We start from the raw sequence: 109868 nt of genomic DNA, 5'->3' as shown, positions 1-109868 counted from the left end.
AAGTGGTCGATGGCGAGATCATTAGGTTCTACGCGGAAGCCGAGGAGATCCTGAGTCAATTGCCGAAAATCGGCGTTCCAATGATCATGCGCCGGATCCAGCGAGGCGAAGGCAAAGGCAACACCAAAGTGTGGTCCTACCCCGGCATGGAGAAGCTTGTGCAGCAGATGCGCAAGAAGATCGATGGGGTGTCGGAGTTGTTCACGCTCGATGCTTGTCGTCACGGCGGCATGACCGAGCTCGAGGAAGCCGAGCTAACGGATGGCCAAGGCCGCGCGCTTTCTGGCCACAAGACCGCACAGGCGTATCGCGGCTACGCCAAGAAAACCATACAGCGCGCCCTCGCCGCGACTCGCAAGAGGCACGCACATTTGCTGACGCAGAAGCAGCTCGACCAAGTCAGCCCCACGCGAAACGAAGAGGCGGCGGAGGTCGATACGAAGACGCTTAGCGCGGCGGCAACACGAAAGGCCGAGCGTCCCTGATAGCTGCTGGCCCAGCGCATTGTTCGATTCCGCAGATTGATCGACGGCAACTCAAGCCGACAGCCCACCATCATCCTCTGCAGTAGCATCGAGGCTACCGGCTTGACGGCGCTCACGCTATTGCGGTGGGCCGTTCGGCGCTGCCTCGGTGCGACGCAGTCCGGCGGAAAACGAAACCAGCACAGAATTTCCAAATGAGGGGGATGCCGAATTTCCAAATGCGCCCGAACGCACGCTGGACCTAAGCGATTTTATTCAACAGGATCATGGGAATAGCCTGGCTGGGGCGGGAGGGATCGAACCTCCGAATGGCGGAATCAAAATCCGCTGCCTTACCGCTTGGCTACGCCCCATCAGGTCAGCCGGATCGCCCCGCGCGCGAACGCCCAGGCGATTCCGGATCGGCGCCCGTGGTCTACCGAGCGCGCCCGCCCATTTCAACCGCTGCGCCGGAGGAATTTTGCTGGCGCCGCCGATGATCCGCAGGCTGGGCCAATTCGTCAATGCCGGCAAGCCTTTATCCCGGCCGTCCGAGGCCGCCGCGGGGCCCCGCCGCAAACGATAGCGAAAAAGTTGAGGCCCGGGCGGTTTCATGGGATGACGGCGGCCAAACCGGCCATCTCGAGCCCCTGAGGATCCGCCATGACCTATCGCGCCCCGCTCAACGACATGCTGCTTGCCCTCAACCATGGTGCCGGGCTGAAGGCGGCGGTCGAGGCCGGCCATTACGGCGATTTCGATCCGGACATCACCACCGCCGTGCTCGAAGAGGCCGGCAAGTTCGCGACCGACGTGCTCGCGCCGCTCAACAAGATCGGCGACAAGCATGGGATCAAGCTCGCCGACAAGAAGGTGACGACGGCCCCGGGCTGGCCCGATGCCTACAAGCGCTGGACCGAGGCCGGCTGGAATGCGGTGTCCGGTCCGGAGGCGCATGGCGGCCAGGGCCTGCCGCTCGCCATCAACGCCGCCTGCACCGAGATCTGGAGCGCGTCCAACGTCGCCTTCGGCCTGTGCCCGCTGCTGACGCTCTCGGCGATCGAGGCGCTCGATGCCCATGGCAGCGATGAGCTGAAGGACATCTATCTCGGCAAGCTGATCTCCGGCGAATGGACCGGCACCATGCAGCTGACCGAGCCGCAGGCCGGCTCCGACGTCGGTGCGCTCCGCACCCGCGCCGAGCGCGCCGCCGACGGCAGCTACCGCATCACCGGCAGCAAGATCTTCATCACCTATGGCGAGCACGACATGACCGACAACATCGTGCATTTCGTGCTCGCACGATTGCCGGATGCGCCGGCCGGCACCAAGGGCATCTCGCTGTTTCTCATCCCCAAGTTCCTCGTCAACAAGGACGGCTCGCTCGGCGCCCGCAACGACATCTATGCCAGCGGTGTCGAGCACAAGCTCGGCATGCACGCCTCGCCGACCTGCACCATGACCATGGGCGACGCTGGCGGCGCCATCGGCTATCTCGTCGGCGAAGAGAATGCCGGCATGCGCTGCATGTTCACGATGATGAACCAGGCGCGGCTCGGCGTCGGCCTCGAGGGCGTCGGCGTCGCCGATCGCGCCTATCAGCAGGCGTTGAGCTACGCACAGGAGCGCAAACAGGGCCGCGCCGTCGGCAGCAAAGGCACCGGCTCGGATGCGATCATCGCCCATCCCGACGTCAAGCGCATGCTGATGCAGATGCGCGTCCTGACCGCCGCCTCGCGCTCGATCTGCTACGCCACCGCGGTCGCGCTCGACGTCGCGGTGCGCGCAAAAGATCCGACCGTCCGCGCTGATGCCGCCGCACGTGGCGCGCTGCTGACGCCGATCGCAAAGGCGTTCTCCACCGACATCGGCAACGAGGTCGCCTATCTCGGCGTCCAGATCCATGGCGGCATGGGCTTCATCGAGGAGACCGGCGCCGCGCAGCACTACCGCGACGCCCGCATCACCGCGATCTACGAAGGCACCAACGGCATCCAGGCGATCGACCTGGTCACCCGCAAGCTCGGCGCCAATGGCGGCGCCTCGGTGTTCAAGCTGCTCGACGAGCTCACCGACATCGTCCGCCGCGTCGAGGCCTCGAACGATCCCGCGTTCGGCACCACCGGCGCCAAGCTGCGCGACGCACTCGGCGCGCTCGATCGCTCCAGCCGCTGGCTGCTGGAAAAGCTCTCCACCGCGCCGAACGATGCGCTGGCCGGCGCCACGCCGTATCTCCGCCTGTTCGGCTCCGCGCTCGGCGGCTGCATGCTCGCCAACGAGGCGCTCGCCGCGCGCAGCGAGAACGAGAGCGAAGGCGCCCGTCACGTCGCGCTCGCCCGCTTCTTCGCCGAGACCTTCGCCGTGCAGGCGCCGTCGCTGGAAAAGACCGTCACCGACGGCGCCGACGCGGTGCTCGCCGCGGACGCCGTGCTGGTGGCGTGAGGCCTATCGCCACACAACGTGCTGACGGCGCGAGACCGCGCGCCACACAAAAGGTGTCGTCCCGGCCTTGAGCCGGGACCCAGAGTCCCCGGCAGTCGTGGCTGGCGAGATCGGTCCTCCATCGTGCCCCACACACCTCCCTGGGGTTATGGGTCCCGGATCTGCGCGCGCGATGCGCGCTTGTCCGGGACGACATGTGAGTTTGTGGCACACACCGCGCCCACCACTCCGTCATGTCGCGTGCAGCGGGCCGTGAGGCAGTTTGTTGAGCGGGCCGCCTACTCGGAATTCCATCATTGCGAGCGCAGCGAAGCAATCCTGAGTCCTTGCTCGGCCCTGGATTGCTTCGCTCCGCTCGCAATGACGCAAGGGGCAACACTGATCCACACTCTCAAACAGCATGAGGGATGATCGAGAAAACGAGCATCCGTTCTCGCGACGCGCTCCGCGCCCGAGTGGTGCCCGTAAGTCTCGCCCTCTCCAAGTGGAGGGCGCGAGGAAGGCCGGACCTCGGCTGAGGCCCGTGGCCCGCCTGCAGAAAAAAAGCAGGCGGCAGTCACCACAGGTACAGCCGGATAGACCCGGCCTTCCCCGCGCGATGGTTTTAACGGTCTATAGCGCGCTCTTCCTGGTGCACCGGCTTTCTGGCCACCATGTCGTGCAACGCGCTTTCCGCACATCGCACTCGATACTAGCGTCGGAGTATCGGAACCACACGCCTTCACCGTCCGCGAGCTGAGCGTTCGTCCGTGCTTCAAAGAACACGACGCCGCCCGCGTCCACCGCATCCCCGCTGCCAACGTCCGTGACGACCGCGAACCGTCCCCTACCGTGCAACGGGATGCGCGGACCATAATGCTGATTTGGCGAATCCAGCAAGTGAATTATGTTTTTCAGAACAGATTGACAGGTTTTTCCGGCATGACCTGATTTGCCCGACGAGCAGGTCAATCGGCACCGCCGACCTGCGGCAGGCGGGATCGTCGGACGTGCGGCGCGCCTGGCGCGTGCCTGGTGTCGTCCTTGACATCCGGAATCGATCCAGCCAGTTCTAAGCCACCGTGCGGATGCGATCGCGGCGAATCAAATCGTCGCAACTCGCGAACGGATTGGTAACACCCTGAATAGTTCGTTGCTTTTCATCACATTCATTCGGAGACCGACCATGAAATTCGTCATCGCCCCGCTGTTTGCCGCTGCGCTCATGTTCTCGTCCGCGCCGGCGTCCGCCGTCGTTCTCGATCTCTCGACCATGAGCTGCAAGCAGTTCGTCGACAGCGGCGACGACACCATCAAGATGGTCCTGATCTGGCTGGACGGCTGGTACAAGGGCGACCAGGACGAAGCACTGTTCGACACCGAGGAGTTCGTCGCGAACGCCAAGAAGTTCGGCACCTATTGCGCCGAGCACCCCACGGTCAGCATCGTGACCGCCGCGGAGAAGATCCTCGGCAAATAAACGGACGCGGCACGTTCAGCGGCAGACAACCGGGCGGATTGACGTCGGCGTTGTCCGCCGTCCTTTCGTGCAAGGCGACCGGGCGATCGCAGATGAGGAAGGATCGTGCTCGCCCGTCTCTCCGCCGTCTTGGCCGGGCATGTCCCGGCCATCCACGTCGTGCGGCAAGCCCTGAGATTGACGGAGCGCCTCACCGAAAGAGGCTCGTCGCAACCGCTCCATATCCGATCGCACGCAGCAGACAGAGAGCGCGTTGCGCCCGCTCCTACCTTGCTGGTCCCGCTTCGCACATCTTCCGAAGCTCGTTGCCGTAGAACGCACGCCAGTCGGCATTCCCGATCCTGTCGCGGTAGCTCTCCAGCTTCGCAAGCAGCGCGCTATCGGCGCACACGCGATACGTGCCGCGGTGCTGCATGTCGGCGATGACCACCAACCCGTCGCGATAGTCGAGGTCGTTGTCCGTCGTCTCCAGGCTTGCCAGGATCAGGCGCAACATCGGCTCGCCACCGCGCGCCAGGACGGAGGACAATCCTGTCATCGGAGGATGGACGACCTGATTGGCGTATTTGAACAGGCGCCACTGCTTGTCGAGAGGATAAGTCGCGACCACCTCGTCTCTGGCGCTGCGGCGATGTTCAAGGAATTCCGCCTGTTCCGTGGTCTGACAGCCCGCCAGCGATGCCAACACGCCCACCCCCACCAAGACGGCCCACATCCGACGCATGATGACCCCGAGAAAATACTCTTGTCACAGTGCCCTAGCGCGTAGGGCGGGGTAGCGCCAGCGTAACCCGCCGTTCTTCCGTGCCGGGAATGGCGGATTACGCTGCGCTAATCCGCCCTACTTCTCTCATTCAAACGCCGAGCCATTCCAGGCCGCCCGGCAACTCATCCGCGGCGAAATCGACCTGCAGCACGCGGCGGTGGCCGGGATGCGCTGACGGTTCTGACGCATGCAGGATCGGCGTCGCATAGAGCCAGATGTCGCCAGCCTCGGCGCGGCACACGGCCGTGCCGCAGCGCGCCACCACGGCGGGGACGTCGGCTTCCGCAATGCGGCCGAGACGGTGCGAGCCGGGAGCGATCAGGAGCGGCGCGTTGTCGGCGGGCACCGCGTCGAGATGAACGCGCAACGTCACCATGCGCACCAGCACCTCGATCGGCGGCGCGACGTGCTGCAGGCCGCCCTTGATGGTCCACGGGCCGAAACCGGCGACGTCGATGCGCTCGCGGACCACGATGGTGCGGTCCTGATGCCACGGCACGGCCCAGTTCGCCTGCGCCGTCTTGTCGAAATAGACAGCGCGAACCGGGCGCGCGGCAGCGCCAAGCAGCTCGGCTGCGGCGCAGCCGACAGGCCCGTCGGCAGCGAGGAACGGCGTCAGCGCCGCAACGCCGTGCAGGCGGGTGCCGGCCTGCGCCGGCGCGTGACCGGAGAGCGCGTCGAACAGGGCGCCTAGTGCGCCGGCGTCGAGCGCCGCTGCAATGCGGACCGCGCCGGCGTCGCTGAATTGCGTGGTCTGCTGAGGAGAGAGAGCGAAGGTCATGCGGCCTGAAGACTAGAGCGCGATGCAGCAGATTGGCAACCGCGCTCGTTCCATTTCGGCCATGGCACCGGTTGCAACCGATGCAAATCCATCACGCCGGTGACACCATGACGCAACACTGCGCCCGCGATGTCACGCGCCCGTCATTGTTAATTTGCGCCCCCGCGCCGAGTCACGCCTGTTGAAAGGCAGGGACGGCAATGGGGAGGATGACGATGCGGGCGATGATCGGCGCGGGGATGCTGGTCCTGGCGATGGGAACCGAGTTGCAAGCGGCCAACGAGGCCGGTGCGGAGACGCGGATGTCGTGCTCGGAGGTGCGCTACTACGTGGAGAAGTACACCGCCGAGGTCGCTGAGATGTACGCGCGCAGCCGCGGCGCCACCGACGCCCAGATCAACCGCGCACGCCGCTGCCTGACCCCGGTGCATGTCCGCCGCGCGGAGCGCTGGCGGAGCTACACGGAATAGAGCGAAAGCAGGATCACACATTCAGCGCCATCGGGCGAGACAATGTGGGACTGTCGCGACGTGCGCCCTAAGAGGTCAATGGTCCGAAGAGACTCAGAGGCCTGAACAGCCTTCACGAACAAGGCCGCGCGACTGGGCTGCGGGCAGCGACGGCGTCCTGCGGGCATCACGACGTCGAGACAGGATGCGTACTGATCGCGCGGCAAATCCGGTCGCCTCCTTCTCCTGACACCAAGCCATCAGCCGTGTCGCGCACACCGGTAAAACTACGGACACAACAAGCAGGACAGTACCAAAACACTCTCGCGATACCGCTCGTAAGCAAGCCTCCATGCAGAGCATGTCGCCACTCGGCAACAATCGTAAATAAGGCGCAACGGAGGCACACAATTCGTCACACTCAGGCGTGAATTGCAGCAGCGGCGACGCTAGCTTCGGCCGGCTATTTCAGAGTCGGTTTTCGCATCAGCAGTCAGCACTGCTGATCGGTCTTCGAGGCATTGATGTCGTTGGAAATGATCGCCGCCCCTTCACGCGCCAGATCCGTCACGCAGCATCGGGCGCATCGCGCTTGGCGAACGGCTTTCCTCACGAGCACCGCGCTCATCGCGCTCAGCAGCAGCGCACGCGCGCTCGACGTCGCATCGCAATCCGATTGGAATACCGCCGTTGCTACGGTCGCCGCGGCCGGTGCCAGCTCGACCGTCAACATCAACTTCACCGCCGGTTTCACGCTGACGAGTTCGCTGAGCGAGCTGGTGACCAATGCCGCCAACGTCACCGTCAACATCACCGGCAACAACAACACGCTCAACGGTGCTTCGACCTATCAAGGCATCCAGGTCAGCGGCACCAATTCGCCGATCGTGACGATCTCGAACCTGACCATTAACGCGATGCGCGCGCGCGGCGGCAATGGCGGCAGCGGCGGGGATGGTGGCGGCGGTGGCGGTCTCGGCGCGGGCGGCGGCCTGTTCGTGGCGGCCGGCGCCAACGTCACCATCGACAGCGTGAGCTTCACCAACAACGCGGCGGTCGGCGGCAATGGCGGCGTGTCCGGTGCGAATTCCGGCGGCGCCGGCGGCGGCGCGCTGAACGGCGGCACCGGCGGCAGCCCGCCGAACGGCAGCGGCACCGGCGGCCCCGGCGGCATCGGCGCATCATCGACCTTGTTTCCAGGCGGCGGCGGCGTGGCCGGCACCGGTGGTGGCATTAACGTCTCCAATGGCGGCACGGGCGGCACCGGCGGCACCGGCGGCGGCGGCGGCGGTGCCGGCGCGGCGACCAACACGTACGATGGCGGCGATGGCGGCGCCGGCGGCTTCGGCGGTGGTGGTGGCGGCGGCGGCTTCGGCGGCGGCAGCGGCGGCGTCGCAGGCTTGGGCGGCCCGGCAGGCTATGGCGCCGGTGACGGCGGCTTCGGCAACAACGGCCCGGGCACCGGCGGCAGCGGCTATGGCGGCGCGGTGTTCGTGATGGACGGCGCGACCCTGACGGTCAAAACGTCGACGAGCTTCAGCGGCAACACCACGCAGGCCGGCACCGGCGGCTCGGCGGGCGCACCCAAGGGCCAGGACCTCTACATCAACGGCGCCACGCAAATCGTGACGTTCCAGATCGATTCCGGCACCACCACGTTCGGCGGCAGCACCCAGACCACGCAGGGCAACATCGCCGGCGAAGGCGGGGTCACCAAGACCGGCGTCGGCACGCTTGCGCTCGGCGGCACCAACAGCTACAGCGGCGCGACCAGCGTCAATGCCGGCACGCTGCTGGTGAACGGCACGCTGGCGAACTCCGCGACCACCGTCAACACGGGCGCCACGCTCGGCGGCATCGGCACGATCAACAGCGTCTCGGTGGCGAACGGCGGCACGCTGGCGCCAGGCTCCGGCGTCGCCGGCACGACGCTCGCCGTGCAGGGCAGCCTCGCCTTTGCCAGCGGCGCGGTGTACCTGGTGCAGGTCGACCCGACCGCGGCGTCGAAGACCACCGCGGCGGCCGCGACGCTCGGCGGCGCCAGCGTGACGGCGAACTTCGCGGCCGGCAGCTACGTCGCCAAGCAGTACACCATCGTGCAGACCAGCGGCGGCGTCACCGGCACCTTCTCCGGACTGACCAGCACCAACCTGCCATCGGGCTTCAACACCAGCCTCTCCTATGACGCCAACAACGTCTACCTCAACCTCGCTCTGAACTTCGCGCAGCCGTCGGGCAGCTTCAACACCAACCAGGCCAACGTCGCCAACACCATCATCAACTACTTCAACAGCAATGGCAGCATTCCGCTGTCGTTCGGTGGGCTGACGCCGGCGGGCCTCAGCCAGATCTCCGGCGAGGCCGCGACGGGCTCGCAGCAGACGACCTTCAACGCGATGACGCAGTTCATGGGCGTGCTGACCGATCCGTTCGGCGCCGGCCGCGGCGAGGGCGTGCCGCCGAGCGGCGCGCCGGCTTTCGCCGACGAGGGCGACATGGCGAATGCCTATGCGGCGACGGGACGCGGCCGCAAGGGCGCTGAGCGCGAAGCCTATGCGATGCTGACCAAGGCGCGGCCGGCCGATCCATTCGCGCAGCGCTGGAGCGTGTGGGCCGCGGCCTTCGGCGGCTCCCAGACCACCGACGGCAATGCCGCGCTCGGCTCGAACACCACCACCTCCAACCTCTACGGCACCGCGGTCGGCTTCGACTATCGGCTGTCGCCGAGCACGGTGGCCGGCTTCGCCATGGCCGGGGGCGGCACCAGCTTCAGCGTCGCCAACGCGCTGGGCTCGGGACGCTCCGATCTGTTCCAGGCGGGCGGCTTCGTCCGTCACTCCATCGGCCCGGCCTACATCACCGCGTCGCTTGCCTATGGCTGGCAGGACGTCACCACCAACCGCACCGTGACGGTGGCCGGCATCGATCAGCTGCGTGCACAGTTCAAGGCCACTTCGTGGTCAGGGCGTCTCGAAGGCGGCTACCGCGTGGTCTGGCCGGCGGCGCGCATCGGCCTGACGCCCTACGCAGCCGGACAGTTCACGACCTACGACCTGCCGGCCTATGCCGAGCAGGCGGTGGCCGGCGCCAACACCTTCGCGCTCGCTTATGGCGCGCGCAGCGTGACAACGCCGCGCAGCGAGCTCGGCCTGCGCACCGACAAGGCGTTCGCGATGCCCGACGGTGTGCTGACCTTGCGCGGGCGCTTCGCCTGGGCGCACGACTACACCACCGGCGGCACGCTGACGCCGACCTTCCAGACGCTGCCGGGTGCGAGCTTCGTCGTCAACGGCGCGCAACAGGCCGCCGACCGCGCCCTTGTCACCGCCATGGCCGAGATGAAGTGGCTGAGCAACTGGTCGGCCGCGCTGACCTTCGACGGCGAGTTCGCCAGCATCAGCCGCAGCTATGGCGGCAAGGGCCTGGTGCGGTATTCATGGTGAGTGACGCTCCAGGACGAGAGCGCGGCTTGGACTCGTGCTATCGCTTCTAGCAGCGCCTGCTCATCAGTTGTTCCGTCATGCCCGGGCTTGTCCCGCCTGCGCGGCCGAAGCCGCTCCGGCGCGGCGAAGGCCCGGGCATCCACGTGTTGCTCAGGATGCCGGACGACGTGGATGGCCGGGACAAGCCCGGCCATGACGACGGATGGACAGGAGCACGTACGTCGCCCCCCAATCATGCCTGCTCGATCGCGGCTGGCATCTTGGCGACCGACATCAGCGAGCGGGCGACCTGGTTGAGCAGCTGGTCGGCGTTCTCTTCCTCCGCCAGCGATTTCGCCAGCAGTGCGACGACGGCGCTGTGGCGAAGCTGGGAGGCGAGGTTGCGGGCGGTGGTGTAGGCCGAGATCTCGTAGTGCTCGACGCGCTGGGCTGCGCCGATCAGGGCGAGGTCGGCCGCGGCGTCCTCCTTGTCCTCGCTCTCCTCCATGACCTCCTGGCCTTCCTCGACCAGACCCATCATGCCCTTGCACGGCTTGGCGCGCGAATTCTCGCCGAGCAGCTCGAAGCACTCGTTGAGGCGCTCGACCTGCGCCTCGGTCTCGACCAGATGCTGCTCGAAACAATTCGCGCAGCTGATCGAAGCGCGCAGCCTCCACCATCTTCGGCAGCGCCTTGGTCAGCTGCTTCTCGGCATGAAGAATGTCGCGCAGCTCCTCGATCAGGAGATCGCCGAGGCCGGCTTCATCGGCCGGCGGCGAGCTTTCGGCGACGATCGCGCCGGCCGCACCATTTTCGGAGGCCTGGATCGCCGGCGATTCCGTGAACACCCAGTCGCCGCCCTCGTTCCACGGGCCGCGGGTGTCGATCTCGCCGTGATCGCCTGATCCGGTGGAGTCGTTGAAGAACTGATCGACCAGGCCCGGCGTCGGCGCGATGCGGCCGACGCTGAAGGCCGGCTTGTTCATGCTCTCCAGCGCCAGCGCGAACGCCTTCATGTGGGTGATCTCGCGCGTCATCAGGAACTGCAGCGCGTCCCTGGTGCCGGCATCGTCGGTGAAATTGATCAGACGCTCATAGACGATCTTGGCGCGCGCTTCGGCGGCGATGTTGCTGCGCAGGTCGACGTCGAGCTCGCCGGTGATCTTGAGATAGTCGGCGGTCCAGGCGTTGCCCTGCGAGTTGAACAGATTGACGCCACCGCCGCCGCAGATCGCGATCAGCGGATCGGCCTCGGCCGCCTCGCGGTCGAATTTCGACGGCTTCAGGTGCATGCGGGCGAGCGTGCCGACGACTTCGAGATGGCTCAGTTCCTCGGTGCCGATGTCCATCAGCAGATCCTTGCGATCGGGGTCCTCGCAGTTGAGACCCTGGATCGAGTACTGCATGGCGGCGGCGAGCTCGCCATTGGCGCCGCCGAATTGTTCCAGCAGCATGTTGCCGAAGCGCGGATCGGGCTCGTCGACGCGCACGGTGAACATCAGCTTCTTGACGTGGTGATACATGGAGGCCTCAAACGTTGGGGGGAGCAGACCATGGTCGAACGGCCGCACTACACGGTTGTTCCTTACCGTCAGACCGCCGATTGGGCCTCTCGTTGCGCCTCCGTGACGCACCGGAATGAGCGGCCGCCCTGCCCCTGCAGGCTCAGCGCAGCGCGCGACCCGTCCCTCACTGCACGAAGCGTGCGCAGCGGCCGGTCCACTCACCGCGGAGTTCCGGCTCGTTCCGCACCCGGCTATGCACCTTGACTCGCACTTGCGCGCCGGCCCGTCCGCCCCCGCTACCGTCACACAACTGTTGGCAGAGACGGTGCTACCTCTTGCTAAGCTTTTCCCCGCTCGCCTAAGCTAAGTGGCTGGAGCGTAAGATGTTGATGCGGACCCCTGTCAGCGAGAAGCCGGGACTCGGCGCGCGATTGCGCGGGGTCATCGAGCGGCTGCGCGACCTGAAATCGTCGCTTGCAACATCGGCCTCATCGCAGAAGTCGGCCGTGGAACTCGCGCTCGAAGATTCCGATGAAAGCAATTTCGACGTCGCGCTTGCCGCCATCGTCGATTCGATCGAGCGTCATCCACGCGGATTGGAACCACGCTATGCGGGTCAACCGCGGCTGCCGCCGCCGCGCAGCGCGCCTTCGGTCTATGCCTATGAGCGTCCGTCCTATCTCGACATGGAGCGTCAGGTCGCTGAGCGCCAGTTCACTGAGCGTCAGGTCAGCACCTATCCGCAGGCGAACTACACGCCCGAGGCGCCGAGCGAGCGGACTGATCAGGAGGACGAGTTGCAGCAGCTGCGCAAGGAGCTGATGCACGCCGTGTCGGCGCGGCTCGGCTCGCCCGACGCGCATCTGGCCGCGGTCAGACATCTGCTGAGGTCCGTCAAGAATGTGGGGCCGTAGCAACACCGGCAAGACGGTCGAGGAGATCACCGACTTTCTGCGGCTGGTCGATCACGTGCGCGCGCTGCAGGAAGGCCAGAAGGAGATCGCCGAGGCGATCATGGCCGTGAACCATCGTCTCACGACAATCGAAAGCGACATGAAGACGCTGAAGGCCGAGACGCAGCGCGATGCGCTGCGCGAGGTGCAGCAGGCGGTCGCGACGGTGCAAGGCGTCTTCCACGAAAAGCTCGGTCAGATGTCGTCGCGCCTTGCGGCGCTCGAGCAAGCCATCCGCCGCGCCACGATGCGGCCGCAGAGTTCGGCCAGTCCGACCGCGCCGGCCCCGCCGCGCTCCGACGGCTCGCGCTGATCCCGCACGCGGAACCGGACTCCGGGCGCGGCCGTTAGCTGCTCTCTCCCTCGCGAACGGATGACCACGCCAATGGGTGCGCCCGATCAAGTGTTACGCCGACCAGGCTCACCGCTGCTGGAGCCGCGCCGATGCCGGTGGCGGCTGATCTGCTGCGGCGTCATCGCCGCCCTGCTCGCGATGCCGGTGCGGGCGCAGGACGCCGGCGTCAGCGGCATTCCGCCGGGACCGGCAAACGTCAACGGGCTCAACAATTCGATTGCCGATCCCTCGGGGATCGGCAATGCGGCACGCATGCCGCCACTGCCGCGTCCCGATCCGGTGCCGGTGACGCCGAGCTACCGGTCCGGGCCGCCGGGTTCATTGGCCGCCCCGCAGCCGCGCTATGTCAGGCCCTATGTCTCGGAGCGGCTGTCGAAGCGCACGCGGCAGAAGCTGCAGCGGGCCCGCATCAAGGAGAACGACCGGCTGTTGCGGCGCGGCGCGGTGAGCATCTGCCGCGGCTGCTGAGCCGCGCGTTGCGACCGCGAGGCGCGCCGGACAGCGCGGGCCGCGCTGGACAGCGCGAGGCATTTGCCGCCGGCCGGCCATGGTTTGGCAACCATGTGCCCGGACTCTGCGTCGGTGCGACCTCATGCACCGCATCGAAGCCGGCTGTGTCCGCTTGGCGCGCACGGCGGATGATGTAGGCTGGCGCCGACCAGTTTGACCGGCTACGACGACGCCGGCCAGCACAGCGAGACCCCGGGGGACACCATGACCGACCATCTGATCGTCACCGACGAAGGCGAGACGCGGACGATCACGCTGCGGCGGCCGGAAAAGAAGAACGCGATCACGCAGGCGATGTATCGCGGCATGAGCGACGCGATCGACACCGCGCAGAACAATCCGCTGGTCCGCTGCATCATCATCACCGGCGGCTCCGGCGTGTTCACCGCCGGCAACGATCTCGAGGATTTCCTGCATGCCGGCAATGCCGGCAGCGAGGCCGCGCGGACCTCGGCGGCGACCAAATTCCTGTATTCGCTGGCTCACAACGTCAAACCGATCATCGCCGCCGTCGATGGCGTCGCCATCGGCATCGGCACCACGATGCTGTTTCATTGCGACTACGTGCTGGCGTCGACGACGGCGACGTTCTCGACCCCCTTCATCCATCTCGGCCTGGTGCCGGAGGGCGCCTCGAGCCTGCTGATGCCGCAGACGATAGGCTATCAGCGCGCGTTCGCGATGCTGGTGATGGGGCGCAGCATGACGGCGGCAGACGCGCATATCGCCGGCTTCGTCAACACGGTGGTGGCGCCGGGGCATACCGAGGTCGAGGCGCACAAGGTGGCGCGCGACATCTGCCGGTTGCCGGCCGAGGCGGTCGCGATCGGGCGCAAGCTGATCCGCACCGCACCGGACGAACTGACCCGGCGCATCGACCAGGAGTCCTATCTGTTCGCCGAGCGCATGACCTCCGAGGAAGCGGTCGGCGCCTTCAAGGCGTTCCTGTCGCGCAAGAAGAAAAAGTGACGCCCGGCCGGTTGAACGCGCATGCCGCAGTTTGATGTCATCGTGATCGGCTGCGGCGCGGTCGGCAGCGCCGCGCTGCTGCACCTCGCCAAGCGCGGTCAGCGCGTGCTCGGCATCGACCGCTTCGAGCCGCCGCACCGCTTCGGCTCGACCCATGGCGAGACCCGCATCACCCGGGCTGCAATCGGCGAAGGCGTCGACTACACGCCGCTGGCGCAGCGCTCGCACGCGATCTGGCGCGAGTTGGAACGCGACACCGGCGCCCGCCTGTTCGAACAATGCGGCTGCCTGTTCATTCCGAGCCAGCATGGCGGCGAGGTACACGGCGTCACGAGCGCGCAGTTCCTCGCCAACATCGAGACTGCCGCCCGGCTGCATGGCGTCGACGGCGAGACGTTGTCGCCGGAGCGGCTGCGCGCGGATTATCCGGGTTTTGCCACCGCGCCCGGCGATCGCGCCTTTCTCGACCGGGAGGGCGGCTATCTCCTGGTCGAGGACTGCGTGCGCACCGAGCTCGCAGTCGCTGTGCGGCTTGGCGCAAGGCTCCTCACCGGCCGGCGCGTGACGTCGTTCCGCCGGGCCGGCGGCGCGCTCACCGTCACCATGGACGACGGCACGACCGCATCGGCAACGACGCTGATCGTCACGACAGGGCCGTGGATCACCGAGCTGGTCGCGCCGCTGCGCCGCCGCGTCACCATCACCCGGCAGGTGCTGTACTGGTTCGAGATCCTGTCCAACCCGCAGCGCTTCGGGCCTGATGCGCCGGTCTTCATCTGGGACGTCACCGGCCGCGACCGCGCCGCGTCCGACATCTACGGCTTCCCCTGGCTGGGCTCGCCGGGCAATGGCGTGAAGATCGCCAATGAGGTGCTGACCGGCGAGACCGATCCGGATCACGTGGCACGCGAGGTCACGGCGGCCGAGATCGAAGCGACCTACGAGACCTATGTCCGGCCGTTCGTGCCAGATCTCGGACCAAGGTGCCTGCGCAGCGCGGTGTGCCTGTACACCAATGCGCCCGGCGGCCGCTTCGTCATCGACCGCGATCCCGGCGACGCGAACGTGATTTATGCCTCGGCCTGCTCAGGCCACGGCTTCAAGCATTCGCCGGCCGTCGGCGAGGCGCTCGCGGCGATGGCGCAGGGCGAGAGGCCGCGCGTCGACCTCTCCGGATTTACGCTGGACCGGCTGGCGGCGGCCGGCACGTCATGACTACTTCGACTGCAGCGCGGCGGTCTGCTTGGCGAGGCCCTCGTTGAACTGCCCTTCGAGCTTGTCGAGATAGGCCTTGAACTCGCCCGGCTTGACGAACGGGTTGAGGGCGCCGTCCGCGATCCTCGCCCGCTTGCCGGCCATGTCGTACATCTCCGGATGCGGCGCCAGCAGCACGTCGGGATGCACCGTCCTGGCCCAGGCATAGGTCTTCTTATAGTCGTCGACGATGCCCGGATAGGTCGGCCGTCCGACCAGCTGGTTGAGCGCGACGGTGGCGCTGCAGAAGAAGATGACGCTGCGGGTGGCGTCGCCGTCCTTCACGTCGGTGGTCCAGCTGGTGCAGCCCGGCGAATGGCCGGGCGTGTCATGCGCGGTCAGGGTCACGCCGCCGAGCGTGATCGTGTCGCCCTCGCGCACCGCGCGGTCGACCTTCACCGGCGGGAAATTGAGGTGCTTCTCGTCCTCGCGGCCGGGATAGAAGCCGCCTTCCAGCAGCGGCACGTCCTTGGCACCAGCCACCATCTGCGCGCCGGTTTCCTGCTTGATCTGGGCGAGCCCGCCGGTGTGGTCGATATGGGCGTGGGTGTTGATGACGTACTTGATGTCGGCGACCTTGAAGCCGAGCTTTCCGATGCTGCTCTCGATCTGCGCGGTGGATTCCGGCATCACGGTGTCGATCAGGATGTGGCCCTGCGGCGTGGTGATGAGGTAGGAGGCGAGCCCGTTGGTGCCGACATAATAGATGTTGTCGATCACCTTGAACGGCTCGGTCGGCGTATTCCACGCCGCGATCAACTGCTTCATGAAGTCCGGCAGCGATTGCGCTGCAGCAGACCCGGCGGCGAGCGACAGCGCGGTGGCCGCCAGCAGCAATCTTTTCATCAAGACCTCCCGAGTTTCGGTATTGTTGTTATGAATCACGTTATGTCATCGCCGCTCCGGCGAGGCAATCGCGCCTCGCCGGTCGCATCAGATGTGACCTTGTCATGAGCCGTCTCGATCGCTTCGCCGCCGCCTGCCTGCTGACCTGTATCGCCGCCGCCAGTCTCCTCACCCCGTCGGCCTCGGCCGAGGACGAGCCGGTGTCCTTGCGCATCCTCGCCATCAACGACTTCCACGGCAATCTGAAGCCGCCATCCTCGGGCATCCGGATCGCCGATCCCGCGGATCCGACCAGGACCAGTGTGGTGCCGGCCGGCGGCGCCGAGCACATGGCGAGCCTCGTGAAGCTGCTGTCCGACGGCCAGCCGAACACGATCTTCGTGGCGGCCGGCGACCTCATCGGCGCGAGCCCGTTGCTGTCGGCGATGTTCCACGACGAGCCGACGATCGAATCGATGTCGCAGATGGGACTGGCGCTGTCGGCGGTCGGCAATCACGAGTTCGACGAAGGCAAGGACGAGCTGCTGCGGATGCAGAATGGCGGCTGTCATCCGACCGACGGCTGCCGCGGCCCGCAGCCGTTCACTGGCGCGACATTCCACTATCTCGCGGCGTCGACGTTTCTCAAAGGCACCGACAAGACGGTGTTTCCGCCCTACGAAATCCGCACCTTCGAGGACATCCCGGTCGCCTTCATCGGGCTGACCCTGAAGGGCACCGCCGGCATCATCTCGCCGGCGAGCTCGGCCGGCCTCGACTTCCGCAACGAGGCCGAGAGCATCAACGCGCTGATCCCGGAGCTGAAGGCCAAGGGCGTGCAGGCCATCGTGGTGCTGATCCACGAGGGCGGCTGGCCCTCCGGCGGCATGAACGAATGCCCCGGCCTGTCCGGCCCGATCGTCGACATCGTCAAGGATCTCGACAGCGCCGTCGACATCGTCATCTCCGGCCATACCCATCAGGCCTATGTCTGCACCATCGACAAGCGGCTCGTCACGTCGGGCGACAAGTTCGGCACGCTGGTCACCACGATCGACGTCAAGCTCGACCGCACCACGCGCGACGTGATCAGCGCGACCGCGACCAACATGGTGGTCGACACCGCGCTGCCGAAGGACGCCGCGCAGACCGCGCTGATCGCGTCCTACGAAACGCTGGCGGCGCCGCTCGCGAACCAGCCCGCCGGCGTCATCACGCAGCCGCTGTCGCGGCTGCCGAACGCGTCGGGCGAGAGCGCGCTCGGCGATGTGATCGCCGACGCCCAGCTCGCCGCCACCTCGGCTGCGGCCAAGGGCGGCGCGGTCATCGCCATGACCAATCCCGGCGGCATCCGCACCGATCTCGCCCGCCGCGACGACGGCGCCGTCAGCTATGCCGACGTGTTCGCGAGCCAGCCGTTCCGCAACCAGCTGATGACGCTCACGTTGAGCGGCGCCGACATCAAGGCGGCGCTGGAGCAGCAATGGCTCGATCCGGCGCGGCCGCGCATCCTGCAGATCTCTCGCGGCTTCACCTACGCCTTCGATGCGAAGCAGCCCGCCGGCGCGCGGATCGATGCCGCGAGCATGATGCTCGACGGCAAGCGCATCGATCCCACAGCCTCCTATCGCGTCACGCTCAACAACTATCTCGCGCTCGGCGGCGACGGCTTCACCGCGTTCAAGAGCGGCCGCGATCCGGTGATCGGTCCCTACGACGACGAGGCGCTGTTCGCCTATCTCAAGACCAACAGCCCGCTGTCCCCGCCGCCGCGCGACCGCATCGTCAACAAGGCGCAGTAAGGCCCGATAGGATCGCCGGGCGGAAACCCGGACATATCCCGTTCCGGGCCCTTTCCGCGGCTGCGTCCAGCGCCTAGATTGGGCGTTCCCGCAACGCGCGAGTGGCAGAGCCCTGATGTCGACGCTGTATCTTTCTCATGAAGCCTGCCTGGACCATGCCACGCCGTCCGGACATCCCGAGCGCGCTGACCGCCTGCGTGCCGTCGAGGAAGCCCTGGCCGAGGAACGTTTCGCGTTCCTGGATCGCGACGAGGCGCCCGAGGCCGGCATCGAGCTGGCCCTGCTCTGCCACCACGAGCACTACGTCACCGAGCTGCGCCAGATGGCTCCGACATCGGGCATCGTCTATCTCGACGGCGACACCTCGATGTCCCCCGGCACCTGGGAGGCCGTGATGCGCGGCGTCGGCGGCGCGGTCGCGGCGACCGAATCCGTGATGTCCGGCCGTCACCGCAATGCCTTCGTAGCCGTGCGCCCGCCGGGACATCATGCCGAGATCGCCAAGCCGATGGGCTTCTGCTTCTTCGACAACGTCGCGATCGCCGCCCGCTACGCCCAGCGCACCTTCGGCATCGAGCGCGCCGCCATCATCGATTTCGACGTCCATCACGGCAACGGCACCCAGGACATCTTCTGGGCCGACAAGAGCGTGATGTACTGCTCGACCCATCAGATGCCGCTGTTCCCCGGCACCGGGGCCCGCGGCGAGCGCGGCGAGCACGACACCATCGTCAATGCGCCGCTGCAATCCGAGGACGGCAGCCTCGAGTTCCGCTCCGCTTTCGAGAATTTGATCCTGCCGCAGCTGACCAAGTTCAGCCCGGAGCTCGTGATCATCTCCGCCGGCTTCGATGCGCATTATCGCGATCCCCTGGCGTCGCTGAACCTGCGGGCCGAAGACTTCGGCTGGGTCACCCGCAAGCTGATGGAACTCGCCGACAAGACCGCCGGTGGGCGTGTCGTCTCCGTCTTGGAGGGCGGCTATGATCTTCAGGGACTTAAAGAATCCGTCTCGGCCCACGTCGCGGCGCTGACCGGGGCGTAATCCCCAGTTTCCCACCGGTCCACCCCTTGGGGGCCTGACAGGGCCACAACCGGGGTGTAAAAGCACGGCCCCGGAGTTGAGTATCTGCAGGGAACCCGCATGGCGGACAACACCGTAACCGACGTCAAGAAGCTGTCGTTCGAGCGCGCGATCGAGGAACTGGAATCGATCGTCAAGCGGCTCGAGGACGGCAAGGTGCCGCTCGAGGAGTCGGTGACGATCTATGAGCGCGGCGAGGCGCTGAAGCGTCGCTGCGAGGAGCTGCTGCGTCAGGCCGAGGCGAGGGTCGAGAAGATCACGACCGACGCCAGCGGCCGCGCCACCGGGACGGCGCCGCTCGACGTACAGTAGCCGATACCGACGACGGATTTCTCCTCGCGGCCGGTCAGCAATTATTTTTGCTGTCGCCAGCGGGCATTGTCCGCACGCGCGCGATGCCGTTCGATCGCGCAGTCCAGCCAAAAATCGGTGCAAAGGGTTAAGTTCGGCTGCCAGCCACGGCTGGTACAAGCGAACCGCAGATCCACGTCCTTTGTTTACCATGCAACACGATGTGGATTGGCCCGTTGGCCCGGCATCGCCTCCCGGAATGGAGCGCATCACGACGGGCTTCGCGCGCTGGTGTTTGCCGCAGATACTTGCAGTTGTAGACTCAATGAAAGACTGCACGCGTATGACGTCTTGATGATCATGCGGGGATTGATCCCCTTACGAGAACGCATGGCTCATCGCGCAATTGGCGCTCGCGATCCCCACCACTGCCAGTTTTGCGACGCAGAAATATCCCTGGACCCAGCCGGTCTCTCCGGTCTATTCCGGGCCCGCGGCTGCCATCGTTTTATGCAGCTGACTGGAACCGCAGACACGCCGCCGAGGTTGAAGTCCGGCGCAACGGTACCGTTTGCGGGCTTGCCATCTGCTGCCGGGTTGGCTTTAAGACGCGCTTTGGTGTAAAGCTTCTCGGAACTGCGGTTTTTTGGAAGTGCCCATTCTCCCCGGGAGCATGGAACTAAGCGCTTGCAAGAGCTGGCAAAACTGACTCGGCTGAACGACTTGGCGATCTTGGGCGACTAACGAGGACGGCAAGGCCACCAAGAGTGACTTACATCACATAGATCGATCCAAAACCCGGCTAGGTTCCGGACTGCGGCTTCGATCCGCGCGGATGTGACCTTCAAGGCTTCAGGTTTCGCCGCCCGTTACGATGAACCTCTCAGGTGTCGGTCCTTGAAGCCGACCTGCAAAATTGGAATGTCACCGTGACCACATTTAGTAAGACGCCGCTTCTCGACACCATCAAGACTCCGGAAGATCTGCGCCGGCTGAAGGTCGAGCAGGTCCGGCAGGTCGCCGACGAACTGCGCCAGGAGACGATCGACGCGGTCTCGGTGACCGGCGGTCACTTCGGAGCCGGTCTCGGCGTGGTCGAGCTGACCACCGCGATCCATTACGTGTTCGACACCCCGCGCGATCGCCTGATCTGGGACGTCGGCCACCAGGCCTACCCGCACAAGATTCTCACCGGTCGCCGCGACCGCATCCGCACGCTGCGCACCGGCGGTGGCCTCTCCGGGTTCACCAAGCGCACCGAGAGCGACTACGATCCGTTTGGCGCCGCGCACTCCTCGACCTCGATCTCCGCCGGCCTCGGCATGGCCGTCGCCCGTGATCTCGCGGGCGGCAAGAACAACGTGATCGCCGTGATCGGCGACGGCGCGATGTCCGCCGGCATGGCCTATGAGGCCATGAACAATGCCGGGGCGATGAACTCCCGCCTGATCGTCATCCTCAACGACAACGACATGTCGATCGCCCCGCCCGTCGGCGCGATGTCGGCCTATCTGTCGCGCCTGTACTCGGGCAAGACCTACCGCACGCTGCGCGATGCCGCCAAGCAGCTCGGCCAGCATCTGCCGAAGGTCATCGCCAACCGCGCCAGCCGCGTCGAGGAATATTCCCGCGGCTTCATGATGGACGGCGGTACGCTGTTCGAGGAGCTCGGCTTCTATTACGTCGGCCCAATCGACGGCCACAACCTCGACCATCTGCTGCCCGTCCTGAAGAACGTCCGCGACATGGAGACCGGCCCGATCCTGGTCCACGTCGTGACCCAGAAGGGCAAGGGCTACTCGCCGGCGGAAGCGGCGGCCGACAAATATCACGCGGTGGCCAAGTTCGACATCGCCACCGGCACCCAGGCCAAGGCCAAGCCGAACGCTCCGGCCTATCAGAACGTGTTCGGCCAGAGCCTGGTCAAGGAAGCCGAGAAGGACGACAAGATCGTCGGCATCACCGCCGCGATGCCGTCCGGCACCGGCATCGACATCTTCGCCAAGTCGTTTCCGAAGCGGACCTTCGACGTCGGCATCGCCGAGCAGCATGCGGTGACCTTCGCCGCCGGCCTTGCGAGCGAAGGCTACAAGCCGTTCTGCGCGATCTACTCGACCTTCCTGCAGCGCGGCTACGACCAGATCGTGCACGACGTCGCGATCCAGTCGCTGCCGGTGCGCTTCGCCATCGACCGCGCCGGCCTGGTCGGCGCCGACGGTGCCACCCATGCCGGCTCGTTCGACAATGCCTATCTCGGCTGCCTGCCGAACATGGTGATCATGGCCGCCTCCGATGAAGCCGAGCTGGTGCACATGGTGGCGACCCAGGTCGCGATCAACGACAAGCCCAGCGCGGTGCGCTATCCGCGCGGCGAAGGCCGCGGCGTGGAGATGCCTGAGGTCGGCGTCCCCTTGCCGATCGGCAAGGGCCGCATGATCCGCCAGGGCAAGCAGATCGCCCTGCTCTCGTTTGGCACCCGTCTCGCCGAATGCGAGAAGGCGGCCGACGAACTTGCCGCTCACGGCCTGTCCGCCTCGATTGCCGATGCGCGCTTCATGAAGCCGCTCGACGAGGAGCTGGTGATGAAGCTGGCGCGCGAGCACGACATCCTGATCACGATCGAGGAAGGCTCCATCGGCGGCTTCGGCTCGCACGTGATGCAGTATCTGTCCGACCAGGGCATGCTCGACGGCGGCCTGAAGATGCGCACGATGGTGCTGCCCGACGAATTCCAGGATCACGACACGCCGACGGCGATGTACGCCCGCGCCGGTCTCGACGCCAAGGGCATCGTCCGCAAGGTGTTCGAGGCGCTCGGCAAGGACTACGCGACCGAGGCCGTCAAGCTCGCCTGAGGCGGGCTTGCGACCTGGTATCGGTGAGCCATGAAGATCTATCTGGCAGGTCCCGACGTGTTCCTGCCAGACGCCATTGAGATCGGCCGCCGTAAGGCCGCGATCTGCGAGCGCCATGGCCTGACCGGTCTCTATCCGCTCGACAACAGCATCGACCTCGCCGCCTCCGACGCCTCACGCCATATCTTCCTGGGTAACGAGGCGATGATGGAGGGCGCTGATGCCATCATCGCCAATCTCACGCCGTTCCGCGGCCCCGGCGCCGATGCCGGCACCGTCTACGAGCTCGGCTACATGGCCGGCCGGGGCAAGCTCTGCCTCGGCTACTGTAACGATCCCGCCATCTATGCCGACCGCACCCGCCGCTTCACGACGGTGAGCGAACAGGACGGGCGTCTGGTCGATGCCCAGGGCCTGACGGTCGAGGATTTCGGCCTGCCGGACAACCTGATGATGATTCACGCGCTCGAGCTGCACGGCGGCCCGCTGGTGCTGCCGCGCGAGCGGCCCGCGGATGTGTGGCACGACCTTTCGGCGTTCGAGAACTGCGTGAGGCAGGCAGCGGCGCGGCTGGCAACGGTCTCGTAGGGTGGGCAAAGCAGCTGCCGAAGGCAGCAGCGTGCCCACCGTCCATCCGCAATCAAAGTCGAGATGGTGGGCACGGCGCGTCAATTGCGATACCAGCGTGTGGCAAGACCGGTGCACGCGCCCTTTGCCCACCCTACATATCTTGCATCGACGCGGGCTGCTCGCCACACGACAGCTGTCGTCCCTGCGAACGCAGGGACCCATAACCACAGGACGTCGTGTTGGGCAGACTCGGAGTTGCCACCTTCCAACAAACTATGTCCTGTGGTTATGGGTCCCGGGTCAGCGCTCCAACGCGCGATGCGCGTTGGAGCTTGCCCGGGACGACACTAAACTTGGGGCGAGAGCTCCACACCTCATGACTACTCACACCACGCCCCATGCCCCCTCTCCGCAAACGTGCTGACATCCTCCTCGTGGAACGCGGCCTGTTCGAGAGCCGGGCGCGGGCGCAGGCGGCGATCGAGGCTGGGCTGGTGTTCGCCAACGACAAGCAGGTGGCGAAGGCCTCGGAGAGCGTCCCTGCCGACGCCGTGCTGCAGGCCGAGCCGGCGCATCCGTGGGTGTCGCGCGGCGGCGTCAAGCTGGCGGCGGCGCTGGAGCATTCCGGCATCGCGGTCGAGGACCATGTCTGCCTCGACGTCGGCGCCTCCACCGGCGGCTTCACCGAGGTGCTGCTCGCCAACGGCGCGGCGATCGTGTTCGCCATCGACGTCGGGCGCGACCAGCTGCATCCGTCGCTGCGCCATCACCCCAGGATCGTCTCGATGGAGCAGACCGACATCCGCAGCTATGACGGCAAGCGGCTGCCGCAGCGGCCGGACGTCGTCGTCATCGACTGCAGCTTCATCTCGCTGAAGGCCGTGCTGCCGGTGGCGCTGACGTTGGCCGCGTCGCCGATGAGCTTGCTGGCGCTGATCAAGCCGCAATTCGAGGCCAAGGGTGCGCACGGCAAGGGCGGCATCATCAAGGACACGGCGGTGCATGAGGCCGTCTGCGCCGACATCGCCGCCTTCGCCGCCTCTCTCGGCTGCAGCGACATCGAGATCTTCCCGTCATCGATCAAGGGCGGCGACGGCAACGCCGAATTCTTCCTGGGAGCGCGCCGCCATGGTTGAGCATCTCATCATCGACCATGTCGGCCATCGCGGCGACGGCGTGTCGCTGTCGTCAGGCGAGGCGCTGTACGTGCCCTACACGCTTGCCGGCGAGACCGTCGAAGCGGCCGCCGTCCCCGGCCATCCCGACCGCCGCAAGCTGCTGGCAGTGGAGACCCCGAGCGCGGAACGCATCGCGCCGTTCTGCGCGCATTTCGGCGTCTGCGGCGGTTGCGCGATCCAGCATTGGCAGCCTGAACCCTATCGGCAGTGGAAGCGCAACATCGTCGTTGAGACGCTGCGGGCGGCCCGGGTCGATTGCGACGTGGCTGATCTCGTCGACGCGCACGGCGCCGGCCGCCGCCGCGTCACCTTCCATGCGCGCATGGGCACGCACGATATTCTGAGGGTGGGATTTTCCGCCGCCAACAGCCACGAGATCGTGCCGATCGACCGTTGCCCGATCCTGGATCCGGCGCTGGACGGCGCGCTCGAGGCAGCATGGGCGCTGGCGGAGGCCTTGAAGCCGACCGGCAAGCCGCTCGACATCCAGGCCACCGCGACCGGCAACGGCCTCGACATCGACATCCGCGGCTCCGGCCCGCTGCCGCCGCCGCGCATCGCAGAACTGTCCCGCCTCGCCGAGCAGCACCGCCTGGCGCGGCTGACGCGGCATGGCGAACTGGTCCTGATGCGCAATCCGCCTGTCGTGACGATGGGCACGGCGCAGGTGACGCTGCCGCCGGGCTCGTTCCTGCAGGCGACCGTGATCGGCGAGGAGACGCTGGCGCAACTGGCCGTCGAACGCGTCGGCAAGGCCAAGCACGTCGCCGACCTGTTCTGCGGCGTCGGCCCCTTCGCGCTGCGGCTCGCCGCGCGCGCCCGCGTCACCGCGATGGACAATGACGCCGGCTCGATCGCAGCGCTGCAGAAGGCCGCCGGCACGCCCGGCCTGAAGCCGATCAAGGCCGAAGCCCGCGACCTGTTCCGCCGCCCGCTGATGCCGCCGGAATTGCGCGACATCGACGCCATCGTGTTCGACCCGCCGCGCCAGGGCGCGCAGGCGCAGGCCAAGCAGCTCGCCGCCAGCAAGGTGCCGGTGATCGTCGCGGTGTCCTGCAACGTCACCACCTTCGCCCGCGACATCCGCATGCTGATCGACGGCGGCTACCGACTCGAGACCGTCGTCCCCGTCGACCAGTTCCGCCACACACCGCACGTCGAGTTGGTGGCGAGACTGGTGCGGTGAGCCGGGATGGCTATCAGTTGAAACGCACAGCCCACTCGGCACGGCCGCTGCGCTCCCTCTCCCCGTTCTTTACCTATCGAATGCACACATTCGATTCGAACTTCCCAGTCGGTTTGATGAAAAATGTGAGTCATCAGAGACGCTTGCTTTGATCGTGACAATGTCGGACGGCCCAAAGCAAGTGTTCGGCTAACCCGTTGAGGAAGAGTCGGTTTTCGAGATGTGTGAATCCGATAGCCGTTCTTTACGGGGAGAGGGTCGGGGTGAGGGGCAGCCACACGGGAAGTATCGACAGGGCAAACGAGCCGGGAGTGGGCGTCGAGAGACCTGTACCCCCTCACCCGGATTGCATCTGACGATGCAATCCGACCTCTCCCCGCAAGCGGGGCGAGGTGCACCGTGGTCGCCGAAAGTGCTCGGCCTACTCCATGCAGCAGCAAAGCATGAGTGCTGAAGTGTCCCGTCAGCGCGCGCCTACCTCACCACGCTGACCTTCACCGGCGCGACGCCGGTGTTGACCATGCCGAGCGCCTGTGCGGCCGAGTAGGAGACGTCGACGACGCGGCCCTGCACGAAGGGTCCGCGATCGTTGACGCGGACGACCACCGAGCGGCCGGTCTTGACGTTGGTGACCTGCAGGCGGGTGCCGAACGGCAGGCTGCGATGCGCCGCCGTCAACTCGGAGGGATCGAAGCGCTCGCCGCTCGCGGTCTTGCGGCCTTCCGAATAGTAGCTGGCGAGACCCGACGCGGTCGCGTGCGCCGGCGGTGAACTGGCCTCGGCCGGCCGGACGCGGACCACCGAGTTGGGCGCCGTCTCGGCGCGCTGCGGCTGGGGCCGGAATTCATACGCGGCCTGCCGGGTCGGTGACATCAGGCGCGCCTGCCGAACGGCCGACGACTGCGCGCAGGCCGCCAGCGATGCCGCTGCGGCACAGACCAGGACAAGCCGCACCGACTGGCGGCCGAACCCTACCCATGGAGCCTGAATGACATCGCGCCTGAAGCGCTGCGCGGGACGTTCTGTCCGGTCGATGATTCGCATGTTCTGTGCGCCTCTGCCTCACCCCCAACATGGTCGCGGCCCAATCGCGGCGGCACGGTGGCAAAGTGAACTTGAGAGCTGCGCAACTCCTGGTTTTCGGGCGCTTGTGGCTGCTAAGCCACAGGCACGCAGGATCGATGGTATGGGGTGCTTGTCCACAAGATCGGCACACCGACGCGCCGAGCTTCCCCGCGGGAGGCGTACGCCTCGCGTCGAAGCCGTCGTTCCGGAGCATTGATCGCCCGCCAGCGGCCCCTGCGCTGACCAGCCCGGCAGGCGGAGGGCGGCGGCGGCTTCAGCGTCCCCAGCGGTCCTGCCAGATCTTCTCGCCGATCAGGCAGGAAACCCGCGGATCCTTCGGCGAGTCGGCGACCGGCACGATCCGCGGCGGCGGCGCGCGCCCGGCGACCTCCATCAAGAGCTTGGTGCGGATGGCTTCCTTGAACTCATCGCGGCTCTTGATCGTCACCACGAACGAGCCGGTGCCGCCGGTGACGCAATCCTTGTAGTAGAGGTCGAGGTTCTCGATATCCATCGTCGAATAGGAGGGCTCCTTCACCATGATGGGAAGCCCGTTGATCACGATGCCCTTCGAGACCGCCTCGTCGCGTGCGATCGTCACCGGCGAGCCGTTGTTGTTCGGCCCGTCTCCGGAGATGTCGATCACCCGCCGCAGGCCGCGATAGGGATCTTCATCGAACAGCGGCATCGCGAAGTAGATCGCGCCCGAGATGGAGGTGCGCGATGCCCGCCGGATCGGCGTCTTCATGATCTCGGCCGCCACCGCGTCAGCGCTTTCCGGGCCGTCGATCAGGCGCCATGGAATGATGATCTTCTGATCACTCGACGCGGCCCATTCGAAATAGGTCACAGCGATGCGGCCGTGAACGCCATTCTTCAACGCCTGCAGGAACTCGCGCGAACTGAGCGCCTGGGCGTAGCCCTCGCGCTGGATGGCGAGCTCGTCGAGGTCCATCGAGTAGGAGACGTCGACGGCGAGGATCAGCTCGACGTCGACGGAGGCTTCCTTCTCGCTCAGCTGCTGCGCCGGCGGCGTTCTGGGCGCAGCCGAGACGACTGCGACGCCGCCCGCCAAGGCGCCGGCCAGACACGCCACCCCGACCGAGATCCACCAGCGCATGAGCTGCCCTCCAATCGCGTCAGGTGATGGTGACATGCAAAGTCCCCTCAGCAAAGCGGGAACGGTCAGGTCCATTCACATTCCGGTTAGCTTCTTTCGTGCGTTGGCCGCCGCATGGGCTGACGGCCGTACAACTGATCAATCCCTAGCCAATAGCCCGTGGTTTCCCGGAGAAGCCGAAGGCTGTATTGTGGCGTACCCGCCGCATCAGGAACACATGGGTGCGCCCTGCATGAACGACTCCGTCGCCAAGCCGAAGACAAAGGTCCGCACCAAAGTCGAGCGTCCGCGGCTCTACAAGGTCATCCTCGTCAACGACGACTTCACGCCGCGCGATTTCGTCGTGATGATCCTGAAGGCGGAATTCCGCATGACCGAGGACCAGGCCTACAAGGTCATGATCACCGCCCATAAGCTCGGCGTCTGCGTGGTCGCCGTGTTCACCAAGGACGTCGCCGAGACCAAGGCGACGCGGGCGACCGACGCCGGTCGCGCCAAGGGCTACCCGCTGCTGTTCACCACCGAGCCGGAGACCTGAGGCGGACTAAGTCCCCTCCTCGCGCAATCCGAAGACGCGCTGCTCGGTCGAAAGACCGGCGATCGGGAATTCGCCGAGATCGGTCCACAGATCGCTCGACGGCTCGGAACAGGCGCCGGCAAACGCCTCCGATGCGACCACCGTGCGCCTGAGCCGCGCGGCGATCTTCTCCAGCCGGGCGGCGAGATTGACGGCCGGGCCGATGCAGGTGAAGTCGAGCCGGTTGCCGCCGCCGATATTGCCGTAGAGCAATCGTCCGACATGCAGCGCCACGCCGAAGCGAAAGCGCTCCCCGGTACCGCCAGCCGCATATTCCAGCGCGTCGACGCGGGCGCGCGACGCGCGCGCGGCCGCCAGCACACGGCCGCACACCTCGGCCGGATCGCCGCCCTGTTCGCGAATCGGAAACACCGCGAGCAGACCGTCGCCCATGAACTTCAGCACCTCGCCGCCGTGCTCGCGGATCGGGTCAACCTGGCAGTCGAAATAGTGGTTGAGGATCTCCACCACGTCCTCGGCCGGCAGCCGATCCGACAACGGCGTGAAGCCGCGCAGGTCGGACAGCCAGATCGCCGCATCCATCGTGTCGGTGTGGCCGCGGCGGATCTGCCCGCCCAGAATGCGCTCGCCGGCGCTGTTGCCGACATAGGTGTCGAGCAGCATCGAGGCGGTGCGCCGGAGCGTGATGATCTCGGTGTAGCGGGCCAGGGCCGGCATCAGCGAGCGGATCGCGTTCAGCTGCGCGTCGGTGAAGCCTTGCGGAGATTTGGTGGTCCAGCTCGACGCATGGACCGCGCGGTCGATGAAGGTCATCGGCAGAGTGAGATAGTCGGTCACGCCTTCGGCGCGCAGATCCATCAGGATCGGAAACCGCTCCGCCTGGGGAGCGCGGGGATCGGCCCTGAACTCGCGGCCGTGCTCGAACACGAGCGCGAGCGGACTATCCGTGTAGAGGGGCGAGCTCTCGAAGCCGAAATCGACCGTGCCCATCTCGACCCCGGCGCCCTCGCGCCAGACGAAGCTGCGGCCGGCGATGTCGGGATGCAGCGTGCGGACGAACACGCCGACGCGCCACAGCGGCAGGCCGAGGCCGACCAGCCGCGCGCAACATTCGGCCATCATGTCGCTCGGCGTCGCCGCGGACCGCGCGCCGTCGACCAGCCAATCCTTGATGTCCCGCAGCCTGGAGGTATCCATGGCCGACATTAGGCGAGCCGCATGACAACAGCAATTGGGCGTAGCGTTGAACGTCAGCCGACCTGGCCACGATGGCGCAGCAGATGGTCGGCGAGCACGCAGGCCATCATCGCCTCGCCGACGGGAACCGCGCGGATGCCGACGCAGGGGTCGTGACGTCCCTTGGTCAGGATCTCGGTCTCGTGGCCCGCGCGGTCTACGGTCTGGCGCGGCGTCAGGATCGACGAGGTCGGCTTGACCGCGAAGCGCAGCACGATCGGCTGTCCGGTGGCGATGCCGCCGAGGATGCCGCCGGCATTGTTGGAGAGGAAGCGCGTGCCGTCATTGGCCGAGCGCATCTCGTCGGCGTTCTGCTCGCCGGTCAGTTCGGCTGCGCCGAAGCCGGCGCCGATCTCGACGCCCTTGACCGCGTTGATGCTCATCATCGCCGCCGCGAGATCGGCATCCAGCTTGCCGTAGAGCGGCGCGCCAAGCCCGGCCGGGACGCCTTCAGCGATGATCTCCAGCACCGCGCCGATGGACGAGCCGGATTTCCGGATGCCGTCGAGATAGCTCTCGAAGAACGCCGCCTTGTCCTTGTCGGGACAGAAGAACGGGTTGCGCGCGATCTCGTCCCAGTCCCACTTGTCGCGGTCGATCTTGTGCGGACCCATCTGCACCAGCGCGCCGCGCACCTTCACCCCCGCCAGGATCTTGCGGGCGATGGCGCCGGCGGCAACGCGGGTGGCGGTCTCGCGCGCCGAGGAGCGCCCGCCGCCGCGATAGTCGCGCAGGCCATACTTCGCCTCGTAGGTGAAGTCGGCATGGCCCGGGCGAAACTTGTCCTTGATCTCGGAATAGTCCTTGGAGCGCTGATCCGTGTTCTCGATCAAGAGCGCGATCGGCGTGCCGGTGGTGACCTGCGCACCGGTGTCGGGATCGGCCATGACGCCGGACAGGATCTTCACCTGGTCCGGCTCCTGGCGCTGGGTGGTGAAGCGCGACTGGCCCGGGCGGCGGCGATCCAGATCGGTCTGGATCTCGGCCGCCTCCAGCGGAATCCGCGGCGGACAGCCATCGACCACGCAGCCGATGGCCACGCCATGGCTCTCGCCGAAGGTGGTGACGCGGAACATGTGGCCGAAGGTGTTGAAGGACATGAGCTGATCATCCGATCGAAAAACCGTCATTCCGGATGGTCCTGATGACCAGACCCGGACTCTCGAGATTCCGGGTCGCCTCTCGCGAGGCGCCCCGAAATGACGGACATGAACTAACTGAACTTGTCGAACCCGTTGTCGCCGAACACGTAGACCGCGCCCTGCTGGATCGGCAAATCGACGGCGCCTTGCGGCGTGGCGAAGCCGAGCGCCACCATCAGCGCGCGGGCCGTGCCGCCATGGGCGACCGCCACGATATCGCCAGACAGCTGATCATACCAGTCGCGGACGCGGCGCTCGACGTCGGCATAGGTCTCGCCGCCCTCCGGCGCCAGCGTCCATTTCTCGGTCAGGCGCCTGGCGTAGAACGCAGGATCGGCCGCCTGCATCTCCGGCAGCGTCGATCCCTCCCACTTGCCATAGCCGATCTCGCGCAGCCGCGGGTCGAGCGCATAATCCGCCACCGGCAGGTTCAGGACCCCGCGCAGCAGCTCCATCGTGGCGCGCGCACGGACCAGCGGACTCGCCACGTATGGCAACCGCGCCAAATCATGGCCGTTGCGCGCCATCAACTGGCCGAGGATGCTGCCGGCCTGGACCGCCTGCTCGCGCCCGCGCGCGTTGAGCGGAATGTCCTGCGTGCCCTGCAGCCGGCCGAGCGCATTCCATTCCGTCTCGCCGTGGCGGATGTAGTAGATCGTGGGCCGGGGCATTGCGCGATGCGTTATTCCTTGGCGCCGACGGAGTTGCTCAGCGAGATGTCCGGCGCCTCCGGCCGCTTCATGCCGACGACGTGATAGCCGGAATCGACGTGGTGCACCTCGCCGGTGACGCCGCGCGACATGTCGGACAAGAGATAAAGCGCGCTGTCGCCGACCTCCTCGATGGTCACGGTCCGGCGCAGCGGCGCGTTGTACTCGTTCCACTTCAGAATGTAGCGGAAGTCGCCAATGCCCGAGGCCGCCAGCGTCTTGATGGGACCTGCCGAGATGGCGTTGACGCGGATGTTCTTCTCGCCGAGATCGGCGGCGAGATAGCGCACGCTGGCCTCCAGCGCGGCCTTGGCGACGCCCATCACGTTGTAGTGCGGCATCCACTTCTCGGCGCCGTAATAGGTCAGGGTGATGATCGAGCCGCCGTCGGTCATCAGCTTCTCGGCCCGTTGCGCGATCGCGGTCAGCGAGTAGCAGCTGATCAGCATGCTCTTGGAGAAATTGTCCTGCGTGGTCTCGATGTAGCGGCCGTCGAGCTGGTCCTTGTCGGAGAAGGCGATGGCGTGGACGACGAAATCGATCTTGCCCCACTTCTCCTTCAACACGTCGAACACGGCATCGATGGTCGTGGGATCGGTGACGTCGCAATGGCCGAGCACGAGGCCGCCGAGCTCGGCGGCCAGCGGCTCGACCCGCTTCTTCAGCGCGTCGCCCTGGTAGGTCAGCGCGATCTCCGCACCGGCCGCGCGTGCGGCCTTGGCGATGCCCCAGGCGATCGAGCGGTTGTTGGCCACGCCGAGCACGACCCCGCGCTTGCCCTGCATCAAACCTGAAATCTGCGCCATGCGGCTTCCCATCGAACTGATGATTGGAGCAGGATCCGGAAAAGTGGAAACCGGTTTTCCGAAGAGATCATGCTCAAACAAGAAGATGAGAGCATGATGTGTTTCCGTCGGAAACGCGTCATGCTCTGAGGACTGGACGTACACCACCGGTCTGGCCCGGTACAGTGCCATTCCGCCTCTCCTGTGGCAAAGTCTCCGCAGAGATCCGGATGCTGGAATAGGCCTGTCTTCAGGGTGTTATGGTCTGTGCAAGGCGCGGATGCGGCCCGCACCTTTGTCCCCACGTCGAACGGCCGCAGGACACCCCATGAGCGCGTTCCGCCAGAGCGTCGAGGCCATGATCCCGGCACTGCGCCGCTATGCGCGGGCGCTGGCGCGCGACGTCGATGCGGCCGACGATCTGGTCCAGGACACGCTGGTGCGGGCGCTGCGCTCGGAGCGGCTGTTCCTCGGCGGCGACATCAGGAGCTGGCTGTACACGATCCTGACCAACCTCAACAAGAACCGCCGGCGGTCGCTGGCGCGGCGGCCGCATTTCATGCCGCTCCAGGACGACAATCCGGACGCCAGCGGCACCGAGGCCGAGGGCCGCGACATCGAGCGCGCGCTGGCCACGCTGGTCGAGGAGCAGCGCGCCGTGCTGCTGCTCGTGATCCTCGAAGGGCTCAGCTACCGGGAGGTGGCCGAGATCCAGGGCGTGCCGATCGGGACCGTGATGTCCCGCCTCGCCCGCGCCCGCGCCCACGTCCGCGCCGTCCTCGAGGGTGAGCGGCCGGCGCTCCGGAGGGTGAAATGACTGCCCGATTTACCGCACAAAAGCCGCGCTATCGCGGTCGCCTGCCCCGGGCCGTTGCGGCCGCGCCTAGGTGCGGTCGTGCGGCTGCAATGAGATCCAGACCATGACCGACCCGATCATTCCCGTCACCGAAGACGAGTTGCACGCCTATGTCGACGACGAGCTGCCGGTCGAGCGCCGCGGCGATGTCGAGACCTGGCTCGCGGCGCATCCGGCCGATGCCGAACGGGTGGCATCCTGGCGCCGCATGGCCGAAGCCCTGCATGCCCGCTACGACAGCGTTGCCAACGAGCCGGTGCCGCGGCGCCTCGACCTCGATCGTCTGGACAGGCGCCCGCGGCGCTGGATCATCGGCGCGGCCGCCGCCAGCATCTTCGCGTTCAGCCTCGGCGGCGCCCTCGGCTGGGTCGCACATGGCGCGGCGTCGTCGCCGTCGCTGCTGCTCAGCCTGGTCGGCGACGCGCTCGATGCGCACCGGCTCTACGTGGTCGACGTGCGCCATCCGGTCGAGGTTCCCGGCGACGAGAAGGCCCATCTGCAGCAATGGCTGACGCGCCGCTGCGGCCGCGTCGTGCAGGCCCCCGAACTCGAAGCCACCGGCCTCAAGCTGGTCGGCGGCCGGCTGCTGCCGGGCCCGTCCGGTCCCGCGTCGTTCCTGATGTATGAGAGCACGTCAGGCGAGCGCTTCACCGTCTATGCGAGCAAGACCGGGATCGAGGCGGCGCAGATGCGCTACACGGCGCAGGGCAATGCCGCCGCGCTGTCCTGGGCCGAGCGCGGCGTCGGCTATGTCGTCACCGGCGGCAGCGACCGGACACGTCTCACCCAGGTTGCACGCCTTGTTTATGACCAGGCCGAACGCGTGGGCGGCTAGCGGCGCATCGCGCCTCGATCTCGCCTAAGAGACGATTTGCGGCCGTGTCAGAAGCGGTTGCAAGGCACCCGCAAGCCATGCGGCGGCGCATCGCTCCGTGCGCTCGCCGCCAGCCGGATACACGTTAAGGTGGATGCCGCAATTCCGTCACCGAAAATCTGGAATCATGGCACCGGCGCGTCTCAATATCGCACCAAATAGTCACGAAAAAATGAGGAGTGTTCGATCCGCCGATCGACACGAACGCGGCCTCGATCGGGGTTTTGTACCGCGCTGGTCCCCCCTTCGAGGCCGCACTTTTCTTCTCAGATCTGCAGCGATCGATCGCGCAACGCGCAACCTCAGGCGAGGTTGCTGCGCGGATTGTAGGGATGGCGGTCGCGCCACTTGGTCATCAGGGCCTCGAGATCGGCGTCGTTGCCATCCGGAAGCACGATTTTCGTCGTGACGAACAGGTCGCCCATCGAGCCGTCGCTCTTCGGCAGCCCCTTGCCCTTCAGGCGGAAGGTGCGGCCGCTGGAGGTATTCTTTGGGATCGACAGTTCGACCGCGCTGCCGAGCGTCGGCGCGCGCACCTTGGCGCCCAGCACCGCCTCATAGAGCGTGATCGGCAGGTCGAGCCTGACGTCGCTGCCTTCGACCTTGAAGTACGGATGCGGCGCGATCTGGATCGTGATCAGGAGGTCGCCGGGCCGGTGCCCAGGCGCGCTCTCACCCTGGCCCTTGAGCCGGATCTGCTGACCGGCGGTGACGCCGGGGGGAACCTTGACATTGAGCTCCTTGCCCGACGGCAGGCGCACCCGCTTCTCGCCGCCCTTGACGGATTCCTCGAGCGTCACCGACATCGCGACCTTCAGGTCGAGATCGACGCCGACACCCCCGGTGTCGAATTCGAACGGATTGCCGCCGCCGCGCGCACCGCGCGTCGCGCCACCGCCGAACATGCTGTTCAGAATGTCCTCGAAGCCGCCGCCGCCGAAACCGCCGCCCGGCCCGCCGCCGCTGCGGAAGGTATAGTTCTCGAAGCCGCCGCCACCGGCACCGGCACGGCCAGCGCCGCCGCCGGGAAAGCCCTGGAAGCGCGGCTTGCCCTCGGCATCGATCTCCCCGCGATCGAACTGCTTGCGCTTGTCCTCGTCGCCCAGGATCTCGTTGGCCGAATTGATCTCGGCAAACCTGGCCGATGCCTTCGGATCATCCTTGTTGCTGTCGGGATGGTGCTTCTTGGCGAGCTTGCGATAGGCGCTCTTGATGGCCGCAGCGCTGGCGCTTCGCGGCACCCCCAAGACCTCATAGGGGTCGCGCATCCGTCACGTCTCCTTACAGAATGTCTGATACTAACCTATGGGCTCCCCGCCCGCTTTGCATTTCATGTGGGGAGTCCGTTGTATTTTTGCAACGGGTTTCGCCGCGACCCAGCTAGCTTTGCTGCCAGGGTTTGAGCGTGTGGATGTCCCAGCGGCCCCGTTCGACACGGCACGCCGAGCCCTGCAGCCACCGCTCCGTCTTGCCGTTGACGTAGCTCGCCAGGAAGTCCCGGCAAGTCCTGCCGTTCTCGGCCGTATAGGATTTGGCGATTGGCGTCACCGAGCCGCGGGCGCCGGTCTGCGGATTCTGCCAGGGCTGGCTGGAATCCTTGGTGCCCTTGGTCAGCACGTCGGAGGCGGCGTTGCGGGCAAAGGCGAGATCGCCCTCGGTCGGCTCGCGCTCGGGCGGCGGGCTGATCGTTCCGGTGATCTCCGCATCCTCCATCTTGGCATAAGCCGATTCGGGGCGCGAGAAGCTGCAACCACCACCCGACAGACCGATTAGAATGAGTGTCAAAGCGGTGCCGGCAGGACCGATCGCGGATAGGCCAAGCCGGACCGATGCCCTATATAGGACCGGACCAGCATGACCTTGCGCGCGCCTGGCCGCGGGTGAACGCAAAACTCGGACTCCCCATACACATGACCGACCCCACCAGCATCAAACACCAGACAACCTTAACATCCGGTACATCGGCTGATTTTACCGAGGCCGGCGAGCCGTTTGCGCTGTTTGCCGAGTGGTTTGCCGAGGCCGTCAAGAGCGAGCCGAACGATCCGAATGCGATGGCGCTGTCGACGGTCGACGACAGCGGACTGCCCGACGTGCGCATGGTGCTGATGAAGGGCTACGACGCCGACGGCTTCGTGTTCTACAGCCACAAGGCCAGCCAGAAGGGCCAGGAGCTAGCCGCCAATCCGAAGGCCGCGCTGCTGTTTCACTGGAAGTCGCTGCGCCGGCAGGTTCGCATCCGCGGCCTCGTGACGCCGGTGACCGACGCGGAGGCGGATGCCTATTTCGCCACCCGTCCGAAGCAGGCGCAGCTCGGCGCCTGGGCCAGCAAGCAGTCGCAGCCGTTGGAGAGCCGCTTCGCGTTCGAGCAGGCGATCGCCAAGACGGCCGCGCAATACATCATCGGCGAGGTGCCGCGCCCGCCGGGCTGGAGCGGCTGGCGCATCACGCCGCTGCGGATGGAGTTCTGGCACGACCGGCCATTCCGGCTGCACGACCGCATCGAGTTCAGGCGCGAGGCCGCTGGCCAGCACTGGAGCAAAGTGAGGATGTATCCGTAAGGGACGACGGCCGAACGCCCTCCCTCCTTCACGCGACAGTCGACTAACGAGCTTCGCCCCCCGGTGCTCAGGAATAGCGCACCGAACACGCAACCATTGTGGTAAGCTGATCCCTCGAGGGATCGTGAGAGACCCATTCATGCCCACTCCTTCCAACCAGCCGCGGCGCACGATGCTGCTGACCGGTGCCAGCCGCGGCATCGGTCATGCCACCGTGATCCGCTTCTCCTCCGCCGGCTGGCGCGTCCTCACCTGCTCGCGGCACCCCTTTCCGGAGGAGTGCCCCTGGGGTGCAGGCCCCGAGGACCACGTCCAGGTCGATCTCTCCGATCCACAGGACACCCTCCGCGCGATCGCCGAGATCAAGCAGCGCATCGACGGCGGCGAACTGCATGCGCTGGTGAACAACGCTGCGATTTCGCCGAAGGGCTCCGGCGGCGCGCGGCTCGGCACCGTCGACACCGACCTCGACACCTGGAATCACGTTTTCCGCGTCAACTTCTTCGCGCCCATCATGATGGCGCGCGGCCTGATCAAGGAGCTCAAGGCCGCCAAGGGCTCCGTGGTCAACGTGACCTCGATCGCCGGCTCGCGGGTGCATCCGTTTGCCGGCGCCGCCTATGCGACCTCGAAAGCGGCGCTAGCGGCATTGACCCGCGAGATGGCGTCGGATTTCGGCCGCGTCGGCGTGCGCGTCAACTCGATCGCGCCGGGCGAGATCGACACCTCGATCCTGTCGCCCGGCACCGAGAAGATCGTGCAGGAGCAGATCCCGATGCAGCGCCTCGGCACGCCCGACGAGGTGGCCAAGATCATCTACGTGCTGTGCACCGAGACCAGCTCCTACGTGAACGGCGCCGAGATCCACATCAACGGCGGCCAGCACGTCTGAGGGCGGCGGACGAACCAAGCTCTGGATCAAGCCGCAACTTGGTTCACGCCTGCTTGCTGCTCTCGACGAGACCCGGGTGGCGGCTCCAAGGTGCGATTAACGCCACTTGCAAACATCGCTGCGCGGCGGGGCTGGTGCCACAAACGAACAGCGCCCCCGGAAGGGAGCGCTGCTTGACCAATTGCATCGGCATACGGGGTTCGGATTGCGAGCCGTGTCACTCGGCGCCGGCGCGGGAACGTTCGTTCAGCCTTCGCACACCAGGCCGCGGAGGATCTGGGCGGCACGCCAGCGCAAACGTGCGGATTCGATGTTGAGGTTGAGGGCGCTGGAGCAGTCATCCTCGCGCTCGTCGTGATCGAGCTCGGCACCGCAATAGCGGCAGGTGCGCGGCGACAGCGCATGGGCCACGATGATGTCGGCACGGCTGCGCTGGTAGCTGGCGAGCTCGACCACGTTGTTCGATGCCGTTATGCGTTTCTCAACCATTGCCGCCTCTTGGCCATGGGCGCGATCGATGCGCCTTGGAGCTCCTGCATGCCATGCGCCGAAGCGCTCGTTGTTGGCCATGCTCACGAGCTGAGTTATCGCAGAGAAGTTTCGATCAAACGTTCAGGGTTCCCGTCAAATTTTACCTGAGCAATTGAGGCGGGTTTGCAGCCGCATTGCCGCCAGCCTAACAACTATTTGTGGCATGACGCGCATCTTATCATCTGTGTTACTTGAGGTGCATAGCCAGTTACCTGCGATGGCATTCGGTTAGTGAACATCGGGGCGTAGCTACTAACAACATGGCGCGCATGCGGCAGAAATTGCCGCTATCCAGGATGCAGGGCGTTCACACGGCGCAAACCAAGTGTTCTGGAATTGCAGGCGCGGATCGACGGGCGCGCAGCGCCTACAGCCACTTCTTCCATTTGAAGATGCCGTACGGGACGATCGCGCAGATCAGCATCAGCACCAGCGCCATCGGATAGCCGTGCGCCCATTCGAGCTCCGGCATCATCTTGAAGTTCATGCCGTAGATGGAGGCGATCAAGGTCGGCGGCATCAACACGACGGCCATGACCGAGAACAGCTTGATGATGTTGTTCTGCTCGAGATTGACGACGCCGAGCATCGCATCGAGCACGAAGGTGATCTTGCCCGCGAGATAGGAGGCATGGTCGGTCAGCGAGGCCACGTCGCGCTGCATCGTCTTGAGCTGCTCGCGCATGTCCTTCGACCATTTCACGCCTTCGACGACCGCGGACAGGAAGGTCACCAGGCGGCCGATCGAGACCAGGCTTTCACGCACCTTCGACGTCAGGTCGCCCTTGCGGCCGATCGCGATCAGGATCTGCGAATACTGCTTGGCGTGACCGTGCCGTTCGTTGTTCGGCTCGAAGATCTCGTGGCTGACCTGGTCGATGTCCGCGCCGACGCGCTCGAGGATGTCGGCGCAGCGGTCGATCACGGCATCGAGCAGTTCCATCAGGACCATCTCGCCCGTGATCCCCGGCGCACAGTTGCGGGCGAGCTTGGCCTCCACCACCGCGAACGGCCGCGGCTGGTCGTAGCGCACGGTCACCAGGCGGTGACCGGCGAGGATGAAGGTCACGGCCGTGGTTCTCGGCATGTCGGTATCGGAGTGACACATCAGGGTCGCGGTCATGTAGCGGGCGCCGTTCTCGATGTAGAGGCGGCTGGAGATCTCGATCTCCTGCATGTCCTCGCGCGTCGGGACCGCGATGCCGGCCAGCTTCTCCACCGCCCGGTCCTCGGCGCCACTCGGGTTTACCAGGTCGACCCAGACCGCATTCTCCGGCAGCGCCGAGGCATCCGTGACCGGGGCCTTCTTGAGCGAGACCTCCGACGGGACGTACACCGAGAACATGCAGGGAGACTCCGAATCGCGAAACGTGGTTTCGGCGGCTTAGCGGTGGGATGCTGCTGCCTTGTGACGCAGCTTGCCGACAGGGTCCATCGGCATTTCGCGCGTGTGTGGCCCAAATGGCCGTGTCGGCATCGATCGCGGGCGCGAACGTGCCATCCAGAGCACAGCTGTGGATGACCGGCCGAAATTTTGCGGCAAAAAAGCAACAATCACGGCGCTGCAACGTGACTTGTGCGTGTATCGGCTGGAATCGCGATCGATTTTGACGATAATGGGACATGTGGAATCGCGCTGCAGTGGCGCGGCCGTGCCATTGCAACGTCAGCTGTCAATTGGAATTTGTGACATGTCGCTGAAGGTGAAATTAGGACTCCTGGCCGCCGGCCTGATGCTGTCGGGCTGCATGCAGGCCACGACCTATGAGGCGACCAACGCCCAGGCCTTCAAGCCGAAGGACAAGGAGCTTCTGGCGAAGATCCGTTACACCAATACGCCGGTGGCGGAACCCTATCGCCGTGCGATCGTCGAGTATCATCGCAAGGAAGCGCCGGGCTCCATCGTCGTCGATTCCGACGCTCACTACCTCTTTTACGTGCTCGATGGCGGCAAGGCGATCCGCTACGGCATCACCGTTGGCGAGGAAGCCATGGCTTGGTCCGGCATCGCCAAGGTCGGCGCCATGACCGAGTGGCCGGCCTGGCATCCGACCAAGAGTGAGATCGAGCGTCTGGGCGTGCCGACCTTCGTGGCCGCCGGTCCGGACAATCCGATGGGCTCGCGTGCGATGTACCTCTATGCCAACGGCAAGGACACGCTGTTCCGGATTCACGGCACCAACCAGCCGGAATATATCGGCGCCTCGATCTCCTCGGGCTGCATTCGCCTGACCAATGAGGACGCGATCGACCTCTACAACCGGGTCAAGGTCGGCACCATCGTCGTGGTGCTGGATCCGAAGAAGGGCGATTCGCCGTACAAGCCGCAGATGGCGCTGCAAGGCGGCGGCGCCTACGCTGCGATGCAATAAAATTCAACTGAAGCCGGCCGCGATCAAAAGCCGAGAAACGCGTTTAGCATCCTCTTTCGAGAGCGCCGGGCAACCGGCGCTCTTTTTGTTTGCGGTGTGCGCTGATAGCGCCGATCGCCCTCAGGACCTGCTCTTGTGCTTCTTCTTGGCGCCCTTCGCAGCCGCCGGCTGCGGCGCGGGTGGAGGGGCGGCGGGCGCGGCTTCCTCGGCTTCCGCGTCACCGGATGCCGGCTCGGACGGGGCCGACTTGCGGGTCTCCGGCTCCGCCGCGCCGCCGGATCCATGGCGAGCCGCGGATTTCGCCTCCTTGCCGTCGTCCTCGGCTTCCGCCGTCTCGCGCGGCGGCGCGTCGTCGGGGCGCGCTGCCGGCATCAGGGGGGCGACCTTGGGCATCGGATCGAGCACGTCCCACTGGCAAATGCGGTAGTTGCTGCGGCGCTCGGCGAGATCGAGATGAATATGGTCCTCGTGATACCAGTCGGAGTCCGGGCCCAGCACGGTCGCGAAGTGGGTGCAGACCGAATGCAGCACCGCTTCGCGCAGATCGCGCGGCTGGGTGCGGTCGGTGAGCTCGATCATGCGGCCATCCGCGAGCTTGAAGCCGCGCACGTCGAGCGCATTGGCGCGGCCATGCTCCGACATCTGGGCGCCGACGATGTTGTTGCGGCCGCGGCATTGATACGAATCGTAGTTGTCCAGCGCAGCGATCGGGCTGCCGAGACGAGCGGCCAGTGGCGCCACATCGTTGCGGACCCAGTTGGCCACCGCCGTCGCCATCGTGCAGCGCATGACCGCCGCGGGCGCCAACGCCACCCGCCGCTTGTCCGGCAGCATCACCGCCTCGAGCCGGACCAGATCGTCACCGCCGCAGGCGCCCGGCCCCTTGATCGGCGGGATCGAAGGCGCGACCGCGATCTCCTCGGTGAGCGCCAGGCGGCAGGCGGATTGCTGCGGCGCTGGAGGCGTCTTCGCCTCTTTCCCGCCGTCCTTGGCCACCTCGCCCTTGTCGTCATTGGCTTCATCCTTGGCCTGCTCGCGCGCGACCGGCTTCGGCGCCGTCTCAGGACGCGGGCGAGGAAGTGGCACCACCGCCAGGGGCTGATCCTGTCGCGTCGATCCAGCGGCCGTGGCGCGCTGAGGCGGCTGAGCGCCCTCCCTGGACCTTGCGGCCGCGGGCAGGGTCATGAGCCAGCTCAATGCAAGCGCCGCGGCGGCAGCGCTAACCATCGCACCCGGCGCGACGTCGTGGCCGCCACAATGCCATTTGCGCGCGGTGCGGCGCGCGCTAAAATTCACGGAACGGACCAAAAGACCCTCGCTGCCCTAAAGCGAATACCACCGGAGGAACGACCTGATGCTTGGATTGATGCAAGACTGGCCCCTGCTTTGCCACCGGATCATCGAGCATGCGGCGACGATCCACGGCTCCCAGGAAGTCGTGACACGCTCGGTCGAAGGCCCCATCGTTCGCACCACCTACCGGCAAATCCACGACCGCGCTCTCAAGGTTTCACAGAAATTGACGCGCGACGGCATCAAACTCGGTGACCGCATCGCAACCATCGCCTGGAATACCGGCCGCCATCTCGAGGTGTGGTACGGTATTATGGGAATCGGCGCGATCTGTCACACGGTCAATCCGCGTCTCTTCCCCGAGCAGATCGGCTGGATCATCAACCATGCGCAGGACCGGATCGTCATCACCGATCTGACCTTCGTGCCGATTCTCGAGAAGCTCGCCGACAAGCTGCCGAGCGTCGAGCGGTATGTCGTACTGACCGATGCCGCCCACATGCCGCAGACGAATCTGAAGAATGCGGTCGCCTACGAATCGTGGATCGGCGAGGCTGACGGCGATTTCAAATGGGGCACGTTCGACGAGAACACCGCAGCGGCGATGTGCTACACGTCCGGAACGACCGGCGATCCGAAGGGCGTGTTGTATTCGCATCGCTCCAACGTGCTGCATGCGTTGATGGCCAATTCCAGGGATTCGCTCGGCACGTCCGCCGGCGATACAATGCTTCCGGTGGTTCCGCTGTTCCATGCCAACAGCTGGGGCATCGCGTTCTCCGCGCCCTCGATGGGCACCAAGCTCGTCATGCCCGGTCCCAAGCTCGACGGCGCCTCGGTCTACGAGCTGCTCGACACCGAGAAGGTGACCTACACCGCCGGCGTGCCCACGGTGTGGCTGATGCTGCTGCAGCACATGCAGGCGCATAAGCTCACGCTGCCGCATCTGAAGATGGTGGTGTGCGGCGGCTCGGCGATGCCGCGCTCGATGATCCAGGCGTTCCTCGACATGGGCATCGGCGTGCGCCACGCCTGGGGCATGACCGAGATGAGCCCGATCGGCACGCTCGCCACCTTGAAGCCGCCGTTCCTCGACGCCACGGGCGACGCCAAGCTCGACGTGCTGCAGACCCAGGGCTTCCCGCCGTTCGGCGTCGAGATGAAGATCACCGACGATTCCGGCACCGAGCTGCCATGGGACGGCAAGACCTTCGGCCGGCTCAAGGTCTCCGGTCCCGCAGTGTCGAAGGCCTACTACAAGGTCGACAGCAACATCCTCGACGAGGAAGGCTTCTTCGACACCGGCGACGTCGCCACCGTCGACGAGCACGGCTTCATGCGCATCACCGACCGCTCCAAGGACGTCATCAAGTCCGGCGGCGAATGGATCTCCTCGATCGATCTGGAGAACCTCGCGGTCGGCCATCCCGCCGTCGCCGAGGCGGCCGTGATCGGCATCTTCCATCCGAAATGGGACGAGCGGCCGCTGCTGATCGTGCAGCTGAAGCAGGGACAGACCGCGACGCGCGAGGACATCCTGAAATACATGGAAGGCAAGATCGCGAAGTGGTGGATGCCCGATGACGTCGCCTTCGTCGACGGCATCCCGCACACCGCGACCGGCAAGATCCTCAAGACCGCACTGCGCGAGCAGTTCAAGGCCTATCGCTTCCCCAACGCGGCGGCGTAACAACTCCCGCTCTGCGGGTGACGAACGGCCCCTGCGCCCGCGCAGGGGCCGTTTGCGTTCTCGACGAAAAGTTCCTCGGCCCTCGTCTCGACCATAGGCGAATAGGAAAGCCTGCGGGCTGGTTCCTAAGCTCCGGCACCAAAGAAGAAACGAGGGAACGCCACCATGCGATATCAGACGCGCCTGCTGCCCTGGCTGTTCGGGGCCTCACTGGTCGCCACGGCGGCTCACGCCGCCGCCAACAAGGTCGTGATCGGCGACATCGACGACATGTCCGGGCTTTACGCCGACGTGATCGGGCCGGGCGGTGTCGAAGCCGCGAAGATGGCGATCGAGGATTTCGGCGGCAGCGTGCTCGGCAACAAGATCGAGTTCATGGAGACCGATCACCAGAACAAGCCCGATGTCGGCGCCCAGAAGCTGCGCGAATGGGCCGATCGCGACGGCGTCACCATGATCCTCGGCGGCTCCAACACCGGCGTCAGCCTGGCGATGGCCAACGCCGCCAAGGAGAAGAAGATACCGTTCATCGCGATCGGCGCCGCCGGTGCCTCGCTGACCGGCAAGGACTGCACGCCCTACACGGTCCATTACGCCTACGATACGACATCGCTGGCCAACGGCACGGCCAAAACCATGGTCAGCCAGGGCGGCAAGAGCTGGTTTTTCCTGACCGCCGACTACGCCTTCGGCACCCAGTTGCAGGAGGCCGCCTCCAAGGTCGTCGAGGCCAATGGCGGCAAGGTGGTCGGCGCGGTGCGCGTGCCGCTCTCCAGCTCGGACTTCTCCAGCTATCTGCTGCAGGCGCAGAGCTCGGGCGCGCAGGTTCTCGGCCTCGCCAATGCCGGCAACGACTTCACCAACTCGATCAAGGCTGCGGATGAGTTCGGCATCGCCAAGACGATGAAGCCGGCGGCGCTGCTCGCCTTCATCAGCGATATCCACAGTCTCGGCCTGAAGACGGCGCAGGGTCTCTACCTCACCACCGGCTGGTATTGGGACCTCAACGACAAGACCCGCGCCTTCGCCAAGCGCTATTACGACAAGACCAAGCGCGAGCCGACCATGAACCAGGCCGCCTACTACTCGGCCACGATGACCTATCTCAAAGCCGTCAAGGCGGCCGGCACGACCGACTCGGACAAGGTCATGGACCAGCTGCGCAAGACCAAGATCGACGACATGTTCACGTCCAACGGCAAGATCCGCGCCGACGGCCTGATGGAGCATGAGATGTACATCATGCAGGTCAAGAAGCCGGAGGAGTCGAAGCACCCCTGGGACTACTACAAGTTGATCCAGACCATGTCGGGCGAGGAGGCGTTCGGCAGGCTCGCCGACTCGGCCTGTCCGCTGGTGCATGGACATTGAGGCTATTCACATCGGCCGCGGGTGAGGTGACCAGCTTCCCTGCGGCCAGCTGCGGTAACCCGGCGGTCTCGGATGCTCCAGCAGCGATTTCGGCCCGCCGCCACGATCCCACGGGGACAGCGGCCAGGACCGCTCCCGGGCCGAGCTCGCGGCCGTCCCGGGCGGGAACAAGGCCGCAGACTCCCCTTGAATTTGACCGGGGCTCATGGTCTCAAGCGAGATCGCCCCGGCTTCCGGGGCCGCCCCAACCCGGCAGTTCCTGAACCTATGGCCCGCAGGTTTCACGCTCCCTATCTGTCGGAGCCCACCTCCAGCCTTGCGACATGGACCCGCAATCTCGCGGTGTTCTCCGTCGTCGCCGTGCTGGTCTCGATCCTGATCCTGCGCTTCGACTTCCTGGAGATGAAGCCCGCGCTCGCCACCTTCTTCGGCGCGCTGGGCCTCGCCCTGTTGTCGATCCTGCTCGGGCTCGCCGCCTTCGTCGCGATCTGGCGCAATGGCAGCCGCGGCATGAGCCGCGTCCTCCTGGCGTTCATGATCGATGCTGTCGTGCTGGCCTATCCGGCCTATCTCGCGCTCCAATATCGCAAGCTGCCGAAGATCTACGACATCACCACCGATCCGATCGATCCGCCGCGGTTCGAGGCGCTGGCACCACTGCGCAACGGCGACGGCACCAACACAGCGGTCTACGCCGGGCTCTATTCAGCCGAGCAGCAGCAGAAATTCTATCCCGACATCGAGCCGGTGCAGATCGAGCTGCCGCCGGATCGCGCCTATGCGATCGCCTTGAAGCTGGTCAACCGCCGCAAATGGTTCGTCGTCGACGAGCGCGCGCCGCTGCCGCCGCGCCGGATCGGCCGCATCGAGGCGGTGGCGCGCACGCCGATCATGGGCTTCCGCGAGGACATCTCGATCCGCATCCAGCCCGACGGCGAGGATTCCCGCGTCGATGTCCGCTCCGCCTCGCGCTATTTCGATTCCGATCTCGGCAGCAACGCCGCGCGCGTCAACAAGCTGATCGAGGATCTGTCGAACGCCGGCGAGGCCGAAGCGCAGAAGCCGGTGAAGAAGATCACGCCGCCGCCGGTGGCGGCAAAGGGCAATGCGAAGACGGTGAAGAAGTGAAGGGGGCGAGTGGCGAATAGGGAGTAGCGAATAGGGATGACGTGGAGCTGGACTGCTCTCCCTTCCCTACTCGCTACTCCCTATTCGCCATTTGCTACGCCAGCCGATACGTTCCGCCGATCACCGGGTCGCCTTCCGTCGCGACGACACCACGGGCGACGAGATCCTCGAGATGCGCCAGAACGGAATAGCCGGCGGCGGTGGTGAGCCGCGGATCGATGCCGATATAGATCGCGCGCACCATGGTCGGGATGTCGGCCTCGCCCTTGGCGAGACGATGCAGGATCGAGGCCTCGCGGGCCTGGCGGTGGCGGGTCAGGAAGCGCGTGTAGCGCGGCCCTTCCGGGATTTCCGGCCCATGGCCTGAGAAATACAGCTCTTCCGGGCGTCCGGCGAGCCGCTCCAGCGAGGCCATGTAGTCGACCATCGAACCGTCGGGCGGCGCCACGATCGAGGTCGCCCAGCCCATCACGTGGTCGCCGACGAAGGTCGTGCTGCGCTCGCCCCAGGCGAAGGCGAGATGGTTGGCGGTATGGCCTGGTGTCGCCACCGCCTCCAATTGCCAGCCATGGCCTTCGATCACGTCGCCATCAGCAACTGCCACGTCGGGCGCGAAGTCGCGGTCGACGCCGGATTCCGGGCTGTGCTTCTCGCTCTCGTAGCGCGGCCGGGAGGCGCGATGCGGGCCTTCGGCATAGACCGTAGCGCCAGTGGCGGCCTTCAGCCGGCCGGTGTTCGGAGAATGGTCGCGGTGGGTATGCGTGACGAGGATGTGGGTGACGGTCTCGCCGCGCACTGCGTCCAACAGTGACTGTGCATGCGCTTCGTTGTCCGGGCCGGGATCGATGATCGCGACCTTGCCGCGACCGACGATGTAACTGACCGTGCCGGTGAAGGTGAACGGACTTGGATTGTTGCAGAGAACGCGGCGGATGCCCGGACGCACCTCGTCGACGACGCCCGCCTGAAGCGGGAAGTGGCGATTGAACGGGACGTCGTCATTGTCGGCCATGGCGTGCCTTCCTGCATGGGGCAGATCGTTGCCCCATTCTCCGCCGTCATACCCCGCGAAGGCGGGGTATCCAGTACTCCGAGAAGTCAGTGAGCCTCGATGGGCCGGCGTTTACTGGATCGTCCGCTTTCGCGGACGATGACAGTGATGGGCGCGACGGCGACCGCCCATCTCGCAGGCAGAGGCGACGCACGTCGCGCAGCGCGCTCAGAAGAACGCCTGAATGCCGGTGATGGCGCGGCCGAGGATCAGGGCGTGGACGTCGTGCGCGCCCTCATAGGTGTTGACCGTCTCGAGGTTCGCGGCGTGGCGCATCACGTGATACTCGATCGAGATGCCGTTGCCGCCGTGCATGTCACGGGCGAGGCGGGCGATGTCGAGCGACTTGCCGCAATTGTTGCGCTTGACGATCGAGATCATCTCCGGCGCCATCTTGCCCTCGTCCATCAGCCGGCCGACGCGCAGGCTCGCCTGCAGACCGAGCGCGATCTCGGTCTCCATGTCGGCGAGCTTCTTCTGCACCAGCTGGGTGGCAGCCAGCGGCTTGCCGAACTGCTTGCGGTCGAGGGTGTACTGGCGGGCGCGATGCATGCAGTCCTCGGCCGCGCCGAGCACGCCCCAGGAGATGCCGTAGCGGGCGCGGTTGAGGCAGCCGAACGGGCCCTTCAGGCCTGACACGTTGGGCAGCAACGCATCCTCCGGCACCACCACGCCGTCCATCACCACCTCGCCGGTGATCGAGGCACGCAACGAGAGCTTGCCGCCGATTTTCGGCGCCGACAGGCCCTTCATGCCCTTCTCGAGAATGAAGCCGCGGATCTGGTTGTCATGCGCGGCCGACTTGGCCCACACCACGAACACGTCGGCGATCGGCGAGTTCGAGATCCACATCTTGCTACCGGTCAGGCGATAGCCGTCGGCGACCTTCTCGGCGCGGGTCTTCATGCCCGCGGGATCGGAGCCGGCATCCGGCTCGGTCAGGCCGAAGCAGCCGACCCATTCGCCGCTCGCGAGCTTCGGCAGATACTTCTTGCGCTGGTTCTCGTCGCCATAGGCGTAGATCGGATACATCACCAGCGACGACTGCACCGAGTTCATCGAGCGATAGCCGGAATCGACGCGCTCGATCTCGCGCGCGACGAGACCATAGGCGACGTAGCTCGCATTGGCGCAGCCATACTCCTCGGGGAGCGTAATGCCGATCAGGCCGAGCTCGCCCATCTCGTTGAAGATCTCGCGGTCGGTCTTCTCCTCGAGATAGGCCTTGGTGACGCGCGGCAGCAGCTTGTCCTGGGCATAGGCGCGCGCGGTGTCACGCACCATGCGCTCGTCCTCGGTCAACTGCTCGTCCAGCAGGAAGGGATCGTCCCACTGGAAGCTCGACTGGGCCGGCTTGTCCTTTGCCTGAGGGCGCGCGCTCATGAACGATCCTTTCGCGTCTCGCTGCGCTCGGAGCACAGCCTTGTGAGGTTAAATCCTGGGAGGTCAGCCTTCAAGCCGTTCGTTGGCGACGATCTCGATGCCGAAACCCGACAGGCCCTTGTAGTCATGGGCCGACGAGGTCAGGTTCCGGATCGACGTCACGCCGAGATCGCGCAGGATCTGCGCGCCGACGCCGACTTCGCGCCATTGCCGATGGCGATCGGCCTCCGCGGTATGTGGCTCCGCGACCGGCTCGACCGGAACGCCGGCCGCACCGTCCCGCAGATAGATCAGCACACCGCGGCCGGCCTTCTTGAAGTGCTGCAGCACCGCTTGAATACGCTGCGGACCCGCGATCAGATCCTTCACGATGTTGGGCTTGTGAAGCCGCGTCAGCACATTCTTGCCGTCGCCAATGCCGTTGTAGACGAAGGCGGCATGGGTGATCGGATCGAACGGCGAGCGGTACGCGAAGCCCTGCAGCGGGCCGATCGGGCTCTCGGTCGTGAACGTCGATACGCGCTCGATCAGCTTCTCGCGCGCCTGCCGGTAGGAGATCAGATCGGCGATCGTGACGTGCTTGAGATTGTGGGCCGCGGCGAAGCGGACGACCTGCTCGCCCTTCATGACCGTGCCGTCGTCGTTCATCAACTCCGAGATGACGCCGACCGGCGGCAGGCCGGAAAGCTTGCACAGATCGACCGCCGCCTCGGTATGGCCCGAGCGCAGCAGCACGCCGCCGTCGCGCGCGATCAGTGGGAAAATATGGCCGGGCCGCGCGAAGTCGTTGGCGCCGGCATTCGGATTGGCCAGCGCGCGGCAGCAGGAGGCGCGCTCCTCGGCGGAGATGCCGGTGCCGCCATCCGGCTTGTAGTCGATCGAGACCGTGAACGCGGTGGTGTGATTGGAGTCGTTGTGGGCGACCATCGGATCGAGCCGCAGCCGCCGCGCGTCGTCGGCGGTGATCGGGGCACAGACGATGCCGGAGGTGTGGCGAATGATGAACGCCATCTTATCGGGCGTGCACAGCGAGGCCGCAACGATCAGATCGCCTTCCCCCTCGCGGTCATCGTCATCGGTCACGACGACCATCTCGCCCTTTGCGAAGGCGTACAGAACTTCCTGGATCGAGTCGGCCATTTGCAAAGTCTCGCAGCTTTTCCGGGGCGTGCTTTAGCCGGGATCGAAGGCGCGCGCCAGAGCGGCGGAACTGCCGTTCGGAGGTCGCCTTCCCCGGGAAAAAGCCTGTCCTGCCAGGACAAGCGTCCTGGTATCTGTTTAAAGTCGCCCCAATTCGAGAACAAGGGAGGCGTGCCTCATGGCCGTATTCGATTTTGCACCGCTCCTCGGTCCCGGCCTCCCGGCTCCAGCCGCACGCTGGACAGGCCTTGCAAGATACAGCTTCGTCGGCGGCAACAATGATGCCGACGCCGTCCCGGTCGAGGATTTGCGTGCGGCCGCCGACGCCGTGCTCGCGCGGGAAGGCCGCGCGCTGGCCACCTACGGCCTCGCGCATGGACCGCAAGGCTATCGACCGCTGCGCGACTTCCTCGCCGCCAAGCTCTCGCGCGATGCCGGCATGTCGGCGCGCGCCGACGACATCATGATCCTGTCCGGCTCGCTGCAGGGGCTCGACCTCGTCAACCAGGCGCTGCTCACGCGCGGCGACACGGTGCTGGTCGAACAGGACAATTACCAGGGCACGCTGACGCGGCTGGCGCGGCTCGGCGTCAAGCCGGTCGGCATCCCGCTCGACAAGGACGGCATGCGAACGGATGTGCTGGCGACGGCGCTGGCCGATCTCAAGGATCGTGGTGTCAGGCCGAAATACATCTATACCATTCCGACAGTGCAGAACCCGACCGGCACCATCATGCCGGAGAGCCGCCGCGCCGAACTGCTGTGGCTGTCGCGAGCCTATGGCGTGCCGGTGTTCGAGGACGACTGCTATGCCGACCTGATCTGGGACGGCAAGCGTCCGCGCGCGATCCACGGCATGTCCGACCATGGCGGCGTGATCCATCTCGGCTCGTTCTCCAAATCGGTCGCCCCCGCGCTACGCGTGGGCTTCCTGGTTGCACCGTGGGAGATCATGTCGGTCCTGCTCGCGCTCAAGACCGATGCCGGCTCGGGCGCGCTGGAGCAGATGGTGCTGGCCGAATACTGCAAGCCGCATTTCGCAACCCACGTCCCGCAGCTGGTGCGCGGCCTGCGCGCCAAGCTCGACACGCTGATGGACGCGCTGAATGCGGAGTTTGGCACGGCGGCCGAGTTCGAAGCGCCGAAGGGCGGGATCTTTCTCTGGGTCAAGCTGCCGGACCAGGTCGACGCGATGAAGCTGTCGCAGGCCGCGCTCAAGCGTGGCGTGTCGATCAATCCGGGCCCGGAATGGTCGACCGACGCTGCGCATGCGCGAAGCCGGCTGCGGCTGTGCTTCGCGAGCCCCTCGCATCAGGAGATCCGCGAGGGCATCGCCGTGCTGGCCGACGTCTGCCACCAGGAGTTCGGCCTGCCCGAGCGGTCCGCCAACAGGGCGCGCAGCGCCAGCGAATGATCGCGCTGCTCAGCGCACCGAGAACGGCGACTGATAGGGCCGGCCGAACGGCACGCCGTTGATCACGGTCTGCACCGGCTTCAGCTGCAGCTTGCCGTCGCGCTTGTTGCCGCGCGTGTCGACGAAGCTGACCGGGCCTTCGGCCACATCCATGATCGCGACGTCGCCGGGCGCGCCGACCTGCAGGCTGCCGAGCTTCGGCACCTTGCCGATGATCTTGGCCGGTGCCGAGGTTGCCATGCTCACCACCTGCTCCAGCGAAACCCCCATCGCCAGGAATTTGCCCATCACGTTGGGCAGGAACGGCGTACCCGGCGTGTTGCCGGAGAACACGTGAATGTCCGAGGAGATCGTGTCCGGGCCGCAGCCGCCGGGGATCGCCACCTCCGCGACGGTGAAGTCGAAGCTGCCGCCACCATGGCCGACGTCGAACAGCACGCCGCGCTGCTTGGCGGCCAGCGCCGCCGGCAGCAGCTTGCCGTTCTGCACGATGTTGGTGAAGGCGCCGTTGAGGTTGGGCGCGCCGGAATAGGCATGGGTGAGCACGTCGCCGGGCCGCAGCAGATCCAGGATCTGCGACATCAATTCGCCGGTCTCGACGCCGCCGATATGGACCATCATCCGCGCCGGCCAGCCACAGCGCTCACAGGCCTGGATGCCGCGCTTGAGCGGCTCGAGACCGTGCTTGAAGATGACGTTTTCCGACATCCGCACCTTGACGCCGAGCAGGAAGTCCGGGTTCTCGGCCAGCGCCATGGCGCAGGCCTCCACCTGCGCATTGTCGATATTGTAGAGCTCGGCGACCGGAAACGCCGACAGGCCGTTGTTGGCGATGTGGACGAACGCATAGATCCGCGCCCGCGACTGGGCGACGATGAAGCGGCGCAGCGCCGCCAGATTGTTCACACCGGCGTCGCCGGCGGAGACGACCGTCGTGGTGGCCTGGAATTGCACCAGCTCGTCCGGCGGAATCCCGATCGCCGAACCGTAGGGATAGACGTGGCTGTGGAGGTCGACGAGGCCCGGCATGACCAGCCGGCCGCCGGCGTCGATCGATCGCAGCGCCCGCTCGACGGGAATATCCGCCTCGACCGCCTCGATCACGCCCCAGCGGATGCCGATGTCCCGCTTGCCGCGCAGCGACTGGCTGGGGTCGATGACATCCCCTCCCTTGATGAGAAGGTCGAACTTGTCGGCAGGCCCCATCGCGGCGTTGGCAGGAACCGTCAGCGCCGTCACGGCGGCTGCTCCGGTCAATCGAAGAAAATCGCGGCGCGACTGCCCTGCCATGCGTGCCTCCCCGGATCATGTTGTTGTTGAAGTCAGCATGCTCCTTCCCAACAGAACCCGCAACATGCTGCCCGCGCATCAAGCGCACCTTCGCGGAGAACAAAAGACGCGCGTCGCGGCCGTTGCAAGGTTGATGCAAGGCATTAGGATGAGGCGGCTGCCAACCGACTCGCATTGCATGACCTTGCACCTGTCCCGCCTGCTCCAGATCACAGTGCTGACCACATGCGCCTTCACCTCGGCCGCCCTGGCTGATGGCGTTGCGGATACTGCGCGTGACTGGGGCCTGATCGGGACCTGGGCGGTCGACTGCTCGGCGCCCCCTGTCAAGGGGCGCGGCACGATCATCTCCTACGAGATCGCGTCGGACGGCAGCCTGATCTATCGCCGTGATCATGATGCGTCGGATCTCAACGAGATCGCAGATGCGCGCGTCGACCCCGACCAGACCCTGGTGCTGTCGATCGTACTGTCGAAGGCGCGGCAGACACGCGAGAACGGAATTGCCAAGACCGCCGACGGCAGCATCCGCTCGGTGTTCAACCGCGGCGAGGACGGCAGCTACACCATCCGCGACGGCCGCTTCGTCGCCAACGGCAAGTTGACGCCCGCGCTCAGGAAGTGCGACTGACGACCGGCTCCCGCGGTCCGTGCACGTCCTGGCAAAGACGAAATCTGAACGTACATTCAGCAACTTCGTAGAAGTTCCTGCGGAACGTTCTCGCACACTTCAAGTTGACCCCGCGCAATTCAATCTGGAGGACAACATGAAGAAGATCGCTCTTGCACTCGCTTCCCTGACGGCCCTTGCGCTGGCGGCTCCGTCAATCGCCAACGCCGAGACCGTGATCATCAAGCGCGGCGGCCATCACTATCATCACGGCTGGGACCGCCATCATGGCTGGGACCGCTCGCGCGCCGAGTATCGCATGCATCGCGAGTTCAGGCCCCACCGCCATCACGATCGCACGGTCGTCATCAAGCGCTACTGATCGGCAGTCGACACGAAAATGGCCCCGCAAGGGGCCATTTCTCTGTTTGCCTGTCACCTGGAGCAACGGTCTGCCCCGCGTCAGCGATCCCACTCCGGCGCGAAACCAGGATTGACGAAGCGCTTGTCCTTCGGGAGGGCGGCAATCGTCTGGCGGTCCTCGTCGTCGAGCTGAACTTTCATTGCATCCCAATTGGCTTGCTGGCTTTCCTTGCGGCCGGCCTTCGGGATGGCGGCGACGCCGTCCTGGTCGAGCAGCCACTTCAGCGCGATCTGTGCGGCGCTCGCCCCATGCTTGCGGCCGATCGCGGCCAGCGTCTCGTTGGCAGCGGCCCGTCCCTGCGCCAGCGGACAATAGGCGACCAGGGGAATCGAGCGGCCCGCCATGTAGGCCATCAGCTTCGACTGCTCGAGCATCACGTGATACTCGACCTGATTGCAGGCGATGGGTGCCTGGATCTCCTCGACCGCCTGCTTCAACAGCGCGACCGTGAAGTTGGCGACGCCGATCGCCCGCGTGCGCCCCTCCTGCTTCAGCGACAACAACGTCTCGAGCGCAGCCGGCAGGTTCATTCCCTTGGCTGGCCAATGGATGAGATAGAGGTCGACGAAGTCCAGCCTGAGCTTCCTCAAGCTCGTGTCGAACGCGCGGCGGATGGCATCCGGTGCGAGGTTCTCCGGCCAGACCTTTGTTGTGACGTGCAAATCCGCACGCGGCACGTCGGCGGCCGCGAGTGCCGCGCCGATCGCGTCCTCGTTGGCGTACATCTCGGCGGTGTCGATGTGGCGGTAGCCGAGCGCGAGCGCACTCTCGACGGCCTCCCGGCAGACGGTGCCCTGCATGCGGAAGGTGCCGAGCCCGAGCTTGGGAAGGCGGATGCCTTGGGTTTCGATTGCGTCCATGAAGTCTCCTGCCAAGGTCTCCTGCCAAGGCTTGCTGCCCGCGCTCCGGCATAATCTGGACGCGCGCCGCGGTGAGCCTTGAAGATCAAGGTGTTGTCGGGATGCGTTGAATGGTCCCGCGGAGTTTGCGCGAGTTCAAGCCGATCCGCAGCTGCGACAATCAAGATGTTGAGAGACCGTTCCGGAGAGCGCGCGCCCGGCGATCAGCGCCAGCTGCAGATTCCGCCATTGCCGGGCCGGCACGGCCAGGTCTGGACCCGCGTGTCCATGGCCTGAGCGTCGAGCAGGTTCTTGCGATTGGCCAGCCTCGAGCGCGCCGCAGTGCGGGGACGCTCGGCGGAGCGCACCACATGGCGATGCCTGACCGTCGCGACCGTACGCGTGACATCGGCCCTGTCCCGGTCAGCGGCCATGCTCGCGCGATCCGTTCTGGCCTCGATCGGAACCGGCTCGAAATGCGCTTCAGGTCCAAGCGGGCGCGGCGACAATACGGCCTGGGAAAGATCGAGGCGAAAAACTTCGCCCGGCTGATACTCGTTCGCCCAAGCGCCGCTGCCGCACAGCAAGGCGACACACGTCAAAATGCCGAATAGATTCTTCCGCTCCATGGCCTTCTCCACGCGCAGAGAAATGCGCGCCCCCGCCCCAAGATCGCGGCATCGCCAAGCTCCGTCCCCAACGGTCAGGCCGGACGAACGGTTGGCTGCCAGATGATGCTTTCGCCGTTGTCCGTCCGTGACGTCATCATCGGAACCGCCGGCCGCCGCATCATAGTCACGGCGGCGCCGCCGTCCTTCATTTAGGACACGATGCAGCCGTTTCCAGGCCAATTTCGGAATTCACGGTTACCGTTGTGCACGGCGTTGGGCGCTTTAAAAAGTCATACTGTAGATAAGTCATACTAATCAGACGAAGTGACCCTGAGGGTGCAACGCAGTGTTTCGGCTGCGCCCGGCGCGATCTGCATGAGCCCCGGTTTGTCAGCAAATTCGGCATCGAAATCGAACGGGCTGGCGAAACCGCGCCATGGTTCGATGCAGAGGAACGGCGCGCCGGCCGGCTTCGACCAGAGGCCGAGCTGGCGGAAATGCTTCCATTCCATCTCCAGCGCGGGGCCTCTGGCTCCAGCAAAGCGAACGGAACGGCTGACCGGCTGATCGAGGATCACGGCATCATCGACAAACAGGGCCTCGTTCAATTGAAGAACACGGCCTTCGATGGGGGACGGCTCCGGTTGCGCGCGCAGCAGTCCGCCGGACAGGCGCCGAATCGGCGCGGGCTCGGGCTCTGCAAACGTTAGCAGATAGCTTTCCTTCGCCTCCCCAGGGAGCAGCGGCCAGTTGAACGCGGGATGGGCGCCGAACGAGGCCGGCAGCACGTCACGTGCGGGGTTGGCGATCTCGATCGCGATCTCCAGGGCATCGGGTGTGATCCGATAGGTCAAGGTCAGGCTGAAGGCGAACGGAAAGCGGGCGCGCGTGGTGTCGTCGTCGGTCAGTTGGAGGACGCAAGCGCTGGCGCTGCGCTCCAGCCAGGTGAAGCGGAGGTCGCGGGCGAAGCCGTGCTGGGTCATGGGATAGACCCGGCCACCATGACGCAGATGGTCATCCTTCAGCCGGCCGACGATCGGAAACAGCCAGGGCGCGTGCCGTGGCCAGGCGCGGCCGGCCTGCCACAGCAGCTCGAGGCCTTCGGCCGTCTTCAGCGAGCACAGCTCGGCGCCGTCAGCCTTGATGGTCGCCGTGATGCCGCCGGCGCTGATCGTCTGCAGGTCGTCGCTCATGTCGCATCATCCTGTCCGGGAGAAACGCAAAGCGTGATGCCGGATTGCCGCGGCAACGTCCAGAGCCGGCCATGTCGATCGATCTTCGCCGACGCGCAGCCTCGTCACGGAACTGATCACGGGAGTGCCGGGCCGTCGAATGAGCAAACACCGCCTGATCTTCGTGCAGCGGCGCCGCTTGCCGGCCCTTATCATTCGTGTACGAATGACCAGAACCAGCTTGATGCTGCGCCGCGTGCAGGCGCAAACTGCCTAAAATGCTTCGCCAGGAGAAGGATATCCCGATGGCCCATGACGCGCCGCAAGCAACCGGCCCCAGCAAGCTGGTGATCCGCAACATCGGCCTGCTGCTGTCCGGCGCGCTGGAGCGGCCGATCCTGGATGCCGATACGATCGTCGCGGAGAACGGCAAGATCACCGGCATTGGCCGCTTCAAGGATGTCGACACCGAAGGCGCGACGACGATCGTCGATGCCCACGGCACGACGGTCGCGCCGGGCCTGATCGACAGCCACGTCCATCCGGTCGCCGGTGACTGGACGCCGCGGCAGAACCAGAGCAACTGGATCGACTCCTATCTGCATGGCGGCGTCACCACGATGATCTCCGCCGGCGAGGTGCACATGCCCGGCCGTCCCCGCGACGTCGTCGGCCTGAAGGCGATGGCGATCTTCGCGCAGCGCGCGTTCTGGACGCTGCGCCCCGGCGGCGTGAAGGTGCATGCCGGCGCGCCTGTGATCGAATGCGAGATGGTCGAGGACGACTTCAAGGAGCTTGCCGCCGCCGGCGTCAAGCTGCTCGGCGAGGTCGGCCTCGGCGGCGTCAAGGACGGCCCGACCGCGCGCAAGATGGTCGGCTGGGCGCGCAAATACGGCATCCAGAGCACGATCCACACCGGCGGCCCGTCGATCCCGGGCTCCGGCCTGATCGACAAGGACGTCGTGCTGGAAGCAGGCACCGACGTGATCGGGCACATCAACGGCGGCCACACCGCCCTGCCCGACGATCAGATCCGCTGCATCTGCGAGGGCTGCAAGGCCGGCCTCGAGCTGGTGCACAACGGCAATGAGCGCTCGGCATTGTTCACGCTGCGCACCGCGCGCGAGATGAACGAGCTCAGCCGCGTCATCCTCGGCACCGACGCGCCGGCCGGCTCCGGCGTGCAGCCGCTCGGCATCCTCCGCATGGTGTCGCTGTTGTCCTCGCTCGGCGACGTCCCGGCCGAGATCGCCTTCTGCTTCGCCACGGGAAACACCGCGCGGATGCGCGAGCTTGATTGCGGCCTGATCGAAATCGGCCGCTCCGCCGACTTCGTCATCATGGACAAGGCGCAGCACTCGCCGGCCAAGACGCTGCTCGACAGCGTCCAGCTCGGCGACCTCCCGGGCATCGGCATGACCATCATCGACGGCATCGTCCGCACCCAGCGCAGCCGTAATACGCCGCCGGCGACGAAGATCCCGGAGATCGTGGCGAAGTAGTTGCATCGCTCCGCTCGCGATGACGTCGTGGGTTTGACGAAGAACCGTAGGGTGGGCAAAGCGACGCCGTCAGGCGGCGCGTGCCCACCGCTGGCAAATGCGGTCTCGGTGAGAACGGTGGGCACGACGGCTTCGCTGCGCGAATCCGTCTTTGCCCACCCTACGAGAGCGAGTTTCGCGGCAACTATCTCAGCCTGCCCAACAGCGACAGCAGCGTCTCGCGTTCTTTCGCATCCAGCGGCGCCAGCGTCTCCTTCGAGATCGCAAGCGCCAATGGCGCGGTCTTCTCCGCGAGCTGCTGTCCCGCACGGGTCAGACTCACCAGCAGCCGCCGGCCGTCCTGCGGATCGGCGCTCGTCTCGGTCAGCCCCCGCGCCGTCAGCCGGTCGATCACGCCCTTGATGGTCGCCACATCCATCGCCGTGAGACGGCCGAGCTGGTTCTGCGAGCATGGCCCAGTCTCGACCAGCTTCGACATCGCCGCCCATTGCGTCGGCGTCAGGTTGCTGCCGATGTCGCGGGCGAAGATCATGGTGTGGCGCTGCCAGACCTGGCGCAGGATGAAACCGATCTGCTCGTCGAGCACATAGTTCGATTTGGCAGGCCTCGCCGCCGTCTTCACGGCCGCCTTGGCCGGCTTCGGTGCGGCCTTGGTCGCAGCTTTTGCCGATCGCTTCAGCGTGGCGGTCTTTGCCATTGATCCCTTGCCTCAGATCGACAGATGCGCGTCGCGGATATCGGGCCGCGCGTCGAGCTCGGCCATGGTGCCGGAATAGCAGATGCGGCCGCGCTCGATGATGTAGGCACGGTCCGAGATCAGCTTCGCAAAATGCAGGTTCTGCTCGGACACCACCAGCGACACGCCCTCCTTCTTCATCGTCAGGATGGCATCGACCATCTGCTCGACGATCTTCGGCGACAGCCCTTCGGAGGGCTCGTCGAGCAGCACCAGCGACGGATTGCCCATCAGCGTGCGGGCGATCGTCAACATCTGCTGCTCGCCGCCGCTCATGCGCCCGCCCGGCCGGTTCTTCATCTCGCCGAGATTGGGAAACAGCTTGTACAGCTTGTCGCGCGTCCATTGCGGCGCGCCGGCACGCGGCTTCTGCCGGCCGACCTCGAGATTCTCCTCGACCGTCAACTCGGTAAAGATGCGGCGCTCCTCCGGCACGTAGCCGAGGCCGGAGCGTACGATCTCATGGGTCGGGACGGACGAAATGTCTCTGCCCTCGAACAGGATCTGGCCTTCGCGCTGCGCGACGAGACCGACGATCGAACGGAACGTCGTCGACTTTCCGGCGCCGTTGCGGCCGAGCAGCGCCACGACCTCGCCCTCACCGACCTCCAGGCCGATGTCGAACAGAATGTGCGCCGGGCCGTAATGGCTGTTGAGATTGGCAACGGACAGCTTCATGCCGAGGCTCCCTCGCGATGCCGTGCATCGTACAGCAGGCCCTCGCCGAGATAGATCGCCTGCACCTCGCGATTGGCGCGCACCTCCGCCGGCGAGCCCTGCGCGATCAGGCTGCCGCGGTTGAGCACGAGGATGCGGTCGGCATGCTCGAACACGACGTCCATGTCGTGCTCGGTGAACAGCACGCCGATCGACTGCTCGCGCGCGATTTTCGCGGTCAGCCGCATCAGCTCGACGCGCTCGCGCGGCGCCATGCCGGCGGTCGGCTCGTCCATCAGCAACAGCTTGGGGTGATTGGCGAGCGCGATCGCGAGTTCCAGCCGCTTGAGATCGCCGTAGGCCAGCTCGCCGCACGGGCGGTCGGCATAGCCGGTCATGCCGACGAGATCGAGCAGGCGATCAGCCTCGCCGCGCGCGATGCCGAGCATCGGACTGAAGAAATCGAACAGCCGGCGATGATGCGAGACCAGCGCGACCTGGATGTTCTCGCGCACCGTCATGGTCGGATAGGTCGCGGTGATCTGGAAGGTGCGGCCGACGCCGAGCCGCCAGACCTCGCGCGGCTTGCGGCCGGTGGTCTCCTGACCCATCACCGTGATGTGGCCGCTGTCCGGCACGTTCTGGCCGTTGAGCATGTCGAAGCAGGTGCTTTTTCCGGCGCCGTTCGGGCCGATCAGCGCGAGGATCTCGCCGGCCCGCAGCGTGAACGACACGTTGCGTACTGCGTGAATGCCGCCATAGGATTTCGTCAGGCCCTCGACCGAGAGCAGCGCCACGCCGAGACTCATTGCGCGCCCTCCATCTTTGCCGAGAGCGCAGCAGGCTTGGACGCCGACACGCGCCGCCGGTGCATGACGCTCTCGACCACGCCGACGATGCCCTTCGGGAAAACGACCACGATCAGCACGATGAAGATGCCGAGCACCAGCTTCGACCAGTCGGTCTGGCTGACCAGCCAGATGTTCAGCGCCTTGTAGACGATGGCCCCGAAGATCGCGCCGGGAACGGTCTCGACGCCGCCGAGCAGGACCATCACAAGCGCATCGACCGATAGCGAGATGCCCATGTTGTCCGGGAAGACGCTGCCCTTGAGATAGGCGAACAGCGCGCCGCCGATGCCGGCCGTGGTGCCGGCGATGATGAAGGCCGTCCACTGGATGCGCTTGCCGTTGATGCCGATGGACTCGCTGCGCAGCGGCGAGTCGCGCATGCCACGCAGGGCGTAGCCGAACGGCGAGAAGGTAATGAGGCGCAGCAGGCTGACGACGAACGCGGAGACACCCAGAGCGAGCCAGTAGAAATGCGACGGCGAGGCCGCCCATTTCTCCGGCCAGAGGCCGAGAATGCCGTTGTCGCCGCCGGTCACCGCGACCCATTGGAACGCGATCGACCACACGATCTGCGCGAAGGCGAGCGTCAGCATCGCGAAGTAAACGCCGGAGAGCTGGACCGCGAAGGCGCCGAACACCGCCGCACCGAGGGCGCCGAGCAGCGGCCCCAGCAGCAGGCAGGCGATCATCGGCAGCCCCGCCATCTTGGCGAGAAACGCGACACCATAGGCGCCGAGGCCGAAATAGGCCGCGTGGCCGAACGAGGCGAGCCCGCCGACCGCCATCAGGAAATGCAGCGACGCCGCAAAGATCACGAACACCGCGATCTCCGCGCCCACGGTCAGCGCGTAGTTGCCGGCGATGAACGGCAGCATTGCCGCGAGCGCCAGCGCCACGAGCGACGCCAGCCGCTCGACCGAGCTCAGCGGACGCCACGGAATCACCGTGAGGCCCGGCGTGCGGCGTGCCGGCGTCTCCTTCTTGCCGAACAGGCCCCAGGGCCGCACGACCAGCACGACCGCCATCACCAGGAACACGAGGATCAGCGAGATCGTCGGGAAGATGAGGATGCCGAAGGCGTTCAGCTCGGACACCAGCACGGCCGCGACGAAGGCCCCGAGGATGCTGCCGAGGCCGCCGATCACGACGACGACGAAGACTTCGACGATGATGCGCAGGTCCATCGCGTGGTGGACGGCATCGCGCGGGATCTGCAGCGCGCCGCCAAGCGCGGCGAGGAAGACGCCGACCGCGAACACCGAGGTGAACAGCCATTTCTGATTGACCCCGAGCGCCGCGACCATGTCACGGTCCTGCGTCGCCGCGCGCACTAGGATGCCCCAGCGCGTGCGCTGGAACAGCAGCCAGAGTGCTCCGAGCACGACTGGGCCGAGAACGATCAGGAACAGGTCATAGCTCGGGATGTTCTGGCCGAAGAAATCGACCGCGCCCTTGAAGCCCGGCGCGCGGCGGCCGACCAGATCATCCGGCCCCCAGATCAGTACCACGAGATCCTCGACCATCAGGGTCAGGCCGAAGGTCGCGAGCAGCTGGAACAATTCCGGTGCGTGATAGATCCGGCGCAGCAGCACCATTTCGACGAGCACACCGATCGCGGCCACGGCAAGCGCCGCGACGACGATGCCGCCCCAAAAGCCGAGCGCGCCGGACAGCCGCTCCGTGAGCGAGAACGCCACATAGGCGCCCAGCATGTAGAACGCGCCGTGGGCGAAATTGACGATGCGGGTGACGCCGAAGATGATCGACAGCCCCGACGCCACCAGGAACAGCGACGCTGCACTGGCAAGGCCGGTCAGGAACTGGACGAAATAGAAGGCCATGAGCAGTCCGCGTCAGGAGATCGTCTGTGTCGGATGAGCCGCGTTTGCAACTCGCCTCAAGAGCCGGCGAGCAAGCGTGAGGTGAGGGGTCTCGGCCCGAACCTGTAGATCGGGCGTCGCACTCCCCCACCCCGCCTGCTCTCCCCCCGCGGGAGGGGGAGGCAGGAAGGCTTGGATAAGGAAAGCCTGGATCAGTCCTTCGGACGCAGCTTGCCGACTTCCTCATCGCTCGGCAGGTAGTCCGAGCCCTTGCGATAGACGGTGTCGACCATGACGCCCTTGCCGTCCTTCTGCGCCGTCTTGCCGACGTAAGCGCCGAGCGTCGACTGGTGGTCGATCTTGCGGAAGGTGATCTCGCCGAACGGCGACGGCACGGACAGGCCCTCGGCCGCGGCAATCAGCTTGTCGGCATCGGTCGAGCCGGCCTTGGCGAGGATGGCGGCGGCCGACTTGATGGTCTGGTAGCCGACGATCGAGCCGAGTCGCGGATAGTCGTTGTACTTGGCCTGGTAGGCCTTCAGGAACGCATCGTGCTCGGGCGTCTTGATCGAGTACCAGGGATAGCCGGTCACGATCCAGCCCTCGGGAGTCTCCTCCTTGAGCGGATCGAGATATTCCGGCTCGCCGGTCAGGAAGCTGACCACCTTGCGGTCCTTGAACAGGCCGCGGGTGTTGCCTTCGCGAACGAGCTTCACGAGGTCGGCGCCGAAGGTGACGTTGAGGATCGCCTCGGGGTTGGCGGCGGCGACGGCCTGCACGACCGGGCCCGCGTCGATCTTGCCCTGCGGCGGCCATTGCTCGTCGACCCACTGGATGTCAGGGCGCTTCTCCGACAGCAGCTTCTTGAACACCGCGACCGCCGACTGGCCATATTCGTAATTCGGCGCGATCGTCGCCCAGCGCTTCGCCGGCAACTTGGCGGCTTCCTCCACCAGCATCGCGGCCTGCATGTAGTTCGAGGGGCGTAGGCGGAAGGTGTATTTGTTGCCCTTCGACCAGGTGATGGCGTCTGTCAGCGGCTCGGCCGCCAGGAAGAACACCTTCTTCTGGTTGGCGAAGTCGCTGACGGCGAGGCCGATGTTCGACAGGAACGTGCCGGCGAGCATCGCGACGTTCTCGCTCGACACCAGCTCATTGGCCGCGGTCTGCGCATCGGCGGGCTTGCCGCTGTCGTCCTTGGAGACGACGACGAGCTTCTTGCCGTTGATGCCGCCGGCCGCATTGACCTCCTCGACCGCGAGCTGCCAGCCCTTGCGATAGGGCTCGGTGAAGGCCGGCAGCAACGAGTAGCTGTTGATCTCGCCGATCTTGATGACGTCCTCGGCGCGCGCCGCGCCCGTCAGTCCCGCGACGGCAAGGCCCAGGCCTGCCGCAAGCATCGTTCTCCGTCGCATCCCTTCAGCCTCCAATGTTGACTCGAACTATCTTAAACCGTCGTCGCCCTTGATCTCGGCGACCGTGAGCCCGCCGACCCGAGGCAGCGGACGCCCGCTGTCGGTCACCGCGAGCGCGACCATGATCTCGTTCGCGCGCGGCGCATCGTTGATCTGCACCTCCATGCCGTCGAAATGGCTGCGCACGAAGGCGGCATCCTTATGCCCGAGCGGAATGTCGAGCGTGCAGCCGACACCGCCGCGCTTCTTCGAGGACGGGATCAGCGCTGCGCCCTTGCCGAGCACCTTGCGCACCGGCGCGCCCATCTTCGGATGCAGGATCGCCGCCGCATGCTCCAGCTCGCCCTCGCTGCCGACGGCAGCCGCCTTGCCGTAACTGTGCGCAGCCGGTCCCTCGATGCCGAGCGCAGCGACCGCCCGCTTGGCCAGCATCTCGCCGAGCTCCTCGCCGATCGCGATCAGCGGCGACAAATCCTCGACATAGCGGCCGGCGAACGGGTTCTCGATGACGGCGATGGCCGCGGCGCGCCGCGTCGGCGGCGACACGGCCTTGCCCATCTCCTGATGAACCTCCTCGACCACGGTCACGATCTTGCGGATGACGGCGCTCATCGTCGGCAGTCCTTCATGTTCCAGCCCATCATGCATCAAACCTCACGCCGCTGCCGCCCGCAACTGCGCCGGACGATGGATCTCGACCGCGCGCGTCCCGGCGACGCGCATGGCCCCGCAGAGCTGCAGCACGGCGCCCTCGATCAGGCCGTCCGACAGCAAGGCTTGCGCAACCTGCTCACCCGCAGCGAGCGCGGTCGCCACGTCAGCATCATCCAACGCGCCGACCTCGCAGGTGACGAGACGATGACCGAGATCGCTGTCCGGCTGCAGCTCACAGGCGGGACGGCGGTACACGGCCGGATGTCCGGGCAGATCGACGGCATTCGCAATCACGGTCGCCGCAGCGTCGGCCTGCGCAGCGCTCCGCGCCAGCACCGTGACGGCATCGGCGATCCCGAGCGAGAAGCTGCGGCCATGACGGCCCGAGGTGGCAATTCCACGGACCGCATCCTCGGAGCGAAGCGTCAGACTACGCATCACGCCATTGGCGTCCGGCCGGTCCATCAGCCCGACGCTGAAGGTCGCGGCATCCTGCAGATGCAGCGCGATGTCGCCGCCATTGTTGACATAGGCGCGCGGCAACGCCGCCGCCGCCAGCATCGCACCGAGAATTTCTTCAGCGACCGCTCCGGCCACCGCGGCCATCGGGGTGATGAACATGTCGGCGGCGAACGGCGCCACCGCGGCGTGCATGCGGCGCGCGACGACACCGTTCAGACGACAACGATCCCGGTCGGCGGCCTTGCGCAGTTCGGACAGTTCCGAACAGAGATCATCGAGCAGACCCGTGAAGCGCTCCGCGGCAGCCCGATAAGCCGTGCGAATGTCGGCCTCGGCGCCATCGGCGCCGATGATCAGATCGATCGGCCCGTCCTGCAGATGCAGCCGGCGATCGGGCAAGACGGCGATCTGTGGCTGACGGCTCATGAGCCTTGCCTCGGCCACGGCAATTGGCGGATGTCCTTGCTGACGTCCTTCAGCGACGCCAGCGGCTGTACATAATCCATGTGGCCGCCGAGCGCCTCATAGTCGGACAGCTTCATGGTGAACTCGATCGGGGCCACGAGGGCCGGCGTCGGCACGTAGCCAAAGGCGCCCGCCGGCATCTGCGTTACGTCAACCATGTAGGTGATGCCGCCGCCGGGCCAGACATAGACCGGCGCGCCGCCCGACGTTACGCGCGTCAGCGCATCCTTCACCGAGCGCGTCAGCCGCACCGGATTGTCAGTGACGCCCGCGCGCAGCGAACCGCCGGCCCCGGCCATGAACAGCACGGTGCACAGCGCCGGCTCGCAGTTTTCCTGGATGCGCTCGACCGAGAATTGTAGCTCCGGCGGCATGTCGCGCTGCACCGGCTTCAGGCTCTCGTCGAGCACGTAGTAGCCGGCATGCTCGCCGGTGGTCGACACCATCAGCAGCGTCGTGCCCGGCTTCGCCGTCTTCGGATCGAACGGTCCGAGAATCGCTAACGGATCGGAAATGTCGGTGCCGCCCCAGCCGGTGCCGGGTTGCGCGACCTGGAAATAGCGGCCCGGGGTCGAGCGCCGCCCCTTCATCTTGATGCCGGTCGCCGCGATGTCGAGCAGTTTGCCGGCCTGGTGTTCCGACAGCACGCCGGTGATGTGGTCGTCGACCACCACGACCTCGTCGACCTTGCCCTGCCACTGCTTGGCGAACATGCCGATGGTCGCCGAGCCGCAGCCGACGCGCATGCGCTCTTCCTTGACGCCGTTCACGATCGGCGGCTGCCCCGCCTGCACGATCACGCTGGCGCCGCCGTCGATGGTGAGCTCGACCGCCTTGCGGTTGCTGAGGTCCATCAGCGCATCGCAGGTGACGCGCCCCTCCTTCTTGGAACCGCCAGTGAGATGATGCACGCCGCCGAGCGACAGCATCTGCGAGCCGTATTCGCTGGTCGTCACGTGTCCCACGGCCTCGCCGTCGACCCGCACCGTCGCAGCTTCCGGCCCGAGATAACGATCGGTGTCGATCTTCACCTTGACGCCGCAATAGCTGAAGATGCCCTCGGTCACGACCGTGACCATGTCGACGCCTTCGACCTGTGACGACACGATGAAGGGCGCGGGCTTATAGTCCGGATAGGTGGTGCCGGCGCCGATCGCGGTCACGAACAGCTCAGGCTGGTGCACGATCTTGCCATCCCAGTCGCCGCTGGCCTGGAACGGCACCAGCTTGCCGCCGTGCGACACCGTGCGTTCCAGCAGGATGTGCGGATCGACGCGCACCAGCACCCCGTCCTGATTGGCGTAGCGATCGCAGGCCCCGGCGGCACCCGGCTTGATGTAGCACATCACCGGACAGGCATCGCAGCGGATCTTGTCCCCTGCAGCGTCGCTTGCCGTCTCAGTCACCATGCGGAGATGCCCATCTTGAAGCGGTGGTCGCAGCCGCGGCCCGCACCGCGGTAATTCGTTCGTATACGAATGATGTCGCGCCCCTCTGCCGACTGTCAAGCGTTGCCGCACCCGAAAGGCACGTTTGCCGGATAAACGATCAGTTTGCCCTGCACAATGACGACAAATCGTGCACGCACTGCAGCGCAAAACGTGGCACTTGCATGTTAGTACACAAACGATACGCTCCGGGCGATCGCGATTTCATCCTCGTTAACGATAGCATAGCAGACGGCAAAAGGGCATGACGCCAGCAACGATTCGGCTGACCGTGAACGGACAGGCGCATGACGTCGCGGCCGGGCCCGACACGATCCTGCTCCACGTGCTGCGCAACGACCTCGCCCTGAACGGCCCGAAATACGGCTGCGGTCTCGGCGAATGCGGCGCCTGCACGGTGCTGATCGACGGCCGCGCCGCCCGCGCCTGCGTCATTCCGATCGAAGGCTGCGTCGGTCGCAGCATCACGACGCTGGAAGGACTCGGCTCGCGCGAGGCGCCCGATCCGGTGCAGCAGGCCTTCATCGCCGAGCAGGCCGCGCAATGCGGCTATTGCCTCAACGGCATGATCATGACGACCAAGGCGCTGTTGGCGATCAAGCCCGATCCGTCGCTCGACGAGATCAAGCAGGCGCTGCGCTACAATCTCTGCCGCTGCGGCGCTCATGTCGAAATCCTCCGCGCCGCGATGCGCGCAGCCGGCCACACGCTCGAGGCGCTGGACTGATGGCCGACCGCGTCGAACAACCTGCGGATCATCCGCGCGGCGTATTGACGGTGGAGCGTCGCGTCGGCGACGGGTCGTCGGAAACCTTCATCAGAATCACCAGGGACGGCGAGGTCGCGGCTTTCAACGGCCATGTCGACCTCGGCACCGGCATCCGCACCGCCCTGGGACAGATCGTCGCGGAGGAGCTCGACGTATCCTTCGCCCGCGTCGTGGTCGTGCTCGGCGACACCGCCGTCGTGCCGAACCAGGGCGCGACCATCGCCAGCGAAACCATCCAGATCACCGCAGTGCCGCTGCGCAAGGCGGCGGCGCAGGCACGCGCCTTCCTGCTGGCGCGGGCCGCGACGCAGCTCGAACGTGCTGAAATCGATCTGACGATCGAGGACGGGCTGGTCCGCGGTCCCGACAATCGCGTGCTCAGCTATGGCGAGTTGATCGGCGACGACACGATCCGCCTCGATCTCGCCGAGGACGTCGCCGTCAAAGCGGTGGACGACTATCAGATCGTCGGCCGCTCGGTGCCGCGCGTCGACCTGCCGGCGAAGGCGACCGGCGAGCTCACTTATGTCCACGACGTCCGCGTTCCCGGCATGCTGCACGGCCGCGTCGTTCGTCCGCCCTATGTCGGCGTCGACGCCGGCCCGTTCATCGGCACCAGCCTGATCGGTGTGGACAAGGAGTCGGTCCGCGACGTTCCAGGTCTGGTGGACGTCGTCGTGATCGGCGACTTCATCGGCGTCGTCGCGGAGCGCGAGGAAAATGCGATCCTCGCGGCCGAGCGGCTGAAGGTGAGCTGGAAGCCGGTGCCGACCTTGCGCGATCTCGACGACGTCGAGAACGCGCTGCGCGCCAATCCGTCGAGCCCGCGCCGACTGCTTGACAAAGGCGATGTCGATGCCGCCATCGCCGGCGCCGCCAAGCCGATGCCGCGCACCTATCTCTGGCCGTATCAGATGCACGGCTCGATCGGGCCGTCCTGCGCGGTCGCCGATGTTCGCGACGGCCAGATCCGGATCTATTCGGGCACGCAGAACCCGCATCTTCTGCGCACCGATCTCGCCAGGCTGATCGACTGCCCCGAGCCTCAGATCGAGCTGATCCGCCTGGAGGCGGCCGGCTGCTACGGCCGCAACTGCGCCGACGACGTCACCGCCGATGCCCTGCTGCTGTCGCGCGCCGTCGGCCGTCCCGTGCGCGTGCAGCTGTCGCGCGAGCAGGAGCATCTGTGGGAGCCCAAGGGCACCGCGCAGCTGATGGACGTCAATGGCGGCCTCAATGCCGACGGCTCGGTGGCGGCCTATGAGTACGCCACGCGCTATCCCTCGAACGGCGCGCCGACCCTGGCGCTGCTGCTCACCGGCCGCATCGCGCCGGAGCCGGCCATCTTCGAGATGGGCGACCGCACCGCGATCCCGCCTTACGACTACGACAATATGCGCGTGACAGCGCATGACATGCCGCCGATCGTCCGCGCCTCCTGGATCCGCGGCGTCTCCGCGCTGCCGAGCACGTTTGCTCACGAGTCCTATATCGACGAACTCGCCGCCGAGGCGAAAGTCGATCCGATCGAATACCGGCTGCGCTATCTCAAGGACGAGCGCGCCCGCGATCTCGTCAATGCGGTGGCCGAGCGCGCCGGCTGGACGCCGCGCCCGGTGCGGCAGGAGAAGACGCCCGAGAACGGTGTCGTCCACGGCCGCGGCTTTGCCTACGCGCTCTATGTCCACAGCAAGTTCCCCGGCTATGGCGCGGCCTGGTCGGCCTGGATCGCCGATGTCGCGGTGAATACGACCACCGGCGACGTCAGCGTCACCCGCGTCATCGCCGGCCAGGATTCCGGGCTGATGATCAATCCGGACGGCGTGCGCCACCAGATCGAGGGCAACGTCATCCAGTCGACCAGCCGGGCGCTGATGGAGGAAATTCCGTTCGCGCGCGGCAAGGTCGCGGCGCGCGAATGGGGCGCCTATCCGATCATCACCTTCCCCGAGGTGCCCAAGATCGACGTGCTGATGCTGCCGCGGCCGGATCAGCCGCCGCTCGGCGTCGGTGAATCAGCATCGGTGCCAAGCGCCGCGGCAATCGCCAACGCGATCTATGACGCCACCGGCGTTCGCTTGCGCGAGCCGCCATTCACGCCGGAACGCATTCTGCAGGGCCTGCGCGGCGAACAGGTCGAGCCAGTCAAGCCACAGCCCCTTCCCGCGCCGGATAAGCCAACGACGACCTGGCTCAAGCCGTTCGCCAAGCGCGGCGGTCTCGTCGCCAGTGCGGTCGCGGCCTGCGCCGCCGCCATCGGCGTCGCAACCGCCGTGCTGCCGTGGCGCGCCATCGCCCCGATCGCGCGTCCCGATCCTTCGGTCTACTCGGCGGCGACGATTGCGCGCGGTGAGGCGCTCGCCGCTCTCGGTAATTGCGCAGTCTGCCACACCGCCGACGGCGGCCTGATCAACGCCGGCGGCCGCGCGCTGGAGACGCCGTTCGGCGCGCTGTTCAGCGCCAACATCACGCCGGATGTCGAGACCGGCATCGGCGCGTGGTCCTATCCCGCCTTCGAGCGCGCGATGCGCGAGGGCGTGCACCGCGACGGAAGGCAACTCTATCCGGCATTTCCCTACACGCATTTTGCGCGCACCGATGATGCCGACCTGCAGGCGCTGTACGCCTATCTGATGGCGCAGCCGCCGGTCCGGCAGCAGGCGCCGGACAATCAGCTGCGCTTCCCGTTCAACCTGCGGCCGCTGGTCGCCGGATGGAATGCGCTGTTTCACAGCTCTCAATCCTTCAAGCCCGATCCGACCAGATCGGAGCAGTGGAATCGCGGCTTCTATCTGGTCGAGAGCCTCGGCCATTGCAGCGCCTGTCACTCGCCGCGCAACGCGCTCGGCGCCGAGCCACGCAACGCCTATTTGGCGGGGGGCTTTGCCGATGGCTGGGAAGCACCCGCGCTGAGCTCGCTCTCGTCGGCGCCGATCCCGTGGACGGAAGACGAGCTCTACACCTATCTGCGCACCGGCCACTCGCGCTTCCACGGCGTGGCCGCGGGACCGATGGCGCCGATCGTCAAGGATCTCGCGACGCTGCCCGATGCTGACATCCGCGCGATGGCCACCTATCTCGGCTCCTTTCAGGCGCCATCGCCCGAGCCGGCGAAACTGGAGGCGATGGCCTCGGAGCTGGAAGCGCGCACCAAGGTGACCTCGGCCTCGTCCCCGGCGGCCCGGCTCTATCTCGGCGCCTGTGCCGTCTGTCACGAGGTCGGCGGCCTGCCGCTGTTTGGCAGCCGGCCCTCGCTGGCGCTCAACAGCAATCTGCACGGCGCCACGCCCGACAATCTGATCCAGGTGATCCTGCACGGCATCATGAAGCCGGCCTCGTCCGAGCTCGGCTACATGCCGGCGTTCAAGGACCATCTGAGCGACGCGCAGCTCGCCGAGCTCGTCGGCTATCTGCGCAGCCAGTTCGCCCCGGACAAGCCGGCCTGGACGAACATCGATGCCGCCGTCACCCGCATCCGCTCGTCCCGGCTGCACTGAGACTACGAAACATGGACCACAAGGTATCAACATGAGTGCCCTGACCAACGCCATCGACATCCTGCGCTGCTTCTCAACCTCCCGGACCGACCTCTCCTTTGCCGACGTGCAGGTCATGACCGGCAAGCCGAAGAGCTCGACGTCGCGCCTGCTGCGCTCGCTGCGCGATTGCGGCCTGCTCGAGCAGGACCCGCGCAGCCGCCGCTACCGCCCGGGCCTGCTCGTGTTCGAGCTCGGGCGGCTGCATCGCGCCGATGACGACCTGATCGCCACCCCCGAGCGCGATCTGCGCGACGTCGACGCGCGCGCCGTCCACACCGGCTAACTCATGCCAGCTCCGCGATCTTGATCACGCCGGCCTCCGCGCCTTGTGCCTTCGCCGCGGCCATCGAACCGCCGAGATCGATGCCGCGGCAGGCATTGTCGATGACAACGGCCGCGAAGCCGAGCCGCCGCGCATCCACGGCCGAATAGTGGACGCAGAAATCGGTCGCGAGCCCGGCCAAAAACACCCGCCTGAAACCGCGCTCGCGCAGATAGCCGGAGAGACCGGTCGGCGTCGTCTTGTCGTTCTCGAAGAACGCCGAGTAGGAATCGATTCCCGGGCGAAAACCCTTGCGGATGATCAGCTGCGCCTTGTCGGTCGCGAGGTCGCGGTGAAATGCCGCCCCCGGCGTGCCCTGGATGCAGTGATCCGGCCACAGCGTCTGCGGGCCGTAGGCCAGATCGATGCTCTCGAACGGCGCCTTGCCCGGATGGCTTGAGGCAAATGAGCCATGGCTCGCGGGGTGCCAGTCCTGCGTCAGGACGACCTGCTCGAATCGCGCGCTCAGCCGGTTGATGACCGGCACGACCGCATCGCCGTCCGCCACGGCGAGCGCGCCGCCGGGACAGAAATCGTTCTGCACATCGATGATGAGCAGCACATCCTCATTCGCCTTGATCTGCATGGTCGTCGCATCCGCTTGCCAAAACCCCGGACAGCATGGCCGCGGCCGGCGGCGTTCTCAAGCCGCTCGTGTCCGGCCCAAAAAGCCAGCCCCTCCATTCCGGAATCCCTGCCCTGCGCGCCGGGACTGGAAATGCCCGGCGGCTGGTGGATTCTCTCAGCCGGAGAGATTCGCACGATGTCCGCCACCGTCACACGCCGCAACCCGATACGCAGCCTCGAAGGCTGGGCCGTGGCCACCCTGCGCGAGGCCGGCGCCATCGTCGACTGCGACGCGCACGGCTGGATGCGCGAGCGCGGCGATCCGCACGCCGTGGCACGGGCGCTTCGCATCGCCCGCGATGATCCGCCGCGCGGCGTCTCGCCCGGAGACGCGATCGCCGCGATCGAGCAGATCCTCGGCGCGATCGGCGACAGCTGCCCTGAGTGTTCAGGGCGCGGAGAACCGGAAGAAGCGCCGGGATTCAAATAAGTGATTCCGCTACCACCCCGAGATGTCCTAGCCTGAGGCCTCGACCGGGAGAGGTAATCATGAAGCGTCCCACCGCGTGGCTGCTGCGCAAGCCCTGCCCGACCTGCGGCCGGCCGCTTGCGGTGCGCCACGGCAAGGGCGAGCGCCGTGAGCAGATCTGCCCCGCCTGCGACGGCCCCGACCCGCTGCACTCGCCGAAGGCGCTGGGCTGGACCAAGGGCTCGCTGCGGCCGCCGCAGCGGCCGCAGAAGCATTAGTGTGCGAGCTTGCGCTCGACGGTCTTGCGGCTGTTGCCAACCTTCTTGACCGCCTTCTTCACGGCCGAGGCCGAGCGGCCGCTCTTCTCGGCTTCGTAGCGCACTTCGTAGTCCTGTCCGCCCGCGACGCGGGCGCGGTCCTGCTTGCGTCCGCGCGCGGACTTCGTGGTGGTCTTCGTCTTCGCTGCCATGGTGCATCTCCCTGTCAGCGCGCAACGCACGAGTAGGCGAAGCAGTTCCGCCGACGGGAGACATCTCCGTGATCACCCGATGTCGAACTTGACGCCCTGCGCCAGCGGCAGGCTGCGGCCGTAGTTCACGGTGTTGGTGGCGCGGCGCATATAGGCCTTCCATGAATCCGAGCCGGACTCGCGGCCGCCGCCGGTCTCCTTCTCGCCGCCGAATGCGCCGCCGATCTCGGCACCGGAGGGACCGATATTGACGTTCGCGATGCCGCAATCGGAGCCGCGCGACGACACGAGCAGCTCGGCCTCGCGCAGATCGTTGGTGAAGATCGACGACGACAGCCCCTGCGGCACCGCGTTGTGCAGCTCGATGACAGCATCGAGATCGCGATACGGCATCACGTAGAGGATCGGCGCGAACGTCTCGCGCTCGACCGGACCGCTCTGGGCGGCGATCTCCACCAGCGCGGGACGGACATAATAGGCCTCGTCGCAGCCGCCGACCGCGACACGTTCACCGCCGAACACGCGGCCGCCGTGATCCCGCGCGGCGCTCAAGGCGGCCTGCATGACATCATAGGCGCCGCGATCGATCAGCGGGCCGATCAAGGTGCCCGGCTCCAGGGGATTGCCGATCGCCACCGAGGCATAGGCCTGCTTCAGGCGCGGCACCAGCTGCTCATAGATTTCGGCATGCACGAACAGGCGGCGCAGGCTGGTGCAGCGCTGGCCGGCGGTGCCCATCGCCGCGAAGGCCACGGCGCGCAGCGTGAGATCGAGATCGGCCGAGGGGGCGACGATCGCGGCATTGTTGCCGCCGAGCTCGAGAATGGCGCGGGCGAAGCGGCCGGCGAGGCAGGCGCCGACGACGCGGCCCATCGCCGTCGAGCCGGTCGCCGACACCAGCGGCACCCTGTTATCGTCGACCAGCATCTCGCCGACGTCACGGCCGCCGAGCAGGAGGCCGGCGAGTCCGTCCGGCGCCTCGCCGCCGTCGCGGCGGAAGCGGTCGATCGCGCGCGCCAAGAGCGCGTCGGTCGCCAGCGCCGTCAGCGGAGTCTTTTCCGACGGCTTCCAGACGATGCTGTTGCCGCACACCAGCGCGATCGCCGCATTCCAGGCCCACACCGCGACTGGAAAGTTGAACGCCGAGATGACGCCGGTGACGCCCAGGGGATGCCACGTCTCCATCATGCGGTGCTCCGCGCGCTCGGTGGCGATGCTCAGGCCATAGAGCTGGCGCGACAGGCCGACGGCGAAGTCGCAGATGTCGATCATCTCCTGAACCTCGCCGAGCCCCTCGGACACGATCTTGCCGGCCTCGATCGAGACCAGGCGACCGAGTGCGGCCTTGTTGGCGCGCAGCTCCTCGCCGAGCAGCCGCACCAGCTCGCCGCGCTTCGGCGCCGGCAGCGACCGCCACTGCAAGAACGCGGCATGGGCGCGGCCGATCACCGCGGTGGCCTCGGCCCGGCTGTGGTCGTGCACCTGCGCGAGCACCTCACCTGTGATCGGCGAGCGCGCGCTGCGCGGGCCGCCCCGGAGACGCTCCGGCGCGACGCCGAGCGAGGTCAGGAGTTCGGTCGTTTCCGCAGCGAGGGCGAGCGAATGTGCGGGGTGAGAGGGCATATGCAACTCCGGATATGTCCTGCACGCCGGTGCGCGCGAGACGTCAAGAAAGGTCCACCATGAACGCCCCCTGTAGATCATATCACGCCGGACGGCGCGAGCGCCCGGACGCTGGGCGATCCGCCACTGCGCGCATGGGTCTGCTCTCTTGGAAAAGTTCGTCCGGCAAGGCGTCGGGGACGTCATCTCGGCCGCGGGACAGCTCGTTCCGAGCCTGGCGCAATGGTCGGCGGATGCCGGCGCGCATCGGTTCGATCCCGCGACGCCAGTGCGCCCGAGGCTTGAAGGTCGATCGGCCCTCCGAGATCACGAGGGCGCAGGGAATGCCGGGCGCTGGCCGCAACCCATGGCCCGCCTGCAACAAAAAAAGCAGGCGGCAGTCACCACAGGTTCAGCCGAACTCCGGCATTCCCTGCGCGATGGTCTTAACGCTTATATCGTGTTCTCCCCGGTGTACGGCTCGTTAGCCACCGTCGCCAGCAGGGATCATCATCCCCCGCCGACTTGACGCCAGCACCGCGGCGTCAGGACCACACGACTTCACGTCCGCCAACTGCCGTTCGTCCGCACGTCCAAGACGCACTGCGGCAAGCCAGCGGCCATCGCCTCCCCGCTTCACGTGTCGTGACGATCGCGATACGCCCCTCGTGGCGAAGCAGGATGGACGGGAGTAGAGCACAGTTTCTGTAAAAGCGAAAGAAAAAAATTCGGTAAGAGCGAAAAAGACCAGCCACGGATGGGCGAACCATCGAGTCGCTCGGCCGAAAATCAGCGCACTTTCAACTCGATATCCATCAAGATATGGGTCAAATATGCCACATGTCAGTCACGGAGACGTCTCATGGCCACAACGCGGAGCCTCCGCTGTCCGCTGAGGCGTCTGGCTGCGCCGTCCGTCCCTTGGACTCGCGATCACGATCGCAATCCGTCCGGGCAGCGCAGTCAGGCGTGTGCAGATCATAGATCATATCTTGGGAATCGCGAGATAGCAGTTCAACGTCAAACTGGCAGAGAAGGTGATTGATATGTTGATCATCGATCGCGCGGCTAACGCGGCTAGGCCACAACAATGATGTCTGCCCCCGAACCCCTGTCTGTCGTCTGTCTTCCAAAGCTGCGGCCAGCATACTTTGTTGATGCAGTTATCATCGAGAGTGATTTAATTAGTATGGCCGGAACAGTATTTCGAGATAGCGGTGCTGGAGACTGGCTCGGCTTCTATGACTGGCTGCTCACGAAGGACGATACTGTCATCGGCGTACGTCAATACGTTGATCCGGATGATCCCAGAGTTGATCGAATTCTGCTAGAGCTTGCAAGAGATGACGTGATCGTTTCGAAGGAAGCGCGCTCAGTGAAGATCTTTTTTTCCGATCGCCGGGACTACGACGTGCGAAAGTCTTCTACTCAAGGTTTTGGCGATAATCGACTGTTTCTGAGTGATGACGGCTCAGTATTGCTAACTTTCCTCCCGCGCATGCACTAACGCCAATTGCTCGGCGGGCGTCGCTGCGCGCCCCAGCGGGGTGCGCCTTTTATTCGAAATCCCGAAATTGCTTTCGCGCGGCGGTGACTTCTAGAGTCTGGCGACGTGTGAAACGGGGCAATCAGTGTCCTCGATAGAGGACCCGTGGATCTACGCCGTAAAAAGAAATATGCGCATTACTGCATCGAAGATTGCTCAACGCTGCTGTCACTCGCTAAGACCTTCGAGGAAGGAAAGCCGGTTGCCGTGACGCCGATATCGAGCACGGAATTCCATGCGGATAGCGGCGACCGTACGCGGATCGCCTTTGTCAGGGACACCGCAGGCAAGGTGTCCGGCGCAATTCTGAACCCGGGGCCATTGGAAACCGCGGAGCGCGGCTCGACTAGGGCAATGACACCATGCCCCCCATTGACCTACCACGACATCTTGGAGGTCGATCGTCGACCATGGCAGCCCCGCCAGCTCGCCGGCGAGTACGGCTGCTCGGAGCATGGGGAAGAGGGCTGTGAAGTTGAAGACCTGCCGGTCGAGGGGGTCCTTGATACAGCCTCGGATGCAGTCCGGTCCGGCGAAGCGCCAGACGACCCGGTGAATGCCGACCGTCCTGCTGCGGATGCTGCCTTCAAACCGAAATGTCTGCGCATCTCGTCCTCCATCAACGCAAGCCCGACTCACGCCGAGCGTTGTCCCCGGATTCAATCCGAGCACGTACCTGCGGCTCAAGCACGAGGCATTGCGCGTTTACCCACAAGGTAGAGATGAAGCTCGCGCGGAACATGGCGGACCAGAGACATAATCTCGTCCACGAGTTTGGCCGGCACACGAACAGGAACAGTCCGGTTGCAGCGCACCAAGCATCCGTGTCATGTTGAAGGCAATGAATTACTTATTTATTGCAGTGTCGCAGAAACTCCCAACTCGACACGCATTTTGCAATTGTTCGCATACTCTCGCTAGCTGGACTGCACAGCTTCGAGATACCATTTAGCTTTCTGCCAAAGAGGATCGTAATCGATACGGAAATCGAACTCCCTTGGGTGTTCCCGTGTATTCAGAATCCGTTGCAAAGCGGCGTTGGCAGCGTCGGGATTTGCGAGCCGCCAGATCAGCTCCCTGCGGCCGTCGTGCGTCACTCGCGCCAAGAACCTCACACCATCGGCCTGCAATAGCTCGTTATGAACTTCGTCCTCAAAGCGAAACAGCAAAGCCTGTTCGTCGTCAGAGGGAAGGCGGTACTGGCCCAAGCCTTCGCACAGCAAGAGCATGGACAGGTGCCAATTCAGCTCGTCTTTCGCCTGAACGCCTTTCAAGTACGAGTTGACGTTGGCAAATCCAGGAAGATCCCGCTGCCTGAACTCCACGAGGACATATTGGTCATCCGACGGCAAACCACCCATATGACCAGCAACCTTTCCTCGCGCCATACTTGCACCAGCCAAGATACGGCGCGCGCTGGCGCCTCGAATAAAGGATAGTGCATCCGCTCTCGCTTCTTACTTCAGGGGGGCAGTCCAGCACTGTCACCTCATTCCGATGGATGTGGCGGCAATTTCATTTTTCTCGTCTGAACTGCCACTGCTCGATCGGGAATGGTTTGGAAGCCGCCGTACCGTCAATTGTCAGAACGAGCGCTCGCGCTCCGCACTCACCGTCAGGCGCGGAAAGTGTGAACCGCACACGTGGTTGCGTATACCTCTGCGCCATCAAGGCCTCCCACATTTCGGGGCCGGAGACGAGCATAAATCGGATTCGATCAAGGCTGACATCTTTACCCACCGCTCGAATTCTAGACTCATTAAAGTCTGCCCCGAATTGAGCCACCCAGATCGCACCACGATCAAAACTAAGCTGTTTGATTGGTTGATATGCAACCGATCCAACCTCGATTCGCTTTTTTGGTGGAAGTGGATCTTCCTCAACCATCCAATAGCTGTCTGATTTTATGAGGTTCGCGTAAAGTTGAGGCGCACCACATTTCTGCTCGTCCGCGTGGGTGGCCTCACTATAGAGACCGACAAAAACTAGCAGGATAACAAGCCTCAGATAGCCCGTGGCGCGTAAGCTCATTTCAGCTCCCGGAACCAGATTGAAGTGAAGTCCAGCAACACACCCCTAGTGGACATCGCAGCAATTGCATTATTTTCGGTTGAACTGCCACCGCTCGATCGCGAGGGGTTCGGAAGCCGCCGTACCGTCAATTGTCGGAACGAGCGCTAGCGCTCCGCACTTGCCATCTGGCGCGGAAAGCGTGAACCGCACACGTGGCTGTGTGTAGCTCTTCACCGCAAAGGCTTCCCACATTTCGGGAACGGGTGCATACTGAAACTGGATTCGATCGAGGCTGACGTCTTACCTACCACTCGAATCCTGGCTTTCTTGAAGTCTGATCTGAATGGAGCCGCATAGATCGCGCCATCTTGAATAGCCAGCCGTCGAACTGGCTGAAAAGCAACGGACCTCACCTCCATTCTTGCTTGCGGTGGCAGTGGATTTTCCTCCACCTCCCAATCGCTGTCGAACTTCATCAGGTTTGCGTACAATCGACGCGCACTACATTTCTGCTCGTCCGCCTGGGCGGCCTCGCCATAGACACCACCCAGAACAAGCAGGATAGCAAGCTTCATAAGGTCCTTGGCGCGTAAGCTCATTTCAGCTCCCATAACCAGATTCCGTTCGCCAAGTTCATATCCAGAGACCAACTTTGTACCTCTTGAGTTGACAATGCAAAAACCTCCCGTGTCATGCTGAGCCACTGTCATCGAATGACTGCATTGCGCCCAGGTCACTCGCTCTTCGGTGACTGAAACACCGTCCAGCGATCGTACTTGAACAAATAGAGTGCGGATGACACGCGCAACTTACCGCTGGTTGCGTGCAGACGGGCGATGTTATCCCGCAGCCACTGCACCTTGGCTTCCTCGTTTGCCGGCGTGAACAAGAGTGTGCCGCGCTTGGGCACGGCGACCACGAGGCCTTCGGGATGCTCCCGCAGCAGATGCCGCCAGAACGCCCGATCGAGCACATAGCTGCTGTCGAGGTCGGGAGACCTCCCCTCGACCTGCATCAATTCCATCTCCCAGGGCTTGGCGACCGGATCGCCGTAGACCCGCTTGATGTTGGCCACCGCCAGCGCGAGCGCTTCTGCCGGGGCGAGCCCCAGACGTGCGAGGTCCTGCGGCTTGGCGTTCGGCATGAACTGCGGCCCATCGAAGACGAACCTGATCTGCATGTCGCCGAGCAACAGGAACGCGGCCAGCTCGAACTCGACCTCCTTGCCGTCGGGCAGCTTTGTCCGCAACTTCCCGATCGGCTCCAGCGTCTCGGTGTCCTTGTTGGTCCCGATCGCCTCCCTGACGACCACCATCAGGTTCTGCGCGCTCGTATCGACGTCCGCGCGCGCGCTTCCCGCCATCAGCAGCGCGATCATCCGGACGACGCCATGCAACCGCACGTGGCGAAGCCAATTCGACGAGGTGGATGGCTGCGAGCCGGCCTGCAAGGTCTTCCTCTCCCGGATGTCACGCCTGGCCGACGATACCACGACCGCCGGCCGACAACACCGACAATGGATTGCACACCGAGGACTGACGAGGACCGCAGGCGCCAAGCGACAAGGCGTGACGCTGCGTGACGGGCAGCAGCCTGCAGAATGTCGCGCCGCCCAAATGAAGCCCGCGCCTTGCTGCGCGTGATCACCACGGCAGCCCGCAGAGGTCGAGGATTCAGGCGCGCGGTGCCATTCGGAGATCGAACGCGCCGCCGGCCCGACGTTTAGCTCCTTCCCAGCGCAAGCCGGATCGCCGCTTCGACCGGCGAGTACGCGCCGTCCGCGCGGTCGAGGCTGATCGGCTCCCTCGGATGTAGCGGTGGCTGGGCGAGGAAGCGCGGCTCGCGGCCGCGGTGGATCTGCGCGGCATGGGACAGGAAGGGATGGCAGAGATAGACGTCGCCGGCCCGGCCGGTCGCGAGCGCCTGCGGGCGATCGAGGTTGGCGGAGAATTGGCTCAGCTCGTCGGCGGAACGCCCCGCCTCGCCCGCCGGCTGCAGATATCTCGCGACGTCGAGATGCGAGCCGATCTTGATGCGCGTCGGCGCGTCGTGCTCACTGACGTCGGAGAACAGGAACAGCATCAGCAGCGCGCGGCCCTGCGACAGCCAGTTGACGCGCCATTGCGAGAAGCCAGGCTGCGCCGGCTCGCCGCACTCAGGACCGGGAAAGCTGAGATCGACATGCCAGCCGGCGTCGCCGGGATCGTCGGGATGGGGAAAGCGCACCGGGAAGGTGCCGAGCCCCGGACGCGGACGCCAGCGTCCTGGTCCGACCAATTGATCGAAGGCGGCGTGAAGACGCGGCGTGTTGACGGCCCGCACGAACGGCTCGTCATTGTATTGGCCGAGCCGGACGACCGGGCGCGTCCATGATGTCGGATCGTCCGCGCGGCATGGCAGGTCGCGCCAGAGAATGGCGCGCGCCGCGTCCGCGAGCTCGCGGGAGAAAGCTTCCTCGACTCTGACGAAGCCATCATTGATGAATTGGTCGATCTGCGCGGGCGCAAGCGCGCGCGTCTGTCCTGCAGACATGAAATTGTCGGGCATGATTTATCTTTCATCGCTTGGCCAAGCGAACATCGCCGCTGATAGCGCGGTCATTGGCCGGTTCTGATCCTGGAAGACGCAAGGTCTGCGTCTCGTCGAGCGCTCGCCTGGGGCGAGCCGCATCAACGGTTCAGGAAGAACACCGAAGCGATGGAAGCGATCATCATCATGGGCAGGACGCTATCACTTGCCGTGACGCCGGGCAAGAAACCGGCTGGCGACGGGCGCGGCCCGTTCTATAATGAGAACAGCATCTGCAATCAGGCAAGCAATGGCATGGCCGAGGCACACCGATCCAGCACCGCGCTCTGGGCGTCGATCCGGCACGAGGCGGAGCTCGCCGTCGCACGCGATCCGTTGTTCGGCCGGGCGCTGTCAGCTGCGGTCCTCGATCATCCGGATCTCGGCAGCGCGGTCGCGCATCAGATCGGCGCCCGCCTGGGCGGCAGCGAAGCCGCGCGAGCGCGGTTTGCTGCCATCGTCCTCGACGTTTACGCAGCGACGCCCGACCTGGTCGGTGCCGCGAGCCGCGACCTCAGCGCCATCGCCGTGCACGATCCGGCGACGACCGCGCTGCTGCCGCCGCTGTTGAACTACAAGGGCTACATCGCGCTGCAGGCGCATCGCGTCGCGCATTGGCTCTGGAGCAACGCGCAGCCGGATCTCGCTCTGCTGCTCCAGGCGGACGCCTCCACTGCGCTGCAGGTGAGCATCCATCCCTCGGTAGAGATCGGGACGTCGGCGTTTCTCGATCATGCCACCGGCATCGTCATCGGCGCGCACAGCAGGATCGGCGACGACGTGACCATTCTGCAGAACGTTACGATCGGACGGCACGACGCCCTGCCCGGCCGCGGCCCGCGGATCGGAAACGGCGTCCTGCTATCGTCGGGCGCGACCCTCCTGGGCGATATCCATGTCGGTGACTTCGCCAAGGTCGGCGCAGGCGCGGTCGTGACGGCCGATGTGCCCGCCGGCTGCACCGCGGTGGGATCGCCGGCGCGGCTGACGAATTGCCCGGAGCGGCTGCGCGAGACAGCAGCAGAAGCGTAGCTCCGGCCAGCGTGAGGCAACTCACGTCGCGCGCATTCGCTCGTTGTTAGTCGTCGTTCGTCGCATCGGCGCGACGGAGGACGAAGAGGACCCCGACATCATGGCCAACGGCTGTCACAGGCTGCGCGCACTCGACAATTGTTGTCGGACTTCGCGGCGTCGAGTGCGGCAGCCAGCTCGTCGATCCGGTAGGGTTTTGACAGGATCCGGACGCCCGCCTCGCGTGCGGTGTGCACGGCCGCTCCTGAATAGCCTGACGTCAGCAGGATCGGCATGTCGCCGCGGCGCTTCTGGATCTCGCGGGCGAGCTCGACGCCGTTCATGCCGCCGGGCATCATGACATCCGAAAACACCAGGTCGACCGTGCGTCCGTCGGCGAGCGCGCCGAGCGCCGCAGCCGCGCTGGAGGCGCGGGTCACCTCATAACCCAATTGGCGCAGCATCTCGCCGACCAGGGCCGCGACCTCGTCGTCGTCCTCGACCAGAAGGATCCGGCCCTCGTCACGATGACGCGGTCGCGGCCGATCGAAGTCGACGAGATGATGCTGATGCGCGGACGCGGACTGCTGCGACCGCGGCAGAAACAGCGCGATCGTGGTGCCGCGGCCGGGCTCCGACTCGATGCTGACGCTGCCGCGCGACTGCTTGACGAAGCCATAGACCTGGGCCAGCCCGAGCCCGGAGCCCTTGCCAATATCCTTGGTGGTGAAGAACGGCTCGAACACGCGCGCCCGGATCTCCTCGGTCATGCCGACCCCGGTGTCGACGACGGACAGGCGGACATAGTCGCCGGCGACCTCGTCGTCCTGCCAGTTCGGCAGGTTCTCGCCGCGCACCAGGATGGTGCCGCCGGTCGGCATCGCGTCGCGGGCATTGACCGCGAGGTTGAGCACCACCAGCTCGAGCTCGCCCGGATCGACCTTGACCGGCCAGAGCGTCTCGGGAAACTCGAACTGCACGTGCACGTCGCCGCGCAGGCTGCGATCGAGCAGCTCGCGCATGCCGCCGATCTGGCGGGCGATGTCGACCGGCTCGGGCCGCAGCTCCTGGCGGCGCGAGAACGCGAGCAGTTGCCGGGTCAGGCTGGCGCCGCGCTGCGCCGCCTGGATCATGCCCTCCATCAGGCGGCGGCGACGTGCCGGATCGGCCTGGCGGTCCAGCATGTCCAGGCCGCCGGAGATCACCATCAGCAGATTGTTGAAGTCGTGCGCGACGCCGCCGGTCAGCCGGCCGATCGCCTCGATCTTCTGCGCCTGGCGCAGCGTCTCCTCGACGCGGGCGCGCTCGGCCATCTCGACGCGAAGATGCTCGTTGGATTCCGCCAGCGCCCGCGTGCGCTCGACCACAAGCCGCTCCAGCTGCTGCGCGGCCTGCTCGCGCGCCTCGATCAGCGCGCGGATCTCGTATTGGCGGCGCCGCGCGCGCATCGCCGACTGCACGGCGCTGAGCAAGGTGATCGGCTGGATCGGCCGCTCGAGCAGCGAGACGTTGCGCAGCGCGCGCACGAGATTGCGCCGCCACGCGGATACCGCAGGTTGCTCCCTGTGACTCGTCAGCACGATGAACGGCAGGTCGGACCAGGCGGGCTGCCGCTCGACCCATTGCGTGAGCGGCAGCGTGTCCGCCGCGAACAGTCCCTCCTCGGCCACGACGACCGCGCCGACGCCGAAGTTCAACGCACACATCAGCTCCGCCAGCGAGGTGCAGACTCCGGTGTCGATCCGGGCATTGCGAAGCAGCTCGGCCGAGGCCGGACCGTCGCGTCCGATCGGCGCGAGCACGAGGGCGCGCTGGTCCCGCTCATTGCTCATCCTACGTGCCCATTCCTACGTTCCCAGATCGGGGATCGCCTCGCCGGAAAAGCGCGGATTGCCAAGGAAGATGCCGCTGAACTCCGTGAGCGGCGGCCCGAGGGTGAGGCCGGCGCTGCTCAGGCGAAACTCGCGGATGGTGTGCTCGTGCTTGCCGCTGCGCTTCTTGACCACCGACAGCGCCCGGCGCACCGTTCCCGCCACCCGAAATAGCGCAGCATCAGCACGGAGTCGCTGAGATAGCTGATGTCCACCGGCGTATCCAGCGGCCCCATCAGGCCGTGCTGCGCCAGCACGAGGATCGTCAGCACGCCCTGCTGGCCGAGATAGCTCAAGAGCTCGTGCATCTGCAGGATGAGGAAGCGCTCATCCGGCATCGCGTTGAGATAGCCGTTGAGACTGTCGATGATGACCACGCGGGCCCCGTCGCGCTCGACGCTGCTGCGGACATTGGCGCCGAACTCACCAGGCGACAGCTCGGCCGGATCGATCTGCTGGAATCGGATCAGCCCGGACTCCAGATGTTTCTGCAGCGGCAGGCCGAGCGTTCGCGCCCGTGCCTCCACGGTGCCGCGCCCCTCGTCGAAGGCAAAGAACACGGCGTGCTCGCCACGCGCGGCGGACGCGATTGCGTAGGAGAGCGCCACCGATGATTTGCCGACACCGGCCGCGCCGATCAGCAGCGCATTGGTGCCACGTTCGAGGCCTCCGCCCAGCAACTGGTCGAGCCCGGCATTGCCGCTCGGTGTGAACTCTCCCTCGAACGAGCGGTGATGCTCCGAAGCGACGAGGCGCGGGAAGATCCGCAATCCGCCTTCGGCGATCGTGAAATCGTGGAAGCCGCCGCGGAACGAGATGCCGCGCATCTTGATCACGCGCAGGCGCCGACGCTCCGAGCCATAGGCGATCGCAAGCTGCTCCAGCATGACGACGCCGTGCGCCACCGAATGCAGCTGCAGATCGTCCTGCGACGACGACAGATCGTCGAGCAGGATCACCGTGCATCTTCGCTTGGCGAAGAAATGCTTCAGCGCCAGCACCTGGCGGCGATAGCGCAAGGGACTCTGCGCCAGCAGCCTGAGCTCGGACAGGCTGTCGATCACGACCCGCGCCGGATCGAGGCGCTCGACCTCCCTGAACATCAGTCCGGTCGTTTCGCTGAGCTCGACCTCGGCCGGATGGAATACGGTCAGCTCGCGCTCCGGATCGAGCGTCGTCTCCGGCGGCACCAGCTCGAAGACGTCGACGCCGTCGAGCGACCAGCCATGCCGCTCCGCAACCACCTGCAGCTCGCGGGTCGTCTCGGACAGGGTGATGTAGAGCACCCGCTCGCCGAGGCTCTTGCCCTTGAGCAGGAATTGCAGCGCGATGGTGGTTTTCCCGGTCCCGGGCCGCCCTTCGTAGAGGTACAGCCGGTTGGCATCGAGACCACCGCCGAGGATGTCGTCGAGACCATCGCTCCCGGTGGAGATCCGCGGGAGGTCCTTGGCCTCGCCCCTAGGGCTGCCAAAAAGCTCCTCCGTCATTGAAAGGCTCCCTGTTGAAATCGAGTAGAATGGAAATCGATGATCGCCGCAGACGAGCGCAGAGCGCACCCATGCGTCGCGGCCCTGAGAAGGAACACGCTCGAGGGGGATCGGGTTCCGCTGGAACTATTCCGAAGGCGGGTTCCCGGTTCCGCTTGCCCGGCCAAATGTCAGGCGGTCAGCTCGACGGCGCCACAGTGTCGGCCATGGCGGCACCGCGTGCGCCGAGCGGCTTTTCGGGACCCGTCGTGGTATCGCGCGCGGTCTGGTGCTCCATCTCGGCGTCGAGCTCGGCCCCGATCAGGATCACGATGGCCGAGATCCAGATCCAGGTCATGAAGCCGATCACGGCGCCGAGCGAGCCATAGGTCGCATTGAAGCTGCCGAAATTCGCGGCATACCAGGAGAACAGCGCCGAGCCGCCGAGCCACAGCGCCGCCGCGAGCGCACTGCCCCAGCTGATCCAGCGCCATTTCGGCTCCTCGCGATCCGGGCCATAGCGGTAGATCAAGGCGAGCCCCAGCGAGACGCAGACGAAGATCGCGGGCCAGCGCCCGATGCGCAGCAGCAGATCCGTCGCGCCGGACAGGCCGACAGAGTTCAGTACGACCGGCACCACGACGATCGCCGCAATCGCCACCAGCGCAAACAGGATCGCGCCGGCCGTGAACAGCAGCGAGATGGTGTTGAGCTTGATGAAGCCGCGCCGCTCCGGCTCGCGATAGACGACGTTCAGCGTATCGAACAGCGACTTCATCGCCGCATTGGCGCTCCACAGCGAGATCGCGAGGCTGACCAGGAACGTCACGCCCAGCGCCTGGCTGCCTTTCGCCGAGACCCGCGCGAGCTGGTCCCGTGCGATGTCGATCGCGCCGCCCGGCATCAGGCCCTGCAACTGCTCGAGGTGACCCGTGATCTTGGCGGGATCGGAGAACAGGCCGTAGATCGCGACCAGCGCCGCCAAGGCCGGGAAGATCGCCAGCAGCGTGTAGAACGTCATGCCGGCGGCGAGCGCGACGATCCGGTGCTCGCCGACATTCTCGTGGACGCGAACCAGCACATCCTTCCAGCCGCGGACCGGGATCTCCGATGGCGAATCGGCGAGCCGTCCTCGGCCGTCATCGACAGCGCGCCGCGCGCCGGGAGCCGTGTTGCCGTGCTCTGTGCGAGAGTCGAAATATTGAATCAGAAACGCCAGCCCGAGCAGCGCCAGCATGCCTCCGGTGCCGGGCCCGCGCGCGCGGCCGATACCGAGCAGCCCGATCTTTTCCTGCTGCGCGAGGTCCGACTTCCTGGATCGACCAAACATGGGAGCATCCGCTGTTGCCGGGTGGAGCAACCGAAGCGGTCGGCGAATGTTCCGGATGCTCCCGGGGGAAGACCCGCGATGCCTTCGCCGCCCGCGGCCGCGCGAACAAACAACTCCCGCCGTGAACGGGATGCTGCGGTGGGGACACAACAGTTGATGTTCGGCCAGGGAACGGGCTAACCACGCCTTCGTTTCAACGGTACGAGGCGCACGCGAGTCCCGTTCGCACAAATCGCATCACACACATCGCCATCACCCCGGCGCGTTGATGCTGCAACGCCATGTACTTTCCTCCTCCGGCGCCCTACGGCGCACGGAACATTGCCAGTCGCCATGGCTTATACGGCCACGTGTCTCGAACGGAGGAGGACATCATGGACGGACTGATTTATCTGATAGGCCTGATCGTTGTCGTCATGGCTATCCTGTCGTTCTTCGGCCTGCGCTGAGACGACGGCCATGAGCATGGAAAGCACGCCGGTCGCCACGTCCCCCATCGGTCGCGTGGCGACCGAGCGGTGGACGCTGCAATGGACGCCGGTTATTGCAGGAGCGCTCACCGCCGCCGCCGTGTCGTCGATCCTGATCAGCTTCGCGATCACCGTCGGACTGGGCGTCAGCTCCACTGCGCCGACTTGGCGCGACGCCTCGGTGGCGCTGTGGCTGCTCTCGGGCCTGTACCTCGTGCTGCAGGCCCTGGTCAGCTTCGGTTGCGGCGGCTACATCACGGGACGCGTGCGCGCGCCCTATGATCTGGCCGAGAACTTGGCCGAGAGCGACGAGACCGAGAAGCGCGACGGCCTGCACGGCGTCGCCGCCTGGGCGCTCGCGGTGGTGCTCGGCACGGTGCTGGCCGCCATGGTCGCCTCCGCGGCCAGCAGGCCCAATCCCATGAGTACGCCGCCCACGGCGAATGAACCATCGGTGCTGAGCTACGAGATCGACCACCTGTTCCGCGCCGCAAAGCGGGCCCCGGGTCCTGATCTCGCGCCGGCGCGCAGCGAGGCCGGCCGGATCCTGCTGACGGCGTCGAGCCACAGCGGCGTCAGCACCGACGATCGCAACTATTTGGTTCAGCTCGTCGGTGCGACGACCGGGCTCGCCGGACCCGACGCCGAGCGCCGCGTCGACGCAACCATCGCCAATGCCAAGACCGCGTTGTCGCGATCGCGCGCGAGCACGACGATCCTCGCCTTCTCGCTGGCGACCGCGCTGCTGCTCGGTGCCATCGCGGCCTGGATGGGCGCCGAGAGTGGCGGACGGCACCGCGACGGCAAGCCGGTCTCCGGCGGGATGCTGCACGCCAACCGCTTCAGCCGGCGGCGCGACCTGTGGCGGCGTCCGGTGTCGATGCCGGAGTAAGCCGACGAACGATCAAGGAAACAACGGCCCGGTCGATGACCGGGCTGTTTTCATGTCCACCGGCTCACGCGAGATCGAAGCTCATCAAGCGCGCATCCTCGCCATAGCTCTGCAGCTTGCCATCGCTTCCCAGCGGAGCCGTGACGGCAAACCCCTGCTTTGCCCAGAACGGCGTGGAGCCGTTGACCGCGACCAGCGACAGCGACGGCAAGCCGATCGCACGCGCATGCCCGACCAGTTGCCGGACGATCTCCGACGCCGCGCCGCTGCCGCGCACATCCCGCAGCAGCGCCAGATCATGGATGTAGTAGGTGCCTGCGTCGGCAGGCAGGCTGCCGATCAGAACGTTGAGCGCCGGAGGGCGGCCCAGCTCCCATGGATGGCTGATGACATAGCCAGCGATCGCGCCGCCTGCACTCGACAGCACGCTGCAGCCCGCGGGATGCAGCCGCAGACGTTCGGCGAACACGGCATGATCCTCAGGAAAATGCGGATGCACGCGCGCCGCGACTGCATCGGCGCCGGCGAGATCGTCCGTCGTCATCGCACGCCATCGCCAACCGACCCCACCGGCTTGCCGCCCGCTCACTTGCCGCTCACTTGCCGTTCACTTGGCGAGCGCCAGCCAGCGCTCGCTGGCCGACACCGCGGCCGGCCACAAGGAGTCCACGGGCTGTCCCCGGTGCAGCGCCTTGCCGACCTCGCAGATCGACATGAAGGCCGACGAGCGCGCCTCCTCGGTCTCGAGCGGCTGCTCATCGCTCGGGCTGCGCACCAGCCCCATCAAGCCGTTCAACATCTGCAATGCCGCGTCAGGCGGCGCCGCCTGCGCCGATCTCAATGCCGCCACCACCTGTTCGGCCTTTTCCGTTTCGGTCACCCGCGCCTCTCGCTCCGCTCCAGACGGCGGAAATTAGCAAGCCGAAAGCAGCTCCGCAACGCAGGCCGCAACCTGGGTGCGCTGCCGTTCCGCCATGACTGCGCGCATGGCCTGATCCAGAGGGCGCCGGCGCCATGTCGCCCGCCTGAGGCCCATCGTGTCGATCGGCCGCGAGGGGAAGCACGCACAGTTCCTATCGAGGAACGCGCAGCTGACGGCCGCAGCCGGAACTTTAGGAACGTTCGCCCCTGCCGGGCTTGAACAGATAAGCGTCGGGGCATCATCGCACCACCGACCCGACAGGAGAGGATGAGTCTGGAATGCAGGCAGGTTTTGCGTTCACGAAGTTGGCTGACCGGCTGACGAGCCTGCTGGAATTATCAAGCGAAGATCTTGATCTGCTGGCGAGGATGCCGAGTTCCGTTCGGAATGTCCTTCCCCACGAGGACGTCCGGCGCAAGGGCGATGAACCTTCGACATGCTGCCTTCTGCTGCAGGGCTATCTGTGCTGGAAGGATATCGAAGCGGGCGCCGGCCAGATCACCGCGATCTACGTCCCCGGCGACGTGCCTGACCTCTATACGATCGTCTCGCCGCGCGTGACGGCGCATCTCAGCGCCCTCAGCCCCGTTGTGGCTGCCTTCGTGCCGCACAGCTTCTTCCGCGATGCGCGCGCGCGATCGGCCCGGCTGGCGCATGCGCTGTCGCTGCTAATGCTGGCCGACATGGCGTCGCTGCGAACCTGGCTCACCAATCTCGGCAGCCGCGATTCACTCAGCCGGGTGGCGCATCTGATCTGCGAGATCACCGTGCGGCTGCGCGCCGTCGGTCTCGGGCGCGACCTGCGCTTCCCTTCGCCCTTCACGCAATCGGACCTGGCTGCGATCTGCGGCATCTCGCCGGTGCATGCCAACAGAACCATCCAGGATCTGCGCCGCAAGGAGCTGCTGCACTGGCAATCGCGCACGATCACGGTGACGAACTGGGACGGGCTGACGCGACTGGCCGGCTTTCGTCCAGACTACCTGATGCTGCGTCAGACGCCGATGCTCGAGCCGCAAGCCGCCACGCAGCAGAGCTCCGATCCGCTCGGATCTCCGGCGCCGAACTGACGTATCGATCCGCTGCTGCAACGCGCGGGCGATCTCGGCGATGCCCCCAGTCCCACGCGGCAAGATGCAGACCGCCTATCCACGGCGCACGGATAGTTCTCCGGCGCGTGCAGGGCCTGAGCAGGCGTCAGGTTCTGCCCGGCTTCCCCGAGGCGAGCGACTTCGCCATCTCGAGATGCTTCTGCAGCACCGGCACGGTCTGTTGCGCAAAGTCCGAGAGCGGAGATTTGGCCGCAGCTTGCTTTTTGTAGACGGCGATGTCCTTCTCGTGGTCGGTGACCATGGCTTTTGCAAAAGCCTTGTCGAAACGTTCGCCCTGCAGGCCGTCCAGCCGATTGTAGATCGCCAGCTGCTTCTTGCTCGGCTCGGACGGCACCTTCATGCCGTTCTGGCTCGCCAGTTGCTCCGCCTTCTGCAGATGGTCGCCATGGTCCTGCTGCAGGGCCTGGCCGAACTGCTTCACCTGGTCGCTCTGCCCTTTCTGCTGCGCCAGCTTGCCCATGCTGACCTCCGACAGATCGCCCTCGATCGCTTCGGTCATGAAAAGCTGGTCCTTGGCGGTGGATTGCCCTTTCGGCGCAGCCACGGCGCTGCCGGCCATGATCAACGTCACGGCGCACGCAGCCGTCAAAGCCTGAATCGTTCTCGCTCGATGCGCACCGGTCATCTTGCTCATCGTTCGTCTCCGGGTTGAAGCCTGACTGTCGCCAGAGCAAGAGTCCCGGTCGGCGATTGTTCCTATGACAGCCGTTGCGGCACTAAAGCTTCTTCATGAGGCCTTCAGCTCGGAGTTCCCGCAGTCACTCAAGCCGCGACGGCACCCTGCCCCAGCGCCTGCGCAAGCGCGTCGCCCAGCATCCCTGCTTGGCCGGTGCTGCCGCGCCAAGCCACGATCTGATCAGGCCGGATGAGCGCGAGATCGGCTTCATAAAGATCGCGCAATTCGCGCGGCGCGGTGACGATCTTCACATCGGCACGCGACCGCTGGATGGCATCGCGCAGCTGATGCTCGTCGCCCTCACAGCCCTCGAACCGCAGTAGCGTCCATCCGAAGCCGAAGCGGTCATAAAGCGAGACGTCCGGCTCCAGCCAAGCATGCGGCGCGCGGCCGCCGGGACAGGCGCTCGGCACGTACACATTCGCTGCATCCGGCGGCGGCGCGGTGCCGTCGGAGACGATGATCGGCGAGCCATCGTAACGGCCGCCGAAGGTGATGCCGGGAATGTTGAACTCGGCGCGCGCATGGCGGTCGAGATAGGCGCCGGCGATGCGGCGTGCCTCTGCGCCAGTGTCGGTCGCGTCCTCGATCTCCGGCACGGCGGCGAACAGGCCGAGCGAATCCGCGAAGCGGCGGGCGTAATCGGTGTTGCGCAGCGCCACCGGACGGCGCTCGGCCTGGTAGCTGTCGAGCAGCGAGATCGGACTGAGGCCTTTCACGACGCTACTGAGCTTCCAGCCGAGATTGACGGCGTCCTCGATCGCGGTGTTGTAGCCGAGCCCGCCGGTCGGCGTGAACAGATGCGCGGCATCCCCGCCGAGGAACACCCGGCCGCGCTGCATGCTCTCGGCGACCAGCGCATGACCTGCGGTCCAGGTGAGATGCGACAGCACCTCGCAAGGGATGGCGGCGCCGCAGGCACGCTGGAACGCCGCCATCGCATCGTCGGCGGTGATCGCGCTTTCGTCCTCGCCGGGCTGAAGCTGGGTGTGGAAGGCGAACTCGTCGCGCCCGTTCACCGACGCCATGAAGGCGCGGCGGTCGCGGTTGAAGCAGACATACATCCAGGCCTTGGCATGCGGGATGCTCGCATAGAACTCCGGCGAGCGGAGATAGACCGCCAGCATGCGGCCGCCCATGAAATCGCGCTGCACGCCGGTCGAGCCGCCGTAGGAGATGCCGAGCGACTGGCGGACTAGGGAACGCGGACCGTCGGCACCTACCAGGAACGCGGCGCAGATCTTCATCCGCGCACCGTCAGACAGCCGCTCCACCTCGGCTGCGATTCCGTCGTCGTTGGCGACGTAACCGAGGAGCCGATGCCCGTAGTGCAGCTGAATGCCCGCAAGCTCGCCGGCGTGGCGGCGCAGGATCGCCTCGACGAATTTCTGCGATACGCGATGCGGCAGCTCGGCCGCGCTCCACGAGCCCGACAATCCCTTCACAATTTCGGTCGCGCGCGCCGCCGACGGCAGCTGGAAGCGCGCCAGCTCGTGCGCCGTGTAGCGGGTGAAATAGGCGACGTCGGTCGGATAGTCCGCGGGCAGGCCGGCGCGGCGGATCTCATCGGCGAAGCCGAGGCGGCGATAGTGCTCCATCGTCCGCGCCTGGGTCGCGTTGGCCTGCGGGTTGAAGGCCGTGCCCGGCTTCTCGTCGATCAGGATCGCGGACACGCCGCGGCGTCCCAGCTCGTTGGCAAGCATCAGCCCGCACGGCCCGCCGCCCACGATCAGGACGGAAGCGGTCAGAATGTCGGCCATGGCGCTTCTCCCTCGCAATTGCAGGGGATGCTAGGGCGCGACACGAAATAGTCAAGCAACCTGACTATCATTCCTCCAGCGTATCGAAACGTGCGCCGTAGGCCCCTAGCCCTTGCACGATCGCGTCCATCGCAGCCTTGCCGAGTTCCTTGCGCATCTCGGCCTCGGCGACATCGACCGCGTCGCCAAAGGCCTGCAGCCATTCCAGCCCGGCCGGCGTGAAGCGGACGATGCGCGCGCGCCCATCGCGCGGATCAGCCTCGCGCGCGACCAGTCCCAACTCGGCGCATTGATCGACCAGCTCGCCCATCGCCTGCTTGCTCATCGACGCCCGCCGCGCCAGCTCGGTCAGTCGCGTGCCCTCGACGTCTAGATTGCGGGTGAGGCTGACATGGGCAATCCGCGTCTCGCCATGGCCGCCTTTGGCCATGAGCTCGAGCACGCGCGCCTCGAACCGGCGCACCGCATTGTTGAGCAACCTGCCGATATTGGCATGGCGCCACGCCGTCTGCCCCAGGGTCGGTGTTTTAGGTTGATATCGCGGTGTCATTTTGGAATTCCCCTCGCCTCATCGAGCTACTCAGGCGCAAGGTCACAAGCTCAAGAAACGTACACGCAGGCCCCTACCTCACCTGCAGGAAAGCATCGATATCAATACCGGCCTGCTTGAGAATTGCACGCAACGTGCCCTCGGGCATGTCGCCAGGGTGGTTGGGAATGGTCGTGTAGCGGTTCGAAGCCGGGTTGAACCAGATCTCGTGCGAGCCTGCGGCCTGACGATGAAATTCCAGACCCAACGTCTTCAGTCGCCTGACGATCTCCCGATAACGGAAGCCCGCCAGGGAGCCCATCAGAGGGCAATGATCAAGGGATAGTCGAACGCCTCGCCGGCGGGCTGAAGCGTCGCCCCCGTGTTCGATTGAGCTTCGATCAGCTTCTTGGCGACGTCGCGCGCAATCTCGATGGTTTCCTGGATCGTCCGTCCCTGGACGACGAGACCTTGGACCTCGGCAGACGTCGCGAGATACAGGCCTTCCGGCAACTTCTCGATATGCAGCTGAACGACGCGTTCCAAGACGATAGCTCCCTCGCGCTCGCCGACGAGCGGTCTTGAGTGTCGACGATACTTGCCAAGGCGGCAAGCACGAGGTGAAATCGGGAAACGCGTGAGCTGTCACGCGAAAAATGGTCGGAGCGGCAGGATTCGAACCTGCGACCCCTGCGTCCCGAACGCAGTGCTCTACCGGGCTGAGCCACGCTCCGACTTGGGAAGCCGGCTTATAGCGTCGGGTTTCCGTCTCCGCAAGGCGCAGCAGGCATGAAATCGTATTGAATTCGCTGGTCGCCTGGGGATGGGTTAACTGGTTGAGGCCACGGGCTTTTGGCCGGCGGCCATGGCGCCAGCGCAGGCCGGCGGTCGATTTGCGCGCTTCATCCGAAGCCCCGCGGCCGCTATAGGCGTGCGCGGAAGCAACCGCCGTCCCGTACCCCTGATGTCCGCAACCGACACCATCGCAGTGACCACCACGATCCTGCCCGCCGACGCGCCTGGGCTTGCGGCGGCTGCGGCGGTGTTCGCGCGTGGCGGGCTGGTCGCGTTCCCGACCGAGACCGTCTACGGCCTCGGCGCCGATGCGGCGGATGCTGCGGCGATCGCCCGCCTCTACCAAGCCAAGGGCCGGCCGGCGTTCAATCCGCTGATCGCCCATGTCGCAGACCTCGCGGCCGCGCGGCGAATCGGCCGCTTCGACGCCACGGCCGAGCGCTTCGCCGCTGCGTTCTGGCCGGGACCTCTGACGCTGGTGCTGCCGCAGGCCGATGGTTGCCCGGTCGCCGACCTCGCCACCGCGGGCCTCGACACCGTGGCCATCCGCGTGCCCGCGCATCCGGTCGCGCGGGCGCTGCTGGCGGCGTTCGGCGGCGCCGTGGTGGCGCCGTCGGCCAACATCTCCGGCCACGTGTCGCCGACCACGGCCGCGCATGTGGCCGCCGATCTCGCCGGACGCATCGACCTGATCCTGGATGGCGGCCCGGTCGAGGTCGGCGTCGAATCGACCATCGTCGGCTGTTTCGGCGAGCCGACGCTGCTGCGCCCCGGTGGCGTCCCCAGCGAGGCGATCGAGGCGGTGCTCGGCCGTCCTCTCGCTAGGCCCGCCGCTGCCGAGGCGCACGCGTCCGAGCAGCCGCTCGCGCCAGGCATGCTGGCCTCGCATTACGCGCCGCGCGCCACGGTCCGCCTCGATGCGAGCGCGGTCGCGCCGGGCGAAGCCGTGCTCGCGTTCGGTCCCGTGACTTTGCCCGGCGCCAGCGACGCCGCCGCGATCCTCAACCTCTCGCCATCCGGCGATCCGGCAGAGGCGGCGACGCATCTTTTCGGCTATCTTCGCAGCCTCGATGCCAGCGGCGCCCGCAGCATCGCTGTCATGCCGATCCCTCATGACGGGCTGGGCGAGGCCATCAACGACCGGCTGCGCCGCGCGGCGGCGCCGAGATAACATTGGAAGCAAGCCACGATGAACATCAGCCAGCCTGCCCTGCCGCCGCTGTCGCCCGAGTTGATCGCGCAATTCACCGCCATCGTCGGCGAGCGCCAGGCGCTGACCGCGGAGGCCGACGTTGCGCCTTACGTCACCGAAGAGCGCAACCTGTTCCACGGCCGTTCGCCGCTGGTGCTTCGTCCGGGCTCGACGGCCGAAGTCGCCGCGATCTGCAAGCTCGCCAGCGCGCATCGCATCGCGCTGGTGCCGCAGGGCGGCAACACCGGCCTCGTCGGCGGCCAGACGCCGCACAATGGCGAGGTCGTGGTGTCGCTGAAGCGCATGGACAAGATCCGCGACGTCGACACCGCCTCCAACACGATGATCGCCGAGGCCGGCGTCGTGCTGCAGGTGGCGCAGCAGAAGGCCGCCGAGGTCGACCGGCTGTTTCCCCTGTCGCTCGGCGCCGAGGGCAGTTGCACCATCGGCGGCAATCTCTCGACCAATGCCGGCGGCACCGCCGCCCTTGCCTATGGCGTCGCGCGCGAGATGGCGCTGGGCGTGGAAGTCGTGCTGGCTGACGGGCGGGTGCTCAATGCGCTGTCGAAATTGAAGAAGGACAACACCGGCTACGACCTGCGCAACCTCTTCATCGGCGCCGAGGGCACGCTCGGCATCATCACGGCGGCGAGCCTGAAGCTGTTCCCGAAGCCGCGCGCGATCGAGACGGCGTTCGTCGGGCTGAAGTCTCCCGAGGATGCGCTGAAGCTGCTCGCGATCGCGCAAGCCGAGGCGGCGGGCAACCTCACCAGCTTCGAGCTGATCGCACACATCGCGCTCGACTTCTCGATCCGCAACGCCGCCGGCAACCGTGCGCCGCTTGCCGGCCAGCATCCCTGGTTCGTGCTGATGGAGTTGTCGTCGTCGCGTGACGACGCCCGCGCCACGCTCGAGACCATTCTCGAGCAAGGCCTCGAGGACGGCATCGTCGACGATGCCGCGATTGCCGACAGCCTGGCCCAGCGCATGGCATTCTGGAAGCTGCGCGAGGACATCTCCGCGGCGCAGAAGCCGGAGGGCGGCTCGATCAAGCACGACATCTCGGTGCCGGTCGCGGCGGTGCCGGCGTTCATCGCGGAGGCCAACGCCGCCGTGGTGAAGCTGATGCCCGGCGCACGGCCGGTGCCGTTCGGCCATCTCGGCGACGGCAACATCCACTACAATGTCAGCCAGCCGATCGGCGCCAATACAGCGGACTTCCTGGCGCGCTGGCACGAGGTCAACGCGGTCGTGTTCGAGATCGTGCTGCGCATGGGCGGCTCGATCTCGGCCGAGCACGGCATCGGCGTGCTCAAGCGCGACGAGTTGCCGGACGTCAAGGACCCGACTGCGATTGCGCTGATGCGCGCGATCAAGGCACAGTTCGACCCGCTGGGGATCATGAATCCCGGCAAGGTGCTCTGATCGCCCATGGATACCGCAGCCTCTCTCGCGATCTCCGACATCACCGATGCCGACGTGCCCACTGTCATCGCGCTGTGGCACCGTTGCGGCCTGACGCGGCCGTGGAACGATCCCGCCGCCGACATCGCGCTCGCCCGCCGCGGCGACAGTTCGAACGTGCTCGTCGGCCGCGCCGGCGGTGCGATCGCGGCGTCCGCCATGGTCGGCCATGACGGCCATCGCGGCTGGGTCTACTACGTCAGCGTCGACCCCGATCACCGCGGCCACAGTCATGGCCGCGCCATCATGGCCGCCGCGGAAGACTGGCTGCGTGCGCGCGGCATCGTCAAGCTGATGTTGATGGTGCGCGGCGACAACACCAAGGTGCAGGCGTTCTACCAGGCGCTCGACTATGCCGTGCAGGACAGCGTGGTGTTCTCGAAATGGCTCGATGGCCGTCCACCCACGCCGGGCATGAAGTAGAGGTTCAGCATGAGCATCTCCGATCGCATCCGCGTGCATGAGAGGCGCGTGCTGTCCGATCACTACGGCACGCTGAGCTCGACCAGATTCGAGTGGCGGCGCGACGACGGCACCTGGCAGATGCAGAGCCGCGACGTGTTCGACCGCGGCAATGCGGCGGCGATCCTGCCGTACAACCTCGCGCAGCGCAGCGTCATCCTGGTCAAGCAGTTCCGCTACCCCGCTTTCGTCAACGGTTACGACGAGCTGCTGATCGAGGCCGCCGCCGGACTGCTCGACGATGCCTCGCCCGAGGAGCGCATCCGCCTCGAGGCCGAGGAGGAGACCGGCTTCCGCCTGCACGACGTCAAGTTCGTGTTCGAGGCGTTCATGAGCCCGGGCGTCGTGACCGAGAAGATCCACTTCTTCGTCGCTGCGTACGAGCCGCACATGCGCGTCAGCGCCGGCGGCGGGCTCGCGCATGAGGGCGAGGAGATCGAGGTGATGGAGGTCTCGATCGACGAAGCGCTGGCGATGATCGGCGACGGCCGCATCCAGGACGCCAAGACGATCATGCTGCTGCAGCATGCGGCGCTGAGGATTTTCAAGTAAAGCCACGTCCCCGTCTGGTCCTGATGGTTTCCGCTGTCGTCCTCCGCGGAAGCGGGGGACCCAGTATTCCACGGCTGCTCGATTCAACACGAGAAGCCACGGCGTACTGGATCCCCGTCTTCGCGGGGATGACGACCTTCTCTGTCGATACAGCCCGCCTCAGAACAAGCTCCCCTGCCCGTCATCCGCCGGTGCCGTTGCAGCCTTGCGCGATGCAGCTTTCTTGGCCGGCTTGCGCTGCGCGTCTTCCGCCGCGCGCATCTCCGCGGTCATCGGCAGCAGCAGTTGCTCATCGTCGTTGGCCACCGCGTTGACGCGGGTCGAGACCTCGTACCAGGCGAACTCGCCCTCGCGCGGCGCGACCAGCAGTCGCATCACGTCGCTGGCGTCATCGGCGCTGCAGTCGAGCCACAGCGAAAAATCATCCGGCCTGATCGTCACGGGAACACGGTGATGCAGCGTCGCGAGATCGGCGCTCGCGGCCGCCGTGATGATCGCGACGGTGTCGACCTCCTCGCCGTTCGGCCCCATCCAGGTCTCGGCCAAGGCGGCGAAGCCGAGCGGCGCGCGGTCGGCGCGGTGGATGAAGAACGGCCGCTTGCGGCCGTCGATCACCTGCCATTCGTAATATCCATCAGCGGGCACAAGCACCCGGCGCCGCCGGATCGCATTCTTGAACGCAGGCTTGTCGCGTACGGTCTCCGAACGCGCGTTGATCACGAGCGTAAAATTACGGGGATCCTTGACCCACGACGGCATGAAGCCCCAGCGCATCAGGCGGAAGTGCCTGACCTCCCGATCCAGGAAAACTACGGGAATCGGCTGCGTCGGGGCGATGTTGTGCCGTGGCGGAAAGTTGGGCTGTTCCTCGTAGCCGAACATCCGCCTGAGCGCAGCGGGTGGTGAAGTGATCACGAAGCGTCCACACATAATCTCACTCAAATGACGGTGTGTTCAGCACCTTTTAACCGGGGTTGGGAACACTGCGCCGGATGACCGCAGTGGCCCCACACCCCGTGCAGACTGATCGCACGACCCAGCGCACGACGGGCGCCATCGATCCGGCACGAGCCGCGATCCTGCGCGCGGCGAACATCAATCCGCGCACCGGGCTCGCCACCGACTACCTGAATCATTTCAACGAAGCCGTGATGCTGCTCGAAATGATTCCCGACATTCCGGAATGCGCCGAGGATTTCCTCGCCTGGTCGCCGCTGACCTATCCAGAACATTTCACCCACACCAATTTCAAGGCCCGCGATCTCGTTATCGAGGCCTATGAGCAGGCCGAGCCGGCGATCCGCGACCGCTTCGACCATCTGACCAAGACCATGACCGACATCCTGCTCGCGGTGGGCAGCGCGATGCGCGAGGCCACCAAGGACGGCACCAAGGCCAAGCTCGCCGAGCAGGCGGCGGGCTGGGTCAAGCCGCTGGTGTCGCAGGCCGGCGGCATCATCAACGGCGACATCGAGTTCGATCCGGAACCGGTGTCGGAAGTCGACGAGGTCGACGCCGTCGACGCCATCATGGCGAGCTTCTAACATCGCAGGGCGCTGCGCGCGGTCTTCACGTTACAGTGCAGACCCCTCCTGGAGCCGCCCCGAGCCATGACCGCCCAAACTCCGCCCCGCCATCCCCAGCTCGCCGTCAGCGCCGCCATCTTCCGCGATGGCCAGATCCTGCTGGTGCGCCGCGCCCGCTCGCCCGCCAAGGGCGTCTACACCCTGCCCGGCGGACGGGTCGAGTTCGGCGAGAGCCTGCACACAGCGCTCACGCGCGAGGTGATGGAGGAGACCGGGCTTTCGATCGCCATCATCGGCCTGGCCGGCTGGCGCGAGGTGCTGCCGGCGGACGGCGGCGGCGGCCATTACCTGATTCTGCCATTTGCCGCGCGCTGGCAGGCCGGCCTCCCCAGGCTCAACGAGGAGCTCGACGACGCCCAGTGGCGCGCGCCCGATGCGCTCGACGGCCTCCAGCTGACCGACGGCCTGCCCGGGATCATCGCCGCCGCCCGGGCACTGCTGTAGCCGCCTTCCAGGCGCCTCCAGCCGCCTTGCGTCCGCCGTCCGGCGCGGGCATATGACGGGCGTGTTTCCGATCGTAGCAAAGCGCCTCCTGGCCACCCTCATACTCGTCACGGCGTGCGCCGCCCCCGTGCGGGCGCAGGACGCGGCCGCGCCGTTCGACGGCGATCTGCAGCGGCTGTCGGAGATCCTCGGCACCCTGCACTACCTCCGCGGCATCTGCGGCAGCAACGAGGGCGCCAAATGGCGCAACCAGATGCAGGCGCTGATCGATGCCGAGACCCCGTCGGGCGAGCGCCGTGCCCGCATGATCGCCGGCTTCAACCGCGGCTATAACGGCTTCCAGCAGACCTACCGGACCTGCACCCCGGCGGCGATGGTCGCGATCCGCCGCTACATCGACGAGGGCTCGAAGATCTCGCGCGACCTCACGGCGCGCTACGCCAATTGACCGGACGCACTTATCCCCGTTTGTGTTAACCTTGTTAACCTATCCTAAAGAACTGGCCTAGGCGTCCGCGCCTCGCGTGGTAATGCTTACGGGTCCGGCGCACCCGCGTTCGGATTTCCTTGCCCCTCGCGGCTCCGCCAGACTGAATTCAATGAGCTTTCCCGTCACATTCAGCGCCTATCCCGACGTGCTGCCCGATCACGAGCAGAAGCAGGCTGCGCTCAGCTACCTCAACGAAGCCTGGGCGGAAGCGCGCCACGACGGCGTCGACGGCGACTGCCTGGCGCAGGCCAGCCTGTTCGCGGCGCTCGCCGAACTCGTGACGACCTATGGCGAGGACGCCGTGGCGACCTTCGTCGAAGGCTTCCCCGAGCGCATCCGCAACGGCGAATTCTCGCTCGCCCGGGCCACGCAGTAGCGCTGACGATTTCAACGCTTCGCGCTTAGCCTCGTAGGGCGGGCAAAGGCGCGCCGCGCTGCCGCTATCCCGAGCTGACGCGCGCGCCGTGCCCACCACCGCACCCCGCCTATGCCTCACGACGGTGGGCACGCGACCGCCCTTGCGGGCGGCTGCTTTGCCCACCCTACCGCGCGTCGCCGGCATCGGCGATCATCTGCACAAATGTCAAATAGCGTGGGACATGTTTCGTCGTCCTCGCGGCGCGATGCGTCCGAGCGATGACCGACGTTCGTCCCTCGATTAGTCGAGGGCGCAGGGAAGGCTGGGCGTCGGCTGACGCCCATGGCCCCCGTGCAGGCAAAAAGCACGGGGCAGGAACCACAGGTGCAGCCGGATGAGCCCAGCCTCCCCTGCGCGATGGGTTTAACGCTTATCTCGCGCTCTCCCTGGGGACCGGCTTGATTGCCCCCATCGCCTGCGCCGACGCTCTCGCATCATGCGCTGGCTTGACCTCGGCATCGGGAGGCCAGGACCACACGACTTCACGTCCGCATCGAGATCGTTCGTCCGCGCGGACAAAGCCACGCTGCAACCCGACACGTCCACCGCCTCCCCGCCTCGCGTCTCGTGACGACCGCGCGTACGCCCCTCTCGTTGAGGCGGGATGGAGGGAAGATAGACACGATTTCTTAAAACGCGAAAGCGCTTTTTTCGACTGAAAGATGCGGAAGACGCGATCGCATTGAGACAACGGAGAATATTTTCCGCTTCGGTAAATGGCTTTGTGTAGTTGCCGCGGCGGATAGCGTCGTTGTCACAACTAAAGTCGCGCACTGATTTGCCCGACGGGCGGCCCGGCGCGGCAAGCGTCGAGCCAAAATGTCCTAGAAAAAACGCGTTGCTTACTCCAGACGGACGCGCCTGGCTGGTGCACATTCACCTTGATCTTCTTATCAGTGATGAGCTGCTTGATCGTGTCGGGCCCGAAAACTTTCGATTTCGCTCATGTGATCGACCACCCAAGTCGCCAGCTGCATCAACGGTCCAGCAAGCGATTTCCCTAGATCAGTCAGACTGTACTCGACTTGAGGCGGGACGCTCGGATGAACTTTCCGCGTCACCATCCCGTCGCGCTCCAGCGCCTTGAGCGTACGGGTGAGCATCTGCTGCGAAATCCCACCTATCAAACGCTTCAACTCATTAAAGCGGCGGGGCTGCTCGACCAGCATGGTGATCGCGAGAATGGTCCACTTGTCGCCCATGCGGCCAAGGACCTCTTTGACTGGTCCGCAGCTGGGATACGTTCCGGGCTGGAGTGGAATGGGGGCGGTCATACGCATGTGACTAGGCCTCAAAATTTTACGTTCTTGTCTATGGGGCAGTCTACCCCAATCATCTAGTCAACGAAACACACCAACGACGAATGCATGTATGGCCGACAGAAATGACACTTTCCAACCTTGGCACCAGCACCGCGATCGGTGTGGCTCCGCCTCGCAACGTTGAAACCGCGAGAAAGAGCAATGAAGATTTCGCTATTCGGCGCAACCGGTCCGACCGGACGGCACCTCATCGAGGAGGCACGCAGGCAAGGCTACAGCCTGTCGGTCTATACGCGCGATGCCGGCAAGCTGAAGGACTACCAGGGGAAAATTGAAATCGTTGTCGGCGACCTTACGAACGTAGAGGCGATGGCCGAGTGCATCCGTGGTTCTACGGCAGTCATCAGTGCACTTGGACCCAACAGTCTCAAGATCAAGGGCAACCGGCCGATCATGCACGGTGTCAGCAACATCGTCTCGGTCATGAAAGAGTTGGGTGTTCATCGCCTCATTCAAATTTCCACGGCGAGTTATCGCGATCCAAAAGATCGCTTCGATCTCAAGGCCCACTCGTTTTTGATGCTGTTCAAGCTGATTGCGCGCAAGGGCGTAGACGACATCAGAGCAACGGCCGAATTGGTTCGGGATTCAGGACTGGACTGGACCCTGGTGAGGATTCCAAATCTCAAGGACGGCCCGGCCAGCGGGACCATCGACGTCGGCTGGTACGGAAAGTCCAAGCTCGGCACGAAACTGTCGAGAGGCAATCTCGCAAAGTTCCTCGTCGAGCAGGTTCCGAACAGGGAGCTCGTTCGCGCGGCTCCTGCAATTGCCAATCACTAAAGACCAGGGAGTAAGCATGACCAACATCCTCCTCATCACATCGAGCCCACGCAGTGCCGAAGGCCTGTCCAGCCGCTTCGCGGCTGAGATCGCCGAAAGGCTCAAGGCTCATTCGGGCGCCACGCTGACGACGCGCGATGTTTCGGCGGAGCCGCCGCCGCATATCACTCCGGCCTATATCAATGGCCGCTTGGCGTCGCTGGAAGAACGTACGCCGGAACAGGCGCAGGCGGTCGGGCTCGCCGAAGCGCTGGTCAATGAGATCAAGGCCGCCGACACAATCGTCATCGGTTCGGGCATGATCAATTTCGGTCCGTCCTCGCAACTCAAGGCATGGATCGATCACATCACATGGCCGGGCGTCACGTTCAAATACGACCAGAACGGCCCAAAGGGTCTACTGTCCGGCAAGAAGGTCTATCTCGTCGTGGCGAGTGGTGGCGTTTTCTCGGAAGGAGAATACGCGTCGTTCGACTTCCAGACCAACTACCTTCTCCATCTGCTGCGCTTCATCGGGTTGACCGATATCGAGCTGATCCGTGTCGAAGGGACCTCTTACGGGCCCGAAGCCGTAAAGGCGGCTATGGCCTCGGCTGAAGCTCAAATCCGCACTGCGCTCCAAGGCGCCGCCTGATATGGTTGCCGAAAGGGCAACGTTTGGGTCCGGCGAGCCATCTGGCTTTGGCTCGTATCGAACTCATAGGCCGCCTTGTTCGTGCATCGCGGCGCGTGCGGTTCAGCGTTGGGTGTTGTATTCACGACCCATGGTCGGATGCCTATGCGAAGCCCTGGCCTGTCTGGCGGCGTGCGAAGCCGTTCAGGCGCTGTAACGGGTGACTTGAGAGGCCACCGATGAAAGACTTTCCCCCCGCCCTGCACCACGACCCCATCGCGCAAATCGGACCCGATCTGTTTTGCGCGCGCGGCACGATCCCGATCAACGCGCTCGTGACCATTTCGCGCAACATGACGATCATTCGCCGCGGCGATGCGCTGACGCTGGTCAATTCCGTTCGCCTCGCTCCCGACGAACTGGCCAGGCTGGAGGCGCTCGGGCGGGTCGCTCATGTCTTGCGTCTTGGGGGCGCCCACGGACGCGACGACGCCTTTTACGTCGACCGTTATGGAGCGCGATTCTGGGCTCAACCGGGCGGGACTCGCTTCACCACCCCGCCGATCGACGCGCCCTTGACCGATCTCGGCGAACTGCCGTTCGACGGCGCCCAACTGCTGGTCTTCGCTGGCGCGCGCATCCCCGAGGCGGCACTGCTGCTTCGCTCTGGTGCGGGCGTGCTCGTGACCTGCGATGCGCTTCAGCACTACGGCGACTTTTCGAATAACAACTTGCCGGCACGGATCGCAATGCCGTTTCTCGGCTTCAAGCGCACGACGCTCATCGGCCCGATCTGGCTCAAGGCGGCGACGCCTCATGGTGGCAGCCTCAGGACCGATTTCGACCGATTGCTCGATCATGATTTCGATGCGCTGTTTGCGGCCCACGGCACCTTCCTTCCCACCGGTGCGAAAGCCGCCGTCCGCGCCGCGATCGCGACGACCTTCGGATGATGGGCCGGGGATGAAAGCCCCCTGCACTACTTAGAATCCCGAAACCAACGTCCCCGGCATCGGCTGGACAGAACGGAGATGGACCACTCTTCCGATCCTCGACGCGGGCAGCTTGGAGCCAACGTGGTTCAGCATTGCCTGACTTCGATCCGATCCTCATCGTTCTGCAGGGGCTCGAAGCGGCTCTTGAGCGTCTCGAATGTGTGCCGGACGATGAGCGAGCTGCCGTCGAGATGCGTGTTGCGCTTGTCGATGCGGCGCCAAGCTTCGTCGTCCGGGCACGCGAGACGATAGAGTCGCACGGCCGCTCCCGACGCCGCGGCGGTCGCCCTCGTCTCGTCGCGCTCGCGTCGCGTCCAGAAGCCGCAATCGAGCACGACATCCACGCCGAGTTCGACACACCTCGTCCATTGCGCGTCGAGCAGCTTCGATACCCTCCGATGAAACTCGGCGAACTGATCCACCGGCGGATCATCGCCGTACAAACTCGTCATCCATTCGTCGTGGCTGAAGCGGATGGCCGGTAGCTCCTGCTCCAGGCGGCGCGCAAAGGTCGTCTTTCCGGCACCGAGATAGCCGTGGATCAGGTGTGCGGTGGCCATTCTGCTGTCCCCTGTCGCGTTCGAAGGGACGGGCCGGCCGCAAGGTTCGTGAGCCGATTGCAGACGGACCGGGGCGACCTTGTCATTCGTACTGCTGAAACCCGAAACGTCGACGGCCGCCCCGCCTCGCGCGACGACCGTACACGCGCCCCCCTCGTTGAGGCGGGATGCTTGGAGCGGGGAACGGCTCCGCGTCGTCCGTCAGCCGCCGGGGCCGTCCTTCATGATGTAGCCCATCAGATCGTCGACGTTGTGCTCCAGGTCCATGATGATGTTCTTGACGACGTCGCCGATCGAGATCACGCCCACGACCTTGCCATCATCCAGCACCGGCAGATGGCGAAAGCCGCGCTGCGACATCAGGGCCATGCAGCTGTCGAGGCGATGGTCCGGCTTTACCGTCACCGGATTGGCCGTCATCACCTGGCTCACCGGCGTCTGCTTCGCATCCAGCCCGGGCAGCAGCACCTTGATGGCGCAGTCGCCCTGCGTGACGATGCCGACCAGCACGCCGTCGTCGATGACCAGCACCGAGCGGACCCGGTTGTCGCGCATCTGGCGCAAGGCGTCGACGACCATGTCGCCGGACCGAACATGGATCACGGCGCCGCTCTTCTGGGCCAGCCCGCTTCTTACTGTGGTCATCGATGTCCCCCCGTGGGCCCCCGTCCTGCCCGCCTTGATGGTCTGCGGGGCAGGATAGTCGAAATTACCGGCCTCGTCAGCACCGCTGCCGATGCAGTCAGCCGGCCCATGAACCGAACATGGGTCGGGGGTCCGACGCGGCCGATCGATGCTTTTGCAGCCTGCCGTCGCGTCCGGGAGCGGAACCCTCGGGCCGGGCGACCAATCTCGCGTTCGAAACCCTTCACCATGTCCAGGCTTCTGACGGGAATGAACATGCGCCTTTAACGAAATCGGGGAACAATCGGTGGCTGAGCTTCACCTCGCTGACGACGGGAGCTCTCGATACCGCGTCGCGAGCTGGTCACCGTCGAACCGAAATCCGAAACGCCCTCACAGAGGGGCAGACCGGGCCTGCAACTGTCGCACGAAGTTTCACTCAAGGAAACGTTAAGGAAAGATCGGGGATTTCTGATGATTGCGCCAGAAGAAGAGAGGATGCTGAAGACGCTCTTGGTCGAGATGTTCGGCAACATCAGCAGCATGCGGCGGGAGCTCGCCGCTCTTCAGGGCGACAAGGGCAGCTTCGCGTCGATGACCGACACCCTCGACGCGATCGTGGAAAATACGGAAGTAGCCGGCAACACGATCCTCGAAAGCATGGAGTCGATCAGCGCCAGCGTCGGGAAGCTGCAGGGCGTCAAGGACCCGACGACCGTGGCGGTCTGCGACGAGATCGTCGACAGCACCAACAAGGTGTTCGAGGCGTGCGCCTTTCAGGACCTCACTGGGCAGCGCATCACGCGCGTGGTCAAGTCGCTCAAGTTCATGGAGGAGCACATCAACCGGCTCGTCCGCATCTGGGGCAAGGATGAGCTGGCGCGGATGGCCGCCGAGCTTGCCGCTCCCTCCACCGCGCCAAGCCTGCTGAACGGGCCGCAGCGTACGGGCGTGGCGATTTCCCAGGACGACATCGACAAGCTGTTCGGGTGAGCTATGGCGGGGCGCGATGGCCGCCCCGCGTCATTGCGAGCAAACAATTCAGAGCGCGGCCGTAGGGTGGGCAAAGCAGCCGCCCGCAGGGTGGTTGCGTGCCCACCATCCATCAGCGCGCGCGGCACCAATGGTGGGCACGGCGCGCGAGGGCGTCGAATTTGGCGCAAGCGTCGCGCGTGCGCCTTTGCCCACCCTACCGCTGTGCTCGTGACTGCGCCGCGCGACCTTACGGCCGCAGCGTCTCCATGAACCTCACCGGCTCGCCCGTCGCCGGCGTCAGCAGCTCGCCCTGCCACATCACGCGCTGGCCGCGGACGAAGGTGCCGACCGGCCAGCCCCTCACGCGGACGCCGTCATAGGGCGTCCAGCCGGCTTTCGAGGCCACCCATTTGTTGGTGATGGTCTCGCTGCGCTTGAGGTCGACGATCGTGAGATCGGCGTCGTAGCCGGCGGCGATGCGGCCCTTGCGGGCGATGTTGTAGATGCGGGCGGGGCCGGCGCTGGTGAGGTCGACGAAGCGAGCGAGTGACAGCCGGCCCGCGTTGACGTGGTCGAGCATGATCGGCACCAGCGTCTGCACGCCGGTCATGCCGGACGGCGAGGCCGGATAGGTCTTGGACTTCTCCTCCGCCGTATGCGGCGCGTGGTCGGAGCCGAGGATGTCGACGATGCCCTGGTGCACGCCCCACCAGATGACATCGCGATGATCGACTGATCGCACCGGCGGATTCATCTGCGCGTAGGTGCCGAGACGCTCGTAGCACTCGGGCGCAGCGAGCGTGAGATGATGCGGCGTCGCCTCGACGGTGGCGACGTCCTTGTGATCGCGCAGGTACACGATCTCTTCCTTGGTCGAGATGTGCAGCACGTGGATGCGCTTGCCGGTCTCGTGCGCGAGATTGACGAGGCGTTGCGTGGCGCGCAGCGCCGCCTCCTCGTCGCGCCACACCGGGTGCGAGCGCGGGTCGTTCTCGACGCGCAGGTTCTTGCGCTCGTTGAGGCGATATTCGTCCTCGGCGTGGAAGGCGGCGCGGCGGCGGATCACCTGGAAGATGCGGCGCAGTGAGTCGTCGTCCTCGACCAGCAGCGAGCCGGTGGAGGAGCCGACGAACACTTTCACACCGGCGCAGCCCTCGGCGCGCTCGAGCACCGGCAGCTGATCGACGTTCTCGCGGGTGCCGCCGATGAAGAACGCGAAGTCGCAATGCATGCGATGCCGGCCGGCTGCGACCTTGGCGGTGAACGCCTCCTCGGTCACCGTCAGCGGATTGGTGTTGGGCATCTCGAACACGGCGGTGACGCCGCCCATCACGGCGCTGCGCGAGCCGGTTTCGAGATCCTCCTTGTGGGTCAGGCCGGGCTCGCGGAAATGCACCTGGGTGTCGATCACGCCGGGCAGCACGTGCAGGCCTTTGCAGTCGATGAGCTCGGCGGCCGACGCGGCGCTGAGATCGCCGATCTCGACAATGCGTCCATTCGAAATGCCGACGTCGCGGACGCCCTCGCCGTCTTGATTGACCACGGTGCCGGATTTCAGAATGACGTCGAACCGCGCGCTCATGAAGCCCTCATAGGATTTCATTCTCCCGATCACCCCAAGGCAGTTGGATCATGCTGCGCGCCTGCCCATTTGCTGGCCGTTTGGAAGGTGCGCGTCTCGATCTTTAGAATGAAGCCACCGCAGTGCGGCGTTTCAGCCTTGTGGTTTATGCCAGCGCGGCTTACGTTTCGGTGCGGCCTGTCGCAAGAGGTTTTTCGAATGAAGGCGACGTTTCTCGACGACCGGGGCGTGGTCCAGGTCAGCGGCGACGATGCACGCAAGTTCCTCAACGGTCTCTTCACCACGGATGTCGGCAAGCTCCATCCGGGCGAGGCCCGGTTTGGCGCATTGCTGACGCCGCAGGGCAAGATCGTCATTGATTTCCTGGTGACCCAGGTGCCCGCAAGCGAAGGCGGTGAGCGCTTCCTGCTCGACTGTCCGCGCGCGCTGGCGCAGGCGCTGACCGACAAGCTCAACGTCTACAAGCTCCGCGCCAAGGTCGGGATCACCAACCTGTCGGACCAGCTCGGCGTGATCGCGATCTGGGGCGGTGCGGTCGCAGCGGCCTCCGAATTGTCGTTCGTCGATCCGCGCCACGGCGACCTCGGCCTGCGCGTCATCGCGCCGCAGGCCGAGCTCGGCGGCATCGCCGCGCAGGCCGGCGCCGAGGTGGTCGGCGCGGACGCCTATGAGGCGCATCGCATCGGCTGCAGCGTGCCGCGCGGCGGGCTCGACTTCATGTATGGCGACGCCTTCCCGCACGAGACCAACATGGACCTGCTGCACGGCGTCGATATCGGCAAGGGCTGCTATGTCGGCCAGGAGGTCGTCAGCCGCATGCACCACCGCGGCACGACGCGCACGCGCGCGGCACAGGTGCTGCTCGACGGCCTAAGCCCGGAGCCGGGCACGCCGATCACCGCCGGCGACAAGAGCGTGGGCACGATGGGCTCGGCCGCGCAGCAGAAGGGCATCGCACTGCTGCGCATCGACCGCACCACGGAGGCGATCGAGGCCGGCACGCCGCTCACGGCGGGCGGCCTGACCTTGCGCGTCGCCGATCTCGACGCCCTGCAGGGCGCGCCGAAGCAGACGGTCGCCTGAGCTGTCAGCATGGGTCGCGCCGCTGTCGTCCATCCCGATGGCCTGACGCGCTGCCCCTGGCCGGGCAGCGATCCGCTGTACGTCGCCTATCACGACACCGAGTGGGGCGTTCCCGAATATGACGACCGCGCGCTGTATGAGAAGCTGATCCTCGACGGCTTTCAGGCCGGGCTGTCGTGGATCACGATCCTGCGCAAGCGCGACAATTTCCGCCGTGCGTTCGACGATTTCCAGCCGGAGAAGATCGCGCGCTATTCCGACAAGAAGATCCACGCGCTGATGAACGATGCCGGCATCGTGCGCAACCGCGCCAAGATCGAAGGCACCATTCTCAGTGCGAAATCCTGGCTCGACATCCAGGACAAGGGCCCCGGCTTCTCGAAGCTGCTGTGGGACTTCATGGACGGCGCGCCCAAGGTGAATGCGTTCAAGACCACCGCGAGCGTGCCGGCCTCGACGCCATTGTCGATCAAGGTCTCCAAGGAGCTGTCGTCGCGCGGCTTCAAGTTCGTGGGGCCCACGATCGTCTACGCCTTCATGCAGGCGACGGGGATGGTCAACGACCATCTCGTCACCTGCTTCTGCCACCAGACCTGCAGCGGCAAGCGCCGCGCCCCGCGCCTCAAGCCACCCAAATGACGAGCGACAAGCCCGCGAGCGGGCAGGACCGTGTCTGGCAGCGCATGCTGTCGGGACGGCGGCTGAACCTCATCGATCCCTCGCCGCTCGATGTCGAGATCGCCGACATCGCGCACGGCCTGTCGCGCGTGGCGCGCTGGAACGGCCAGACGTCGGGCGCGCACATCTTCTCGGTGGCCCAGCACACGCTGCTGGTGGAAACGGTGATGCGCGCGAAGAAACCCAACATCGATGCGCGGCTGCGGCTCGCGGCGCTGCTGCACGATGCGCCGGAATATGTCATCGGCGACATGATCTCGCCGTTCAAGGCGGTGCTCGGCGGCAGCTACAAATCCGTCGAGAAGCGGCTGCTCGGCGCGATCCACATCCGCTTCGGCCTGCCGGCCGAGCTCGCGCCTGAGATCGAGCGCCAGATCAAGGCGGCGGATCGCGGCTCGGCCTATCTGGAAGCCACCCGGCTCGCCGGGTTCTCGGAGAGCGAGGCCAAGCGGCTGTTCGGCCGCGACCCCGGCCTGCCCGAGGCCACCGTCACCGACTATCTGACGCCCTGGAGTGCCGCCAAGGCGGAGAAACGGTTCCTGACGCGGTTCAACTTGGTGCTGGGATCGTGCTGAGATGCCGCTGACGCCGGACGAGCGCCGCAATGAACGGCTGAGGCTGCTGGCCAACTGGGTCAACACGCTGGCGACCGCGATCGTCACCGCCGGAACATTCGTGCCGCTCGCCCAGTTCGTCTACGGGGTGCTGCCGCCGGGGACCCCCGCCACGCTGATTTACGGCTCCGGCGTGGTTTGCATTGTCACCGGAGTGCTCATACATTTGCTGGGTCAGTGGATCCTGGGAGGTCTTCGATGACCACGCACCAGCTCGTTGCCCTGAGCTTTCCGCTCCTGACCGCCCTGGCCGTCGCCATGGTGGCCCTGCTCGTGCGCCGTCCCTGGGCCGAGAAGCCCGTCGAGGTGTCGTCGGCGAGCCGTGAGCGTGTGCTCGATCACCTCGAGCGGCTGAACGCCGAGATCGAAGGCAAGGCGCATCTGGTGCGGCAGGAGCTGCGGCAGCTCAAGAACACGCGCTGAGGGCGCACGACCCTCGCATGCGGCGGCGCGCACATATGCGCCTGCCCCACGGCGCCCCTCCAAAACGCGCCTTTGCCCTCGTGCCGCCGTTCGTATAATGGGGCGTCCAAAGGCACCTCATGATCCACGTCTGCTCACTCGCCGCCCTGCCCGAGACCGTGCGCCTGACCGGCGCCAGCCATGTGCTGACCATCATGGCCAATGTCGAACAGGTGCAGCGGCCGGAAACCATCCGGCCCGAGAACCATCTGCGGGTGTCGGTCGACGACATCACCGAGCAGCTCCCGGGCTTCATGGCGCCGGGCGAGGGTCATGTCACCCAGGTGCTGGATTTCGTGCGCGGCTGGGACCGCGCGGCGCCGCTGGTCATCCATTGCTATGCCGGCATCAGCCGCTCCACCGCCAGCGCCTTCGCGGCTGCCTGCGCGCTCAATCCGCACCGCGACGAGCTGGACATCGCCTGGGCGATCCGCGAGGCGTCGCCGATCGCCTCGCCCAACCGCCTGATCGTCAGCCTCGCCGACCGCGCGCTGGGCCGCCAGGGGCGCATGGTGCGCGCACTGGACGCGATCGGCCCGGGCGCGATGATGGTCGACAGCCAGCCGTTCCGGATCGATCTGGACTGAGCTCCACACGGTCGTTCCAGGCCGCAATCTGCAATCCGGAGCACCGGCAAGTAGCGCCATACCTGCGCGGCTTGAACTTCCCTTCTCCCGTTTGACACTCAAGGAACTGCAGCCATCGTGACGGCACATCCGTGCCGGCCGCCGATTCGCTGCGCACGTCACAGGGGCCGCAAGGCCCCTGTTCCCTCCCCGATGACGCCGGCGGCGCCATCGAAGTCAGGACTGTTTCCTTTGATGTTCGACTGGCCCCTGGACTGGATCGCCCTCCTGGCCGCGCTCGCGGCGCTCGTCATGGCCCGCCGGACCTCCGTGCGGCTGACCGACATGGAGGCCAGGCTCGCCAGGCTGGAAATCGCCCGCCCTGTCGCAGCGCCCCAGGTGGCGGCCGCACCGCCGCTGAGCCCGTTCCAGGAGCCCGCCACGGCCGCACCGATGCCGCCACCCTTGCCCGACCTC

The 109868-nt window shown here is 65.8% G+C and carries 112 protein-coding genes, 2 tRNA genes and 2 pseudogenes (2 of these 116 running past the window's edge); 60 read left to right on the top strand and 56 right to left on the bottom strand.

Going from position 1 to position 109868, the window contains the following annotated elements; all coding sequences use genetic code 11:
* Positions 1-485 carry the 3' end of a hypothetical protein gene (locus tag ACQR07_RS23905; RefSeq protein WP_434904566.1) on the top strand. Its footprint begins 844 nt before the window's first position, so the window shows 485 of its 1329 coding nt (coding positions 845-1329); its start codon lies beyond the left edge, outside the window; it ends in the stop codon at positions 483-485.
* A 278-nt stretch (positions 486-763) separates the two neighbouring features.
* On the opposite strand, the gene ACQR07_RS23900 is transcribed toward ACQR07_RS23905, so the two are convergent.
* Positions 764-838, bottom strand: a tRNA-Gln gene (locus ACQR07_RS23900).
* Positions 839-1127: 289 nt separating this feature from the next.
* Between ACQR07_RS23900 and ACQR07_RS23895 the strand changes: the two genes are divergently transcribed.
* The gene (locus ACQR07_RS23895; RefSeq protein WP_434904565.1) at positions 1128-2906 is read left to right on the top strand and encodes an acyl-CoA dehydrogenase; all 1779 of its coding nucleotides are present in this window, start codon (positions 1128-1130) and stop codon (positions 2904-2906) included.
* A gap of 1165 nt (positions 2907-4071) precedes the next feature.
* Positions 4072-4365, top strand: a complete 294-nt coding sequence (locus tag ACQR07_RS23890; protein ID WP_434868057.1) for an HdeA/HdeB family chaperone — start codon at positions 4072-4074, stop codon at positions 4363-4365.
* A 265-nt stretch (positions 4366-4630) separates the two neighbouring features.
* Here the strand turns inward: ACQR07_RS23890 and ACQR07_RS23885 are convergent, their stop codons facing one another.
* Together ACQR07_RS23885 and ACQR07_RS23880 are read right to left on the bottom strand one after the other, a co-directional pair.
* Positions 4631-5050, bottom strand: coding sequence for a hypothetical protein (locus ACQR07_RS23885; protein ID WP_434904564.1), 420 nt, complete (start codon positions 5048-5050; stop codon positions 4631-4633).
* A gap of 169 nt (positions 5051-5219) precedes the next feature.
* Entirely contained in the window at positions 5220-5912 is a 693-nt protein-coding gene (locus ACQR07_RS23880) for a phytanoyl-CoA dioxygenase family protein (protein WP_434904563.1), read from the bottom strand.
* 200 nt (positions 5913-6112) lie between these two features.
* Between ACQR07_RS23880 and ACQR07_RS23875 the strand changes: the two genes are divergently transcribed.
* Positions 6113-6382: a hypothetical protein gene (locus ACQR07_RS23875; protein WP_434904562.1), complete on the top strand. Its 270-nt coding sequence runs from the start codon at positions 6113-6115 to the stop codon at positions 6380-6382.
* 472 nt (positions 6383-6854) lie between these two features.
* On the opposite strand, the gene ACQR07_RS23870 is transcribed toward ACQR07_RS23875, so the two are convergent.
* Entirely contained in the window at positions 6855-7157 is a 303-nt protein-coding gene (locus ACQR07_RS23870; RefSeq protein WP_434904561.1) for a hypothetical protein, read from the bottom strand.
* Between ACQR07_RS23870 and ACQR07_RS23865 the strand changes: the two genes are divergently transcribed.
* On the top strand, positions 7141-9804 hold the full coding sequence (locus ACQR07_RS23865; protein WP_434904560.1) for an autotransporter domain-containing protein: 2664 nt from the start codon (positions 7141-7143) through the stop codon (positions 9802-9804). The genes ACQR07_RS23870 and ACQR07_RS23865 overlap by 17 nt on opposite strands.
* A gap of 232 nt (positions 9805-10036) precedes the next feature.
* Here ACQR07_RS23865 and ACQR07_RS23860 read toward each other — a convergent pair.
* Positions 10037-11306 (bottom strand): annotated as a pseudogene (locus tag ACQR07_RS23860) (DUF892 family protein).
* Positions 11307-11671: 365 nt separating this feature from the next.
* Here ACQR07_RS23860 and ACQR07_RS23855 point away from each other — a divergent pair.
* The 5 genes from ACQR07_RS23855 (at position 11672) to solA (ending at position 15290) form a co-directional block, all read left to right on the top strand.
* On the top strand, positions 11672-12202 hold the full coding sequence (locus ACQR07_RS23855) for a hypothetical protein (RefSeq protein ID WP_434904559.1): 531 nt from the start codon (positions 11672-11674) through the stop codon (positions 12200-12202).
* The gene (locus ACQR07_RS23850; RefSeq protein ID WP_434904558.1) at positions 12189-12554 is read left to right on the top strand and encodes a hypothetical protein; all 366 of its coding nucleotides are present in this window, start codon (positions 12189-12191) and stop codon (positions 12552-12554) included. Before ACQR07_RS23855 ends, ACQR07_RS23850 begins: the two co-directional genes overlap by 14 nt.
* A gap of 72 nt (positions 12555-12626) precedes the next feature.
* Complete coding sequence (locus tag ACQR07_RS23845; RefSeq protein ID WP_434904557.1) at positions 12627-13064, top strand: hypothetical protein; 438 nt, start codon at positions 12627-12629, stop codon at positions 13062-13064.
* 246 nt (positions 13065-13310) lie between these two features.
* A complete protein-coding gene (locus ACQR07_RS23840) occupies positions 13311-14075 on the top strand; it encodes an enoyl-CoA hydratase-related protein (protein WP_434904594.1) in 765 nt (254 codons plus the stop codon).
* 21 nt (positions 14076-14096) lie between these two features.
* A complete protein-coding gene (solA, locus tag ACQR07_RS23835; protein WP_434904556.1) occupies positions 14097-15290 on the top strand; it encodes an N-methyl-L-tryptophan oxidase in 1194 nt (397 codons plus the stop codon).
* Here the strand turns inward: solA and bla are convergent, their stop codons facing one another.
* Positions 15291-16175, bottom strand: coding sequence for a subclass B3 metallo-beta-lactamase (gene bla / locus ACQR07_RS23830; RefSeq protein WP_434904555.1), 885 nt, complete (start codon positions 16173-16175; stop codon positions 15291-15293).
* A 104-nt stretch (positions 16176-16279) separates the two neighbouring features.
* Here bla and ACQR07_RS23825 point away from each other — a divergent pair, with 104 nt between their 5' ends.
* The 7 genes from ACQR07_RS23825 to ACQR07_RS23795 all read left to right on the top strand — a co-directional run bounded on the left by ACQR07_RS23825 (position 16280) and on the right by ACQR07_RS23795 (position 25120).
* On the top strand, positions 16280-17956 hold the full coding sequence (locus tag ACQR07_RS23825; RefSeq protein WP_434904554.1) for a bifunctional metallophosphatase/5'-nucleotidase: 1677 nt from the start codon (positions 16280-16282) through the stop codon (positions 17954-17956).
* 115 nt (positions 17957-18071) lie between these two features.
* Entirely contained in the window at positions 18072-19001 is a 930-nt protein-coding gene (locus ACQR07_RS23820; protein WP_434904553.1) for a histone deacetylase family protein, read from the top strand.
* Positions 19002-19100: 99 nt separating this feature from the next.
* Positions 19101-19352: an exodeoxyribonuclease VII small subunit gene (locus ACQR07_RS23815; RefSeq protein ID WP_009027911.1), complete on the top strand. Its 252-nt coding sequence runs from the start codon at positions 19101-19103 to the stop codon at positions 19350-19352.
* Between the two features lie 908 nt (positions 19353-20260).
* The gene (gene dxs, locus ACQR07_RS23810) at positions 20261-22186 is read left to right on the top strand and encodes a 1-deoxy-D-xylulose-5-phosphate synthase (RefSeq protein WP_434868045.1); all 1926 of its coding nucleotides are present in this window, start codon (positions 20261-20263) and stop codon (positions 22184-22186) included.
* A 30-nt stretch (positions 22187-22216) separates the two neighbouring features.
* Positions 22217-22774 carry a nucleoside 2-deoxyribosyltransferase gene (locus tag ACQR07_RS23805; RefSeq protein ID WP_434904552.1) on the top strand — a complete coding sequence of 186 codons (558 nt, stop codon included), beginning with the start codon at positions 22217-22219 and terminating at the stop codon, positions 22772-22774.
* 380 nt (positions 22775-23154) lie between these two features.
* Positions 23155-23892, top strand: coding sequence for a TlyA family RNA methyltransferase (locus tag ACQR07_RS23800; RefSeq protein WP_434904551.1), 738 nt, complete (start codon positions 23155-23157; stop codon positions 23890-23892).
* Positions 23885-25120: a class I SAM-dependent RNA methyltransferase gene (locus ACQR07_RS23795; RefSeq protein ID WP_434904550.1), complete on the top strand. Its 1236-nt coding sequence runs from the start codon at positions 23885-23887 to the stop codon at positions 25118-25120. Before ACQR07_RS23800 ends, ACQR07_RS23795 begins: the two co-directional genes overlap by 8 nt.
* Positions 25121-25594: 474 nt before the next feature.
* Here ACQR07_RS23795 and ACQR07_RS23790 read toward each other — a convergent pair whose 3' ends face one another.
* Together ACQR07_RS23790 and ACQR07_RS23785 are read right to left on the bottom strand one after the other, a co-directional pair.
* A complete protein-coding gene (locus tag ACQR07_RS23790; protein WP_434904549.1) occupies positions 25595-26164 on the bottom strand; it encodes a septal ring lytic transglycosylase RlpA family protein in 570 nt (189 codons plus the stop codon).
* Positions 26165-26459: 295 nt separating this feature from the next.
* Complete coding sequence (locus tag ACQR07_RS23785; RefSeq protein WP_434904548.1) at positions 26460-27305, bottom strand: DUF1194 domain-containing protein; 846 nt, start codon at positions 27303-27305, stop codon at positions 26460-26462.
* Between the two features lie 232 nt (positions 27306-27537).
* On the opposite strand from ACQR07_RS23785, the gene clpS reads away from it, so the two are divergent.
* Positions 27538-27843 carry an ATP-dependent Clp protease adapter ClpS gene (gene clpS / locus ACQR07_RS23780; RefSeq protein WP_434868039.1) on the top strand — a complete coding sequence of 102 codons (306 nt, stop codon included), beginning with the start codon at positions 27538-27540 and terminating at the stop codon, positions 27841-27843.
* A gap of 6 nt (positions 27844-27849) precedes the next feature.
* On the opposite strand, the gene ACQR07_RS23775 is transcribed toward clpS, so the two are convergent.
* From ACQR07_RS23775 to fabI, 4 genes are all read right to left on the bottom strand, one after another.
* Positions 27850-29040 (bottom strand): adenylate/guanylate cyclase domain-containing protein, encoded by a 1191-nt coding sequence (locus ACQR07_RS23775; protein ID WP_434904547.1) that lies wholly within the window; start codon positions 29038-29040, stop codon positions 27850-27852.
* Positions 29041-29093: 53 nt separating this feature from the next.
* Positions 29094-30179: a chorismate synthase gene (gene aroC, locus ACQR07_RS23770; RefSeq protein WP_434904546.1), complete on the bottom strand. Its 1086-nt coding sequence runs from the start codon at positions 30177-30179 to the stop codon at positions 29094-29096.
* A gap of 113 nt (positions 30180-30292) precedes the next feature.
* Positions 30293-30892: a histidine phosphatase family protein gene (locus ACQR07_RS23765; protein WP_434904545.1), complete on the bottom strand. Its 600-nt coding sequence runs from the start codon at positions 30890-30892 to the stop codon at positions 30293-30295.
* A gap of 11 nt (positions 30893-30903) precedes the next feature.
* Positions 30904-31737 carry an enoyl-ACP reductase FabI gene (gene fabI / locus ACQR07_RS23760; RefSeq protein ID WP_434904544.1) on the bottom strand — a complete coding sequence of 278 codons (834 nt, stop codon included), beginning with the start codon at positions 31735-31737 and terminating at the stop codon, positions 30904-30906.
* Positions 31738-32044: 307 nt separating this feature from the next.
* Here fabI and ACQR07_RS23755 point away from each other — a divergent pair, with 307 nt between their 5' ends.
* Together ACQR07_RS23755 and ACQR07_RS23750 are read left to right on the top strand one after the other, a co-directional pair.
* Positions 32045-32533, top strand: coding sequence for a sigma-70 family RNA polymerase sigma factor (locus ACQR07_RS23755; protein ID WP_434868034.1), 489 nt, complete (start codon positions 32045-32047; stop codon positions 32531-32533).
* A gap of 103 nt (positions 32534-32636) precedes the next feature.
* Positions 32637-33407 carry an anti-sigma factor family protein gene (locus tag ACQR07_RS23750; RefSeq protein WP_434904543.1) on the top strand — a complete coding sequence of 257 codons (771 nt, stop codon included), beginning with the start codon at positions 32637-32639 and terminating at the stop codon, positions 33405-33407.
* Positions 33408-33748: 341 nt separating this feature from the next.
* Here ACQR07_RS23750 and ACQR07_RS23745 read toward each other — a convergent pair whose 3' ends face one another.
* Together ACQR07_RS23745 and ACQR07_RS23740 are read right to left on the bottom strand one after the other, a co-directional pair.
* The gene (locus ACQR07_RS23745; protein WP_434904542.1) at positions 33749-34714 is read right to left on the bottom strand and encodes a DnaJ C-terminal domain-containing protein; all 966 of its coding nucleotides are present in this window, start codon (positions 34712-34714) and stop codon (positions 33749-33751) included.
* A gap of 112 nt (positions 34715-34826) precedes the next feature.
* Positions 34827-35231 (bottom strand): RT0821/Lpp0805 family surface protein, encoded by a 405-nt coding sequence (locus ACQR07_RS23740; protein WP_434868031.1) that lies wholly within the window; start codon positions 35229-35231, stop codon positions 34827-34829.
* Positions 35232-35356: 125 nt separating this feature from the next.
* Here ACQR07_RS23740 and pdxH point away from each other — a divergent pair, with 125 nt between their 5' ends.
* On the top strand, positions 35357-36007 hold the full coding sequence (pdxH, locus tag ACQR07_RS23735; protein ID WP_434868030.1) for a pyridoxamine 5'-phosphate oxidase: 651 nt from the start codon (positions 35357-35359) through the stop codon (positions 36005-36007).
* Between the two features lie 139 nt (positions 36008-36146).
* Positions 36147-36899 carry an SDR family NAD(P)-dependent oxidoreductase gene (locus ACQR07_RS23730; protein ID WP_434868029.1) on the top strand — a complete coding sequence of 251 codons (753 nt, stop codon included), beginning with the start codon at positions 36147-36149 and terminating at the stop codon, positions 36897-36899.
* 246 nt (positions 36900-37145) lie between these two features.
* Here ACQR07_RS23730 and ACQR07_RS23725 read toward each other — a convergent pair whose 3' ends face one another.
* A complete protein-coding gene (locus ACQR07_RS23725; RefSeq protein WP_434904541.1) occupies positions 37146-37469 on the bottom strand; it encodes a hypothetical protein in 324 nt (107 codons plus the stop codon).
* Positions 37470-37797: 328 nt separating this feature from the next.
* Positions 37798-38775, bottom strand: coding sequence for a magnesium transporter CorA family protein (locus tag ACQR07_RS23720; RefSeq protein WP_434904540.1), 978 nt, complete (start codon positions 38773-38775; stop codon positions 37798-37800).
* Positions 38776-39121: 346 nt separating this feature from the next.
* Between ACQR07_RS23720 and ACQR07_RS23715 the strand changes: the two genes are divergently transcribed.
* Complete coding sequence (locus tag ACQR07_RS23715; RefSeq protein ID WP_434904539.1) at positions 39122-39802, top strand: L,D-transpeptidase; 681 nt, start codon at positions 39122-39124, stop codon at positions 39800-39802.
* A 120-nt stretch (positions 39803-39922) separates the two neighbouring features.
* Here the strand turns inward: ACQR07_RS23715 and ACQR07_RS23710 are convergent, their stop codons facing one another.
* Positions 39923-41029 carry an extensin family protein gene (locus ACQR07_RS23710; RefSeq protein ID WP_434904593.1) on the bottom strand — a complete coding sequence of 369 codons (1107 nt, stop codon included), beginning with the start codon at positions 41027-41029 and terminating at the stop codon, positions 39923-39925.
* Positions 41030-41156: 127 nt separating this feature from the next.
* Here ACQR07_RS23710 and ACQR07_RS23705 point away from each other — a divergent pair, with 127 nt between their 5' ends.
* The 3 genes from ACQR07_RS23705 (at position 41157) to ACQR07_RS23695 (ending at position 45284) form a co-directional block, all read left to right on the top strand.
* A complete protein-coding gene (locus ACQR07_RS23705; RefSeq protein WP_434904538.1) occupies positions 41157-42785 on the top strand; it encodes a fatty-acid--CoA ligase in 1629 nt (542 codons plus the stop codon).
* 165 nt (positions 42786-42950) lie between these two features.
* Entirely contained in the window at positions 42951-44156 is a 1206-nt protein-coding gene (locus tag ACQR07_RS23700) for an ABC transporter substrate-binding protein (protein ID WP_434904537.1), read from the top strand.
* Positions 44157-44423: 267 nt separating this feature from the next.
* Complete coding sequence (locus ACQR07_RS23695; RefSeq protein ID WP_434904536.1) at positions 44424-45284, top strand: DUF1499 domain-containing protein; 861 nt, start codon at positions 44424-44426, stop codon at positions 45282-45284.
* Positions 45285-45378: 94 nt separating this feature from the next.
* Here the strand turns inward: ACQR07_RS23695 and ACQR07_RS23690 are convergent, their stop codons facing one another.
* From ACQR07_RS23690 to ribB, 3 genes are all read right to left on the bottom strand, one after another.
* Positions 45379-46296, bottom strand: coding sequence for an MBL fold metallo-hydrolase (locus ACQR07_RS23690; RefSeq protein WP_434904535.1), 918 nt, complete (start codon positions 46294-46296; stop codon positions 45379-45381).
* A 207-nt stretch (positions 46297-46503) separates the two neighbouring features.
* A complete protein-coding gene (locus tag ACQR07_RS23685) occupies positions 46504-47718 on the bottom strand; it encodes an acyl-CoA dehydrogenase (protein ID WP_434868020.1) in 1215 nt (404 codons plus the stop codon).
* Positions 47719-47781: 63 nt separating this feature from the next.
* Positions 47782-48858, bottom strand: a complete 1077-nt coding sequence (gene ribB, locus ACQR07_RS23680) for a 3,4-dihydroxy-2-butanone-4-phosphate synthase (RefSeq protein ID WP_434904534.1) — start codon at positions 48856-48858, stop codon at positions 47782-47784.
* Positions 48859-49036: 178 nt separating this feature from the next.
* On the opposite strand from ribB, the gene ACQR07_RS23675 reads away from it, so the two are divergent.
* Positions 49037-50272 carry a PLP-dependent aminotransferase family protein gene (locus ACQR07_RS23675; protein ID WP_434904533.1) on the top strand — a complete coding sequence of 412 codons (1236 nt, stop codon included), beginning with the start codon at positions 49037-49039 and terminating at the stop codon, positions 50270-50272.
* A gap of 9 nt (positions 50273-50281) precedes the next feature.
* Here the strand turns inward: ACQR07_RS23675 and ACQR07_RS23670 are convergent, their stop codons facing one another.
* The gene (locus ACQR07_RS23670) at positions 50282-51562 is read right to left on the bottom strand and encodes an amidohydrolase family protein (RefSeq protein ID WP_434904532.1); all 1281 of its coding nucleotides are present in this window, start codon (positions 51560-51562) and stop codon (positions 50282-50284) included.
* A 178-nt stretch (positions 51563-51740) separates the two neighbouring features.
* Here ACQR07_RS23670 and ACQR07_RS23665 point away from each other — a divergent pair, with 178 nt between their 5' ends.
* Positions 51741-52193: a hypothetical protein gene (locus ACQR07_RS23665; RefSeq protein ID WP_434904531.1), complete on the top strand. Its 453-nt coding sequence runs from the start codon at positions 51741-51743 to the stop codon at positions 52191-52193.
* Positions 52194-52329: 136 nt separating this feature from the next.
* Entirely contained in the window at positions 52330-52554 is a 225-nt protein-coding gene (locus tag ACQR07_RS23660; protein WP_434904530.1) for a hypothetical protein, read from the top strand.
* Between the two features lie 80 nt (positions 52555-52634).
* Here ACQR07_RS23660 and ACQR07_RS23655 read toward each other — a convergent pair whose 3' ends face one another.
* The 3 genes from ACQR07_RS23655 to ACQR07_RS23645 form a co-directional block, all read right to left on the bottom strand.
* A complete protein-coding gene (locus tag ACQR07_RS23655) occupies positions 52635-53456 on the bottom strand; it encodes an aldo/keto reductase (protein WP_434904529.1) in 822 nt (273 codons plus the stop codon).
* Positions 53457-53659: 203 nt separating this feature from the next.
* Positions 53660-54064 carry a hypothetical protein gene (locus ACQR07_RS23650; protein ID WP_434904528.1) on the bottom strand — a complete coding sequence of 135 codons (405 nt, stop codon included), beginning with the start codon at positions 54062-54064 and terminating at the stop codon, positions 53660-53662.
* Positions 54065-54357: 293 nt separating this feature from the next.
* Entirely contained in the window at positions 54358-55239 is an 882-nt protein-coding gene (locus ACQR07_RS23645) for an aldose 1-epimerase family protein (RefSeq protein WP_434904527.1), read from the bottom strand.
* A 284-nt stretch (positions 55240-55523) separates the two neighbouring features.
* Here ACQR07_RS23645 and ACQR07_RS23640 point away from each other — a divergent pair, with 284 nt between their 5' ends.
* Positions 55524-56720, top strand: coding sequence for an amidohydrolase family protein (locus ACQR07_RS23640; protein ID WP_434904526.1), 1197 nt, complete (start codon positions 55524-55526; stop codon positions 56718-56720).
* Between the two features lie 184 nt (positions 56721-56904).
* Here ACQR07_RS23640 and ACQR07_RS23635 read toward each other — a convergent pair whose 3' ends face one another.
* From ACQR07_RS23635 to ACQR07_RS23600, 8 genes are all read right to left on the bottom strand, one after another.
* On the bottom strand, positions 56905-57417 hold the full coding sequence (locus ACQR07_RS23635) for a MarR family winged helix-turn-helix transcriptional regulator (RefSeq protein WP_434904525.1): 513 nt from the start codon (positions 57415-57417) through the stop codon (positions 56905-56907).
* A gap of 12 nt (positions 57418-57429) precedes the next feature.
* Complete coding sequence (locus tag ACQR07_RS23630) at positions 57430-58134, bottom strand: ABC transporter ATP-binding protein (protein WP_434904524.1); 705 nt, start codon at positions 58132-58134, stop codon at positions 57430-57432.
* On the bottom strand, positions 58131-58922 hold the full coding sequence (locus ACQR07_RS23625) for an ABC transporter ATP-binding protein (protein ID WP_434904523.1): 792 nt from the start codon (positions 58920-58922) through the stop codon (positions 58131-58133). The genes ACQR07_RS23630 and ACQR07_RS23625 overlap by 4 nt, the downstream gene beginning before the upstream one ends.
* Positions 58919-60805, bottom strand: coding sequence for an ABC transporter permease (locus tag ACQR07_RS23620; RefSeq protein WP_434904522.1), 1887 nt, complete (start codon positions 60803-60805; stop codon positions 58919-58921). Before ACQR07_RS23620 ends, ACQR07_RS23625 begins: the two co-directional genes overlap by 4 nt.
* A 191-nt stretch (positions 60806-60996) precedes the next feature.
* Entirely contained in the window at positions 60997-62199 is a 1203-nt protein-coding gene (locus tag ACQR07_RS23615; protein WP_434904521.1) for an ABC transporter substrate-binding protein, read from the bottom strand.
* A 27-nt stretch (positions 62200-62226) separates the two neighbouring features.
* Complete coding sequence (locus ACQR07_RS23610) at positions 62227-62811, bottom strand: amino acid synthesis family protein (protein ID WP_434904520.1); 585 nt, start codon at positions 62809-62811, stop codon at positions 62227-62229.
* Positions 62812-62853: 42 nt separating this feature from the next.
* Positions 62854-63741 carry a UPF0280 family protein gene (locus tag ACQR07_RS23605; protein WP_434904519.1) on the bottom strand — a complete coding sequence of 296 codons (888 nt, stop codon included), beginning with the start codon at positions 63739-63741 and terminating at the stop codon, positions 62854-62856.
* Positions 63738-65189 carry a 6-hydroxynicotinate reductase gene (locus ACQR07_RS23600; protein WP_434904518.1) on the bottom strand — a complete coding sequence of 484 codons (1452 nt, stop codon included), beginning with the start codon at positions 65187-65189 and terminating at the stop codon, positions 63738-63740. The genes ACQR07_RS23605 and ACQR07_RS23600 overlap by 4 nt, the downstream gene beginning before the upstream one ends.
* A gap of 283 nt (positions 65190-65472) precedes the next feature.
* Between ACQR07_RS23600 and ACQR07_RS23595 the strand changes: the two genes are divergently transcribed.
* Genes ACQR07_RS23595 through ACQR07_RS23585 form a run of 3 tightly spaced genes read left to right on the top strand, consistent with a single transcriptional unit; the run spans position 65473 to position 69819 of the window.
* The gene (locus ACQR07_RS23595) at positions 65473-65955 is read left to right on the top strand and encodes a (2Fe-2S)-binding protein (protein ID WP_434904517.1); all 483 of its coding nucleotides are present in this window, start codon (positions 65473-65475) and stop codon (positions 65953-65955) included.
* A complete protein-coding gene (locus ACQR07_RS23590) occupies positions 65955-69494 on the top strand; it encodes a molybdopterin cofactor-binding domain-containing protein (protein WP_434904516.1) in 3540 nt (1179 codons plus the stop codon). Before ACQR07_RS23595 ends, ACQR07_RS23590 begins: the two co-directional genes overlap by 1 nt.
* A 31-nt stretch (positions 69495-69525) precedes the next feature.
* The gene (locus ACQR07_RS23585) at positions 69526-69819 is read left to right on the top strand and encodes a helix-turn-helix domain-containing protein (RefSeq protein ID WP_434904515.1); all 294 of its coding nucleotides are present in this window, start codon (positions 69526-69528) and stop codon (positions 69817-69819) included.
* A gap of 1 nt (position 69820) precedes the next feature.
* Here ACQR07_RS23585 and pncA read toward each other — a convergent pair whose 3' ends face one another.
* On the bottom strand, positions 69821-70444 hold the full coding sequence (pncA, locus tag ACQR07_RS23580; RefSeq protein ID WP_434904514.1) for a bifunctional nicotinamidase/pyrazinamidase: 624 nt from the start codon (positions 70442-70444) through the stop codon (positions 69821-69823).
* Between the two features lie 177 nt (positions 70445-70621).
* Here pncA and ACQR07_RS23575 point away from each other — a divergent pair, with 177 nt between their 5' ends.
* The gene (locus ACQR07_RS23575; RefSeq protein ID WP_434904513.1) at positions 70622-70915 is read left to right on the top strand and encodes a hypothetical protein; all 294 of its coding nucleotides are present in this window, start codon (positions 70622-70624) and stop codon (positions 70913-70915) included.
* 59 nt (positions 70916-70974) lie between these two features.
* Complete coding sequence (locus tag ACQR07_RS23570; RefSeq protein ID WP_434904512.1) at positions 70975-71172, top strand: hypothetical protein; 198 nt, start codon at positions 70975-70977, stop codon at positions 71170-71172.
* Here the strand turns inward: ACQR07_RS23570 and ACQR07_RS23565 are convergent.
* Positions 71169-71363: a DUF3606 domain-containing protein gene (locus tag ACQR07_RS23565; protein WP_434904511.1), complete on the bottom strand. Its 195-nt coding sequence runs from the start codon at positions 71361-71363 to the stop codon at positions 71169-71171. The two genes, ACQR07_RS23570 and ACQR07_RS23565, sit on opposite strands and share 4 nt — an antisense overlap.
* Positions 71364-71435: 72 nt before the next feature.
* Positions 71436-72986, bottom strand: a complete 1551-nt coding sequence (gene amaB, locus ACQR07_RS23560) for an L-piperidine-6-carboxylate dehydrogenase (RefSeq protein ID WP_434904510.1) — start codon at positions 72984-72986, stop codon at positions 71436-71438.
* Positions 72987-73134: 148 nt separating this feature from the next.
* Here amaB and ACQR07_RS23555 point away from each other — a divergent pair, with 148 nt between their 5' ends.
* From ACQR07_RS23555 to ACQR07_RS23545, 3 genes are all read left to right on the top strand, one after another.
* Complete coding sequence (locus ACQR07_RS23555; RefSeq protein ID WP_434904509.1) at positions 73135-73494, top strand: hypothetical protein; 360 nt, start codon at positions 73135-73137, stop codon at positions 73492-73494.
* Positions 73495-74055: 561 nt separating this feature from the next.
* On the top strand, positions 74056-74472 hold the full coding sequence (locus ACQR07_RS23550; protein ID WP_434904508.1) for a hypothetical protein: 417 nt from the start codon (positions 74056-74058) through the stop codon (positions 74470-74472).
* 144 nt (positions 74473-74616) lie between these two features.
* A complete protein-coding gene (locus ACQR07_RS23545) occupies positions 74617-75231 on the top strand; it encodes a hypothetical protein (protein ID WP_434904507.1) in 615 nt (204 codons plus the stop codon).
* Positions 75232-75428: 197 nt separating this feature from the next.
* On the opposite strand, the gene ACQR07_RS23540 is transcribed toward ACQR07_RS23545, so the two are convergent.
* The 5 genes from ACQR07_RS23540 to ACQR07_RS23520 form a co-directional block, all read right to left on the bottom strand.
* The gene (locus ACQR07_RS23540; protein ID WP_434904506.1) at positions 75429-75899 is read right to left on the bottom strand and encodes a DUF695 domain-containing protein; all 471 of its coding nucleotides are present in this window, start codon (positions 75897-75899) and stop codon (positions 75429-75431) included.
* A gap of 127 nt (positions 75900-76026) precedes the next feature.
* Positions 76027-76542, bottom strand: a complete 516-nt coding sequence (locus ACQR07_RS23535; protein WP_434904505.1) for a hypothetical protein — start codon at positions 76540-76542, stop codon at positions 76027-76029.
* 212 nt (positions 76543-76754) lie between these two features.
* A complete protein-coding gene (locus ACQR07_RS23530; protein WP_434904504.1) occupies positions 76755-77123 on the bottom strand; it encodes a hypothetical protein in 369 nt (122 codons plus the stop codon).
* A gap of 134 nt (positions 77124-77257) precedes the next feature.
* The gene (locus tag ACQR07_RS23525; protein ID WP_434904503.1) at positions 77258-77902 is read right to left on the bottom strand and encodes a hypothetical protein; all 645 of its coding nucleotides are present in this window, start codon (positions 77900-77902) and stop codon (positions 77258-77260) included.
* Between the two features lie 344 nt (positions 77903-78246).
* On the bottom strand, positions 78247-79071 hold the full coding sequence (locus ACQR07_RS23520) for a phytanoyl-CoA dioxygenase (RefSeq protein ID WP_434904502.1): 825 nt from the start codon (positions 79069-79071) through the stop codon (positions 78247-78249).
* A gap of 276 nt (positions 79072-79347) precedes the next feature.
* Between ACQR07_RS23520 and ACQR07_RS23515 the strand changes: the two genes are divergently transcribed.
* Entirely contained in the window at positions 79348-80124 is a 777-nt protein-coding gene (locus tag ACQR07_RS23515) for a serine O-acetyltransferase (RefSeq protein WP_434904592.1), read from the top strand.
* A 98-nt stretch (positions 80125-80222) separates the two neighbouring features.
* Here the strand turns inward: ACQR07_RS23515 and ACQR07_RS23510 are convergent, their stop codons facing one another.
* From ACQR07_RS23510 to ACQR07_RS23500, 3 genes and pseudogenes are all read right to left on the bottom strand, one after another.
* On the bottom strand, positions 80223-81935 hold the full coding sequence (locus ACQR07_RS23510) for an ATP-binding protein (RefSeq protein WP_434904501.1): 1713 nt from the start codon (positions 81933-81935) through the stop codon (positions 80223-80225).
* A 15-nt stretch (positions 81936-81950) separates the two neighbouring features.
* A pseudogene (locus ACQR07_RS23505) lies at positions 81951-83461 on the bottom strand (ATPase domain-containing protein).
* 178 nt (positions 83462-83639) lie between these two features.
* Positions 83640-84677, bottom strand: a complete 1038-nt coding sequence (locus ACQR07_RS23500; protein WP_434904591.1) for a YihY/virulence factor BrkB family protein — start codon at positions 84675-84677, stop codon at positions 83640-83642.
* Positions 84678-85229: 552 nt separating this feature from the next.
* On the opposite strand from ACQR07_RS23500, the gene ACQR07_RS23495 reads away from it, so the two are divergent.
* Positions 85230-86132 (top strand): hypothetical protein, encoded by a 903-nt coding sequence (locus tag ACQR07_RS23495; protein WP_434904500.1) that lies wholly within the window; start codon positions 85230-85232, stop codon positions 86130-86132.
* Positions 86133-86196: 64 nt separating this feature from the next.
* Here ACQR07_RS23495 and ACQR07_RS23490 read toward each other — a convergent pair whose 3' ends face one another.
* Positions 86197-86676, bottom strand: a complete 480-nt coding sequence (locus ACQR07_RS23490; protein ID WP_434904499.1) for a GNAT family N-acetyltransferase — start codon at positions 86674-86676, stop codon at positions 86197-86199.
* A gap of 63 nt (positions 86677-86739) precedes the next feature.
* Complete coding sequence (locus ACQR07_RS23485) at positions 86740-87012, bottom strand: hypothetical protein (protein WP_434904498.1); 273 nt, start codon at positions 87010-87012, stop codon at positions 86740-86742.
* A 320-nt stretch (positions 87013-87332) separates the two neighbouring features.
* On the opposite strand from ACQR07_RS23485, the gene ACQR07_RS23480 reads away from it, so the two are divergent.
* Positions 87333-88124: a Crp/Fnr family transcriptional regulator gene (locus ACQR07_RS23480; protein WP_434904497.1), complete on the top strand. Its 792-nt coding sequence runs from the start codon at positions 87333-87335 to the stop codon at positions 88122-88124.
* Between the two features lie 127 nt (positions 88125-88251).
* Here ACQR07_RS23480 and ACQR07_RS23475 read toward each other — a convergent pair whose 3' ends face one another.
* From ACQR07_RS23475 to ACQR07_RS23450, 6 genes are all read right to left on the bottom strand, one after another.
* A complete protein-coding gene (locus ACQR07_RS23475) occupies positions 88252-88800 on the bottom strand; it encodes a DUF4142 domain-containing protein (RefSeq protein ID WP_434904496.1) in 549 nt (182 codons plus the stop codon).
* Between the two features lie 128 nt (positions 88801-88928).
* A complete protein-coding gene (locus ACQR07_RS23470; RefSeq protein WP_434904495.1) occupies positions 88929-90602 on the bottom strand; it encodes an FAD-dependent oxidoreductase in 1674 nt (557 codons plus the stop codon).
* Positions 90603-90669: 67 nt separating this feature from the next.
* Positions 90670-91152 carry a MarR family winged helix-turn-helix transcriptional regulator gene (locus ACQR07_RS23465; RefSeq protein ID WP_434904494.1) on the bottom strand — a complete coding sequence of 161 codons (483 nt, stop codon included), beginning with the start codon at positions 91150-91152 and terminating at the stop codon, positions 90670-90672.
* A gap of 73 nt (positions 91153-91225) precedes the next feature.
* The gene (locus ACQR07_RS23460; protein WP_434904493.1) at positions 91226-91453 is read right to left on the bottom strand and encodes a type II toxin-antitoxin system HicA family toxin; all 228 of its coding nucleotides are present in this window, start codon (positions 91451-91453) and stop codon (positions 91226-91228) included.
* Entirely contained in the window at positions 91453-91677 is a 225-nt protein-coding gene (locus ACQR07_RS23455) for a type II toxin-antitoxin system HicB family antitoxin (protein ID WP_434904492.1), read from the bottom strand. Before ACQR07_RS23455 ends, ACQR07_RS23460 begins: the two co-directional genes overlap by 1 nt.
* 111 nt (positions 91678-91788) lie before the next feature.
* Positions 91789-91865, bottom strand: a tRNA-Pro gene (locus ACQR07_RS23450).
* Positions 91866-92095: 230 nt separating this feature from the next.
* On the opposite strand from ACQR07_RS23450, the gene ACQR07_RS23445 reads away from it, so the two are divergent.
* Genes ACQR07_RS23445 through ACQR07_RS23430 form a run of 4 tightly spaced genes read left to right on the top strand, consistent with a single transcriptional unit; the run spans position 92096 to position 95596 of the window.
* Positions 92096-93097 (top strand): L-threonylcarbamoyladenylate synthase, encoded by a 1002-nt coding sequence (locus tag ACQR07_RS23445; protein WP_434904491.1) that lies wholly within the window; start codon positions 92096-92098, stop codon positions 93095-93097.
* Between the two features lie 18 nt (positions 93098-93115).
* Positions 93116-94543 (top strand): FAD-binding oxidoreductase, encoded by a 1428-nt coding sequence (locus ACQR07_RS23440; RefSeq protein ID WP_434904490.1) that lies wholly within the window; start codon positions 93116-93118, stop codon positions 94541-94543.
* 6 nt (positions 94544-94549) lie between these two features.
* Positions 94550-95005, top strand: a complete 456-nt coding sequence (locus ACQR07_RS23435; protein WP_434904489.1) for a GNAT family acetyltransferase — start codon at positions 94550-94552, stop codon at positions 95003-95005.
* 9 nt (positions 95006-95014) lie between these two features.
* Positions 95015-95596, top strand: coding sequence for an NUDIX domain-containing protein (locus ACQR07_RS23430; protein ID WP_434904488.1), 582 nt, complete (start codon positions 95015-95017; stop codon positions 95594-95596).
* Positions 95597-95755: 159 nt separating this feature from the next.
* Here ACQR07_RS23430 and ACQR07_RS23425 read toward each other — a convergent pair whose 3' ends face one another.
* The gene (locus tag ACQR07_RS23425) at positions 95756-96526 is read right to left on the bottom strand and encodes an SOS response-associated peptidase (RefSeq protein ID WP_434904487.1); all 771 of its coding nucleotides are present in this window, start codon (positions 96524-96526) and stop codon (positions 95756-95758) included.
* Between the two features lie 62 nt (positions 96527-96588).
* Here ACQR07_RS23425 and ACQR07_RS23420 point away from each other — a divergent pair, with 62 nt between their 5' ends.
* From ACQR07_RS23420 to ACQR07_RS23405, 4 genes are all read left to right on the top strand, one after another.
* Entirely contained in the window at positions 96589-97140 is a 552-nt protein-coding gene (locus tag ACQR07_RS23420) for a hypothetical protein (RefSeq protein WP_434868482.1), read from the top strand.
* A gap of 66 nt (positions 97141-97206) precedes the next feature.
* Positions 97207-97626 (top strand): NUDIX hydrolase, encoded by a 420-nt coding sequence (locus ACQR07_RS23415; RefSeq protein ID WP_434904486.1) that lies wholly within the window; start codon positions 97207-97209, stop codon positions 97624-97626.
* A 52-nt stretch (positions 97627-97678) separates the two neighbouring features.
* A complete protein-coding gene (locus ACQR07_RS23410) occupies positions 97679-98074 on the top strand; it encodes a TIGR02301 family protein (protein ID WP_434904485.1) in 396 nt (131 codons plus the stop codon).
* A gap of 151 nt (positions 98075-98225) precedes the next feature.
* A complete protein-coding gene (locus ACQR07_RS23405) occupies positions 98226-98492 on the top strand; it encodes a hypothetical protein (protein ID WP_434904484.1) in 267 nt (88 codons plus the stop codon).
* Between the two features lie 935 nt (positions 98493-99427).
* Here ACQR07_RS23405 and ACQR07_RS23400 read toward each other — a convergent pair.
* Entirely contained in the window at positions 99428-99808 is a 381-nt protein-coding gene (locus tag ACQR07_RS23400; RefSeq protein ID WP_434904590.1) for a winged helix-turn-helix transcriptional regulator, read from the bottom strand.
* Between the two features lie 189 nt (positions 99809-99997).
* On the opposite strand from ACQR07_RS23400, the gene ACQR07_RS23395 reads away from it, so the two are divergent.
* The 3 genes from ACQR07_RS23395 (at position 99998) to ACQR07_RS23385 (ending at position 102205) form a co-directional block, all read left to right on the top strand.
* Positions 99998-100639 (top strand): SDR family oxidoreductase, encoded by a 642-nt coding sequence (locus ACQR07_RS23395; RefSeq protein WP_434904483.1) that lies wholly within the window; start codon positions 99998-100000, stop codon positions 100637-100639.
* 16 nt (positions 100640-100655) lie between these two features.
* Entirely contained in the window at positions 100656-101273 is a 618-nt protein-coding gene (locus ACQR07_RS23390; protein ID WP_434904482.1) for an FMN-dependent NADH-azoreductase, read from the top strand.
* A gap of 218 nt (positions 101274-101491) precedes the next feature.
* A complete protein-coding gene (locus ACQR07_RS23385; RefSeq protein ID WP_434904481.1) occupies positions 101492-102205 on the top strand; it encodes a hypothetical protein in 714 nt (237 codons plus the stop codon).
* Positions 102206-102333: 128 nt separating this feature from the next.
* Here the strand turns inward: ACQR07_RS23385 and ACQR07_RS23380 are convergent, their stop codons facing one another.
* Together ACQR07_RS23380 and ACQR07_RS23375 are read right to left on the bottom strand one after the other, a co-directional pair.
* Positions 102334-102807, bottom strand: coding sequence for an AAA family ATPase (locus ACQR07_RS23380; protein ID WP_434904480.1), 474 nt, complete (start codon positions 102805-102807; stop codon positions 102334-102336).
* Between the two features lie 201 nt (positions 102808-103008).
* Positions 103009-103452: a CBS domain-containing protein gene (locus ACQR07_RS23375; protein WP_434904479.1), complete on the bottom strand. Its 444-nt coding sequence runs from the start codon at positions 103450-103452 to the stop codon at positions 103009-103011.
* 453 nt (positions 103453-103905) lie between these two features.
* Between ACQR07_RS23375 and ACQR07_RS23370 the strand changes: the two genes are divergently transcribed.
* A complete protein-coding gene (locus tag ACQR07_RS23370; RefSeq protein ID WP_434904478.1) occupies positions 103906-104424 on the top strand; it encodes a protein phosphatase CheZ in 519 nt (172 codons plus the stop codon).
* Positions 104425-104653: 229 nt separating this feature from the next.
* Here ACQR07_RS23370 and ACQR07_RS23365 read toward each other — a convergent pair whose 3' ends face one another.
* Complete coding sequence (locus ACQR07_RS23365) at positions 104654-105988, bottom strand: dihydroorotase (protein WP_434904589.1); 1335 nt, start codon at positions 105986-105988, stop codon at positions 104654-104656.
* A gap of 198 nt (positions 105989-106186) precedes the next feature.
* On the opposite strand from ACQR07_RS23365, the gene ACQR07_RS23360 reads away from it, so the two are divergent.
* From ACQR07_RS23360 to ACQR07_RS23330, 7 genes are all read left to right on the top strand, one after another.
* On the top strand, positions 106187-107071 hold the full coding sequence (locus ACQR07_RS23360) for a YgfZ/GcvT domain-containing protein (protein ID WP_434904477.1): 885 nt from the start codon (positions 106187-106189) through the stop codon (positions 107069-107071).
* Between the two features lie 9 nt (positions 107072-107080).
* On the top strand, positions 107081-107710 hold the full coding sequence (locus tag ACQR07_RS23355; RefSeq protein WP_434904476.1) for a DNA-3-methyladenine glycosylase I: 630 nt from the start codon (positions 107081-107083) through the stop codon (positions 107708-107710).
* Positions 107707-108324, top strand: a complete 618-nt coding sequence (locus tag ACQR07_RS23350; protein ID WP_434868495.1) for a YfbR-like 5'-deoxynucleotidase — start codon at positions 107707-107709, stop codon at positions 108322-108324. The genes ACQR07_RS23355 and ACQR07_RS23350 overlap by 4 nt, the downstream gene beginning before the upstream one ends.
* Position 108325: 1 nt before the next feature.
* Complete coding sequence (locus ACQR07_RS23345) at positions 108326-108565, top strand: hypothetical protein (protein WP_434904475.1); 240 nt, start codon at positions 108326-108328, stop codon at positions 108563-108565.
* Positions 108562-108786 carry a hypothetical protein gene (locus ACQR07_RS23340; RefSeq protein ID WP_434868497.1) on the top strand — a complete coding sequence of 75 codons (225 nt, stop codon included), beginning with the start codon at positions 108562-108564 and terminating at the stop codon, positions 108784-108786. Before ACQR07_RS23345 ends, ACQR07_RS23340 begins: the two co-directional genes overlap by 4 nt.
* Before the next feature lie 119 nt (positions 108787-108905).
* Complete coding sequence (locus ACQR07_RS23335) at positions 108906-109412, top strand: tyrosine phosphatase family protein (RefSeq protein ID WP_434868498.1); 507 nt, start codon at positions 108906-108908, stop codon at positions 109410-109412.
* Between the two features lie 234 nt (positions 109413-109646).
* Positions 109647-109868 carry the 5' end (the start) of a DUF2339 domain-containing protein gene (locus ACQR07_RS23330; protein ID WP_434904474.1) on the top strand. 2460 nt of this gene lie beyond the right edge of the window, so 222 of the gene's 2682 nt are visible here — the first part of the coding sequence; its start codon is at positions 109647-109649; its stop codon lies beyond the right edge, outside the window.

It is taken from the genome of Bradyrhizobium sp. HKCCYLS20291 (genome assembly GCF_051167715.1).
Classification (GTDB): domain Bacteria; phylum Pseudomonadota; class Alphaproteobacteria; order Rhizobiales; family Xanthobacteraceae; genus Bradyrhizobium.
Note: the sequence above shows the minus strand (reverse complement) of the source record. Positions and strands in the feature narration are given on the sequence as shown.

Bases quoted from the DNA above. Each gene is read 5' to 3' on its own strand.
- ACQR07_RS23695 (WP_434904536.1), top strand. From the start codon at position 44,424: ATGGCCCGCAGGTTTCACGCTCCCTATCTGTCGGAGCCCACCTCCAGC.
- ACQR07_RS23380 (WP_434904480.1), bottom strand. From the start codon at position 102,807: ATGGCCACCGCACACCTGATCCACGGCTATCTCGGTGCCGGAAAGACG.
- ACQR07_RS23820 (WP_434904553.1), top strand. From the start codon at position 18,072: ATGTCGACGCTGTATCTTTCTCATGAAGCCTGCCTGGACCATGCCACG.
- ACQR07_RS23765 (WP_434904545.1), bottom strand. From the start codon at position 30,892: ATGCCCCGGCCCACGATCTACTACATCCGCCACGGCGAGACGGAATGG.
- ACQR07_RS23520 (WP_434904502.1), bottom strand. From the start codon at position 79,071: ATGCCCGACAATTTCATGTCTGCAGGACAGACGCGCGCGCTTGCGCCC.
- ACQR07_RS23720 (WP_434904540.1), bottom strand. From the start codon at position 38,775: ATGTTCTCGGTGTACGTCCCGTCGGAGGTCTCGCTCAAGAAGGCCCCG.
- ACQR07_RS23785 (WP_434904548.1), bottom strand. From the start codon at position 27,305: ATGCGCTGGTGGATCTCGGTCGGGGTGGCGTGTCTGGCCGGCGCCTTG.
- clpS (WP_434868039.1), top strand. From the start codon at position 27,538: ATGAACGACTCCGTCGCCAAGCCGAAGACAAAGGTCCGCACCAAAGTC.
- ACQR07_RS23635 (WP_434904525.1), bottom strand. From the start codon at position 57,417: ATGGCAAAGACCGCCACGCTGAAGCGATCGGCAAAAGCTGCGACCAAG.
- ACQR07_RS23795 (WP_434904550.1), top strand. From the start codon at position 23,885: ATGGTTGAGCATCTCATCATCGACCATGTCGGCCATCGCGGCGACGGC.
- ACQR07_RS23525 (WP_434904503.1), bottom strand. From the start codon at position 77,902: ATGATCGCGCTGCTGATGGCGGGAAGCGCGCGCGCGGACGTCGATACG.
- ACQR07_RS23790 (WP_434904549.1), bottom strand. From the start codon at position 26,164: ATGCGAATCATCGACCGGACAGAACGTCCCGCGCAGCGCTTCAGGCGC.
- ACQR07_RS23405 (WP_434904484.1), top strand. From the start codon at position 98,226: ATGAGCTTTCCCGTCACATTCAGCGCCTATCCCGACGTGCTGCCCGAT.
- ACQR07_RS23725 (WP_434904541.1), bottom strand. From the start codon at position 37,469: ATGGCCAACAACGAGCGCTTCGGCGCATGGCATGCAGGAGCTCCAAGG.
- ACQR07_RS23590 (WP_434904516.1), top strand. From the start codon at position 65,955: ATGGCCGACCGCGTCGAACAACCTGCGGATCATCCGCGCGGCGTATTG.
- ACQR07_RS23665 (WP_434904531.1), top strand. From the start codon at position 51,741: ATGACCTTGCACCTGTCCCGCCTGCTCCAGATCACAGTGCTGACCACA.
- ACQR07_RS23775 (WP_434904547.1), bottom strand. From the start codon at position 29,040: ATGGATACCTCCAGGCTGCGGGACATCAAGGATTGGCTGGTCGACGGC.
- ACQR07_RS23670 (WP_434904532.1), bottom strand. From the start codon at position 51,562: ATGGCAGGGCAGTCGCGCCGCGATTTTCTTCGATTGACCGGAGCAGCC.
- ACQR07_RS23595 (WP_434904517.1), top strand. From the start codon at position 65,473: ATGACGCCAGCAACGATTCGGCTGACCGTGAACGGACAGGCGCATGAC.
- ACQR07_RS23535 (WP_434904505.1), bottom strand. From the start codon at position 76,542: ATGAGCTTACGCGCCACGGGCTATCTGAGGCTTGTTATCCTGCTAGTT.
- ACQR07_RS23345 (WP_434904475.1), top strand. From the start codon at position 108,326: ATGCCGCTGACGCCGGACGAGCGCCGCAATGAACGGCTGAGGCTGCTG.
- ACQR07_RS23370 (WP_434904478.1), top strand. From the start codon at position 103,906: ATGATTGCGCCAGAAGAAGAGAGGATGCTGAAGACGCTCTTGGTCGAG.
- aroC (WP_434904546.1), bottom strand. From the start codon at position 30,179: ATGTCCTTCAACACCTTCGGCCACATGTTCCGCGTCACCACCTTCGGC.
- ACQR07_RS23610 (WP_434904520.1), bottom strand. From the start codon at position 62,811: ATGAGCGCCGTCATCCGCAAGATCGTGACCGTGGTCGAGGAGGTTCAT.
- fabI (WP_434904544.1), bottom strand. From the start codon at position 31,737: ATGGCGCAGATTTCAGGTTTGATGCAGGGCAAGCGCGGGGTCGTGCTC.
- ACQR07_RS23875 (WP_434904562.1), top strand. From the start codon at position 6,113: ATGGGGAGGATGACGATGCGGGCGATGATCGGCGCGGGGATGCTGGTC.
- ACQR07_RS23645 (WP_434904527.1), bottom strand. From the start codon at position 55,239: ATGAGCGACGACCTGCAGACGATCAGCGCCGGCGGCATCACGGCGACC.
- ACQR07_RS23855 (WP_434904559.1), top strand. From the start codon at position 11,672: ATGTTGATGCGGACCCCTGTCAGCGAGAAGCCGGGACTCGGCGCGCGA.
- ACQR07_RS23600 (WP_434904518.1), bottom strand. From the start codon at position 65,189: ATGGTGACTGAGACGGCAAGCGACGCTGCAGGGGACAAGATCCGCTGC.
- ACQR07_RS23415 (WP_434904486.1), top strand. From the start codon at position 97,207: ATGACCGCCCAAACTCCGCCCCGCCATCCCCAGCTCGCCGTCAGCGCC.
- ACQR07_RS23625 (WP_434904523.1), bottom strand. From the start codon at position 58,922: ATGAGTCTCGGCGTGGCGCTGCTCTCGGTCGAGGGCCTGACGAAATCC.
- ACQR07_RS23845 (WP_434904557.1), top strand. From the start codon at position 12,627: ATGGGTGCGCCCGATCAAGTGTTACGCCGACCAGGCTCACCGCTGCTG.
- pdxH (WP_434868030.1), top strand. From the start codon at position 35,357: ATGACCGACCCCACCAGCATCAAACACCAGACAACCTTAACATCCGGT.
- ACQR07_RS23640 (WP_434904526.1), top strand. From the start codon at position 55,524: ATGGCCCATGACGCGCCGCAAGCAACCGGCCCCAGCAAGCTGGTGATC.
- ACQR07_RS23365 (WP_434904589.1), bottom strand. From the start codon at position 105,988: ATGAGCGCGCGGTTCGACGTCATTCTGAAATCCGGCACCGTGGTCAAT.
- ACQR07_RS23800 (WP_434904551.1), top strand. From the start codon at position 23,155: ATGCCCCCTCTCCGCAAACGTGCTGACATCCTCCTCGTGGAACGCGGC.
- ACQR07_RS23540 (WP_434904506.1), bottom strand. From the start codon at position 75,899: ATGGCGCGAGGAAAGGTTGCTGGTCATATGGGTGGTTTGCCGTCGGAT.
- ACQR07_RS23890 (WP_434868057.1), top strand. From the start codon at position 4,072: ATGAAATTCGTCATCGCCCCGCTGTTTGCCGCTGCGCTCATGTTCTCG.
- solA (WP_434904556.1), top strand. From the start codon at position 14,097: ATGCCGCAGTTTGATGTCATCGTGATCGGCTGCGGCGCGGTCGGCAGC.
- ACQR07_RS23750 (WP_434904543.1), top strand. From the start codon at position 32,637: ATGACCGACCCGATCATTCCCGTCACCGAAGACGAGTTGCACGCCTAT.
- ACQR07_RS23570 (WP_434904512.1), top strand. From the start codon at position 70,975: ATGAAGCGTCCCACCGCGTGGCTGCTGCGCAAGCCCTGCCCGACCTGC.
- ACQR07_RS23395 (WP_434904483.1), top strand. From the start codon at position 99,998: ATGAAGATTTCGCTATTCGGCGCAACCGGTCCGACCGGACGGCACCTC.
- ACQR07_RS23700 (WP_434904537.1), top strand. From the start codon at position 42,951: ATGCGATATCAGACGCGCCTGCTGCCCTGGCTGTTCGGGGCCTCACTG.
- ACQR07_RS23675 (WP_434904533.1), top strand. From the start codon at position 49,037: ATGGCCGTATTCGATTTTGCACCGCTCCTCGGTCCCGGCCTCCCGGCT.
- ACQR07_RS23465 (WP_434904494.1), bottom strand. From the start codon at position 91,152: ATGACACCGCGATATCAACCTAAAACACCGACCCTGGGGCAGACGGCG.
- ACQR07_RS23730 (WP_434868029.1), top strand. From the start codon at position 36,147: ATGCCCACTCCTTCCAACCAGCCGCGGCGCACGATGCTGCTGACCGGT.
- ACQR07_RS23620 (WP_434904522.1), bottom strand. From the start codon at position 60,805: ATGGCCTTCTATTTCGTCCAGTTCCTGACCGGCCTTGCCAGTGCAGCG.
- ACQR07_RS23515 (WP_434904592.1), top strand. From the start codon at position 79,348: ATGGCCGAGGCACACCGATCCAGCACCGCGCTCTGGGCGTCGATCCGG.
- ACQR07_RS23655 (WP_434904529.1), bottom strand. From the start codon at position 53,456: ATGGACGCAATCGAAACCCAAGGCATCCGCCTTCCCAAGCTCGGGCTC.
- ACQR07_RS23440 (WP_434904490.1), top strand. From the start codon at position 93,116: ATGAACATCAGCCAGCCTGCCCTGCCGCCGCTGTCGCCCGAGTTGATC.
- ACQR07_RS23360 (WP_434904477.1), top strand. From the start codon at position 106,187: ATGAAGGCGACGTTTCTCGACGACCGGGGCGTGGTCCAGGTCAGCGGC.
- ACQR07_RS23495 (WP_434904500.1), top strand. From the start codon at position 85,230: ATGAGCATGGAAAGCACGCCGGTCGCCACGTCCCCCATCGGTCGCGTG.
- ACQR07_RS23390 (WP_434904482.1), top strand. From the start codon at position 100,656: ATGACCAACATCCTCCTCATCACATCGAGCCCACGCAGTGCCGAAGGC.
- ACQR07_RS23685 (WP_434868020.1), bottom strand. From the start codon at position 47,718: ATGAGCGCGCGCCCTCAGGCAAAGGACAAGCCGGCCCAGTCGAGCTTC.
- ACQR07_RS23475 (WP_434904496.1), bottom strand. From the start codon at position 88,800: ATGAGCAAGATGACCGGTGCGCATCGAGCGAGAACGATTCAGGCTTTG.
- ACQR07_RS23375 (WP_434904479.1), bottom strand. From the start codon at position 103,452: ATGACCACAGTAAGAAGCGGGCTGGCCCAGAAGAGCGGCGCCGTGATC.
- ACQR07_RS23500 (WP_434904591.1), bottom strand. From the start codon at position 84,677: ATGCTGGCGCTGCTCGGGCTGGCGTTTCTGATTCAATATTTCGACTCT.
- ACQR07_RS23430 (WP_434904488.1), top strand. From the start codon at position 95,015: ATGAGCATCTCCGATCGCATCCGCGTGCATGAGAGGCGCGTGCTGTCC.
- ACQR07_RS23745 (WP_434904542.1), bottom strand. From the start codon at position 34,714: ATGCGCGACCCCTATGAGGTCTTGGGGGTGCCGCGAAGCGCCAGCGCT.
- ACQR07_RS23840 (WP_434904594.1), top strand. From the start codon at position 13,311: ATGACCGACCATCTGATCGTCACCGACGAAGGCGAGACGCGGACGATC.
- ACQR07_RS23755 (WP_434868034.1), top strand. From the start codon at position 32,045: ATGAGCGCGTTCCGCCAGAGCGTCGAGGCCATGATCCCGGCACTGCGC.
- ACQR07_RS23850 (WP_434904558.1), top strand. From the start codon at position 12,189: ATGTGGGGCCGTAGCAACACCGGCAAGACGGTCGAGGAGATCACCGAC.
- bla (WP_434904555.1), bottom strand. From the start codon at position 16,175: ATGAAAAGATTGCTGCTGGCGGCCACCGCGCTGTCGCTCGCCGCCGGG.
- ACQR07_RS23410 (WP_434904485.1), top strand. From the start codon at position 97,679: ATGACGGGCGTGTTTCCGATCGTAGCAAAGCGCCTCCTGGCCACCCTC.
- ACQR07_RS23715 (WP_434904539.1), top strand. From the start codon at position 39,122: ATGTCGCTGAAGGTGAAATTAGGACTCCTGGCCGCCGGCCTGATGCTG.
- ACQR07_RS23470 (WP_434904495.1), bottom strand. From the start codon at position 90,602: ATGGCCGACATTCTGACCGCTTCCGTCCTGATCGTGGGCGGCGGGCCG.
- ACQR07_RS23490 (WP_434904499.1), bottom strand. From the start codon at position 86,676: ATGACGACGGACGATCTCGCCGGCGCCGATGCAGTCGCGGCGCGCGTG.
- amaB (WP_434904510.1), bottom strand. From the start codon at position 72,986: ATGCCCTCTCACCCCGCACATTCGCTCGCCCTCGCTGCGGAAACGACC.
- ACQR07_RS23650 (WP_434904528.1), bottom strand. From the start codon at position 54,064: ATGGAGCGGAAGAATCTATTCGGCATTTTGACGTGTGTCGCCTTGCTG.
- ACQR07_RS23575 (WP_434904513.1), top strand. From the start codon at position 70,622: ATGTCCGCCACCGTCACACGCCGCAACCCGATACGCAGCCTCGAAGGC.
- ACQR07_RS23825 (WP_434904554.1), top strand. From the start codon at position 16,280: ATGAGCCGTCTCGATCGCTTCGCCGCCGCCTGCCTGCTGACCTGTATC.
- ACQR07_RS23340 (WP_434868497.1), top strand. From the start codon at position 108,562: ATGACCACGCACCAGCTCGTTGCCCTGAGCTTTCCGCTCCTGACCGCC.
- ACQR07_RS23445 (WP_434904491.1), top strand. From the start codon at position 92,096: ATGTCCGCAACCGACACCATCGCAGTGACCACCACGATCCTGCCCGCC.
- ACQR07_RS23585 (WP_434904515.1), top strand. From the start codon at position 69,526: ATGAGTGCCCTGACCAACGCCATCGACATCCTGCGCTGCTTCTCAACC.
- ACQR07_RS23425 (WP_434904487.1), bottom strand. From the start codon at position 96,526: ATGTGTGGACGCTTCGTGATCACTTCACCACCCGCTGCGCTCAGGCGG.
- ACQR07_RS23615 (WP_434904521.1), bottom strand. From the start codon at position 62,199: ATGCGACGGAGAACGATGCTTGCGGCAGGCCTGGGCCTTGCCGTCGCG.
- ACQR07_RS23510 (WP_434904501.1), bottom strand. From the start codon at position 81,935: ATGAGCAATGAGCGGGACCAGCGCGCCCTCGTGCTCGCGCCGATCGGA.
- ACQR07_RS23400 (WP_434904590.1), bottom strand. From the start codon at position 99,808: ATGACCGCCCCCATTCCACTCCAGCCCGGAACGTATCCCAGCTGCGGA.
- ribB (WP_434904534.1), bottom strand. From the start codon at position 48,858: ATGGCCGACTCGATCCAGGAAGTTCTGTACGCCTTCGCAAAGGGCGAG.
- ACQR07_RS23530 (WP_434904504.1), bottom strand. From the start codon at position 77,123: ATGAGCTTACGCGCCAAGGACCTTATGAAGCTTGCTATCCTGCTTGTT.
- ACQR07_RS23605 (WP_434904519.1), bottom strand. From the start codon at position 63,741: ATGAGCCGTCAGCCACAGATCGCCGTCTTGCCCGATCGCCGGCTGCAT.
- ACQR07_RS23420 (WP_434868482.1), top strand. From the start codon at position 96,589: ATGACCGCAGTGGCCCCACACCCCGTGCAGACTGATCGCACGACCCAG.
- ACQR07_RS23480 (WP_434904497.1), top strand. From the start codon at position 87,333: ATGCAGGCAGGTTTTGCGTTCACGAAGTTGGCTGACCGGCTGACGAGC.
- ACQR07_RS23705 (WP_434904538.1), top strand. From the start codon at position 41,157: ATGCTTGGATTGATGCAAGACTGGCCCCTGCTTTGCCACCGGATCATC.
- ACQR07_RS23435 (WP_434904489.1), top strand. From the start codon at position 94,550: ATGGATACCGCAGCCTCTCTCGCGATCTCCGACATCACCGATGCCGAC.
- ACQR07_RS23690 (WP_434904535.1), bottom strand. From the start codon at position 46,296: ATGGCCGACAATGACGACGTCCCGTTCAATCGCCACTTCCCGCTTCAG.
- ACQR07_RS23335 (WP_434868498.1), top strand. From the start codon at position 108,906: ATGATCCACGTCTGCTCACTCGCCGCCCTGCCCGAGACCGTGCGCCTG.
- ACQR07_RS23630 (WP_434904524.1), bottom strand. From the start codon at position 58,134: ATGAAGCTGTCCGTTGCCAATCTCAACAGCCATTACGGCCCGGCGCAC.
- ACQR07_RS23565 (WP_434904511.1), bottom strand. From the start codon at position 71,363: ATGGCAGCGAAGACGAAGACCACCACGAAGTCCGCGCGCGGACGCAAG.
- ACQR07_RS23815 (WP_009027911.1), top strand. From the start codon at position 19,101: ATGGCGGACAACACCGTAACCGACGTCAAGAAGCTGTCGTTCGAGCGC.
- ACQR07_RS23880 (WP_434904563.1), bottom strand. From the start codon at position 5,912: ATGACCTTCGCTCTCTCTCCTCAGCAGACCACGCAATTCAGCGACGCC.
- ACQR07_RS23460 (WP_434904493.1), bottom strand. From the start codon at position 91,453: ATGGGCTCCCTGGCGGGCTTCCGTTATCGGGAGATCGTCAGGCGACTG.
- ACQR07_RS23355 (WP_434904476.1), top strand. From the start codon at position 107,081: ATGGGTCGCGCCGCTGTCGTCCATCCCGATGGCCTGACGCGCTGCCCC.
- ACQR07_RS23350 (WP_434868495.1), top strand. From the start codon at position 107,707: ATGACGAGCGACAAGCCCGCGAGCGGGCAGGACCGTGTCTGGCAGCGC.
- ACQR07_RS23895 (WP_434904565.1), top strand. From the start codon at position 1,128: ATGACCTATCGCGCCCCGCTCAACGACATGCTGCTTGCCCTCAACCAT.
- ACQR07_RS23660 (WP_434904530.1), top strand. From the start codon at position 52,330: ATGAAGAAGATCGCTCTTGCACTCGCTTCCCTGACGGCCCTTGCGCTG.
- ACQR07_RS23550 (WP_434904508.1), top strand. From the start codon at position 74,056: ATGATGTCTGCCCCCGAACCCCTGTCTGTCGTCTGTCTTCCAAAGCTG.
- ACQR07_RS23805 (WP_434904552.1), top strand. From the start codon at position 22,217: ATGAAGATCTATCTGGCAGGTCCCGACGTGTTCCTGCCAGACGCCATT.
- ACQR07_RS23710 (WP_434904593.1), bottom strand. From the start codon at position 41,029: ATGGTTAGCGCTGCCGCCGCGGCGCTTGCATTGAGCTGGCTCATGACC.
- ACQR07_RS23385 (WP_434904481.1), top strand. From the start codon at position 101,492: ATGAAAGACTTTCCCCCCGCCCTGCACCACGACCCCATCGCGCAAATC.
- pncA (WP_434904514.1), bottom strand. From the start codon at position 70,444: ATGCAGATCAAGGCGAATGAGGATGTGCTGCTCATCATCGATGTGCAG.